The organism is Streptomyces sp. NPDC012888 (assembly GCF_042900645.1).
Taxonomy (GTDB): domain Bacteria; phylum Actinomycetota; class Actinomycetes; order Streptomycetales; family Streptomycetaceae; genus Streptomyces.
The window spans coordinates 165,574-277,914 of sequence record NZ_JBIBBM010000007.1; the positions used below are offsets into that span (position 1 = coordinate 165,574).

The window sequence follows — 112,341 nt, forward strand, 5'->3', positions numbered from 1 at the left end:
GGCCGGGCGCTGCTGGACACGGGCGCGGCGGTGGTGGCACGGCGCCGGGCCGCGCCGCCGGGGGTGCGGCACTCGCAGCAGGTGCGGCAGCTGATCCTGCCCCTCATCGGTGTCGAACTCGTCACCTCGTTCCTGCTGTCCGCCATGCTGCCGCCCGCCGCCCGCCCCGTGCACCTGGCGATCGAGGCGATGCTGATCCTGACCGCCCTCGGGGTGGTGGCCGCGACCCTCCGGCACCCCCACGAGGTGGACGCCGAACGGCTGGTCCTGCGGACCGGCTTCCTCGGGGACGTCACCCTGCCCCGCGGGGCCGTGCAGTCCGTCGCCCCGGTGGTCCGCACCGTCGACGGCAGCGGCCCGCGCCCGGTCCCCGGCGAACCGGACGCGGTCGCCTGCTCGGTGTCGGATGCGCTGAACGTGGTGCTCTGCCTGGACCCGCCGGTCCGCCTCGACCTCGGCGCGGCCGGCACGGTGGACGCGGTGACGGTGTACGCCTCGGCGGACTCCGTGCCGGCCTTCACCTCGGCCCTCCGCCGGACCCGGCCCCCGCGCACACCGTGACCTGGGGAAATCGGTTGGGGCGTCCCCCGGACGGCCCTAGGGTGGGCCCGTGAAGACCCAGGTGATCGTCCTCAACGGTGGTTCCAGCTCCGGCAAGTCCGGCATCGTGCGCTGTCTGCAGGCGGTCCTGCCGGACCCGTGGCTGGCCCTCGGCACGGACACGCTCGTCGACGCCATGCCCCCGTCCCTGCTGCGGGCCTCGGACGGCGGGATCGAGTTCGCCCCCGACGGCACGGTGACCGTCGGACCGGAGTTCCGGACCCTGGAGGCGGCCTGGATCGAGGGCATCGCCGCGATGGCCCGGGCCGGCGCCCGCGTCATCGTCGACGAGGTGTTCCTCGGCGGAGGGGACTCGCAGCGGCGCTGGCAGCGCGCCCTGGACGGACTGCCCGTGCTGTGGGTCGGCGTCAGGTGCGACGCCGAGGTCGCCGCGGGCCGGGAGGCCGCGCGCGGGGACCGGCCCGCCGGAATGGCCGCGTCCCAGGCGGAACTGGTCCACCGCGGCATGGTCTACGACCTGGAGGTGGACACGGCGTACGCCGAGTCGATGGACTGCGCGCGGACCATCGCCGCGCACGCCGGGTGACCGCGGCCCTCCCTGCGGGTGCCGAGCCGCCCCGGGCGCGGTACGGGTAGTCCATGGAACACGAGCGGAACGGCCACGACGAGCGGAACGGCCATGACGACCGGAACGGACGCGAGGGGCGCGGGCCGCGGGAGCTCTGCCTGGTCACCGGCCCCGGCGGATACATCGGCGGCAGGCTCGTCCCCGAGCTGCTCACCGCCGGATACGAGGTCCGCTGCCTCGCCCGTACCCCCGCCCACCTGCGGGACCACCCGTGGGCGGGCGAAGTCGAGACCGTCCGCGGCGACGTCACCGACCCCGGCAGCCTCCGGCCCGCCCTGCGCGGCGTCCGGGTGGCGTACTACCTGGTGCACTCCATGAGCTCCGGACGGGACTTCGTGGAGAGGGACCGCCGGGCCGCCCGCACCTTCGCCGCCGAGGCCCGCGCCGCCGGCGTCCGCCGCATCGTCTACCTCGGCGGGCTCACCCCCGCGGACGTCCCCGACGAGGACCTCTCCCCGCACCTCTCCTCCCGGGCCGAGGTCGGCCGCATCCTCCTCGCCTCCGGGGTGCCCACGACCGTACTGCGCGCCGCCGTCGTGATCGGCTCCGGCTCCGCCTCCTTCGAGATGCTGCGCTACCTCACCGAACGCCTCCCCGTCATGGTCACGCCCAGCTGGGTGTCCACCCGGGTCCAGCCCATCGCCGTACGGGACGTCCTGCGCTACCTCGTCGGCAGCGCCCGCATGCCCGACGACGTCAACCGGGCCTTCGACATCGGCGGCCCCGACGTCCTCACCTACCGGCAGATGATGGAGCGCTACGCCACCGTGGCCCGCCTGCCCCGCCGGCTGATCCTTCCCGTGCCGATGCTCACCCCCGGCCTGTCCAGCCATTGGATCGGGCTCGTCACCCCCGTCCCCGCGGCCCTCGCCCGACCCCTCGCGGAGTCCCTCCGCCACGAGGTGGTGTGCGCGGAGCACGACATCGCGGCGTACGTGCCCGACCCGCCCGGCTCGCCGCTGGGCTTCGACCGCGCCCTCGCCCTCGCCCTCCAGCGGGTCCGCGACGCCCAGGTCGTCACCCGCTGGTCCTCGGCCGCCACCCCGGGAGCCCCGAGCGACCCGTTGCCCACGGACCCCGACTGGGCCGGCGGCAGCCTGTACACCGACGAACGCCGGCAGCCGGTCGAGGCACCCCCCGACGCGCTGTGGCAGGTCATCGAAGGCATCGGCGGCGAGAACGGCTGGTACTCCTTCCCCCTCGCCTGGGCCGTACGCGGCTGGTTCGACCGGCTCGTCGGGGGCGTCGGCCTGCGCCGGGGGCGCCGCGACGCCACCCGGCTGCGGGTCGGCGACGCCCTGGACTTCTGGCGCGTCGAGGAGATCCAGCGGGGGCGGATGCTCCGGCTCCGAGCGGAGATGCGGGTCCCCGGCCTGGCCTGGCTGGAGATGTACGCGGAAGAGGACGGGCAGGGCCGGACCCACTACCGGCAGCGCGCCCTGTTCCACCCGCGAGGCCTCGCGGGGCACCTCTACTGGTGGAGCGTCGCCCCTTTCCACGCCGTCGTGTTCGGCGGCATGGCCCGCCGCATCGCCCGCACGGCGGAGAAGCGGCCGCGATGACCCTCCCGACGACGAACCCCTCCCGGGACCACCGGACCACCGGACCACCTCACCCGTCCGGCAGCTTGCTCTCCGGCACGCTGCCGGCGGCCATGGCGCGCCGCCACACGAACAGCGAGACGGCCATCACGAGGATCAGCACGGTCAGGATGACCAGCTCCACGCCCTGGACCTGCCACTCGAAGGCCTTCTCCGACTCCGCGGTCACGATGAGCACCTTGCGGACGCCGGCGATCATGCCGACCACGAGGAACGGTTCTGCGTTCAGCGACTGGTTGAGGATGGTCAGGCGCACGGTGTGCAGCAGCTCGGCGACGATGAACAGCACCAGGCTGCTGTCCAGTGCCGCAAGGACGATCGCCTGCTCGTCGTAGGAACCGAGCAGCGCCTTGACGACGTCGCTGACCACCCCGTAGGTCAGCAGGACCGCCAACAGGATGAGGAACGCCGCGACCACCATGTGGATGCCGTCCTCGGCCACCCGCATGAAGCGCTGTACCCGGGATTCCCGGCTGCTCTTGGAGGCCGCTGTCATGCACCGGATGCTAGGTCCCCGCGCCGGGCGGACCCGGCACCCCGCCCTGTCCGATCGGGTGACGTGCCCGCCCGCCCCGGGGACGGCGGCCGCGCCAGGTCCAGCACGCTGAGGACCAGCATCAGGACGCCCAGGGGCACGTGGAGCCCGGGCAGCTGGGCTATGCCGGTGACCACCTGGAGGGACGCGAGCACCAGGAAGCCGCAGGCGTGCAGGACCGGCCGGACGGGACCCCCGCCGGGCCGCCACGCCAGGACCGCGGCCAGCACGTACAGCATCGACGCGGCGTACATCACGCGCGAACCGGCGTCGTGCAGCGGCGCGCCGTGGGACGAGGACAACAGCACTGCGGCGGTGACCGCCTGGAACAGCAGCGACAGGGTCTGCAGGACCAGCGCGATCCGCAGGAAAACGGGGGTGCGGCGTTCCGCCGCCGTCCGGACGGCCATGTCACGGTCTCCTCTTCTGCCTCGCGGCGATGGGTGGGTAGGGTCTCCCGGGGGACCGACGACGCGGGCCCCCGGAATGTGAGGTGCGCGGCTTGGTGGCTTCGTGGCGTTCGCCCCGGCGCCCCCGCGCCGCACGTCGGCGGACGAGCCGGACAGGGAGCGGACCCGCATCATGAGCACCCCGGGTGGAACAGCGGCCGGCCGGGCCGGGCCCGACCTCGGCGCCGTCGTCGGCGAGCGCCGACAGCTGATCAACCTCGCCTACCGGATGCTCGGTTCGCTGGCCGAGGCCGAGGACGCCGTCCAGGAGACGTACACCCGCTGGTACGCGATGCCGGCCCGGCAGCGGGAGGCCGTCGTGTCGCCCGGCGCCTGGCTGACGACCGTCGCCAGCCGCGTCTGCCTGGACGTGCTGGGCTCGGCACGCGCCCGGCGCGAACGCTACGTCGGCGAGTGGATACCCGAGCCGCTGCCCGACCGTACGGAGTGGGCCGGCGGGTCGGGGGCCGGCGGGTCGGGACCCGGCGATCCCGCCGACCGGGTGACCCTGGACGAGTCGGTCGGCATGGCCTTCCTCGTCGTGCTGGAGGCGATGACCCCGGCGGAACGGGTGGCGTTCGTCCTGCACGACGTCTTCCGGTACTCCTTCGCCGAGGTCGCCGAGATGGTCGGCCGGTCGCCGGCGGCCTGCCGCCAGCTGGCCTCGTCCGCCCGCCGCCGGGTCCGGGCCGCGGGCGCCCCGACGGCTCCGGCCGCGGCCGGTGAGGCGGCCCGGCAGGCGGGCCTGGTACGGCGGTTCAAGGAGGCCTGGGAGGCGAAGGACATCGGAGCCCTCGTCGGCCTGCTCGCCCCCGACGCCACGATGACCGCCGACGGCGGCGGCCTCGTCGGGGCCGCGCTCCGCCCGGTCGAGGGCGGCGCGGACATCGCCCGCTACCTGCTCCACCTGGCGGACCGGGCGGGGGGCCTCACCCTTCTGGAACGGACGGTCAACGGCCAGCCGGGGCTGGTCGCCCAACGCGACGGCGTCACGGTGACGGTGGCCGCGTTCCGTCTCGACGGCGGCCGTGTCACCCACATCTGGGCGGTCCGCAACCCGGAGAAACTCCGGCCGTGGACCACGCCACCGAACGAGCCCTGAGCGGCGCCACCGCGTGAGGGGCCCCGGCGGAGCCACCGTGCGCGTGGCGGGGCCGGGGCCGGGGATCCGGAGGCTAGGAGCAGCAGGCGTCGTGGAGCAGGTGGGCCGTGACGGACTGCCAGCCCCCCGCGGGGGTGGCGGCCGCAGCCGTCCGGCCCGCGTCGCGGAAGCCGGCCAGCAGCGACGCCCGGTCGTGGAGCACGCCCCCGCGGACCGCCGCCCGGACCCGGATCAGGTCGGCGAAGTCGGCGAACGGGTCACCGTCGACCACCGTCAGGTCCGCGATCCGGCCCGGCTCCACCGTGCCCAGCCGGTCCCCGACCCCGAACACCCGCGCCGGGATCCGCGTCGCGGTGGCCAGCGCCTCGGCAGGGGTCAGCCCGTAGCGGTGCAGGGCGCGCAGCGCCAGGTGCAGGTGGAGTCCGACCGGTACCAGCGGCGCGTCCGTGCCCAGGGCCACCAGCCCGCCCCCCGCCAGGATCCGCTGGTATGCCGTCATCTCCCGTTCCAGGGAGAGGAGTTGCTCCGGTGTGGGCGGGGCGGCCGCCGCCGCGCGGACGGACGCCACGTCCCACGGCGGCATCAGCCGCGTCACCCGCTCGTCCTCCGCGGCCGCCGGATCCTCGCCGAGCAGCGGCAGCGCCGTGAACGGGGTGGCGATCAGGTGGAACCGGCCGCGGGTGTAGAGCTCCAGGGTGTCCTGGTAGACGTGCCCCTGCGGGGTCGCGCCGTGCCCGGCCTCGGCCCGTTCGGTGGCCACCAGGTGCGTGGTGAGGTCCTGCCCGGTGGCGATCCCCGCCGCGCACAGGTGGGACCCGACCGGCACGCCCAGCCGCTCGTGCGCGAACCGGGCGGCCTGCGCCATCAGCCACGCCGGCGCCCGCACGTACGTCTTGACCACGTCCCAGTCCAGCTCGGCCGCCCTCGCCAGCGACCGCGCCACGCCCTCCGGCGTACGGTGCGCCCGGCTCATCGTGTACGCCACCCGGCTTCCGTCCAGGTGTTCCCCGCAGGTCAGCAGCCGGGGCCCGGCCAGCCGCCCGGCCAGTACGTCCTGCCGCATCCGGGCCTGTTCCTGCGCGGAGCCGCCCAGCGACACCGCCGTGGTGATCCCGTACGCGAGGGCCGTCACCCCCTGCCGGGCACCGTAGGTGTTGCAGTACGGGTGGACGTGGGCGTCCCACAGGCCGGGCAGTACGGTCCCCTCCCGGACGTCCACCGTCCGTACGGCCCGGTGCCGTCGCCCACCACCCGCCCGGCGCGGCTCCACCGCCGCCACCCGCCCGCCGCGCACCAGGACGTCCACGTCGGCGCGCGGCGCCGCACCCGTACCGTCCCAGAACAGCCCGGCCCGCACCAGCAGGTCCACCGGTTCGGGCCGCCGGCGGTCCAGGGCGACCGGAACGGTCCGGGCGGGGCCGTCCGGCGAGCCGTCCGCCGTCAGCCGCAGCAGCCGCAGCCGGGCACCGCTCTGGTACAGCAGGGTCCGTGAGTCGGCGGACCAGGACGGGTGCTCGGCGGGCTCCTCGGTGATCCGCCCGGCCGGCCCGGCCGGGCTGCCGTCCGGGCGGACCGGCAGCAGCCACAGCGCCGACTCCGCGACGCAGGCCAGGTGACGTCCGTCCGGGGCCCACACCGGTCCGGATGCGTACCGGTCGGACAGCGAGACGTGCGGGGCGAGGGCGTACGACCGGGCCGCGCCGCCGGCGGTGTCGACGATCCGGACCAGGTTGTAGCCCTCCCGGAACCGCTGGTTGAGCCGGTTGCGGTCACAGAGCGCCAGGTACCGGCCGTCCGGCGACCAGCTCGGCATGCCCGGCAGGCCGCCCGCGCCGAGCGGGGCCGCCGGCACGCTCTCCTCGCCGGTGGCGAGTTCCCGGACCACCAGCCGGCCGGTCAGGTCGAGCGCCGCGAGCCGGGACCCGTCGGGGGAGAGGGTTCCGTACACCCGGCCGCCGGGGCCGAGCGCCCGCTCCGGCCCGCCGGACAGCTCCTTGCGGTAGACGGTGTTCAGCCCGCCGCGGTCGTGGGTGTAGACCAGGTACCGGCCGTCCGGGCTCCACACCGGGCCCTGGACGTAGGCGGTCGGCGGGAGCTGGACCCGCCGCCGCGGGGCTCCGCCCGTCACCGGCACGGTCCACACGGCACCCAGCGCGGCGAAGGCGACCGTCCGGCCGTCGGGGGAGAGGGAGGGCAGGTGGACGCCGCGGACGGGGCTCCGCCGCGCGGGCTCCAGCTCGTGCGCCTTGGGCCGGTAGCGCGGGCGCGGGACGTCCAGCTCGGCGCGGAAGGGCAGCAGCCGGCCCGGCTCCCGGCCGGCGGTGTCGCCGTCCGGCCGGATCACGCGGAACTGCCCGTCGAGGGTGACCAACAGCCCGTCGTCGCCCACCCAGCGCGGGGGAGCGGCGGCCAGGTCGCCGTCCAGGGCGATCCGCCGGCCGTCCACCCACAGCGTGAGGGTCTCCGCCCGCCGCGGCCCCGGCAGCGCGCACAGCCAGGCGGTGCGTCCGCCGGGGGAGACGGCCGGGGCCAGCAACCTGCCCTCGGCTGCGGTGTGTTCGGTGCGTACGGGCCCGCTGCCGTCGGCGGCCGCGGAGGCCAGCAGCCGTGCCCGGAGGCCGTCCGGGGTCACCGTGCCCCGGACGAACAGCACGCGCCTGCCGTCCGCGGACCAGGCCGGGTCGAAGTCCTCCCAGGCCCCGTCCTGGCCCGGCCCGGTCTGCCCGGGACGGCCCGTCAGCCGCCGTGGGCCGCCGCCGGGCACCGGCAGCACCCAGATCCGGTACGGGCTGCCCGCGACCGGGTCGCCGCCGCGCTCGGAGCAGAACGCCAGGCTCCGGCCGTCCGGCGACCAGGCCGGGGCCCGGTGGTCGAACGGCCCTTCGGTGAGCGGGCGGGCGGCCGAACCGTCCGCCCCCAGCAGCCAGATGTGGAAGTTGCCGTCGCGGTAGGCGCTGAGGGCCACCCGGCCGCCGTCGGGGGAGAGCACCGGGCGGGTGGGTTCCAGATCGGGCGGGGTGAGGGCGGTGGCGGCGGACCCGTCCGCGGGCAGCGACCACAACACGCCCTGGACCTCGGCGACCACCCGCCCGCCGGCGGCGGTGGCGGCCCCGTTGGTCGCCGCCGTCAGCCGCAACCGCACCGCCTCCCCGCCGGCGGCCCCCGCCGCCCGGGTCTCCGACACGCTCCCGGTCCCGGCCGCGGCCGTCGTTCCCGGTCCCGCCGCCGTGGCCACCGCCCCCACCGCCGCCGCCCGGAGGACCGTCCTGCGCCCCACCGCCATACCGCCACCCGCTCCCTGTGCCGCCGTCCCGCCGTGATGGCCCGTCGGCCCCTTCAACGATCAAGAGGCTGTACCGGAACGCGCGGCGGACATTGCCCTCCGGCGGTGGCTCAGCGGTCGGAGGGCGACGGCGGCGGGAGGTCGGCCCAGACGGTCTTGCCGGCGCCTTCGGGCCGGCACCCCCACCGCACCGCCAGCTGGTCGATGATGAACAGCCCGTGGCCGCCGATCGAGTCCGGCCGGTGCTCCCGCAGGCGAGGCCGGACGGGGCTGGCGTCGGAGACGGCGACGCGGAGCGCGCCCTCCCCGTGGTCGAGGACCACCCGGACCGGTCCGCGGCCGTGCCGGGCGGCGTTGGACAGCAGTTCGGCGGCGACCAGCACGACGTCGCCGCCGTCGGCGGAGGGGTACCAGTCGGCCAGGGCCTGCCGGACCCAGGAGATGCCCGCGCCGCACGCCTCCCGGTCCTCGGGATGGAGGACCAGCTCACGGTGGCGGATGGCGGCGGAGGGCTGAGGACCCATGGCCTGTCCCTGGTGCGTAGGGCGTCTCTGACCGTCTCGCCTGCCCACCCAGGGGCCCCCTACACCGTGGGGGGCGGGCCGGTTACTGCTGCGGCGGGCTTTCCGTCACGGTTCCTGCCCGGCGAGGGCCTCCTCGACGGTGGCGTACACCGGGAACGTGTCGTCCGCCCCGGTCAGCTCGAGTACCCGCCGGACCGCCGCGCTGGGACGGACGAGGACCAGCGGCACCCCCGCCTCGCGGGCGCTGCCGCGCAGCGCCAGCAGCAGGTTCAGCCCGTCGGCGGTGAAGAGCTCCACGGCGTTCAGGTCGACCGCCAGCAGGGCCGGGCGGAACCCCAGCGCCTCGCGGAGGGCCTCGTCCCCGAGCGTCCTGGTGCCGGTGTACAGGTCGCCCGACAGTACGCAGACCACGGCGTCCCCCACCCGCACGGTGTCGGTCTTGAGCTGGGGCGCGGGCATCGGCAGGTCCGCGTGTGACGGGTCGCTGCTCATCACCGCCTCCTCGCCTTCCGCCGGCCGTCCCTCCCGGGCGCGGATGCGCCCATGGGAAGAGCGGTGCCCTGCCGGACGTCGCGCGGTCCCCAGCGGGTCCGGCAGGCGCCGGGCGGCCCCGGCCGGGTTGCTTCAACGGTACGCCCCGCCGGCCGGACGGCGACCCCGGCGGGCGACGCGACGCCGTCGCCCGTCACCTGCGCGCCGCGGCGCGCAGGGCGCCGCTAGTCGGCCTTCGGAGTCAGGTCCCTGGAGAAGTGGAAGGCGACGATGTCCATGCGTTCGCGCAGGTAGAAGCGGTGGGCGCCGGTGCGGTGGGTGCCCGAGTCGAGGTCGAACTCGTGGCAGCCGGCCTCGCGGGCGAGGTCTTCGAGGTGGGCGAGGAGCGCCTGGCCCACGCCGGTGGAGCGGGCCGACTCGGCGGTCACCAGGTCGTCGACGTACAGCTTGCGCAGGGAGCAGGTGTTGTCGACGATCCGCCAGCCGGCTGCGCCGACGCAGCTGCCGTCGGCGGCGTACGCGGCGGTGAAGCGCAGCCCCTGGGCGTGGCCGCGTTCGTACACCTCGCGGAACAGCTGCGGCGTGAGGTGGGGCCGCAGCTCGCGCAGGACCGGCAGGAGCTCGCTGTCGAGGCGGGGGTCGCCCGGTTCGAGTTCGATGATCTTCATATCGGGACGATAACCCGGTGGCCGTCGCCCGGGTGCCGGTGCCGGGTGCCCCCGGAAGGGCCCCGGCCCGGGCCGCCGGTCAGTCCTCGCGGAGGAGCTGCTCGCGCAGGTCGGCCAGGGTGCGGTTCAGGAGGCGGGAGACGTGCATCTGGGAGAGGCCGATCTCGGCCCCGATCTCCGCCTGCGTCATCTCCTGCCCGAACCGCAGCTCCAGGATGCGCGTGCTGCGTTCGTCCAGTTCGGCCAGGAGCGGGGCCAGGGCGTGCCGGTCCTCGACCGACTCCAGGGCGGGGTCCTCGCCGCCGATGGTGTCCGCCAGCGTGTACGAGGGCTGGGAGGAGGAGCCGCGCGGTTCGGACGCCGTTTCGCCGTCCTGCGGCGCGTACAGGGACTGGGTCGTGTAGCCCTGGGCGGCGACCAGGCCCTGGCGCACCTCGTCCTCGCTGAGGTCGAGGTGTTCGGCGAGCTCGGCCTGGGTGGGCGCACGGTCCAGCAGGGTGGTCAGCTGCTCGGTGGCCTTCGCCAGGACCAGCCGCAGCTCCTGGAGCCGGCGGGGCACGCGGACGGCCCACGAGGTGTCCCGGAAGTGCCGCTTGATCTCACCCGTGATGTAGGGGAGGGCGAGGGTGGTGAACTGGGTGTTGCGCGCCGGGTCGTACCGGTCGATGGCCTTGATCAGACCGATCGTGCCGACCTGGATGACGTCCTCGTGCTCGGGTCCGCCCGCACGGTCGCGGAAGGGCCGGGCGGCGAAGTGCACCAGCGAGATGTTCATCTCGATCAGCGTGTTGCGCACGTACTGGTACTCGCGGGTTCCCTCTTCCAGGCTCCGCAGCCGCGCGAAGAACACACGGGTCAGCTCACGGGCGTCGTGGGGGGCGAGCTCCCGGGGGCAGGGCACCTCCGGAAGGGCCCCGTCGTAGGTGGTCTGTTCGGTCTTGGCCTCGGTCGTCGCCTCGGTCATGGCCGTGAAGGTCATCGTGTTCGCTCCTTGGGCACGGATGCTTGCGGCGCGTTGCTCGATCGCTCAGGTCACGCGGAAGCCGGGTTCCGCTTGCCCTGAACCCTGCCTGGCCGGGCGACGCACGTCAAGTGATACCGGAAAACCACTTCTGGATTTGTATTTCGTCATTCACCGGCCAGAATGGCCGTGTGGAGAGCGAGCACACGGCTTCCCGCCGTGCCAACTGGACGTTCCTGACCAACCACGCCCGGGTCCTGGTCGCCATCGCCCGCGACCCGGGAGTCCGCCTGCGCGACATCGCCGCCGCCTGCGACCTGACCGAGCGCACCGTCCAGGCGATCGTCACCGACCTCCAGGCGGCCGGCTACCTCACGCGCGTCCGGGACGGCAGGCGCAACCGGTACGAGATCGCTCCCGGCTCCCGCTTCCGCCACCCCGCCGAGGCCGGCCGGGAGATCGCCGGCCTGTTGGCCTACCTCGCCGCGCCCCTCACCATGCCCCCCTCCGCGGAGGCCGGCCCGCGGCCCGACCGGGACGCGCGGAACGCGCCGGGCGGGGCGGCCCCGGCCGACCGGTAGCCCACCGCACCCGGTACGTCCCCGGCCCGGAGCGGGAGCCGGCGACCGGCCGCGGACCGGCCGCGGACCGGCCGCGGACCGGCCGCGGAACCCCACCCGGCCCCCGGGTGCCGGGAGTTGGGACCCTGAAAACCCGCGGTACCCGTGTTTGGCGTGCCCCGCGCCGGTCATACGCGAGAAGTCCGGCGGCTCGGACGGCGAACGGCGCACAGCAGCCGCCGGAGTGGGGTCCGGGCCGCGTCGCGACATTCCCTCCCCCCGGCGCCACGCGGCCCGGGCCCGAACGGCACGCAGCCGTTCGGCTCCGCACGGCACCGGCCTCCCCCGCGCCCGGCCCGGACCACCGGGCCCGCGAGGGCCGGCCGCGGAACCCCCGGCGACGGCTGCTTCAGCAGGCGCCCCCGGGCAAGAGGCGGACCGAACGGCGCCGATCCCGACGAGGAGGCAACACACATGTCCGGCATAGGCAGCTGTATCGCCCTGATCGTGGTGGGGGCAGTCCTCACGTTCGCCAGCGACTGGGAGGTGGAGAGCGTCAACCTGGACCTCGTCGGTCTGATCATGATGGGTGCCGGTCTCCTCGGCCTCGGGGTCTACGCGAGCGTCCTGCGGCGCCGGCGCGTACCGGCCGCGCTCCCGGTCGTGGACGAGACCCGCGACCGCACCTGACCGGCACCCGGCACACAGTGCCGAGAACACGTTCTGTCACGACCGTAGAAGACGGTAGAAGACCGTAGAAGACCGTAGGAGAGGAGAGGATCGGCATGGCGAACGCGTCACGGCTGCCGGGACGCGCGGAGCACGAGTGGCGGTGGCAGTCCCGGGCGGCCTGCCGCGGCCTGGGATCGGAGCGGTTCTTCCACCCGGACGGTGAACGCGGCGACGACCGCGACGCCCGCGACCGCGCCGCGAAGCGCGTCTGCGCGTCCTGCCCGGTGCGCGTCCAGTGCCTGCGGCACGCGCTGCACGTCCAGGAACCGTACGGGGTGTGGGGCGGTCTGACGCAGGAGGAGCGCAGGGCGCTCCACAACCCCCTGCGCGCCTCCGCCTGAACCGGCCGCGCCGGGCGGGGCCCGGCGCGTCCCAGGGCCCTCCTCAGCCGCCGTCCGGCCGCCGCGGCTCCTCACCGGAACCCGCCCCGGCGTGGTCCTCTTCGCTCCAGTTGGTGGTGTCGCGCGGTTCCACGTAGGGCTCCCGGCCGGCCGGGCTGCCGCCGAGGATGGCGCGCTCGCGGACCATCTCCGCGTCGAACTCCAGGCCCAGCAGGATCGCCAGGTTGGTGAGCCACAGCCACACCAGGAAGACGATCACACCGGCGAGGGTGCCGTACGTCTTGTTGTACGAGCCGAAGTTCGCCACGTACAGAGCGAACCCGCCCGAGGCCGCGCCCCAGATCAGCAGCGCCAGGAAGCTCCCCGGCGAGACCCAGCGGAAACCGCGCGCCCGCGCGTTCGGCGCCGCCCAGTACAGCAGCGCGATCATCCCCGTGACCAGCAGCACCAGCACCGGCCACTTCGCGATCGACCACACGGTCACCGCCGTGTCGCCGACGCCGAGGGCGTCGCCCGCCTGCCGGGCGAGACCGCCGGTGAAGACCACGATCAGCGCGCCGGCGCAGGCCAGGAGCATCAGCACCAGCGTCAGCCCGAGCCTCAGCCGGGTGAGCTTCCACACCGTCCGCCCCTCGGGGACGTCGTACACGGCGTTGGAGCAGCGGACGAACGCCGCCACGTACCCGGACGCCGACCAGACCGCCAGCACCAGGCCGACGATCGCCAGCACCCCGCCGGCACCCCTGCTCGCCTGCAGCTGTTCCACCGCCGTGGTGATGATCTCCTGCGCCGCCCCGGGCGTGAGCTCGGCGACGTGGTCCAGGAGCCCCTGGGTGGCCGTCCGGCCCGTCACCCCGAGCAGTGAGACGAGGACCAGCAGGGCGGGGAAGATCGCCAGCACCCCGTAGTACGTCAGGGCCGCAGCCCGGTCCGCCAGCTCGTCGTCCGTGAACTCCTTGACGGTGCGGCGCAGCACCGCCACCCACGATTTCCGCCCCAGGTCCGTGGGGCTGTCGGGAGCGTGGCCCGCTTGGTGTCGTCCGTTGTCGTCCATGCCCGGCGCATAACCCGTAATGCGGCATCCGAATCCCACCGCGCGTACGGACCCCCCGCGGCGGGCAGGTGCCGGTACATGGCGGAATCGGAATTCGACGACTTCGGCACGCTCCTCGACCCGCCCGTGTACGTGGTCACGGCGGCGGCACCACCGGCAGCGGCACAGGCGGCGGCGGGAGCGGAGGGAGCGGAGGCCGGGACGGAGCGCTCCGGCTGCCTCGTCGGCTTCGCGTCCCAGTGCTCCATCCGCCCGCCGCGGTTCATGGTCTGGCTGTCGGTGCTGAACCACACGTACGGCGTGGCCCGGCGCGCGGAGTACCTCGCCGTGCACCTGCTGGACCACGACGGGCTTCCCCTCGCCGAGCTGTTCGGCGGCGAGACCGGGGACCGGGTCGACAAGTTCGCGCGCACCCCCTGGCGGCCCTGCGGCCCGGAGGGGACGCCCGTCCTGTCCGGCGCGGCGGCCTGGTTCCTCGGACGGGTACGGGAACGCCACCCCGCCGGCGACCACGTGGGCTTCCTGCTCGACATCAGCCAGGTGGGTCCCGCCTCCCCCTCCACAGCCGCCCACGGGGCCCTGATCTCCTACCAGGACGTGCGCGACCTCCCGCCGGGCCACCCCGCCTGAGCGGCCCCCGGACGTCCCGCCCTCCACGCCCGCGCCGTTTACGCCGACGCCTGCGGGTAGGCGCCGGGTGGCCGCCGGACCCCCGGTGACCGGAGCGAACGAGGAGGCACCATGCGCACCCACCGAGCGCTCGCCGTGGCGGTGGCCCTGACGGCGGCGGCCGGCCTGTGGGGGCCCGCCGCACTCGCCGGGACCCCCGGCGACCAGGACGAGACCTTCGTCGTCGCCGCGCACCAGTCCAACCTGTCCGAGATCGCGGCGGGTCAGGACGCCGGGCGGCACGCGGAGAGCACCTGCGTGAAGGAGGCCGGGGCCAGACTGGTCGCCGACCACACCAAGCTGGACTCCGAACTCACCGCGCTGGCGGGCAAGCTGGGCATCGAACTGCCCACGGCACCCACCGCCGAGCAGCAGCAGAAGCTGAAGGAGGTCCAGGAGGAAGCGGGCACTCCCGAGTACGACGACGCCTGGCTGGTCGCGCAGGAGTCGGGCCACGACCTGACCCTGGAGCTCATCGACAAGCAGATCGACGAAGGCCAGAACGCCGAGGTGACGGCGGCCGCGGAGAAGGCGCGCCCGATCGTGGCCATGCACCTCGACATGGTCCGCGACGGCACCTGCCACAGCATGTGAGCCGGATCCGTCACGGGCATGTGAGCCGGATCCGTCACGCGGCCGGGTCCGGGGCCGCAGCCCCGGACCCCGGGCGGCGGCCTCAGCCGGCGGAGGCCGCCCCGGTGTCCCGCCCGACCGCCGAGCGGGCCCACGCCGCCGCGAACATCTCGTGCAGCGGTGCCGTCGGCAGGATCCTGCCGAACGGCGAGTGGATCTCGTTGCGCCACAGCGGCCGCACCCCGTGGGCGGCCAGCTTCGCGGTCTCCAACGGCAGGTGCGGCGCCTTCAGTTCGGTCCACTCCCCGGGCAGGAACAAGGTGCGGCCGGCCCGTGCCCGCCTGCCCTCCACCACCGCGCCCGTGGCCAGCAGCTCCGCCCCGGCCCCGGTGTGGCGCTTGCCCGACCAGCCGTTCCAGCGCCGTACGTCGCGGTCCGTGGGCGCGGCCAGCGTCGCCAGCTGGAGGTACAGCGCCGCCGCGTCGGTGCCGACGCCCAGTTCCCCGGCCACCGTGGCGACCAGCTCCGGGCAGGACTGCCGCGGATCCGCCTCGTACGCCCCGTCCGGCACGGCCCCCGACAGGGCGCGGCGCATCATCCGCTCCAGTCCGCCGCCCGCCAGCAGCGGTTCCACCCGGTCCAGTTCCCCGGCGAGCCCGGCGGTCTCCCGCACCCGCCGCCACGCCTCCGGGCCGGTGAGCGCGGCGGGCCGCAGGAACGCGGCGCCGCCGGGCGCGCACACCACCAGCGGCCCGGAGTCGTAGGCCACCACCGGTACCGGGCCCGCCTCCTTGCGAAGGTCCATCGCCACCGGCAGCCGCTCCGGCCCGAACCGCTCCGCGATCCCCTCCGGCGTGTCCTCGACCCGGCCGCCCGGCAGCGCCAGCAGCAGTTCCGGGCGGTCGAGTTCGGCCCGCAGCCGCTCGTACACGTCCGCGGCGCCGGCCACCGCCGGGTCGCCCGCCGGCCGGTCCGTCCACGCCCACACCAGCGCGCACGCGATCTCCCGCAGCGGCAGACCGACCGGGGTCCCGTACGACGGCTCCACCCCGGCGCCGGGCACCGCCCGGACCTCCGCGCCGACGCCGTACCGGGTCGCGGCCAGCTCCCAGCGGGCCGCCGGCACCACCGCGTCCGCGGCCGCGCCGTAACCGCCGGCGAGCCGGCGGGCCCACACCTCCGGCAGCCCCAGCCCGGTCTCCAGCGCGTCGGCCGCCTCGTCGTTCACCTCGGGCAACGCCCCCAGGCGCTCGCACCACACCGCGGCCATCCGCTCCACGGCCGCCACGACGCCGCCGGGGCGCCACAGGGCGGCCGGGTCCTCGGGCACGCCCGCCGCGAGCACGGCCCGCGCGCCCGCGCCGCCGAGCCGGGTCCGCAGCGCCTCGTAGGCCTCCGCAGTCCGCGGGGTGGCCCGGTACGGGGCCTTCCGCGCCAGCGCGCGGTCCTCGTCCCGGCCGGCGCGGCCGACCAGCCCGGCCACCACCAGCCGCGCCACCGCCCGGCGCACCCCCGTCAGTGCGGCGAACCGCGCGGCCGCCGGCTCCGGGACCGGGACCGGCCCGTGCTCCCGCACCGCGGCGACCAGCGCCCGCAGGCGGGCCGCGTCGTCCCGCTCCACCAGCACGGCCAGCGCCCCGGGGACCGCCGCCGTCACCGGATCGGCCGCCTCGTCAGCGGCCGCCCGCGCCACGAACCAGACGCCCTCCGCGCCGCCCCGTCCGCCGCCCGACACCACGGCGGTCCCGGACTCCCGCAGGCCGTCCAGCACCCCGGCCGGCGCGCGGCCCGTCCACCACCGTCCGCCCGCCAGGGCGAACGGCTGATCGGCCCACGTCTCCAGCAGCGCCAGCAGGGCGGCCCGGTCGGCGTCCGGCGTCGGGGCGACCGCCGCCCGCCAGGCCACCGCGTCGATCGCGCCCAGCAGTTGCGACCAGTCCCGAGGCAACGCCGGCGGGGAGAGCCGCCGGACCTCCTCGTCGATGCTCCCCGCCAGGCAGGCGCCGTCGGCGGCCAGCGCGCTCACCGTCGCCGGCAAGGCCGGATACGAGGTCCGCTGCCACGGGTCCCGGTACCCGCTGTCGTGCACCAGCCCGAACAGCGCCGGGACCAGCTCGCTGTCCGGCACCGCCCGCCGCGGCAGCACCGGCGGCGCCTGCGCGAGCAGGCCGACCCGGCGGTGCAGCGCGAGCCGGCGCTCCTCCACCCGGGCGGCCCGCCCGGCGACCGCCACCACCGCCGCCACCAGCACCGGGTCGGTGATCCCGGGCAACTCCCGGGCCACGGCCGCCCGCAGCTCCTCCGGCGTCCCGGCCAGGGCGGCCGCCAGCAGCGCCTCCGCCGCCTCCCGGCCCACGGACCGCAGCGCCCGCGACCCGGCCGCGTCCCGGGTGCGCAGCAGGTACCAGAACGCGGGCGGCGGGGCCACACCGCCCGACGCGGTGGCCTTCCGGACCGGCTTCACCGGCGGGTGCGCGGGGGAGGCGTGCCCGTCGAGTTCCCACAGCAGGGAACCGTCCGCCGCGTACGCGCGCACGCCCGTCCACGTCTGCGCCTCGGCGAGGACCACGTCCTCCACCGCGCCCTCCGGCGGCGCCCACAGTCCCCACGGCTCCTGACCGGGCCGGTCGATGTCGAAGCGGGCCGTCCGCCCGTCGATGCTCTCCACCAGGTAGTGGTCGGGAGCGTTGTCCCGGTACCGGGTGCGGAACAGCACCCGGGTCCCCACCAGCCCGTCCCGGCTGCCCAGCGGCGAAGAGGTCAGGCCGGCCGGCAGCGGCGCCAGCTGGAGCGCCTCCGAGGCGAGGGTCAGGTCCGCCTCGCACGGCACCGCCGCCGGATCGGGATCGGCGGCGCGGCCCGGGAAGGCGGGCAGTTCCACCGCGCCCCGCGGCTCGCCGGTGACCGGGTCCACGACCTCCCAAGGCCGCCTGCCGTACACGGCGTTGGTCCAGATCCGCGAACCGTCCCCGAGCTGCAGCTCGTCCCCGTCGATCCCCTCGCGGTCACCGGGGCGCAGCACCCGCCTGCCGCCGTGCCGCCCCCCGCCGTCGGCGGTCTCGAACTGGAAGCCGTACGCCCCGTCCAGACTGCCGCCGAACGGCACCAGACCGCTCGGCCGCTCCGGGGCGAACGGCTCGTCGGGCCGGTCGGCCCACACGGCCGTGTCGCAGTAGTAGGGCCGCTGCTTGACGCTCCAGCTCACCAGGAACGAACCGCCCACGTAATGCACCGCGAACATGGTGGCGTCCCCGGGCACCGTGAACCGGCAGGAGCCGCGCACCCCGTCCGGGGCCACGGCCACCGCCCGGTCCCGCCCGAACACCGTCAGCACCGGCCAGGTCGCGGTCACCCCCGACACCCCCGGCAGCGGGCCCGCACCCGGGTCCTCCGGTCCCCGGCCACCGGCGTCCGCCGCGAACTCCGCGTACACCGACTCCAGTTCCGGCCAGGCCAGTTCCTCCGGCAGCCCGGCCGTCAGCGAACGCCGCAGCGCGCCCACCGCCCCCGCCGCGCCCAGGGCGTCGGCGACCCCGCCGAGCGCCGCCACCGTGGGCCGGTCCAGCATGGTCTCCAGATCCGCCAGGGCCTCCTCGGCCCCCGCCATGCCCCCGCCGCCGACGGCGCCGATCAGCTTGCCGACCCGCGCCGCGACCCCCTCGGCGATGCCCTCGTTGCCGGGCAGCAGCGTCACCGCCGTCCCGGACCGGCGGACGCGCGGCGCCGACCGGTCGGGCAGCAGCTGCGCGTGCACCGTGCCCTCCAGGCGGGGTCCGAAGACCGGGTCGGCGGCCAGCGCGGCCAGGTCACGGCGCGACCGCTCGCCCCAGAACCGCATCCGCGTCTCGGGCCCCGGATCGACGACCGCGACCCCGGCCGCGAGGAACGCGTCCAGCACGTCGGCGTCGAAGCCCTTGTAGTAGTGGCGGGTGGTGTGCACCTCCACCGCGGTGCCCTCCGCGCGCAGCCGCGGCCCCAACCGGCCGATCAGGTCCAGGAACTCGGCGGGCAGCGGCTGCCGGCCGACCCCGCCGCCGGACTGCGCCGCGTACTGGTACATGTGCGTGAACCGTCCCACCCAGCGGTGCAGGCCGCCCTCCGGCACCAGCCGGCCGCTCTCCATCGCCTCCACCGCGCCGCAGCCGACGAGCAGCCGCAGCCACGCCCCGCCGTCGGTGACGCCGTCCGGGAAGACCTCCACCAGCCCGGCCGCGACCGCGTCGGCCGGCGGATGGGCCGTCAGCAGCGGGACCGCCGCGTCCAGCAGCGAGTCCGGCACGGCCTTGTTCCGGGCGACGGACACGACGGCGCCGACCACCCGCGCCACCTCCGCCTCCCCGTGCCCGGCGGACTTCGCGGAAGCCCGTACCCGGCGCACCAGGTCCGCGGGCAGGTCGGCCTTCGAGCGGGCCCACGCCGTCAGGAACTCCTCCAGCCCGGTGTGCGCGTCGGCCGGCTCCGAAGTCGCCGCGAGGAACCGCTGGTGCGCCGCGAACTCCTTGGCCGGAACCGCACCGCCCGCCGCGAACAGCAGCGCGTTGGCCCGCCGGTAACCGGTGTCCACCGGCAGCCCGTGCTCGGCCTCGGCCGCCCGCGCCGCCGCGTAGGCGCGCCCGCCCGGCCGGCTCCCGTACCCGAGCAGCCGGTGCCCGACGGTGTCCCAGAACCACGGCAGATGGGCCGGCGGCAGCCGCCGCGCCCGGGACGCCATGGCGTCCACGAACCGCCCGGGCTTGGAGTACGACCGGCCGAGTTCGGCACGCATGTCCTCCATCACGCCGCGGGCGTGCGCGAGCGCGTCCGGGTCGTGGGCCGCGACCCAGTCGGCGTACGTGGTCGAGGTGTGCGCCTTGCCGGCGGCGGGCAGCAGGGATTCCAGGGCGACGATCATGCCCCGGATCGTCGCACGCCCCACCGACAGCCCCGGCGCCCGGCCCACCGCCTCCCCGGCGGCGCCCGGACCCCGACCACCGGTGGACCCCGCCTGCAACTCGAGGAGTACGGCGGCGGGTCCGGGTCTCCGCCCGCGGGCCGACGTGGGACGCGGTACCCGCGCCGTAGCGTCGGCACCATGCGCAATACGACCCGGGCGGCCGCGACCGCCCTCCTCACCTGCGCGCTCGCCTTACCGGCGACCGCGGCCCAAGCGGCACCGGCCACCACCGAGACCGCTCCCCGAACCGCGCCCCGAACCGCTCCCCGTACCGCCGCCGACCCCACCGGACCGGCCGCCGCGGCCACCACCGAGGCCTCCCGGCTCCGCCTGCCCGCGCCCACCGGGCCCTGGAAGGTGGGCAGTTCCACCCTCCACCTGGTCGACCGCTCCCGCCCCGACCCCTGGGTCCCCGAGGCGGACGGCCGGCAGCTGATGGTGACCGTGCACTACCCGGCGGCCCGCCACCAGCCGTCCCGGCCCGGCCCGTACGCCACCCGGGACGAAGCCCGGCTGCTGCTGGCCCAGGCCGGCGTCGAGGACCCGGCCGCCCCGGCCAGGCTGGCCGCCATGCGCACGCACGGCACCGCCGGGGCACGGCCCGCGCCGGGCCGGCACCCGCTGGTGGTGCTCTCCCCGGGGTTCGGGACGCCCAGGTTCACCCTCACCGCCCTCGCCGAGGACCTCGCCTCCCGCGGCTACGTCGTCGCCTCCGTGGACCACGCCTACGAGTCCTCCGGCACCACCTTCCCCGGCGGCCGGGTCCTCACCTGCGTGGCCTGCCGGGACGTCGAGGACGGCGACCCCGCGCTGAGCGCCGTGACCGCCGCCCGCACCGCCGACACCCGCTTCCTCCTCGACCGCCTGACCGGCCCCCGTGCGGCCTGGAAGCACGCCGCCTCCATCGACACGTCGAGGATCGGCATGGCGGGCCACTCCATCGGCGGGGCCAGCGCGGCCGCCGCGATGCTCGCCGACCGGCGCATCGACGCCGGCGTGAACATGGACGGCGCGTTCTGGGACACCCTGCCCGCCGGGGGCCTCGGCGGCCGGCCGTTCCTGATGCTCGGCACCGACGACGAGACCCACCGCCCGGGCGGTGAGGACACCACCTGGGACCGCACCTGGCAGGCGCTGGGCGGCTGGAAGCGGTGGCTGACCGTCGCCGGGACCGACCACTTCAGCTTCTCCGACGGACCCGTCCTCCAGGAGCACTTCGGCCTGCCCGCCGGGGACATCCCGGCCGGCCGGGCCGTGGCCGTCACCCGGGCCTACGTCGCCGCCTTCTTCGACGAGCACTTGCGCGGCCTGCCCCAGCCCCTGCTCGCCGGACCGGACCCGGCCCACCCCGAGGTCCGCTTCCACCAGCCCTGAGCCCGCCGGTGACCCGCACCGGCCGGCCGCCGCCCGTCGCGGCGGCCCCCGGTGCGGGTCTCCGCTCAAACCGCCTCCGCCCGGCGGGCCGTGACGAGGTAGTAGTCGAGGATCCGCCGCCGGTACGCGGTCAGGAAGTTGCGCGGCCAGGTGCCGTCCGCCCACAGCCGGGCCAGCCACCTGTCCCACCCCGCCCACACCGCCTCGCCGACCGGTACCGCCCGCACCGCGCCGAGCCCCGCCGCCTCCAGCGCGCCCGTCAGGGCCGCCACCGGCCACGCGATGTCCAGGCCGGTGGCGTACGTGGGCAGCAGCCCCGCCAGCTCGGCCGCACGCCCGGGAGCGTCGTCCACGGTGAAGAAGCTGGCCACCGCGACCCGGCCGCCGGGCCGCACCACCCGGGCAGCCTCCGCCGCGAACGCCACCAGGTCGGGGAAGTGCTGGGCGGCCTCCACGCTCACCACCACGTCGAACTCCCCCTCGCCGAACGGCATGTCCCCCGCCGCGCCCCGCACGAACCGCAGCCGCCCCGGCTGCCCGGCCAGCAGCCCCCGGTGCGCCGCGCGGGCCCGTTCCAGCTGCTGCGGGTGGATGTCCATGCCCGTCACGGCGGCGGGCCCGAACTCCTCCAGGGCCAGCGCGCACCCCATGCCCAGCCCGCACCCGACCTCCAGCACCCGCGCCCCGCCCAGCGGCCCGCCCGCGCCCAGCACCTGTCGGTAGAGGTCCTGCTGGCTGCGCACCCGTTCCCGCTCACCGAGCGGGGTGTCCGCCCCGACCCCCTGCCACCACCCGAAGTTGATGAACCCGCCCGCGAAGACCGCCTCCGCGCTCAGGTCCGCCGGCCCGTACGTCTCCGCCACCGCGGGACGCATCTCCGGCCCGGCCCCCTGAAGGCCACCGTCCGCCATGCCCCACACCTCCGGCCGTCAGAAAAACGGAAACCACGCGCGACGATTCTCGCGGCGGCGACCGCCGCTGGGAGGGAACTCCGCCCGATCAGCCCCCCGGCCGTCGCGGCCGGAGGACCACCACCGGGGTGGCGGCGGGGCGCATCGCCGCGTACGCGTCGAGGTCAGGGGCGAGCTCGCGCCAGCGCGCCGAAGCCCGCCCCGGCTCCGCGCGGGCCGGCGGGCGTACCGGGGGCCTCCCGCGCGCACCGGGCGCGACCGCTGTCGTTAGGGTGCGGGCATGACGACCTCGCCGGATCCTCACGGACTGCTGTACGGATGCATGGGGCTGGGCGGCGAGTGGGACGACACCCCCTACGGCTCCGCCGACGTCGCCCGGGCCGAGGCTGCCGTCGCCGCCGCGCTCGACAGCGGCATCACCGTCTTCGACCACGCCGACATCTACCGCCACGGCAAGTCCGAGGCGGTCTTCGGCGAGGTCCTGGCCCGGGCCCCCGGCCTGCGGGAGCGCGTCGTCATCCAGACCAAGTGCGGGATCCGCCTCGGCGACGGGGTCCGGCCCGGCATCTACGACCTGCGCGGGGCGAGCATCCTGCGCCGGGTGGAGGAGTCCCTGGAACGGCTCCGCACGGACGTGATCGACGTGCTGCTGCTGCACCGGCCCGACCCGCTGGCCGACCCCGAGGAAGTGGCCGCCGCGCTGACCTCGCTGCACCGGCAGGGCCTGGTACGCGGCTTCGGCGTGTCCAACATGGGCGCCCCGCAGATCGCGGAGCTCCAGGCCTGCCTGGAGCTGCCCCTGGTCGCCAACCAGCTGGAGATGAGCCTGGCCCGGCGGGACTGGCTGGAAGCCGGCGTCCTCGTCAACACGGCGGCCGCCACCGGCAACGGCTTCCCCGCCGGGACCGTGGAGCACTGCCGCAGGAACGGGCTGCGCCTCCAGGCCTGGGGCGCGCTGGCGCAGGGCCGTTACACGGGCCGGCCGCAGAGCCCGGAGGACGAGCGCACCGCGCGGCTCCTCGCGACGCTGGCCGGGGCCAAGGGCACCACCCCGGAGACCGTCCTGCTGTGGTGGCTGCGACGGCACCCGGCCCGCATCGCCCCGGTCGTGGGCAGCACCCGGCCCGAACGCATCCGCGCCTGCGCCGACGCCGCGCGGCGGGAACCGGAGCTGAGCCACGAGGAGTGGTACGACCTGTGGCTCACCGCCCGCGGCGCCCCGCTGCCCTGACCGGCCGCGGACCGGAGCCCGGCCGGGGACCGGAGCCCGCCCGCGGACCGGAGCCCGGCCGGGGACCGGAGCCCGCCCGGCGGTCAGGACGCTCCGCCGCCCGCGCCGCCCTCGACCACCCGCCGCGCCGCCTCGCTCTCCGCGGCGGCGGGCGACAGCTCGTCCAGCGTGTCGAGGTCCACGTCCCGCTCCAGCTCGGCCTCCCAGGCGGCGGCGAGCCGCTCCTGCTGTTCGTGCGGCCGGCCGCTGACCTCCTGGCGGTGCTCGGGGCTGAGCGCGTTGAGGAACCGGGTGAGGCTGTCCGTCTGCATGCGTTCTCCCTGCTGGCGAGGCGCGGGCCGGCCGGGGCCGGCCCGCCCGGTGGCGCTCCGGTGGGACACCAGACTGGCCGATCCCGGCCCGCCCACCGGTCAGGCGCGCGCACGCGGACACCCGGCCGGCGAGGGCCGGACGGCCGATCGAGGAATCGTTTCCTCGTGGCGGGACGGGTGGTGTCGGCCCGGCGGCGCGGCCCGGTGACCCGCGGGCGGCTATGCATGGGTCCGACCCCTCGGAACGAAACGAAAGGACCTCCCCATGATCCTCAACGGCGCGGACGGGCTCCTCACCGGCGTGATCGGCGCGCTCCTGCACCTCGTCGGCAGCGTCGTCGCCGCACTCCTCTGACGCCGCCCGGGCCGGCGCCGCTCAGCCGCTCAGCGGCAGGGCGACGTCACAGGCCGGGTCGGTTTCGCCCAGCCCGGCCCAGTCCGCGAAGTACACCTCGCGGGGGGCCACGCCCGGCGACCGGCCCTCGGCCTGCGCCCGGACGCAGACCGCGTCGTACGCCGACAGGATCTGCGGACAGGCCGTCTGGGCCCGGGTGACGCGCACGTACGCCTCCACCCGGGCCCCAGGGGCGGGTCAGCCGGCCGGGACCGTGGCCGTCGGGACGTTCCAGCCGGTGATCCGCAGCCGCGGCACCGAGCCGCGCAGGTCGGCCGTCCGGTACGTCGCCGTCAGGGTCGCCGACTCGCCAGGCCACAGGCTGACCTGATTGTCGCTCCACCGGACGGGCAGGACCGGATCGCCCTCCGCCGTGACCAGGTGGACGTCGGTGAGGAGGGCGGGGGTGTTCCCGGAGCCCGCGTTGCGCACCGTCACCGTCGTCGTGGAGGTCCCCGCCTCCGGCCCCGCGCCGGCCCGGACGGTGGACGCGGTCGCGGTGACCGCCGCCCGCGGCATCGAGTTCAGGCCGCGCAGGTCGGCGTAGGAGGTGGTGGGCGTGTGGTACCAGTCGGAGTCCGTGTAGTCGAGGACGTCGGCCTTGGTGGACAGCCAGTACACGTTGCGGCTCACCTCCCGTCCCGCGGAGTCGGTCAGCAGCAGCCGGGCCAGGTAGGTGGGGGAGAGGTCGTCGACGGAGGCGGGCAGGGTCAGCGCGGTGGTGTTCGCGCCGCCGCCCGCCACGGTCAGACCGGACACCGTGCGGTCGTACCGTCGGGTGCCGTCCGTGCCGAACAGCGTCACCCGTACCGTCAGCCCCTTGGCCGCAGCGGTCCGGTTGTTGACGACCGCCACCGAGCGGTCCTCGTACCCGTACTGGACGTGCAGGGGCTCGTTGGCCTTCTTCGCGCCGAAGTAGGCCCCGCCCTGGTCGAGGTAGCGGTCCACCAGCTGCCAGTGCAGCGAGGTCCAACCGCTGTTGAACATCCAGTAGATGACGCCGGTCGACGGCCGGGAGGCGTCCTTCGCGTGCCGCGCGTACGCCTCGAACTGGGCGCGCACGTTCTCGTACTGGGCGAGCTGGGCCTTGCGCACGTAGTCCTCCAGGCCGGTCGGCGGCCCGTAGCGGGCGGCCAGCGCGGCGTGGTACAGCCGCAGCGTGGAGAAGACGGCCGAGGGGGAGCGGTGGTACTGGGTGGCGGACGGGTTCCGCCACAGGGTCTCCAGCTCGGCCGGGGTCATCATGCGGCGCAGCGTGTCCAGGGTCGGTACGTCCGGCCCGGCGCTGGTCTCGGAGTTGAACCCCGTGGCGCCGCCCTCCCGCTTGACGTACCAGTAGCGGGGCGGGACCCAGTCGTAGGGGCCGGTCATCTTCATGCCGGAGGCGCCCGTGATCGGCGAGGACCGGTGGGAGGCGGAGGGGACCACCGGGTTCGGCCAGTCCGCCGCCGCCAGCGCGTCCAGGTAGCCCTGCTCGATCCGCCGGTCCGGCGCGAAGTCGCTGCCGATCAGGAACGAGACCACGCTGGGGTGGTGCCGCAGCCGGGCGGCCTCGGCGGCCATCGAGGCCTTCGCGACGGCGTAGTCGGAGCTGTTCCACCGCTCCCCGGCCTCGCTGCCGTTGACCTGCCCCTCCCACTTGTCGCAGCACTCCCAGCCGGGGAGGGTCAGGATCCCGTACCGGTCGGTGAGGTCGAAGAACTCGTCCGGCTCGATGTGCCCTTCCAGGCGCAGGGCGTTGAGGCCCAGGTCGAGGGCGTACGCCAGCCGGTCCTCCACGTAGACGGGGTCCCAGCGGAGGAACTCGTCCGGGGACCAGCCGGCGCCCTTGATCAGCAGCGGACGGCCGTTGACGACGTACTGCCGGGCCCCGTCGGCGTTCAGCGGGGCGCGGACGTCCCGGATCCCGAAGGACTGGTGGGCCGTGTCGGAGGCCGTTCCGCCCACCGACGCGGTCACGTCCAGGTCGTACAGGGGCTGCCCGCCCATCCCGGCGGGCCACCACACCCGGGGCGAGCGCAGCGTCAGGGCGGGGTGGTCGGCGGGGGAGAGGACGACGTTCCTCGTCTCGCCCGGGGCCAGGGTGACGGACCGGGCGAAGGAGGCGGGGCCCGCCGTACCGGACACGGTGGTGGTGACCGTGGCGGAGGAGTCGTTGCGCACCCTGGCCTTGACGGTGAGACCGGCCGACGCCATCGAGGGCATGTCCAGCGCGGTCACCACGTGGGCGTCGCGCAGGGCGACCGGCCCGCCGCGGCGGACGACGACGTCGCGGACGATGCCCATGTTCTCGTCGGGCGGCGGCTGGAGCCAGTCGAGCCAGCCCATGGTGAGCTGCTTGCGCGGGTTGTTGGGGTGGATCCGGAACGCGACCGTGTTGGTTCCCGCCCGGACCAGCCCGGTCACGTCGAACTCGTGCCGGGTGTACGTGCCGGCGACGGTGTCCGCGTCGGCGAGGAGCCGGCCGTTGAGGTACACGTCGGCGGCCGAGACCACCCCGCTGAAGTCGAGGTACGTACGGGCGTCCGTGCCGGCGAGGGTGAAGTCCGCCCGGAACCACCAGGGCACGGTGAACGCGGAGGCCGGGATCTGCCGCTGGTTCACCGAGTGGAACGGGTCGGGGTACGCGCCGGCGGCGAGCAGCGCCGCGAGGACGGTGGACCGGGGGCCCGCCGGGTACCAGCCGGCCGTCGCGTAGCCCGGGCCGGACACCGCGGCGGCCGTGTCCCGGACCTTCGCCGTGGACTGGACGGCGAACCCGGCCAGCGCGGTGGCGCTGCCGGGGGCCGAGGGCACCGCGGTCGTCCGGGCCGCCGGAGCCGTCACCGTGCCGGGGGCGGGCGGCGGGCCCGGAGCGGCGCGGGTGGTGCCCGCGGCGAGCGCGAGGACCAGTCCGACGACGACCAGGACCGCGGCTCGCGCGGGTCGGAAGGTCTGGCAGCGCGACACGGGGCCTCCCGCGGGGACCGGAACGGGTTGCGAGTCTGCCACGCCGGACCCGGCCCTCCACGGCGACGGCTCCGGCACTACGCCCCGTTGGCCCACGCCGGGACCCGCCGGTTTCCCGTCTGGCGGAAACGGTTTTCCGCCAACGCCTATGGGCGGCCCCCGAGCTGGGAATGCTGACCTCGACCCCCGCCCCCGCGTGACACCGCGTCACGGCGTCCGCGGGCGGGCCTTCCGCCAGTCGCCTCGGGAGGTAACACGCCATGCGCTCAGGACCCACCGCCCGGCCCGCACCCAGCCGCCGCGACCTCCTCACCGGCCTCGGTCTGGCCGCCGCCGCCCCGCTCGTCCTCGGCACCACCCCCCGCACCACCTCCCACACCACCCCCCACACCACATCCCGCACCGCCCGCCACAGCGACCCCGACGGCCGGTCCGCGTTCCCGGCCGGCCGGCCCGTCCTGCTCCGCGGGGCGGCCCTGGTCCTCACCATGGACCCCGCCCTCGGCGCCGGCGACGTCGGCGCCGTCGAGCACGCAGACGTCCTGATGCGCGACGGCGCGATCGCCGCCGTCGGGCGCGGCCTCCCCGCGCCGCTCGGCACCCGCGTCCTGGAAGCGGCCGGCAAGCTGGTCATGCCGGGCTTCGTGGACACCCACACCCACCTGTGGCAGGCCTCCGTCCGCGGCGGGTGCACCGACCGGGACCTCTTCGGCTGGTTCGCCGGCTGCACCGCCCCCCAGCGCGGCCGGCTGACCCCGCAGGCCGTGTACAGCTTCGTCCGTCTCGCGGCCCTCGACGCCGTCCAGTCGGGCGTGACCACGCTCGTCGACTGGGTGGACATCTTCGCCCACGAACTCGTCGCCGGCTACGTACGGGCGCTGGCCGACACCCGGGTGCGGTTCACGTACGCGATGTTCCCGCCCGGGCCCGGCACCGCCGCCGTCGCCAGGGTAAAGGAGGAACTCGTCGACCCGGTGCCCCTCGGCTCCTTCCAGGTCGCCACCCACGCGGCCCGGGCCCACCAGGACCTCAACCGGTCCCACTGGCAGGCCGCGCAGGACCTGGACGTCATGCTCAACAGCCACGTCCTGGAACGTCCCGAGCAGCGCGCCGACGACCCCCTCGGCGTCCTCGCCGACATCGGGGCGCTGGGCCCGAGGCTGCTCGTCAACCACGCCGTCCACCTCACCGACGACGAGATCGCGGCCCTCGCCGCACACGACGTCCGCGCGGCACACTGCCCGCTCAGCAACATGCGGCTGGCCTCCGGCATCATGCGGCTGTCCGCATTCAGACGCAGAGGCGTCAAGACCGGGCTCGGGCTGGACGGCGGAACCAACGACACCTCGGACTTCCACGCGCTGATGAAGGCGGCGATCGGCCTGCAGCGGGCCCGTGCCACCGACGCCACCGTCTTCCCCCAGGTGCAGGACGTCCTGCGCATGGCCACCCTGGGCGGCGCCGAGGTCCTCGGGCTCGACGACCGGATCGGGTCGCTCAGCCCCGGCAAGCGGGCCGACCTCATCGTCGTCGACCCGGCCGCACTCAACTTCGCCCCCCGCTTCGACTGGATCGGCCAGCTCGTCTACAACGGACGCCCGGAGAACGTCGACGCGGTCTTCGTCGACGGCAGACCGCTGAAGCTCGACGGCCGCCTCGTCGACGTGGACCCCGACCGCGTGGTCCGGGAGGCCGAGGCGGCCGCCACCCGCCTGCGCCGCGCCGTCTAGCGGCCGGCGGACGGGCGGTGGCCGCAAGGGCGGCGGCCGCCCGTGCGGCCGGCCCGGGGCCCGCGCCCTCAGGTCCGCGGCTCGCGGCCCGCCGGCTGGCGGGGTTCGGGGGCCTCGGCCGCGGGCGGCACCGGGAGTTCGGACGGGTCGTCCGCGGCCAGCGGCGCGGGGCGGCCGTGGTGCAGCACCGTGAGCGGCGCTCCTTCGAGGAGCGTGTAGCGGGCCGTGGTCCGGCCGATGTCGACGCGGATCCGGCGGCCCCGCAGCCGGACGGTGAACGCCAGCCTGGTCAGGGAGGGCGGCAGCCGCGGCGCGAACCGCACCACGGCGGCTTCCTCCTCCCGAGGCGCCCCGTCCTCCCGAGGCCCCCCGTCCGGCCCGGCCCGCCGCTGGCGCCGGCGCAGCCCGCCGAGGCCCTCCACCAGCGCGGTCCAGGTGCCGGCCAGGGAGGCCATGTGGAGGCCGTCGCGGGTGTTGTGCTCGAGGTCGTCCAGGTCCATCAGCGCCGCCTCGCGGGTGTACGCCCAGGCGAGCCGGAGGTGGCCGGTCTCGGCGGCGAGCACCGCCTGGCAGCAGGCCGAGAGGGAGGAGTCCCGGACGGTGAGCGGCTCGTAGTACGCGAAGTTGCGGGCCTTCTCCTCGGCGGTGAACTCGTCCGGACAGGTGATCATGGCCAGCACCAGGTCGGCCTGCTTGACCACCTGCTTGCGGTACAGGTCGAAGTACGGGAAGTGCAGCAGCAGCGGGTACTGGTCCTCCGCCGTGCCCGCGAAGTCCCACGGTTCCTGCTCGGTGAACCCGGCGGCCTGCTCGTGCACGCCCAGCCGCGGGTTGCGGGGGACGGCGATCCGGGCCGCGGCGTCCCGCCAGTCCGCCGCCTCCGCGGCGCCGGAGCCGAGCTCCCGCGCCCGGTCCGGGTGGCGCTCCACCGCGTCCGCCGCGGCGAGCAGGTTCTGGCGGGCCATCAGGTTGGTGTACAGGTTGTCCCGGGCGATCGCGCTGTACTCGTCGGGGCCGGTGACCCCGTCGATGTGGAACACGCCCTCCGCGTCCAGGTGGCCCAGGGAGCGCCACAGCCTCGCGGTGTGCACCAGCAGGTCGAGTCCGGGCCCCCGGTGGAACTCCGAGTCGCCGGTGGCGTCGACGTACCGCTCCGCGGCCGCCGCGATGTCGGCGTTGACGTGGAAGGCGACGGTGCCGGCCGGCCAGTACGCCGAGCACTCGGGACCGCTGATGGTGCGCCAGGGGAACGCCGCGCCCCGCAGGCCCAGCTGGCGGGCCCGCTCCAGCGCGCTGGGCAGGGTGGAGTGCCGCCACCTGAGCACGGGCGCGACGGCCGACGGCGCGGTGTGGGTGAGGACCGACAGCACGAAGGACTCGGTGTCCCAGAACGCGTGCCCGTCGTAGCCGGTGCCGGTCAGCCCCTTGGCCGGGATGGCCCGCTCCTCGGCCCGCGCGGCCGCCTGGAACACGTGGAAGAGGGCGAACCGCACGGCCTGCTGGACCTGTTCGTCGCCCTCCACCTCGACGTCGGCGCTGGACCAGAACTCGTCCAGGCAGGCGCGCTGCGCGTCGAGCAGCCCCTGCCAGCCGGTGCTGCGGGCCGCCGCGAGACCGCCCTCCACCTGGTCCCGCAGCGCCGGCAGGGAACGCACCCCCGACCAGCCGTGGCTGACGAACTTCACCAGACCGAGCCGCTCGCCGGGCGCCAGCGTGGCGGTGACGGTCAGCCGGGCCACGTCGGGCTCGCTCTCCGCGGCGTACGTGGTGCCCTCGGGCCCGTCGACGAAGTGGTCGGCGGCCACCGCGACCCGCTGCCGGCTGTTGCCGGTGCGGTGGACCAGGCGCAGCCGGGTGCCGTGCGCGTGGTGCTCCTCCGGCACGAGCGGCGAGTCGATGACGGCGGCCACCCGAGGGTCGCCCGCCGCCACGGGCAGCGCCTCGTTGGCGACGAGCTCCGACTGGACGGCGATGGTGGCCGGTCCGTCCACCGCCTCGACCGTGTAAGCGACGGCGGCGACGGCGCGCTGCGCGAGGGAGACCAGCCGGTGCGAGACCAGGCGCACGGTCCGCCCCGACGGCGTGGTCCACTCGGCGGTCCGGCTCAGCACCCCGGTCCTGAAGTCCAGCACCCGCTCGTGCGCGGTGAGTTCGCCGTAGCGCAGGTCGAAGGGGTGGTCGTCGACGAGCAGCCTGATGACCTTGCCGTCGGTGACGTTGATGGCCGTCTGCCCGGACTCCGGATATCCGTAGCCGGCCTCCGCGTACGGCAGCGGGTGCGTCTCGTGCACGCCGTTGAGGTAGGAGCCCGGGAGGCCGTGCGGTTCGCCCTCGTCGAGGTTGCCCCGCCAGCCGAGGTGCCCGTTGGACAGGGCGAACACGGACTCGCTCTGGGCGAGGACGTCCAGGTCGAGTTCGGTCTCCCGCAGCTCCCACGGGGCGGTGGCGTAACACTCGTGAGTGATCATCGCTGGTCCAGGAGTTCGGAGAGGTCGTTGACCACCACGTCGGCCCCGTGCTCGCGCAGCGCGTCAGCCTGGCCGACCCGGTCCACGCCGACGACGCAGCCGAACCCGCCGGCCCGGCCGGCCGCGACACCGGCCAGGGCGTCCTCGAACACCGCCGCGCCGCCCGGGTCCACGCCGAACAGGCGAGCCGCGGCCAGGTAGCTGTCGGCGGCGGGTTTGCCCCGCAGGTGCTGCTCGGCGATGGTGACGCCGTCGACCCGCGCCTCGAAGAGGTCCTCGATGCCGGCCGCGGCCAGGACGTCGCGGCAGTTGGCGCTGGAGGAGACCACGGCGCGGTGCAGTCCGGCCGCGCGGGCCGCCCGGACGTACGCCACCGAGCCCTCGTAGGCCTCCACGCCCTGTTCCCGGATCATCCGCAGCACCAGGTCGTTCTTCCGGTCGCCCAGTCCGCGGACCGTCTCCCGGTCGGGGTCGTCCCCGGCCTCGCCCTCGGGCAGGGTGATGCCGCGGGAGGCGAGGAAGGTCCGTACGCCGTCCTCACGGGGGCGGCCGTCCACGTACTCGTCGTAGTCGCGCACGGCGTCGAAGGGCACGAAGGCCGAACCCTCGTGCCCGGCACGGTCCCGCAGGTAGTCGTCGAACATCTGCTTCCAGGCGGCCGCGTGGACCTTCGCGGTCCGGGTGAGCACGCCGTCGAGGTCGAACAGACACGTGCTGACGTGTTCGGGGAGTCCCAGCATGCCGTCGAGGCTAGGCCGTCCCGCCCGCATCGTGCCCGACCCACGCCGCCCGCTGCGTCAGCCGCGGTCGGGCAGGTGCCACCGGTAGGGGGCGACCAGCTCCCCGATGCCGTCCGGGCCCCAGGACCCGGGTGCGTACGGCCGTACCGGCGGAGGGGCTTCGAGCAGCGGGGCCGACACCTCCCACAGGCGCTCGATGCCGTCCGACCGCGTGAACAGCGACTGGTCGCCGAGCATCGCCTGCAGGATCAGGTGCTCGTACGCCTCCAGCGCGTTGTCGGCGGTGAACGAGCCGTCGTAGTCGAACACCATGCCGACCTCGGCCAGCCGCATCGACGGCCCCGGCTCCTTGGCGAGGAAACGGGCGGTGACGGAGCCCGGGTCGGCGAAGTCGACGACGAGTTCGTTGCCGCGGCCGTCGGCCGCCGCCCGCGCGTCGAAGGGGAACATCCGCAGTACCGGCTCGCGCAGGCCCAGGGTGACCACGTGCCGGCCCTCCGCCAGGGCCTTGCCCGAACGCAGGTGGAACGGCACCCCGGCCCAGCGCCAGTTGTCGACCTCCACGCGCAGTGCGACGAAGGTCTCGGTGTCCGAGGCCGGATCGACCCCGGCCTCGGCGCGGTAGCCGGTGTACTGCCCGCGGACCACGTGCGCCGGGTCCAGCGGCCGCATGCTGCGGAACACCTTGACCTGCTCGTCCCGCAGCGACTGCGCGTCGAAGGCGACCGGCGGCTCCATGGCGACGAAGCCGAGCAGCTGGAACAGGTGGGTGACCACCATGTCGCGGAAGGTCCCGGTGCCCTCGAAGAAGTGGGCGCGGCCCTGGATGTCGATCCGTTCGGGCACGTCGATCTGCACGTGGCTGATGTGCTGGCGGTTCCACAGCGGCTCGAAGAGACCGTTGGCGAAGCGGAGGGCGAGGATGTTGTCCACGGCCTCCTTGCCGAGGAAGTGGTCGATGCGGAACACCCGGGACTCGTCGAAGACGGCGTGGACCGCCGCGTTGAGCGCCCGGGCGGACTCCAGGTCGGTGCCGAACGGCTTCTCCACGATCACCCGGGCGTCCCGCGCCAGGCCCGTCCTGCCGAGCAGCGCGACGACCGACGGGAACGCGACGGGCGGGACGGCGAGGTGGAACAGCCGCCGGGGCGAGCCGCCGATGACGCGCTCGGCCTCGCGCACCGCCTCCAGCAGCGGCTCGGGGGCGTCGTCGTCGGCGGCACCGAAGGTCAGCGCGGCCTCGAACTCCTCCCAGGCGCGGCCTTCGGGGCGTGAGCGGCCGAACTCCTCCACGGCCCGCCGCGCGTGCGCGCGGAACCCCGCGTCGTCGAGCGCCTCGGCCGCGGGGGCGGTGCCGACGATCCGGTAGCGCTTCGGCATCAGGCCGGCCGTGGCCAGGTGGAACAGTCCCGGCAGCAGTTTGCGCCGGGCCAGGTCACCCGTCGCGCCGACGAGCACCACGACGTGGTCGTCGGGGGAGGGCTGGACGGGCTGAACCTGCTGAACCTGCTGAACCGGCTGGGCGGGCGGGTCGGGCTGGGCCATGGCCCCCACTCTGCGCGTCCGCCCCGGCCCCGGCACCCGGGAGGCCGCCAGCCGGGTCACCCGCCCGCGGCGGAGCGCACCGGCCGGCGGCCCCTGGCCCGGCCTGACGGAATCGACCGTTCCTCGACGCGAGTGCGTGATCTTGCTCGTAGGCTGTCGGGGTGACTGCCGATTCATCCGCCGAACGCTACGGCGACGTGTTGTTCTCCTCCGGCCGGCAGGGAGAACGGAAACGGCTCGACGGGCTGGCGAGCGCGCTGGACCCCGTCAGCCGGGAGGTCCTCCGCTCCCTCGGCGTGACCGACCGTCCGGGCCTTCGCTGCCTCGAGCTCGGTGCCGGTACCGGCACCGTCGGCGAGTGGCTGGCCCGGACGGCCGGCGCGCACGTGACCGCCGTCGACCGCGACCCCGTGTTCCTCACTGCCCGCCCCGGCGAGTTCGACGTGGTCCGCGCCGACCTCGCCGCCCCGGGGTTCCGGCCCGGCCGCTTCGACCTGGTGCACGCCAGGCTGGTGGTCATGCACGTCCGGGAGCGGGAGGAACTGCTGCCGCGGCTCGCGGACTGGCTGCGGCCCGGCGGGCTGCTGGTCCTGTCCGACGCGACGGCGGTGCCCGAGGACGAGCTCCTGCACCCCGGCTACCGGCAGGTCGTGCTGGCCACGAACCGGATGATGGAGGAGGTGGTCGGCAGCGACCTCGGCATCGCCGACCGCTACGAGCGGATCTTCGCGGACCTCGGCCTCACCGGCATCGGCACCCGCCTCGACCACCCGCTGGTGGGCGCGGACCCCGGCTACACGGTCTTCGCCAGGGAGACCGTGAGGCAGGCCGGGGAGCATCTGGCCGGCCGGGGGATCACGCCGGAGACGCTGGCGGAGGTGCTCGACCACATGGCCCGGCCCGGTACCAGGGAGCGGTTCTTCGGCGTCCGGACCACCTGGGGCCGCAAGCCCTGAGCGGGCCGTCAGAACGCGAAGACGGCGTTGCCGTTCAGCGTCGCCGACATCGCGCACGCGTTGGAGAACGTGTGCTTCCAGGAGATCCGGCCGCCCTGCCAGACGCCCTCCGCGGTGACCGTGACGGGGTCGTAGTGCATCGGACAGGCGCGGTCCGGGTCCGGCGACGCCAGGAGCGCGTCGAGGGTCCCGGCGGTGGCGGCGAGGTCGGCGCAGGCCTCCTCAGGGGCGGGGTGCGTCCCCCGCGCGGTCGGCGCGCAGCTGAGGACGACCGCGCGGGAGACGGCGGCCGGGTCCTCGCCCGGGGAGACGGCGAGCACCACGGCGGAGGGTGCGTACAGGCCGGCGGGCTGCGCCTGGGCGGCGCCGGCGGAGCCGACGAGGGTCAGCAGGGCAGCGGCGGAGACGGCAGCGATGCGATGACGCACGACACAACTCTCTTTCGATCCGAAGGGATGAGGCGGCAATCACCTGCGATATGCCGCCTGGACACTTTCGAGTCTGTCGGGCGTGAAGGGCGTCCGCACATCCATCACCGATTTACAGACAACCCGTTCGATTATCGGTGCGCTCGGCGGTGTTCGGGCAGCTCAGCCGCGGGATGCGCGCTGCGCGCCTCCCTCCGGAACGGGCCCGGCGGCCCGGTACCCGGGTCAGCGGAAGCCCGGTGACCTGCTGCCGGCCCCGCGCGGTTCACCGGACGTCCATCCAGGTTGACCGGATCCGAGCGGCCCCGCGGCTCACCACTCCGGATGGACGTCGTGGCTGTCGTAGCGGACGCCGGACGAAGTGGTCCAGGGCCGGAAGCGCCCGGGGCCGGTGTGGTCGTGCGCGTACGTCACCGGTTCCCGGGTGTCGTCGGTGACGATCACCGCCCCCGCCTTCTGGGCGCTGCGCAGGGCGTGGGTCCAGTGCCGGCCGCGGCGGCCGGTGCGGTAGTCGGGGATCTTGCACTGGGACATCGGCGGTCACCACCTCGTCTGCCGTCTGCCGGGTGCCCGGACGGTGCCGGACAGCCGGTTATACCCACCCCCGCGCCCGTTCGAACACGCGAGCGGGGCGAGGTGATGGCCCAGCTCACGTCCGGCGCCCCTTTCACCGGGCCAGAGGGTCGACTACCGTCGTGCCACCCCGCAGCGGCCGCCCGCCCGGCCACGTGATCTGGAACCGCCGTGCCGAACCACCGAACCCTCCCCGCCGCAGTCGCCGCCGCCGTCATGGCCGCCCTGGCCGGCTGTGCCACCGGAGCCGGCACGGCCGGCGCCGACGGCAAACCCGCCGCCACCTCCTCCTCCAATGCCGGCCCGCTCTCCTCCGCCGGCCCGCTCTCCTCCGCGTCCGCCACCCCCGCCGGAACCACACCGTCCACCGCGACCCCGGCCGCCCCGCCGCCCGACAGCCGGGCACGAGACCTCCCCGCCCTGCTCACCATCCCCCGGATCGGCGTGCGGGACCTGCGGGTCGTCCCCTACGAGGGCACCACCGACGACCTCCCCGGCACCCGCATCCAGGACCGGGGCCTCGCCGCCAGCCCCTACGGCGACGCGGGCGGCGCCGGACCCGGCCGGACCGGCAACTACCTGGTCACCGCCCACCGGCTCTCCGCCGGCGGGCCGCTGCGCGACCTGCCCGCCCTGGACGACGGCGACCAGGTCCTCGTCAGGCACGGCGACACGGTGCACGAGTACCGGATCACCACCACCCGGAAGACCTCCTTCCGGTCCGAGCGCTCCCTCGCCGAGCAGCGGGCCGCGGTCCCCGGTGAGCCGGGGGCGGCACCGACCCGGGCGATGATCACGCTCTCCACCTGCGCGACGCCCGAGGACGACGCAGCCGGCAACTTCTGGCGCGACGACCGGGGCAATCCGGAGCACCGCATCGACAAGATAGGCGTCCTCGTCGCGTCCCGGCCCGCACCGCCCTCCCGGTAGCGCCCCGGCCCGCGGCGACGTAGACCTGGTGGCATGAGCGAGGAGAAGACCTCATGGCACCCGGGCGAGATCGTCCCGGCCAGCGGGATCTACGAGTGCGACTGCGGCGGCGAGCACCACTGGAGCACCGACGTGAAGGGGCACCGCTTCCCGCCGCTGCCGCCGGTCTGCCTGGGCGAGTACTGGTTCCTGAAGACCGAGACCCACCCCGAGGACACCCCCGGCTGACCGCCGGCCGCGCGGGCGGCCTCCGCGCACGGGCGGCCGCGGCACGCACCCGGCCGGCTCAGCGGGACGCGGCGTACGGGCGGTCCCGGCGGGCGTCCCGCAGCACCGACCCCCACCACAGCAGCTGGTCGAGCATCACCTTGGCCGCGCCCTCCGGCTCCTCCGGCTGAAGCAGCTCCCCCTCCGGCGAGAACTGGAGGTAGTAGCGGGGGAACGAGACGTAGTCGCGGACCGTGTGCGCCTGCAGCTCGTTGAAGACCTGCCGCAGCTGCTCGATCGCCAGCAGGCCACCGCTGGCCCCGCTGTATCCCACGAAGCCGACCGGCTTGGCCCGCCACTCCGCGTAGTGCCAGTCGATGGCGGCCTTCAGCGACGCCGGGAAGCTCCGGTTGTAGTCGGGGGTGACGACCACCACCGCGTCGGCGGCCTCCAGCCGCCGGGTCAGACCGGCCATCCCCGCCGGACGCGCCATGTCCGGATCCATGGCCGGAGGCACGGGCGGCAGCGCGAGCGGCAGGTCGGCCTCCGCCAGGTCGACCACGTCCACCGCGAACTCCCCGTGCTGCTCGGCCTGCGCGGCGAACCAGTTCGCCACCACGGGCCCGAAGCGCCCCTCCCGCACACTGCCGACGATCACTGCCAGATTCAGCCGTCCACTGGACATGCCGCTCCTCCGAGGGAAGTTGACGTTCTCCGCACCCCGTCCTCCCGGGGCCGCTCCCCAACCTGCCGGTCGCACCCGCTGCCAGGGAGACCGGGAGGAGAGTGGTAGTGGCAGGGCCACGATCCGCCCCCGCCCCCGGTGTTACGTTCGGCGGGTGAGCGACAACGAGCTGGGACTCTTCCTCCGCCTGCGACGCGAGGCCGTCACACCCTCCGAGGTGGGCCTGCCCGCCGGCCCCCGGCGACGCACCCCCGGGCTGCGGCGCGCGGAACTGGCGACGCTCGCCGGGGTCAGCGTCGAGTACGTCACCAGGCTCGAACAGGGACGGGACCGCAGGCCCTCGGCCCAGGTGCTGACGGCGCTGGCCGACGCCCTGCGCCTCGGCACCGCCGAACGCCTCCACCTCCACCGGCTCTCCAAGGGCGCCGACCCCGGCTTCAGCTGCACGGGTGCCGCCGGCCCGACCACCAGGGTCCGGCCCACCGTCCACGCCCTGCTCGACCGGCTGGAGCCCACGCCCGCCCTGGTGGTGAACCGGCTGAGCGAGATCCTCGCCTGCACGGACGGCTTCCGGCGGCTGGCCGAGCCGGTCGGGCTGCTCGACGGCAGCCGTCCCAGCCTCGCCCGGTTCGCCTTCACCGACCCGCGGGCCCGCACCGCCTACCCGGACTGGGACCGGGTCGCCGACGAGCAGGTCGCGGCGCTCAAGGTGGGTCCGGGCCAGGCCGACCCCCACGCCGCAGCCCTGATGGAGGAACTCGCCCTGGCCTGCGGGGCCGAGTTCACCGACCGGCTGGCCACCCTCCCGGGCCTGCCCCCGGCCCACGGCACCCTACGGCTCCTCCACCCCGCGGCGGGGGAACTACTGCTCACGTACGAGACCCTCGAGCTGCCCGCCGACGACGACCAGCGCCTCATCGTCCACCTGCCGGCGGACGCCGCCGCCTCCGCGGCACTCGACCGCCTCACCGGACGCCGCCCCGGCGCCCTGCGGGCCGTCTGAGGCACCGGGGAGGGGCCCGGTACCTCAGCCCAGGTTGGCGCCCTGGTGCCGGAGTTCACGCCGCACTTCGTCGGCCGGTACGTCGCGGGGCCGGACGCCCCCGGTGGCGGCGAGGGCCGCGCACACCCCGGCCGCCTGCCCGGTGGCCATCGAGATCGGCATCACCCGGTACGAGGAGTGCGCCACGTGGTCGCCGGAGATGCAGCGGCCGGCCACCAACAGCCGGTCCAGCCCGCGCGGCAGCAGGCAGCGCAGCGGGATGTCGTACGACTCCCCGCGCGGCACCCGCTTGAGCGTGGTGCCGCGACCGCTCGGGTTGTGGATGTCCACGGGGTAGGCGCCGCGGGCGACCGCGTCCTCGAACTTCCGGGCGCCCAACACGTCCCCGCCGGTCAGCTCGTACTCGCCGACGATCCTGCGGGTCTCCCGGACACCGACCTGCACGCCGCTCTGGACGACGTACGAGTCGGCGAACCCCGGCACCCGGCTGCGCAGGAACCGCGCGATCTGCGCCATCTGGCGGTGGGCGGCGAACTCCGCCCGCGTCAGGTCCCACACGCTGGTCCCCAACGCCTCGGTGACCCTCGTGGAGTTCACCGCGATCTCACCCGGGTTCGGGGTGGCGAAGAACAGCACGTCCTCGCGCGGCAGATCGAGCTCTCCGGCGTCCGTGGCCTCGCGGACCAGGTCCCACAGCCCGTGCACGCCCTTCCACTGGTCGGGGTGGGCGCGGGCGTAGCCGGTGAACTCCCCGTGGTCGAAACGGACCATCCGGAACATCAGCGTCATCGGCTGCGTCCAGCCGTCCTCGGGCCGGCCGAGCGCGAACCCCGCGCCGGCCGCGGCGGCGACGTCCCCGTCCCCGGTGCAGTCCACGACCACGTCGGCGTCGATGACGACCGGCCCCGACTTCGTCTCGAACACCACCCGGGCACCGTCCGGCACCGGCAGGTAACCGGAGGCGAAGGCGTGCAGCAGGGTGCGGACCTCGTGCGTGTCCAGCAGGTCGTACAGCACCAGCTTGAACAGCTCCGCGTCGAACGGCACCGTGTAGCCGGTCTCCACGGACGGCTGGATCGCCGCCCCCGCACGCACCAGCTGGTCGAGCAGCACCCACAGCACGCCGCCCACCACCGGCTCGCCCTCCCCGTGGTCGGGCGGCAGCAGCCGCGCGGCGTCCCCGCCGACGGCCTGCTTGACCTCGTTGTGGAAGCTCATCAGCGGCATGACCAACGCGGCGGTCGCGTTGCCGCCGAGGAAGCCGTACCGCTCCACCAGCATCACCTGCGCGCCCGCGTTGGCGGCCCCGAGGGCCGCCCCGATGCCGGCCGGCCCCCCTCCGACGACGAGGACCTGGGTCGAACCGGCGTGGAGGGCCCGGCGAGGCGGCAGTTCGACGCTCCGCGGTACCCGGGGAGGCAGCAGATGGGACACGATTCCTCCGAGGCGGGGGAGAAGCCGCTCGCGTTCAGCCGGCCAGGGACGCGGCCTGCGGAGCGGCACGGTCGGTGAGCGGGGCGGGGGCCTCCCGGTCGAGGAAGGCGACGAGGCGCCGGGCCGTCTCCGCCGCCCGCACCTGCATCGCCCCGGTCCGCCCGGCCATGTGGGCCACCCGGGCGGGACGTTCGTCCCACAGGCGGTCCACCTCCGCCAGCAGCGGGCCCGTGGCCTCCCGGACCACCCCGCGCAGCGCGGGCGCGCCGATCTGCTGGGCGAAGTCGAACACCTTGCCCGCGTAGGGCAGCGGCAGCGCGGGGATCCCGGCCAGCGCGGCGAAGATCAGGAAGTGCAGTCGCATGCCGATGGCCAGGTCCAGCTGCCGGACGATGTCCAGCACCTGCTGCGGCCCGTACCGGGCGTGCAGCACCCGGCACCGCTCGGCGGCGACCATCCGGGACACCACGGCGTGCGCGTGCCGGATGTCGTCACGCTCCATCGGCACGAACACGACGTGCGCGTCGAGCCGGTGCGCCAGGTAGTCGGCCATGGTCGCGAGGAGCTGGTGGTACCCCTCCTCGTCGAGGTGTTCGGCGGCCCGGCCGGGCTCCCGCACGCTCATCCCGATCAGCCGCACCCCCTCCGGCACCGCCTCGGCGCGCAGGAGCGCCGCCCCGCCCTCGCCCGGCCGCAGCAGCAGCGCGGGGTCGGCGGTGACGAACACCGGCCGGCTCACCCCGGCTTCCTCCAGCACCCGCCTCGACTCCTCGTCGCGGACGGTCACCTCGGCCGCGGCGGACAGCGTCTCGCGGGTCCACGCCAGGTCCACCTCGTCGGTGAGCGGTCCCGCGCCGACCGCGTACGTGAACACCGGGACGCCCAGCTCCTGCGCGGTGCGGACCAGGCGCAGGTAGCGCCGCGCCTCCGTGTCGTACAGGATGCCGCCCCCACCTACCACGAGGGCGGAGAGCCGGCCCAGGTGCTCGGCGATCCGCTCCCGGCACACGCCCTCCCATCCGGCCACCTCGACGTCCGGGAACGCGCCGCGGCTGTACTCGGGGTCCCGTGAGAACAGCAGCACCCGGACGTCGGGCCGGCCCGCTCTGATGCACCCCAGCATGGCGGTGAGGATCGCCTCGTCCCCGACGTTCCGGCCGCCGTAGGATCCCAGCACACCGATGGTCCTGCTGCCTCCACTGCCCATGTGCGGCCAGCCCTTCCGCGCCCTGTGGCCGTTCCCCGCCCCGGCCGGGGGCCGGGACGCACCCCACCACCATGGCAGCGGAGGGCGGCAGGCCGCATCTCGGACCGGCGCGCGCCCCGCCTCAGGGCCGGAAGTCGTAAAGGTGAACGCCGTGTTCGCCGCCGGCCGCCAGACCGTGCCCGTCGGGCAGCCAGGCGCACGCGGCCAGCGGGCCGTCGCCGCGCACGGCGGCCAGCGTGCGTCCGGCGCCCGGGTGCCAGACCCGCAGGGCGCCGTCCCGGCCGGCGGAGGCCAGCAGGCGCCCGGCCGGGGCGAACGCCACGCCCCCGACGGGCCCCGCGTGGCCCGTCAGCAGCCCGGCCCGCGTCCCGGCGGGAACGTCCCACAGCCGGATCCCGCCGTCGGCGTGCCCCGACGCCAGCAGCCGGCCGTCCGGCGAGACCGCCAGGCAGCCAACCGCCCCCGGACCGTCCTCCAGCGCGACCAGGGGCGCCGGGGACGCCGGGGACGCGGCGTCCCACAGCCGCACCCGCCCCCCTTCGCCGGCCGCGGCGAACCAGGACCCGCCGGGGGCGATCACCACGGCGGTGACCGGCCCGCAGCCACCCGGCAGGGTGACGCGGCAGTCCTCGGTGGCCGCGTCCCACACGGCCAGCGTGCCGTCCTGCCTCCCCCCGAGGACCCAGGAGCCGTCCGGGGAGACCGCGACGGCGGTGGCGGGCGACGGGCCGCGGCCGGACAGGGGCATCGGCGACTGGGGCGAGATGCGGTACCGGTCGCCCCTGCTGTTCTCGAAGGAACCGGCGCGGCAGAACCTGCCGTCGGACCGGGCTTCGGCCCACCACTGCCCGTCCGGCGCGTACGCCATGGCGAGCACGCCGGAGAAGTGCCGCTCGAGGCTGCGCGGGCGCGCCCCACCGGTGTCGAACCGTTCGGTTCCCCACGGTCCCCCAGCCGTCAGGATCCCGTCCGCCGCCACCGCCAGCACGTGCACCGGCTCACCCGTGCCGGTTTCCCTCCAGTCGTCCGCGGCGACGGACCCCGTGTGCCACAACCGGATCGTGAGGTCGCGGCTGGCGCTGGCGAGCCAGGAGCCGTCCGGCGCGGCGGCCAGGGCGGTCACGGGCGCCCGGTGGCCGGTCAGGTCGGCCGCCGGGCGGCCCGTCGTGACGCTCCAGACCCGCACGGTCCGCTTCGTCGCGAGGGCCACCCAGGCCCCGTCCGGTGCCACGGCCGCCGCTTCCCCCCACCCCACCCGGAACCGGCCGTCCCGGCCCGCCAGCCTCTCGCCGGTCGCGGTGTCCCACACGCCCACGTGATGGCCGCCGCTGCCGGCGGCCAGCCGCCGGCCGTCCCCGCTGATCCCGACCCAGACCGTGTCGCCTCCGCCGAGGGTCCTGCGGGGCCGGCCCGTCCCCGCGTCCCAGGTCCGCACCCCGGCCCCCTTCCCGGCCGTCGCCAGCCAGGTGCCGTCCGGGGCGATCGCCACCGACCGCACGGGGTCGCGGTGCCCCCTGAGGGTCACCCGCGAGTCCGCCGCCGCCACGTCCCACAGTCGTACGATCCGCCCGGTCGCCGCCGCCAGCCACGTCCCGTCCGGTGCGACCGCGAGCGCCGCGGCACCGTGCGGGTGGCCGGCGAGGACCGTCGTGCAGGTGGCGGACAGCACGTCCCACAGCCGCACCTCACGGTCCGTCGTCGCGCCGCTGGCGATCCACGTCCCGTCGGGGGAGACGGCCAGCGCCTTCACCGGCCCGCGGTGCCCGCTCAGCACGGCGGTGCAGTGGCCCGCCCGGACGTCCCAGAGCCGCACCTCACCGCGATCGTCGCCGGTCGCCAGCCACGTCCCGTCCGGGGCGACCGCCACCGCGTGCGGAACCGCCTCCAGGCCGACCAGCGTGCGCAGCAGTTCCGGCGAGGGCAGGTCCGGCGGCGCCCACCGGTTGACCAGCAGTGGCCGCGCCGAAGGGTCGGCCTGCCGGGCCGCGATCCCGGGGCTCCACCCGGGCAGCGGCGCCAGCCGCGCGTGCAGCACGTTGGCGAGCAGCCGGTCGGCGTCCCGCCCGTCCCCGCCCGGCCCGGGATCCACCGGCCCGAGCAGGTGTGCGATCCGCCCCAGGTCCCGGCCCCGTGCGGCCGCGCCGGGGCCAGGGATCCGGGCCAGGTCACGGGTGGGACCGGTCGGACCCCGCCGGCGCAGCCGCGCCTCCACCCAGCGGACGTCGCCGGCGACCCGCTCGGCCTCCGCGCCGCGGCCCGCGCCCCGCAGGTGGTCGACGAGGTGGTCGAGCAGGTAGCCCTCCGTGACCTCCCACCACGGCACGGGCCGGCCGGCCGCGGGGCGGGGCGGCGCCGACACGACGAGCAGCGCGCCGTGGAGCCCGGCCAGCCGCTCCGGGCCCACCTCCTCCCGCAGGTAGTCGCGCAGCACGTCGTGGATCGTGAGCCGGCCGCCCTCGCCCCCGCCGAGCGACACCAGGGACAGGCTGTCCAGCTGGGCGCACAGGGCCCGGCACGCGGCCTCGTCCAGGCCGCCGGTGCGCTGCCACAGCCGGGCCACGAGCGGCACCGGCACGGCCTCGTCCTCCGCGAACACCCCCAGCTCGGCGAGCCGGTCCGCGCCGCCGGGCACCAGCAGCAGCCGGGCCGCCTCCACGGTCGCGCGCACGGCCCGCGCCCGGCGTACCGGGTCGTCCAGGTCGAGGGCGTCGGCCGGCCCGTCCAGGGCCGCGGGCCCGCCCGCGCGCAGCGCCCGTACCGCCCGTTCGGCGACGGCCGCCGGGTCCGCCCCGGTCGCGACCTGGCCGGCGATCAGCCGGTTCGTCAGCCGCAGCAACAGCGCCCAGCGGCCGGTGGCCGCCAGCAGGTCCCGTACGGTGGTCGCGGGCAGCGGAGGCAGCTGCCAGGTCAGCACGGCGCGCGCCTGCGCCGGGGACATCCGGTCGACGCGCACGCGGGCACTGCCCGGCGGGAGCAGCGACGGCACCCGGGTGGTGACCAGCCGCACGCACCGTCCGCCGCCCCGCAGGAACGGCGCGAGCTGCTCGGCCTCCCACACGTCGTCCAGCACCAGCAGCGTCCGGGGCCGCTCGTCCAGCAGCCGCCCGAGGTGCGCCCCCGCCAGGTCGGGATCGTCGTAGGCGGTCTGGTCGCCGGTCAGGAAGCGGGTGACCTCGGCGACCTTCGCCGCGACCGCGGCCCGGCCGCGTACGTCCCGCCCGATGGACACCGTGAAGATCCGGTCACGGAAGTGCCGGCGTACGCGGGGGCTCGCGCACACCACGGCCGCGAGGGTCGTCTTGCCGAACCCGCCGGCCCCCTCCAGGGAGGTGGTGATGGCGACGGCCCGCCCGGCGGCACGCCGTCCCGCGCACACCGCGGCGGCCGCCCGGCCGCACTCCTCCCGGTCGACCACCCACTCCGGCACCGGCACGGGCGGGGGCGGCGGCGGGTCCCCGGCGGCCCCGGCGCCGGGCAGGCCCTGACGCCAGGCCGACACGACGGCGAGCACCACCGCCCAGGCCCCGAGGGCGGCCACCGACAGCCAGGCGTGCCGCCGCAGCAGGTCCAGGGGCCCCGGCCAGCGGTCCGCTGAGGTGGCGGCGTTCGCGGCGAGCGACACGAGCACGGCGACGGCCGCCGCGGCCCCGGCAGAACCCACCGCTCGCAGGCCGCGCACCCGCATGCCCCACCCCGCCCCGCTCGCCCCGCACGTGATCGCCGGCGCGGACGATACCGCCCGCCGCGCGGGGCCCGCAGCGCACTTCACCCCAAGGTGTGAACACGCCGCACCCTCCTCGGCCCGGCTACTCGGCCGTCGGCCCGCCGGCGAGGGCCCGCCCGACGGTCTGCCCGCTGAGCCCCGTGGTGGCCACGAGCTCGGATCGGCCGACACCACGGCGGTGGGCTGCACGCATCGCCGCGTTGCGCAGTGCCACGTCGGGCCGGGAGGGGTTCGCGGCCAGCCTGCGTTGGACGAGGGCGATGAACCGGAGCAGCATCCGGCCCTGCCAGACGGTCAGTCGATGGGGACGGGCGGGTGTCGCGGGTGCGGCCAACGTGCGTCCTTCCGGTCGGAGACGTTCCTGTTCCGACGGTGACGGCATGCGATGCCCGCCGGCCAGAGCGCGATCCGGCCGCACCGGGCGGACACGGGCGGTGCGCCCGTGCAGCGGTGCGCCCCGGGAGGTCTCGGCCGTCCCGTGCCGCCCCACGGGGCGCGGCCGGTCTCAGCCGGCGGGCGGTGCGTCCGGGCCTGCGGGCGGTGCGTCCAGGCCGGGGATGCCGCAGCCGTACCGCGCCGCCTCCTCCGTCCACGCGGGCGTGGGGTCGACGAAGTACTGCACCTCACCGCGGCGGTAGGCGTCGAAGTCGCGCTGGAGGGCCGCGCACCGGCACGGGTCGGACGGGTCGGACGGGAACGCGGCCGCCGTCGCCGACGTGGCCGACAGGCCGTACAGGACGGCGGCGATGACGGCGGCACGGAGGCCGCTCTGGACGGCGTGCTTCCCGCGGTACGGCATCACGTCCGGGGCTCCCTCCGGCGGGGCGGTGTGCGGCGCCCACCGTACCGGCGGCGCCCCGGGCCCCGCCCCGGCGGCGCGCCGGCGTACGGGTCAGAACGCGTACCGCACGCGCAGCCAGGGCGCGCGCGCCCCGATCATCTCCTGCAGCGCCGCCACCGCCGACGCCTTCACCGTGTTGCGGTAGCGCACGTTCCAGCCGCCGTTCTCGGACCGCTTCGGCTGCTGCAGGCCGGGACGCCACAGCACTTCCTCGGCCCGCGGGTGCCAGCCGAGATTGACCTCGTGCAGCTCGCGGTTGTGCGTCAGCATGATCACCTCGGCCGCGGCCTGGTCCTTCACCCGCCGCGGCAGTGCGTCGTCCATGGCGCCGAGCAGCTCGCCCCAGTCCCGCTCCCAGCCCTCCCGGATCACCACGGGGGAGAGGTTGAAGTGCACCTCGTAACCGGCGTCCAGGAAGTCCGCCGCCGCGGCGAGGCGCTCCGGGACCGGGGTGGTCCGCACGTCGAGCAGCCGGGAGTCGTCCGGCGGCATCAGGGAGAACCTGATCCGCGTACGCCCCCGCGGGTCCAGCCGCAGCAGGTCCGGGTTGACGAACTTGGTCGCGAAGGACGCCTTGGCGGTCGGCCACCGCCGGAAGGCCCGCACCAGGTCCGCGGTGTTGTCGCTGATCAGGTCGTCCACCGCGCAGTCGCCGTTCTCCCCGATGTCGTACACCCAGGCGTGCTCGTCGCACTGGTTGGGCTCCCGCTTGGGGCCCGCCGCCGCGATGTGCCGGCCCAGCGCGCCCAGCACCCGTTCGACGTTGGTGAAGACGGTGATCGGGTTGGCGAACCCCTTGCGGCGCGGGACGTAGCAGTACGCGCACGCCATCGCGCAGCCGTTGGAGAGCCCCGGGGCGATCCAGTCGGCGGACCGCCCGTTGGGCCGGACGGCGAAGGACTTGCGCTCGCCGAGCACCAGCGTCTCGCGCTTGACCCGCACCCACCGCTCCACGTTGCCCTCGTTGCCGTGCAGGTGCGGGATGCGCCAGTGGGAGTCCGTCTCCACGACCCTGGCCTCGGGGAAACGCGCGATGATCTGCCGCCCCCGCAGGGAGTCGGCGGCCGCCGGCTCGGCGTGGATCTCCGCGACCCGCAGCATCCGGTGGGCCTGCGGTCCGTCCCGGAAGGGCGTGGCGTCCGCATCCCCGGCGGGCCGGGCGGCCGCCACCAGGTCGTCCAGGCCGAACAGCCCCTCGGCGGGGACGGGTGGTCCTGCGGAGCGCCGGGCCATGTCCACGTCCCTTCGCCGGTAGCGCCTCGGACACCGCGCCGCCGCCCACGGGACGGGCCGCCCCGGACCGCGAGCGCGGTGCCTCCCAGTGTACGGAAGGGCCCGGACGCCCCAGGGACGAGGAACCAGGCCCCGGGTCACGGCCCGCCGGGCCGGGCCTCCCGGTCGGAGGCGGGCCACACGTACGGCAGGTCCTCGGGCACGCCGGGGAAGTGCCGCCGGTACACCTCCGGGTCCTTGCGCACGAGCGCGGACTGGTGGCTCCGGTGGAACCCCGGGTCGCCCAGCCAGGGCGGCAGCTCGCCGTCCGCCGCGAGGCGGTGCTGCTCCCGCACCGTGCCCCCGGGGCACCAGGCGAGGTACCCGCCCATCAGGGTGGCCGCGCACGTGTCGGCGCGCCCCTCCGCGGTCCACACCCCGCACACGTCCAGGGTGTACCGCACCAGCGCCTCCTCGTAGCCCGCCCACATCCGGACCGCCGGATGCCGGCGCCACCCGTACCCGGGCACCGTCAGACCCCGGAACACCTGGAGCGCCTCGACCCGCTGCTTGCCCAGCCGCCGCGGGTCCAGTACGGCGGCCGAACCGGCGAAGTCGGGATACGGAAGAAACGTCTGCATGCCCCGCGCGTACCCGTTCGTATCGGCCCCGCTCCTCCTCAGGTCGCACGGCGGCCACCGCGGAATCATCACCCGGGCGCAGCGGGCCGGCCCTCCCGCGCCCCGATGATTCAGGCATGGACACGGCACACCGACTCGGCACCCTGGCCCGGCACACCGCGGACCGGCTCGCGCGAAGGCACGTAGGCGTCGTGGTCGCCGCCGTCGCGGGCGGCCACGTGGAGATCGCGGGGGCGGGAACCACCGGCGCCACCGGCGGCGGAACACCGGACTCCGGCACGCTCTTCGAGATCGGCTCGGTGACCAAGACCTTCACCGGGCTGGCCCTCGCACGGATGGCGGTCGCCGGCACCGTGCGCCTCGACGACCCGCTGGCCGCCCTCCTCCCCGACGGCACCGCCGTACCCTCGCGGGACGGGCAGGAGATCACCCTCCGGCACCTCGCCACCCACACCTCCGGCCTGCCCCGGCTGCCCAAGGGCATGCTGATCCGCGCCCTGCTGCGCCCGGGCACCCCCGACCCGTACGCCGGCTGCACCGCGGACGTCCTGCTGGCCGGGCTGGCCCGCACCCGCCTGCGCGCCACCCCCGGCCGCCGGGTCCACTACTCCAACCTCGGCGCCGGGCTCCTCGGACTGGCCCTCGCCCACCGCGCCGGCACCACCTACGAGGAGCTCGTCACCGACGAGGTGAGCGCCCCGCTCGGCCTGCACGACACCGCCGTCTCGGTCGCCGGCACCCGGGCGGGCCGGCTCGCCCAGGGCCACGACGCCAGGCGCCGCCCCACCCCGCCCTGGCACCTGGCCGACCTCGCCGGGGCAGGCGGCCTGTGGTCCACCGCCACCGACCTGACGGCCTACCTACGGGCCCAGCTCGACGGCGGCGGCCCCGCGGAGCTCGCCGAGGCGATCCGGCTCAGCCGGGAGGTCGAGCACCGCACGAACCGCTTCACCTGGCAGCACCTCGGCTGGGCGGCCCACCGCCTGCACCCGAGCCAGGGCGGCCACCTGCAGATCTGGCACAACGGCGGCACCGGCGGCTTCTCCTCCTTCGCCGGGTTCGACCCGGAGACCGGAACCGCCGTCGCCGTCCTGAGCAACACCCGGCGCTCGGTCGACGCCCCCGCCTTCGAGCTGCTGCGCACCCTCCAAAAGGAGTCGGCGTGAGCAGCGTCCGGCGCTAGCATCGGCCCCATGAGCCGACGACATTGATCTGCTGAACCCGCCTCCTCCCGCGGACCGCCGCGGCCGCCGCTCGTCCGGCGTCCGAAACGAACCCGCGGGAAGGCCCCATGACCCTGACAGCCCCGAGCGCGCCCCGCACCCCGGTGCGGCGCCTGACGGCCGCGCTCTACTGCTACGCGTTCCTCGACGACCTCGTCCTGCTCTACCCCGTCTACGCACTGCTCTTCAGCGACACCGGACTGTCGGTGTGGCAGATCTCCTCGCTCTTCGCCCTCTGGTCGCTGAGCGGCGTCCTGTTCGAACTGCCCTCCGGTGCCTGGGCCGACGCCTTCTCCCGCAGGACGCTGCTGTGGGCCGGTCCGCTGCTCACCGCCGCCGGCTTCGGCCTGTGGGTGCTCGTGCCCTCGTACGGCACCTTCGCCATCGGCTTCGTGCTGTGGGGCGCCAAGGGCGCGCTCGGCTCCGGCGCGCTGGAGGCGCTCGTGTACGACGAGCTCGACCGGCGCGGCGCCGCCGACCGGTACGCCCGGACCATGGGCCGGACCCGCGCCGCCGGACTGCTGGCGGTGATGGCGGCCAACGGCCTGGCCGGACCGGTGCTCGCGGCCGGCGGCTACCCGGCGGTGGGGGCGGCGAGCGTCGCGGTCTGCCTGCTGGCCGCGGCGGCCGCCGCCTGCCTGCCGGAACACCGGCCACGGCGCACCGGCGGCCTGACGGCCGGCGGCGCGACGGGCGGCGGCGCGACGGCCGGCGGCGTAACGGCCGGCGGCGGGACGGTCCGCGACGGCGGTCCGGCCGCGGGCTGGGCGGCCGCCCTCCGCGCGGGCCTCACCGAAGCCCGTACGAACCGGCCCGTACGCGGCGCCCTGCTGCTCGTGCCGGCCGTGACGGCCGTCTGGGGCGCCCTCGACGAGTACACCCCGCTCCTGGTCCGCGACACCGGCACGGCCACGGCGGACGTGCCGTACCTGCTGCTGGTCGTCTGGGCCGCGGCCACCGCCGGCGGTCTGCTGGCCGGTGCCGGAGAACGCCTGGGCCGGCGCGGCCTCGCCGGACTGCTCGCCTCCGCCGGGGCCGCCCTGGCCGCGGGCGCGCTGCTGCGCCACCCGGCAGGCGTGCTGCTCGTGGCGCTCGCGTTCTGCGGCTTCCAGCTGGCGAGCGTCCTGGCCGACGCCCGGCTCCAGGCCGGCATCCGCGGACCGGCCCGGGCCACGCTGACCTCGCTGGCCGGGACCGGCACCGACCTGGGTACCGTCGCCGTCTACGGGGCGTACGCGGCGGCCGCTTCGGCCCTCCCGCACGCCGAGGTCTTCGCGCTGTTCGCCGCCGTCTACCTCGTGACGGCCCTGGCGCTGGCCCGGCGCCGCCGGCCGGATGCCCGCCCCGCGGCGGGGTGAGCCCCCGCCGGCGGCGGCCGCGGTCAGGTGGCCGGGCCGGGCGCGGGGAGCGGCCCGGGCAGCGGTCCGGGCGGCGGCCCCGGCTCCGGGCGGGGGCCCGGCGGCTCGGGGTCGGGACCGGGCCGCGGCGGGGCCGGGGGCACCGGGTCCGGGCCGGGGGCGGGCACCGGTCCGGGTACCGGCCCGGGCTGCGGACCCGGTCCCGGGCCCGGCGCCGGGGTGGGGTTGGGGGGTACCGGATCGTTGGGTGGCGTACTCATGGCGACTCCTCCCCGTACGCACCCGCGGCCGTCCGACGGCGGCCCGGGCCGTACGTCATCGACTCGACGGATCCACGCGCTGCACGGTGCGGTGCACGGTGCACGTGCCCGCCTGCCCCGGGAACGGCCGGGGCATCCGCCCGGCCCGCCACGGGCTCAGCACCACGGCACGACCGTGTAGTTGTGCACGTACCGGGCCGACACCCAGCCGTGCTTGCCGTGCTTGTCGTGCAGCCGGTACCAGATGTCGTTGCCCTCCACCCAGTCACCGGCGGTCTGACAGGCCAGCCGGACCTGCCGCCAAGGATCCAGGACGCCCACGACCCGGGCGTCCCTGGTGGCGTGGGCCCGGACCTTCACCCCGGACGGGCTGACGACCAGCCCCTCCGCGTACGCCGGTTCCGCCACCGCGGTCCCCGCGGCCACGACCGCCGCCACGACCGCGGCCGTACCCGCCACCACGAACCTCCTGAAACCACGCACCGGCGCTCCCATCCCACGACCGACCGGGCCGCCCTCGCGCGGCACCGGGCACGACCCTGCGCCACGCCCGGCCGCACCACCGGCCCGGCACACCGCGCGCTCCCCCCATCGGCGGACACCGCGCCGGCGCAACCCCCTCCGAAGGGGTCCGCACCGGCCATGGAACGGCGGTTTCCGGACGATCCGCGCCGAGGGCGGCCCGGTGCCGGGAGCGGACGGGAGTTCGGGGCAGCCGCGACCACGGCGGCACACCGCCGACACGCACTCGCCATCGGGAGGAACGGCCATGCTGATCACCGTCACCCGGTCCGGCGGCTTCACCGGCGTCGAGAAGACCCGCGAACTCGACACCGACGGCCGTGCGGACGCCGCGCGCTGGGAGGAACTCGCCCACCGGGCCCTCGCGGCCACGGCGGACGGCTTCCACTACCGCATCACCATCGACGACCAGGTGCTCGACGTCCAGGACCCCTTCCTCTCCGAGGAACAGCGCGAACTGGTCCGCGCCGTCCTCGGCGAAGGAGCCTGACCCGGCCCGGGACCGGGCGGGTGCCCGGTCCCGTCACGGGCTGTCCAGGCCCTGACGGCGGGGAGACCTGACGGTCAGCGGGCCGTCAGCGCGGCCGCCGACCGCCGGCTCGGTGCCGCCGTCGCCTGCCTCCGCCACCACGCCTGGCCGGACCCGACCCCTGCGACAGCCCACTGCTCGCGGCCACCGCCGCCCGCCACCTCGCGGCCGTCGCCCTGCGGGCCCTGCCCGACACCACCGTGCGAGGAACCCGTCAGCTCCCGTGGGTCACCGCCCGCACGACCACGAGGGAGCCGTGCTCGTACGGGCGCACCCGGCGGCCGTGGGTTTCGAGGGAGTCGTCCCGGATCCCGGAGGGCGCGGGCCACCACCTGGTGACCCGCGTGGTGCGGGCGGCCGTCCCGGGGTCGTCCCAGGGGATCAGCACCGTTCCGTCCCGGTGCTCGCGGACCCGGACCCCGCTGTCCACGGCGGGGCCTCCGCCGTACGCCGGACACCGTCGGCGGCGGCGGTGACCACGACGGTCTTGCCCTCGGACGCCGCACGCACCACGAGCCCGGTCAGGACCGCCCGGGCGGCCGGCGCGAAGGAGGTCACGCCACCGAGGTCGAGGTCCAGGCCCTCCGCCGAAGCGCTGGGCATGGCCGCTCCCTCCACAGGTCCCCCGTGCATCGTGGATCCCGGCCGCCCCCGCGGGCAGCACCGCGAACGAACGTCCGGGGCCGGTCCGGTCCACGTGGCGGAACACCGGCCGGCCGCCGCGCTCGGGGTCAGCCGGTGAGGCTGGTCCCGGCGCGCAGGCGGTCCTCCAGACCGCCTCGGTGCAACTCGGCCACCGGGCCGACGAGATCGGGGTGCCGCAGCAGGCCGGCCGCGCCCCGGTCGTGGGCGTCCGGCTCGGTCAGCCGCCGGAACACGACGGGCGGGACCGGCGCGTGCGCCGTGCCGGCCAGTGCCCCCATGGCTGCCGCCGCCAGTCCGGGATCGCTCAGCAGGCTCACCGCCCAGCTGGCGACGACCTCGTCCACCCACGTGCGCCATGCATCCGCCCCGGGATCCTCCCCGGGATCCTCCCCGGCATCGGCGGAGCCGTCCGCGCCGGTGACCCAGTCGAGCCGGCCCGTACCGCCCGGTCCCGTCAGCAGGACCAGCTCCGCGTCCAGCTCCGTCGGGTACCGCAGCCACGCCGCCACCGTCACCGCCTGGCGGGCCTGCGCCTCGGCGAGGCTGCGCTGGAAGGCGCCCGGACCGGACGGGTAGGCGCGGAGGAGCCACTCGGTGGTCGCCGCTATCAGCGGGGACAGGGAGACGTCTTCGGACATGGCGGACCATCCGGATGGAGCGGACAAGAGGGCGGAACGGGTGAACCATAGCTCCGCCCCGGTCCCGGCCGGAACGCTTCCCGCCGGTAAGTGACCACGGCCTCATCCGCCCTGTGCGCCCCGTCCGCCTCGTCCGCCTCGTCCGCCTCGTCCGCCCCGTCCTGTCGGCCCCGTCCGTCCCGTCTGAGCCGCCCGACCCGTCCGCCGCGAGGCGCCCGGAGGCGGCGGGCGGCGGCGGCCCGAAGCGCCCGGGAGCGACACGCTGGGTGCGGGCCCAATCCCCGGCGCGTCCTCCGCCTGCGCGTTAAGTGGGGAAGGTCCACAACGGCCCCATCCCCAGGAGAACCCATGGGACACGGCGGAGACGTGATCGCGGAGCTCACCACCGACCACGAGGAAGTGGAGGAGCTCTTCACCAACATCCAGGAGGCGTCGGCCGGCGACCCCCGCAGGAAGACCTACGCGGACCAGGTCACCATGGAGCTGGTCCGGCACTCGGTCGCCGAGGAGATGTACCTGTACCCCGCGGTGCGCGAGCACCTCGCCGACGGCGACGCCATGGCCGACGAGGAGCTCCGCGACCACGCGAAGGCCGAGCAGATCATGAAGGACCTGGAGGGCTGCGCGGCCGACGACCCGCAGTTCGACGTCCTGGTCACCAAGCTGATGACGGAGGTCCGCCAGCACATCGCCGAAGAGGAGAACGACCTCTTCCCCCAGCTGCGGGCCGCGTGTTCCGCGGAGATGCTGAACGAGCTCGGCGACAAGGTCCGCCAGGCGAAGAAGATCGCCCCGACCCGCCCGCACCCGTCCGCCCCCGACAAGCCGCCGGCCAACAAGCTCCTCGCCCCGGGCGTCGGACTGGTCGACCGCCTCCGCGACGCCATGTCCGGCCGCGGCAAGGACTGACGCCCCCGCCGCGGCCGCGGACCGTCAGCCCTCGCCGTGCAGGCGCGGCCCGGCCCCGCCCGGCGGCAGTACGCCGGCCTCGAACGCGGCGAGGACCGCGTCGGCCTGGGCCCGGGTGAGCCTGCCCGCCTCGACGGCCTCGTCGAGGCGGGCGTCGAGCAGCTTCTGCAGCCCGGTCCGGGCCTCGGTGCCGCCGGGCCCCCGGAGCTCCTTCAGCTTCCTGAGCACCCCACCCTCATCGAGCCCCTCGAGCCACTTGTGCTCCTTGAACCCCTTGAGGTCCTTGATCCGCTCCTCCCGCTGCGCGGCCCGGAACTTCTCCAGCGACCCCGTCACCTTCTCCACCGGCACACCGAGGTCCTTCGCGAGCGCCTCCGCCAGCTCCTTGCGGTGCTCCTCGCTCCGCTCGACCCGCTCGGCACGCTTCCCCGGAGCCGGCTCGGTGACGGGCTTGGCTGAATCCTCGGCGAAGGCCACCGCCGGGAAGGCCAGCCCGGCGCCGACCAGCACCACACCGGCCGCGATGCCCGCGCGTTTGCCGAAGTCCTTCATGATCATCCTTGCCCTTTCGTCGGTCACGATCGGTGCCGAGGCTGCGGCCCGGACCTGAGCGCCGGCTGGGTGCCGGATGAGAACCCCGTTAAAGCGGCCCGGCGAAAACCGCTGCGGACCGCGGCGCACCCGGCAGTAGCATCCGCGGGTGCCCAGCATCGAGACCCTGACCCCGGACGCCGGCCGCGTCGACGCCGAGGCCCTGCGCGCCGTCGACGCCGAGTCCCTCGCCGACTGCGCAGTCGACCGGACGGAACCCTGGTGGCGCAGGCTCGCCTGCGCCCGGGCGCTGGCCGGGCGGGTGCCGCGGTCCCGGCTGGACGGCCTGCTCGGATGCGTCCGGGCCGAGGACGACACCGGGTCGGTGCGGGTGGCCCTGCTCGACGTCCTGGGGGACCGGGAGGAGCTCCTGCCCTGGCTGCGCCACGAGGACCGCGCAGAGGAGGGCGCGTACGGGATGAAGGAGGCGGTGTTCACGGCGCGGGGGCGCCTCGGCGACCTGACCGCGGCGGCCGGCCTGGCCGAGCTCGCGTTCAGCCCCTGGCGGCACCGCCGCGACACCGGTGACGCCGGCCTGGACGCGCTCGTCGCCCGGCACGGCACCGCCAAGGTGCTGGCGGCACTGGACGACACGCGGCCGGAGGTCCGCGCATGGCGGGTGCGGCTGCGCCACCGCGCCGGCGAGGACGTCACCGACGCGCTCGCCGACCCCGACCACGGGGTCGCGCACCTCGCCCAGGACCTGATCACCGACCCGGACCGCCTGCGCGACCACCTCCGCGGGGCGCCCACCGACGAGGCCGCGCTGTGGGCGGCGTACGCGCTGCACCGGCTGACCGGGGACGCGGCGGAGACCCGCGCCGTGTACGAGGCGCTGGGCCGCCCCCGGGTCGAGGTCGCGGGGCTGACCGAAGACGTACGGCGGGCGGTGGTCCACGAGTACGCCCCCGAATGCGAGAAGCAGAGCGACCCGCGCTGGCGGGTCGAGGCGGTGTGCACGGAGCCACCCGACCCGGTGGACGAGGAGGCGCAGCTGCGCAGGGCCGCGCGGGCCCTGGCCGCCGCCGGGCTGGAACCCGCGCCCCCGGTGTCCTGCGGGGACGCCCACCGGCAGGGCGGCGGCACGTACCACGTCATCGGCTACCGGGACGGACGCGAGGTGTTCATCAGCACCCTCGGGCCGTACGCCGGCGACCACGGGGACGACCCCGAAGCGCGGGCGGCGCTGGAAGCGGCCGGCTTCCGCTGGATCGACGCGGCACAGGGCGGGGTGGCGGTGACGGGCCTGCACGTCTACTACTTCGGCGCGCGTGAACCGCTGGACGTGCACACGCTGCTGTTCTACTGGCAGGACTGACGACGCCCGGGCGGGCGCGTACGAGCCCGGGCTCCGCCCCGGACCCCGCGCCTCGATCGCCGGCGGGGCTGGAGTTGTCGGGCCGAGCGGGTTGGCCGGGCGAAGCGACCGTCGCCCGCTCCCCGGGCGGGGGTATGGAGCCCGAGCGGCGTTTGAGCGGGCCGGGCCGGGCTTCGGCCGGGCCCGCGGGGCCCCGCCCCGGGCCGCGCGCTTCAATCGCCGGCGGGGCGGGAGAGCGGTACCGCCCCGCGCGGCGCCCGGGTGGCGTATGTCATCATTTGGATGACGCGGGCGGGGCCGACGGCGGGAGGGTGAGGGCCATGGACGCGCAGAGCAGCCCGGCGGGCGGCCGGAGGCCGGGCCGTGGCCGCTGCTGGCCGCCGCCGCGGCCTTCCGGCTGATCGGGGCGGCCCGTACCGCCGGCGCCACCGGCCTGGCGGAGCGCCTCGGTGGCGACTCGGCCCCCTCGCCGAGGCCCGCCGTCACCTCGAAGCCGGCCACCCGCCGCTCGCGGACCGGCTGCGCGCCGACAGCGACCCGCGCCGCCGTACCGAACGCGTCCGGGACGAGGGCCCGCCGCACCCCGCGCCCCGCACCACGACCACGACGACAGTGACCCGTCCGAAGGAGAAGAGCCCCTGTGAGCAGCAGCATCGAGACGCTGGAGTTCCAGGCCGAAACCCGCCAGTTGCTCCAGCTGGTGATCCACTCGATCTACTCGAACAAGGACATCTTCCTGCGCGAGCTGATCTCCAACGCCTCCGACGCCCTGGACAAGCTCCGCCTGGAGTCGCTCACCGACCCCACCCTCGAAGCCGACGCCTCCGACCTCTGCATCACCCTCGAAGCCGACCGGGACGCCCGCACCCTCACCGTCCGCGACAACGGGATCGGCATGAGCCGGGACGAGATCGTGGAGCTCATCGGCACGATCGCCAAGTCGGGGACCGGGCGCCTCCTGGAGAAGATCAAGGAGGCCAAGGACGCCGACGCCGCGCAGAGCCTGATCGGGCAGTTCGGCGTGGGCTTCTACTCGGCGTTCATGGTCGCCGACAAGGTAACCCTCCGCACCCGGCGGGCCGGGACCGGCGCCGGCGACGGCACCGTGTGGGAGTCCGACGGCGAGGGCACGTACACCATCCGGTCCGTCGACGGCCTGCCGGTCGGCACCTCGGTCACCCTCCACCTCAAGCCCGCCGACAGCGAGGACGGGCTCGCCGACTACCTGTCCGAGGGGAAGATCCGCCAGATCGTCAAGCAGTACTCGGACTTCATCCGCTGGCCGATCCGGATGGACACCGAGCAGCCCGGCGCCGAAGGCGGCACCACCACCACGACGACCACCCTGAACTCGATGAAGGCGCTGTGGGCCCGGCCGCGCAGCGAGGTCACCGAGGCCGAGTACGGCGAGTTCTACAAGCAGATCAGCCACGACTGGCTCGACCCCGCCGAGACCATCCACATGCGGGGCGAGGGCACCTTCGAGTACGAGGCGCTGCTCTTCATCCCCTCCCAGGCGCCGTTCGACCTGTTCTCCCGCGAGACCAGGCGGGGCGTCCAGCTCTACGTCAAGCGCGTGTTCATCATGGACGACTGCGAAGCGCTGATGCCGAACTACCTGCGCTTCGTCAAGGGCGTGGTGGACGCCCACGACCTGTCCCTGAACATCTCCCGCGAGATCCTGCAGCACGACCGGCAGATCCAGGGCGTGCGCCGCCGCCTGGTGAAGAAGGTCCTCGGCGCCCTCAAGAACGTCCAGGCGTCCGACGCGGAGCGCTACGCGAAGCTGTGGGGGCAGTTCGGCCGGGTCCTCAAGGAGGGCCTGCTGGAGGACGCCGACAACACCGAGGCCCTGCTCGGCCTGGTGTCGGCCGCCTCCACGCACGACCCGGAGACCCCGACCACCCTCCGCGCGTACGTCGACCGCATGAAGGACGGCCAGGACGCCATCTACTACCTCACCGGTGAGAGCCGCGCGACGGTGGAGAACTCCCCGCACATGGAGGCCTTCGCCGCCAAGGGGTACGAGGTCCTGATCCTCACCGACCCCGTCGACGAGGTGTGGGTCGAGCGGGTCCCCGGCTTCGACGGCCACCGCTTCCAGTCCATCGCCAAGGGCCAGGTCGACCTCGACCTCGACGGCTCCGCGGACGGCGACGGCGACTCGGACGCCGACTCCGGCTCCGCGAAGGCCAAGCGGGAGGAGGACTTCGCCGCCCTGCTGCCCTGGATGACGACCACCCTGTCCGAGCAGGTCAAGCAGGTGCGGCTGTCGTCCCGGCTGACGACCTCGGCGGCGTGCATCGTGGGCGACGCCCACGACATGAGCCCGACGCTGGAGAAGATGTACCGGGCCATGGGCCAGGACATGCCTCCGGTCAAGCGGATCCTGGAGCTCAACCCCAACCACCCGCTGATCACCGCCCTGCGCACCGCCCACGCGGCCGACGCGGACGACCCCGCGCTCGCCGACGTCGCCGAGCTGGTCCACGGCAGCGCCCTGCTCGCCGAAGGCGGCGAACTGCCCGACCCGGCACGCTTCACCCGTCTGCTCACCAGCCGGCTGACCAGCACCCTCTGAGCACCCGCCAGCCGCGGCCGGCACCCCCGCACCCGGGGGCGCCGGCCGTTCCGCACCCGGCCGGGGGCCCTGCGCGGCCGGGCGCCGTGCGTGCGCGGCCGGTGCCGTACGCCGCCGGCCGGCCCCGGACCGCCCTCGGACCGAGCCCCAGCCGCGCCCCGGACCGCGTCCCGGCCGGACGGTAAGGTCGTGGGCGCCCCCCGACCCGCCCGCGCCCGCCGATCCGGTGTGCCCGACCCCCGACAGGTTCCGACTCCGTTGTCCTCCGCCACCGCCGTCACCCTGACATCCCGCCTGCGCCGGCTGAAGCCGGACTGGCTGGCCGACCCGAAGGTGTGGCGCACCGAGGTCCTGGCCGGTCTGGTCGTCGCGCTGGCCCTGATACCCGAGGCGATCTCGTTCTCGATCATCGCCGGAGTCGACCCCGCCATCGGCCTGTTCGCCTCGTTCACCATGGCCGTCGTCATCTCGGTCGTCGGCGGCCGGCGCGCGATGATCTCCGCCGCCACCGGAGCCGTCGCCCTGGTCATCGCCCCGCTGAACCGGGAGCACGGCTTCGGTCACCTCGTCGCCGCCGTCATCCTGGCCGGCGTCTTCCAGGTCGCCCTCGGCGTGCTGGGCGTGGCGAAGCTGATGCGGTTCATCCCGCGCAGCGTGATGGTGGGCTTCGTCAACTCGCTCGCCATCCTCGTCTTCATGGCCCAGATCCCGGAGCTGACCGGCGTCCCCTGGGCCGTCTACCCGCTGATGGCCGCCGGCCTGGCGCTCCTGGTGTTCCTCCCGAGGATCACCACCGTGGTCCCCGCCCCGCTCGTGTCCATCGTGGTCCTGACCGTCATCACCGTCTCCGCCGGCATCGCCGTGCCGACCGTGGGCGACAAGGGCGAACTGCCGTCCTCCCTGCCGGTGCCGGGCCTGCCCGACGTACCGTTCACCGCGGACACCCTGCTGACCGTCGCGCCGTACGCCTTCGCCATGGCACTGGTCGGACTGATGGAGTCGCTCATGACGGCGAAGCTGGTCGACGAGATCACCGACACCCGCTCGGACAAGACCCGCGAGTCCATCGGCCAGGGCGTCGCCAACATCGTCACCGGCCTCTTCGGCGGCATGGGCGGCTGCGCCATGATCGGCCAGACGATGGTCAACGTGAAGGTGTCCGGGGCGCGGACCCGCCTGTCCACCTTCCTGGCCGGCGCCTTCCTGATGGTGCTGTGCATCGTCTTCGGCCCGCTCGTCTCCGACATCCCGATGGCCGCACTGGTCGCCGTGATGGTCATGGTGTGCTTCGCGACCTTCGACTGGCACTCCGTCGCCCCCGGGACCCTCCGGCGGATGCCGGCCGGGGAGATCGCCGTCATGGTGATCACCGTCGCCTGCGTCGTCGCCACCCACAACCTCGCCGTCGGCGTCGTCGCCGGCTGCTTCACCGCCATGGCCGTCTTCGCCAGGCGGGTCGCCCACGTCGCCGACGTCACCGCCGTCACCGACCCCGACGGCGGCACCGTCGTGTACCGCGTCACCGGCGAGCTGTTCTTCGCCTCCGCCGAAGACCTCCGCGGCCGGTTCGGGTACGCCACCGACCCGGACCGCGTCGTCATCGACCTGTCCGCGGCCCACGTCTGGGACGCGTCCTCCGTCGCCGCCCTCGACGCCGTCGAGGCCAGGTACGCCCAGTACGGCAAGAGCGTCGAGATCACCGGCCTGAACGGGCCCAGCGCCGAGATCCACGGCAGGCTCACCGGAGAACTCGCCGGCCACTGACGCGGGCCGCGGCCCCGGTTCCCGACGTGCCGCCCCGAGGCCCCTCCCGCATGATGCTGCTGTGTACGGCACACACGGCACCCGCGGCACACACGGCCCAGGCAGTGGCTCCGTCGCGCTGTCGGTCGTCGTCCCCGTCTTCGACGAGGAGGAGGTGCTGCCCCTGCTGGTGGCACGGCTCCGGCCGGTCCTCGACGGCGGCGGCGAACCGTACGAGGTCCTCGCCGTCGACGACGGTTCCACCGACGCCACCCCCCGCCTGCTCGAAGAACTGCGCACCGCCTGGCCCGAACTGCGCGTCGTGACGCTCCGCCGCAACAGCGGCCACCAGGCCGCCCTCACCGCCGGACTGCACCGTGCCCGCGGCGCCCACGTCATCAGCATCGACGCCGACCTCCAGGACCCCCCGGAAGTCATCCCCGACATGCTCGCCCTCGCCCGGGCGGACGGCCTGGACGTCGTCTACGGCGTGCGCGGCGACCGCACCGCCGACAGCCCCTTCAAACGCCGGACGGCCGCCGTCTACTACCGGCTGATGCGCCGGCTGGCCGGCGCGCACGTCCCCGCCCACGCCGGCGACTTCCGGCTGCTGTCCCGCCCCGTCGTCGACACCCTCAAGGCCCTCCCCGACCAGCAGCAGGTCTACCGGCTGCTCATCCCCTGGCTGGGCTACCCCAGCGGCCAGATCACCTACCGCCGCGAGGAACGCGGGGCCGGCACCACCAAGTACCCGGTACGCCGGATGGCCCTGCTCGCCCTGGACAGCGTCACCAGCTTCTCGGCGGTCCCGCTGCGCCTGGCCACGGCGATCGGCGCCGTCAGCCTCGTCGTCTGCCTCGCCTTCCTGGCCTGGGCCCTCACCGTCCACGCCACGGGGAACACCGTCCCCGGCTGGACCTCGCTGATCATCACCATGCTGTTCTTCGGCGCGGTGCAGCTGTTCTGCCTGGGGATGCTGGGGGAGTACGTCGCCCGCATCCACAGCGCCGTCCAGGCCCGGCCCACCTACTGCGTCGCGCACGACACGGACGAGGCCCAGCGGTAGGACACCGGGGCTCACACCACGACGCCGGCGAAGAACATCGCCCCGAACAGGGCGTACTGCGCGGCGCAGGCCACCAGTAGCGGCACCTGCACCCAGGGCGGCACGCGCCGCACCAGCACCAGCGCCACGAACATCTGCGCGTGGTTGCGGTACCAGGACATCTCCGCCCCCGCGAGGAACGGCACGAAGAAGATCGCCACCGCCAGTACGAGCACCGCCCACTCCGCGACGTCGAGCCGGTGGTCCCGGACGAGCCGGATCCCGGCCGTCACCAGCAGCAGCACCAGGAACGCGATGTTCAGCCAGAGCTGCGTCCGGTGCGCGGCGAGCCCCTGCTCCACCAGCCAGGGCAGGTCCCCCTCGGGCCGGTACCAGTCGCTGAACGGGAACGCGTAGGCCTTCCGCATCTCCTCGAACGGCCGGCGCACGTCCCCCTGCCGGTAGCTCGACCGCTGGATGGCCTCGTACGCGTCCCAGCGGCCCGTCGCCCGCCACATCAGCCACTTGGCCCACAGCAGTCCGCAGCCCGCGAGCGCCGCCGACGCGAGGGCCTTCGCGCACCGGACCGGCCACGGGTCGCCCCGCCACGCGAACAGGGCGCTCGACAGCAGCATGCCGACGGCCACGGCCCCGACCGGATGGCAGGCGACCGCGACGAAACCGGCGGCGGCGGCGAGCCCCCAGGCGCCCCGCCGCACCCCGGCGACGCAGACCAGCAGCGCCAGCGTCCCGAAGGCGATCGGGAACACGGCGTGGAAGTAGACGCCGCCCGGGAACACCGCGCCGACGGCCATGGTCAGGCCCGTGGCCGGGGTCAGCCGGGCCCCGAGCAGCCACCACAGCACCGCGAACATCCCCAGCAGGGACGCCTCCGCGAGGACCACGGCGGACACCTCCAGGGACATGCCGGTGGCGGAGACCGCCCGGACCGCCATGGAGTAGCCGGGGAACCAGGCGACGTTCCCGCACAGGACGTCCGGGAAGTCCGCGTAGCGCTCCCGGCACCGGAACATCTCGTAACCGGTCCTGGCGATCGACAGGTAGTGCTCGGAATCCCAGCGGCGCCGGCCAGCGGTGGACCAATAGGCCACCCGCGACCCGTCACCGGCCACCGACAGGCCGGCCACCAGCCACGTGAAGAGGTTCGACACCACCCAGGCGACGGCCGGCGGCAGCAGCGGGGGAAGGCGAGTCACCAGGCCGGTACGAGGGCGCACGAAGATCAGTCTGGCCAACCGCCCCGCCCCCCGCATCCGCGCGGCGCCCCGCTACGGCGGTGGGGTGCGGCGCGGCTCAGTCGATGATCGGGCCGGCCGCCGACCACCGCTGGCCGCGGGGCCGCTGGTGCCCGGACTCCAGGCGGCAGCCGCTCTCGTCCACGACCGCGTAGTCGCCCACGATCTTGTGGGGGTCGCCGTCCTCGTAGAGCCAGACGGTGACGCACCCTTTGGAGACGTAGGTGTCGAACCACACGTCGACCCCCTCCGCCTCCGAGCGGACCGTGAACGCCTCCCCGGGCTTCATCCAGTAGTCCTCGCAGTACGGCTCGACGAAGAGGCAGAGGTCGATGTCGCCCTGATTGCTCACGGGCATGCTGCTCCGGCCCACTGGTCCCCCCAAAGATCGGCCCCCGACTGTCTCCGAACCCTAGCCGGGGTCCGGGAGGACGGGCTGTCGGCGCCGGGGGTTAGGGTCCGGTCCATGGAACCGGAACCCTCCGACGTGTTCGCCGTGCTGGCCGCCCTCGAGGCGGAGCAGGAACGGCTGTTCGACGGTGCTCGGCGGGTGTTCGTGGGCCACGCCCAGCAGTTCGGCGAGTCCGAGGTCAGCGTGGAGCGCGGACTCGTCCTGGCGCCGGTAGGCGGCGGGACGCCGGAGGGCCCCTTCCGCCCCGGGCAGCCCGCGGCGGCCGACTGGCTCCCGGGCATGCAGGTGCGCCTGTCGAACCACTGCGAGGCGGTGACCGTCGTACGCACCGTGGACGAGTTCGGCATGGACGCGCACCTGACGGTCACCCGGGCCGGCTACATCACCTCGACCCTCGTGTGGGCCCAGCTCGACCTGCCCCGGGGGGACCGCCCCGCCGGCTACCACGTGCTCGGCGAGACGACGCGGGAGGCCGCGACCGCACCGGAGGCGCTGGCCGCCCTCCGCGCGGAGATAGACGACCTCCTCGCGATCGACAACCCGTTCGAGGCGGTGGGCCCCCCGGTCTCCGACGCGGACGGGTACTCCTACTGACCGGCGGCGCCGCCCCGGGTCAGGCCGACGCGGCCGACGCGGCGGACAGGAGGACGTCGACCAGGCGGTCCGCCGCGTCCGGACGCCCGTACGCCCGGGCCCGCTGGGCCATCTCCGCGCGGCGGGCGGTGTCGGTCAGGAGCGGGCCGACCGCGTCCCACAGGGTCTGGCCGGTGACCTCGCCGAGCAGGGCGACCGCGGCGCCCGCGTCGGCCAGGTGCCGGGCGTTGTGCGCCTGCTCGTTCCCGGCCGAGGTCGCCAGGGGCACGAACACCGCGGGCTTGCCCAGCGCGGTCAGCTCCGCCAGCGTCCCCGCTCCGGACCGGGACACCACCACGTCGGCCAGCGCCAGCACGTCCGGGAGCTCCGGCCCCACGAAACCGGTCAGGTGATAGCGGCCCGCCAGCACCGGGTCCAGGCCGGACACCGCGGAACGCAGTTCCCCGACGTTGGCGGGGCCGCACTGGTGGACCACGTTGGCGTGACCGAGCAGCCAGGGCAGCACCTCGCGGACCACGTTGTTGATCTGCTGCGCGCCCTGGGCGCCACCGGTGACGTACACGGTCGGCAGCCGGCGGTCGAACCCGGTGAGGCCCAGTGTCTGGACGGCCTTGTCCGCGTGCCCGGTCAGCACCTCCGGCCGGACCGGGTTCCCGGTGACGACCGCCCGCGCCCGCACCTCGGCCGGCAGCAGCGGCAGCGACGACTCCGAGGACACCGCGATCCGCGTCGCCGACCCCGCCAGCTTCCGGTTGGCCAGCCCCAGGCGGACCGTCTGCTCGTGGAGCACCAGCGGGCGCCGGCACAGCCGGGCCGCCAGCCCGGCCGGCACCGCGACGTACCCGCCCGTGGCGAGCACCACGTCCGGCGCGAACTCGGAGACGATCGCCCGCGCCTGCGCCACCCCGAGCGGCACCTTCGCCATGTCCTTCACGTTCGCGGCGGACAGCATCTTCAGCGGGTTCGCCGAACGGCGGACCTTGCCCGTGGCGACCGTGCGGAACGGGATTCCCTCCGCCGGGGCGATCCGCGCCTCCAGCCCGTCGGCGGTGCCGATCCACAGCACGTCCAGCGTGCTGCCGGCCTGCGCCAGCCGCGCCTGCAGGGTACGGACCGCGGTCAGGGCCGGGTACGTGTGGCCGCCGGTCCCACCTCCGGTCACCAGGAGTCGGAACGTACGCGGGATCACCGGAGAACTGTTCACCCGGCCACCCTACTGTCCGCCCGGCCGGGCCCCGCCCGTGCCCCCGGGTGCCGTGCCGCAGCCGGGACGGCACGGATAGCCTGCGCGGATGCAGCGGATGCAGCGGATGCAGCGGATGCAGCGGGCCGCGGGCGCGGTCATCGGCGCGGCGGTGGGTGACGCCCTGGGCGCCCCCTTCGAGTTCGGCCCCCCGGGAGTGTTCTCCGCGAGGTTCCCCGTACCCCGTGGCGGTGCCGGTGCCGGTGGCGAGATGGCCGGAGGCGGCGGCTGGGATCCGGGCGAGGCCACCGTCGACACGCAGATGGCCGTCCTGGTCGCCGAGTCCCTGCTGGAGCGGGGCGGGCTCGACCTGCCGGACGTCTTCGCCCGCTTCCAGCGGTGGGTGGCGTCGGAACCCAAGGACATCGGCCTGCAGACCGAGGACGTCCTGACCAACGGCCTGCCCTGGGACCGCGCCGCCGCGGCCCACTTCCGGGTCAACCGGCGGGCCGCCGGGAACGGAGCCCTGATGCGGGCGTCGACCTCCGCCGTCCACTTCGCCCCTGCCGGCCGGGACGCCACCATGGAGGCGGCCCGCCGTCTCGCGGCCCTCACCCACGGGGACCGGGCCGCCTGGGAAGGCACGGCGATCCACCACGAACTCGTGCGCGTCGCGCTCGACGGCGCCGACCCCCTCGCCGCGCTCCCCGAGGTCCTCGACCTCGTCCACCCCGACCACCACGGCCGCTACGCCACGGTCCTCGCGCCGGACTGGCACCCCGATCGGGCGACCGAGTTCAACGGCGCCGTCTGGCCGTGCCTGGGTTCCGCCGTCTGGGCCCTGCGCACCACCACCGGCTTCGAAGGAGCGCTGCGTGCCGCGATCGACCTCGGCGGGGACACGGACACCGTCGCCGCGGTGACCGGAGCCCTCGCGGGCGCGTACTACGGGCTGGACGCGATCCCCGACCGCTGGACCGCCCCGCTGCACGTCCCCCTCCCCGGGTCCGGCGGACGGGTGCTGCACCTGCCGGAGTTGCTCCGCCTCGCGCACCGCCTCGGCGGCTGAGACGGGCCTCGCGGAGCGACCGGCCCGAGGCGGCCGGCCCGGGGCCGACCGGAAAGGCGCCGGCCGTCAAGGCGCCGCCCGGACAGGGCGTACCGGACACGTGGCCCGCTTCCCACCGTCCCGCCACACGGGACACCGTCTCAGCAGGCCGGCGCCCGGGACGTCCCGGGAGCGCGTCACTTCGCCGGCGGCCCTGGCGGCCCCCGCCGCCCCGCCCGCAGTCTCGATGACGAGCCGGCCGCAGCGGTCGGCCGCCATGACGCGAAGGGGCAACAGCATGCGCATCACCAGGAAGTTCGCGGCCGTGACCGGCGGCATGATGCTCACCGGCAGCCTGCTGGCCGGCACCGCGGGCACCGCGGGGGCCGCCCCCGCCGCCCCGCAGGCACCGTCCGACTGCCCGTCGGGCTACTTCTGCGTGTGGTCCGGCCAGAACTACACGGGCCGCAGGCAGCAGGTCGCCGGGTCCAACGACGACCTCACCCGGTTCGTGGTCTTCCAGAACTTCAAGTCCTGGTACAACCGCGGTGCTTCCTGTGACTTCAAGTGGTACTCGGAGAAGAACCGCGGCGGCAGCAGCGGCATCGTCGCCCGGGGCTACAAGGAGTCCGGCAGCGCGTCCCGCTACATCAAGTCCAACACCTGGGTGAACTGCCGCTGACGGGCAGCCCGCCCGAACCGGAGGGCGCCCCGCCGGGGGCGCCCTTCCCGCGCGGGCCGGACCGCCGCCCACCCCCTGCCGCGCACGACCCGGGGCGCGGTCCCGGAAACCGGCGCGGTTGACGGGGGAGGCGTGCAGCGGTGAACGTGTGCGGCATGGGGAGGAATCGCCGTCTGCTCACCGCACTGCTCTGCCTCGTCCTCGGAGCACTCGTGGCCGCGGCCGTGCTGGGCGCCGGCGCGGCCGGAACGCCGCACAGCCACACGGACGCAGGGCCGGGAGCCGGGCCGGGCGCCGGTCCCGCGCCCGAGGACCACGTCGACATCCGCGACGTACCGCCCGCGCCGGAACCCCCACCGGGCCCCGCCTCCCCGGACGCGTCGACCGGTGCCGTGCGCGTCGACTGCGGCCGCAACGAGGAGAACCACTACAACGAGGACAACCTGGTCGTCTCCCCGGGACTCACCGGTGGCGCCCACCACACGCACGCCTACGTCGGCAACCTGTCCACCGACGCCGGTTCCACGGACGCCGGCCTCGCCGCCGCGCCCACCACCTGCCGGGGCGGCGACCGCTCCACCTACTACTGGCCGGTGCTGCGGCGTCCCGACCTGCCGGCGACCGAGCCGTACGAGAAGGCGGCCGGACACGGCAACACCGGCCGGATCCTGCGGCCCGCCGAGGTGCGGCTGGAGTTCCGCGGCAACCCGGTCGGCAAGGTCGTGCCCATGCCCCGCTTCCTGCGCGCCATCACCGGCGACGCCGTCGCCTTCACCGCCGCCGACGAGACGTCCGTACGGGCCCGCTGGGGCTGCGCCGGCTGGCCCGGCCGGGCCACCACCCGCTACCCGCGCTGCCCCGAAGGCGACCGCCTCACCCGCACCCTGGTCTTCCCCAGCTGCTGGAACGGCCTGGACACGGTCAACGCCGAACGCACTCACCTGCGGTTCCCCGCCGCCAACGGCGTCTGCCCCGGCGACACCTTCCCCGTCCCCGAACTGCGCATAACCCTGGCCTACGAGGCCCCGCCCGCCGGCGCGCCGCTCGCGCTCGACTCCTTCCCCGAACAGCGGCACAGCCCCAAGACCGACCACGCCATGTTCGTCAACGTCATGACGGAGGAGCAGATGGCGGCCGTGGTCGACTGCGTCAACAGCGGCCGGACCTGCTGAACGGCGCCGCCGCCAGGGCGGCGTGACGCGTATCACGTGAACCGTGCCCGTCCCGGCGGCGTGTCGTCCACGACACAGGTGACGGAACGGAGCGGACGAGATGGCCGGACCACTGTGGCCCCGTAGCAGGCGGGGCTCGACCGACGAAGCACTGATCAGGTCGGTGTACGAGGAGCACGGCCAGGCCCTGCTGGCGTACGCCACCCGGCTGACCGGAGACCGCGCCGCCGCGGAAGACGTCGTACAGGAGACGCTGATCCGCGCCTGGCGGCACTCGGACGCCCTGGTCAACGGCAAGGGTTCCGTGCGGGGTTGGCTGCTGACCGTGACCCGCAACATCATCACCGACCGGTACCGGGCCAAGGCCGCCCGGCCGGCCGAGGTCGCCGGTTCCCCGGCGACGCCCCCGGTCGAGGAGGACCACGCCGATTCGGTCGTCGACGCCATGACGGTCATGGGCGCGCTGGACCGTCTCTCCGCGGAACACCGCGACGTGTTGACGGAGTTGTACTACCGGCAGCGCACGGTGGCGGAGGTCGCCGATACCCTCGGCATCCCACCGGGCACGGTGAAGTCCCGTTCCCACTACGCGCTCAAGGCGCTGCGCGAGACGTTCGGAGAAGGTGACCGGCAGAGCGCGCCGCGGAAGCCCGCCGGACCCAGGAAGGTGGTCGCGTGAACCGGCAGCGGCACGAGGAAGAGGAACTGTTCGGTCCCTACGTGCTCGGCGTCCTCGACGACGCGGAGACGCGGCGGGTGGAAGTGCACCTGGCGGATTGCGAGGCGTGCAGGCAGGAGGTGGCCGCGTTGCGGGAGATGGAGGCGGCCCTCGGCGAAGTGCCGCCGGAGGCGTTCCTGGACGGGCCGCCACCGGACGGCGGTGACCTGCTGCTCCAGCGCACGTTCCGCCGCATGCGGGCGGAGCGCGCCGGCGAGCAGCGCCGCCGCCGGGTGCTCGGCGGGCTGGCCGCGGCGGCCGCGCTGGCCGGGGTCTTCTGGGCCGGTACGGCCACCTCGGACGCCGGTACGCCCCTCGCCCAGCCGCCCGCACCCCCGACGGCCACGGCCACCCCGGCCCCGCCGCCGCCCGGCACCCGGGTCGCGGCGGCCACGGACGGCTCGACCGGCGCCCGGATGACGGTGCGGGTGACCCCGGCCGCCGGCTGGGTCCGGGTGCACGCGGCGGTGACCGGAGTGCCGAAGGGGGAGCGCTGCACCCTCGTCGTGGTGGGCCGCGACGGCAGCCGGACCACCGCCGGGAGCTGGGTGGTCGGCGCCGGCGCCGTGGCGGGTGAGGGCAAGGGAGCGGCGCTGGACGGCTCGGCGGCGGTCGACCCCGCCGACGTACGGGCGGTGGTGGTGGAGAACGAGGCGGGCAAGCGCTTCGTGACCGTCCCCGTGTGACCGACCGATCGGCCGACCGACGGGTCGGCCGGCGAGGCGGAGGGCCCCACCAGGAGCCCTCCGCCTCGCAGTTCCCGGAACTCCCGGAAGATTCTTTGAACCAGCCCCCGAGGGGCCGCGTGTCTGAGGTGTCACCGAACCGAACGAAACACTGAACTACGGGGAGACACCATCATGAACCTGCGCAAGCTGGGCGTGGCCGGGGCCGGGACCGCACTGCTGCTGGCAGCCACTGCCTGCGGTCCCCAGGAGACCAAGTCCGACGCATCGGCGCAGGCGCCGGCCGGGGCGGCCGCTCCGGCGGCCGGCGCGTACGGCGACGGCGCGGCCGGGGGAGCGTCGCCGGCCCCGGCCGGCGGACCGCTGGCCGTGCGCGAGGACGCCAAGCTCGGCCCGGTGGTCACCGACGCGGCGGGCTTCACCCTCTACCGCTTCGACAAGGACACCGCCGATCCGTCGAAGTCCACCTGCGACGGCGACTGCGCCAAGGCCTGGCCGCCGGTGCCCGCCGGCGCCAAGCCCGGGGGCGTGGACGCCGCGCGGACCGGAGCGGTCAAGCGGGCCGACGGTACGGAGCAGCTGACCATCGCCGGCTGGCCGGTCTACCGCTTCGCCAAGGACACCGCGCCGGGTCAGGCCAACGGACAGGGAGTGGGCGGCACCTGGTTCGCCGTCACGCCGGAAGGCAAGAAGGCGGGCGTGAAGGAAGCCGGCGCCGGCGCGGCCCTGCCCCAGCTCTCCCTCGCCGACGACCCCGCACTCGGCAAGATCATCCGCGATGGCAAGGGCCGTACGCTGTACCGGTTCACCAAGGACACCGCCTGGCCCATGAAGTCCAACTGCGAGGGCGCCTGCCTGGAGAAGTGGCGGCCCGCCAAGCCGGTGGACGCCAACGCGGTCGAGGGCGTCGACCCGAAGAAGCTCATCGTCCTGACGCGTCCGGACGGCACCCAGCAGCTCACCATCGACTGCTGGCCCCTGTACTGGTTCACCGGTGACAAGACCCCCGGCGACACCCAGGGCCAGGGCGTCGGCGGCACCTGGTTCGCAGTAACGGCCGACGGCAAACTCGCCAAGTAACCCCCACCCCCACCTCGGCCCGGCCCGGACCGGTGAGCAGCCGGATGCCACCCGGGTCCGGACCGGCCGCACCCGCCGCCGCGTGGAGCACGGGGCCCCCGGCCGGGGGCTCCGCGCTCCGCGTCCGCGCTCAGGCCGACGCCCGTACCGTCCGGGCCGCCCCGGCCGTCTCCCGCACCACCCGGCGCCGCCGGACCGGCAGGCCCATCGTGGGGTTGGCGACGCCCCAGGCCGCGCCCTTGCAGACCAGCTCCTTGTACACCGCCGCCACGCGACCCGTCAGCGCCGCCCCGACCGCGCGGTCGTCAGCGGTGACGTACTGGATCAGACCCTCGCCGCGGCCCAGCGAGATGCACTGGTTGAAGTACCGGATCGGCATGTTCGGCACCTTCCCGCCGGTCAGCCGCGCCGCGATCGCGTCGGCCGCCTGCCACGCCGCCGGCGTGCCCGACGCGCACGACATCCGCAGCGGCTTGTCACCCGGCCCCATCGCCAGCGCCGCGTCGCCGACCGCGTACACGTCCGGGTGCGAGACCGAGCGCATCGTCTTGTCCACCACGATCTGCCCCGTACCGGCGAGCTCCAGCGCCGTGGCCCCCGCGATCGGGTGCACCGCGAAACCGGTGGTCCACACGGTGACCGCGGCCGGCACGACCGCGCCGTCCGCCGTGGTGACCCGGTCCGCCCCGACAGCGCTGACCGTGGCGTTCTCGTGCACCGTGATCCCCAGCCGGTCGAACACCTTCCGCAGGTGGCCCCGCCCCTTCGGTGACAGCCAGTCGCCCAGAGCACCGCGCGCCACGAGGGCCACGTCCAGGTCCGGCCGGGCCTCGGCGATCTCGGTCGCCGCCTCCACGCCGGTGAGGCCACCACCGACCACGACCACCGGCCGGCCCGCCTCGAGACCCGCCAGACGCGCCCGCAGCCGCAGCGCCCCGCCCCGGCTCGACACCTCGTCGGCGTACTCGGCGGCACCGGGGACGCCGTGGTCCTGCCAGTCGCTGCCGAGCGCGTACACGAGGGTGTCGTACTCCAGCTCCCCGGCCGCGCCGGCCTCCGCCCCGGCCTCCGCCCCGGCCTCCGCCCCGGCCCCGGCCCCGGCCGCGTCCACGACCGCGACGGTCTTGCGGTCGACGTCCACGCCGGTCACCTTCGCCAGCCTCAGCCGGACCCCCGTACCCGCGAACATCTCGCTGAAGGGACGGGGCCGCAGGTCCTGCCCGGCCGCGAGCTGGTGCATGCGCACCCGCTCCACGAAGTCCGGCTCGGCGTTGACGAGGGTGATGTCGACGTCGTCGCGGTGCAGCCGCCTGGCGAGACGGCCGGCCACGATGGCTCCGGTGTATCCGGCGCCGAGGACGATGATGCGGTGCTGCATTTCCCTACTCCTGTCTGCCGGGATCCGCCGCTCTGTCGTGCGGTTCCGACCCTTGAACCGGGCAGCCCCCGGTTTCCTGACAGGTGTGGAACGTGAACCACGTCACATGCGCTCAGAAGGCGCGGAACAGCGGCTCCCCGCGGTCCGTGCCCGCCCACACCGCACTCGCGCGGTCCAGCTTGTCGGGGTTGACCTGGTTGCGGAACGAGGCGATGCCCTCCGGCGTGACCTCCACGCACATCACGCCGACGACCCGGTCGCCGACGACCGCCACCACGGCGGGGCGGCCGTTGGCCTCGGAGAGGAAGATCCCGGCCGAACCGCCCACCAGGGCCCGCTTGGCCGGTGCGGGCCTGAACAGCCCCCGCATGAACCGCGCCACCGCCAGGGCACCCTCGAACGGCTTGGCGCGCGCCGGCACCTTGCCGCCGCCGTCACCGATCGAGACGGCGTCGGCGGTCAGCAGCCGTACCAACGGCTCGGTCTGTCCGCTCGTCGCGGCCGCCAGGAACTCCTCGACGATCCGCCGCGCCGCCTCGGCGTCGATCTCGGTACGCGCCTTGCCGTCCGCGATGTGCTTCCTGGCCCGGTGGAAGACCTGCTGGCTGGATGCCTCGCTGATGTCGAGGATCTCGGCGATCTCCCGGTGCGGGTAGTCGAAGGCCTCCCGGAGCACGTACACCGCGCGCTCGTTGGGCGACAGGCGCTCCATGAGCGTCAGGACCGCGTACGACACCGACTCGCGCTGCTCGGCGGTGTCGGCCGGGCCGAGCATCGGGTCCCCCTCGAGCAGCGGCTCGGGAAGCCACTGGCCCACGTAGGTCTCGCGCCGGACGCGCGCCGAAGTGAGCTGGTTCAGGCAGAGGTTGGTCAGGACCTTCGTCAGCCACGCCTCGGGCACCTCGATGCGCGCGACGTCAGCCGCCTGCCAGCGCAGGAACGCCTCCTGCACGGCGTCCTCGGCCTCGCTCGCGGAACCGAGCAGGCGGTAGGCGATGGCTTCCAGGCGCGGCCTGGCGGCCTCGAACCGGTCGACGTCATTCATGGTCAGCGGCATGGCCGGATCCTAACCGGGCCCCGGAGCGAACGCCCCGGCCCCCGGCCCGGGTCCGCCGGCGCTGCCGACCGGGAGCGGCCCTGACGGAGGGTCAGTCGCCCGGATCCTCGCCCTACTCGCCGTCCTGCTCGTCGTCCTGCTCGTCGTCCGGCTCGGCGAACGGTTCGTCGAACGGCTCGTCGTGCCAGCGCCAGCCGGCGGTGCCGTCGGCGTGGACGTGCAGCAGGAACTCGGCGACCGGGGAGCCGTCCGGGAACGCCATGGTCAGCCCGGCCCGGAGCCGGTCGTAGCAGGCGTCGGCCCGGTCCCAGTCCTCCCGTTCGACCGCTCGTTCCTGTTCGGCGAAGACGGCGCGGAAGGCGTCGAAGCCGGGGAGTTCCTCCACGGTTCCGTACGTCCAGGGCATGTCGGCGCCGGTCACGGTCAGCCGGGCGATCTCCCGGTCGCCGTGGCGGAGCAGCCAGACACTGCCGGGAGTGGGTTTCGGGGTGGTCACGAGTCCATCATGGCGGCCACCGCTGACGTACGGCCCCGGCGGGTACGCTCCCGGGATGGAACGAGCTGAGGTCCTCAAGCGTGTGATCGGCATCCTGACGGAGGCTCAGGAGATCCGGCGGGCCGCGGAGGCCGGCGAAGGGGACACCGGCGGCGAGGCGCAGTCCCAGGCGCTCACCCAGATGCTGAGCGAGATGCTGCCCGTGGTCCGGGTTCCCGCGGACGCCACCCCGCTGGAGGTCGCCCACCTGGTCGCCCGGGCGAACGCCCCGGTCCTGCGGACCATCGTCTCCGGGTTCAGCCTGGCCTTCACCAGCCTCGCCATGGTCCACGACGCCGGCCGGACCGACGTCTCCTCCGTCGAGGTGCTGCAGACACTGGCGCTCCAGGTCGAGGCCGGTTACTTCGACGAGGGCGCCTGATCGCGCCCGCTCGCGCCCCCGCCGTTCACCTTCCGTGCAGGAAGGACCGGGCCGGCACGAAGACCTCGTGACCGGTCGCGAAGCGGACCCGCACGCCCGACTCCGTCCACGTGGCGGATTCGACGCCCGCCGATGCCGGGGCGGCGTCGACGTCCAGCCAGTGTCCGTAGGCCAGGCCGGGATCCCGGCCGACCACCAGCCGGTACGAGTGACGCCCGGACAGGGTGTGGATGTGCACCAGCCCCAGGAAGTGCGGCGACCCGTCCTCGTACGCCACCGAGGACGGCGCGGTGCCGCGGTACGCGACCTCGGTGCGCGGCCACCACAGCACCGTCAGCACCGCACCGCACGACAGGACACCTGCCACGACGCCCGCCAGCACCCGCCACATCCCGGAGGCGCGGCGGGTGCGCGCGGTCCGTCCGGCTCGCTCGGAAACGGTCACGCCGGTGAGGACGCGAATCCGGGGCGGCCGGTTGTGTCCGCGGGGGATCAGGTGCCGGGGCACTCCCGCCAGGCCAGGTGGTACACGGTGCTGATGTCGCCGTCGGTGGAGTCCATGGTCATGTAACTGGCGGAGGCGGGCGCCGACGTGCCCTTCTGCACGCGGAGTTCGGTGTTGATGTTGAAGTTCCGCTGCACGCCGCACGGCGCCCACACCAGCTGGGCCCAGTCCGTCTCGTCGGTGGCCTGCCAGTTGTCCTCGTACGGCCCGCCGAAGTGGTGCTCGCGGGAAGCGGTCTGCGGGGAGCCCTGGAAGTAGTACGAGGCCTTCGCCGTGCCGGCCGCGCCGGGCGCGAGCGAGGCGTACCCGCGGTAGTCGGCGCTGGCGATGGCGTAGGTGAAGCCGTGGGGCACGTGCACGACCAGGTTGAGCTGGCAGTTCCTCCGCGCGGCGGTGGCCGGTGCGCCGCCGCCTACCTGGGCGACGTACTGGCTGTAGGTCACCGTGAAGGCGGTGTTGTCCTGGGACACGGCGACGGCGGCGGTGTCCTTCGGGCATCCGGACCCGTTGACCGTCGCGATGTCGATGACGATCCGGTCCGGCGGCGGGTCCGTGATCGACGACGGGCCCTGCTGGGCGGGCAGGGCGGGCAGGGCGGTGGCGAGCAGCAACCCGATCGCACCGCTCGCGATGAGTCCTCCGGCCATGTTTCTCCGATCCGCTGCGTGGAAGGACCGGCCGGGCCCGGCGGGGCCGCGGTCCGGTGGGGCGGGGTGGGGGAGTACGGCCGGCGGAGGCCGTGGGGAGGGGGCTGTTCTGCCATGGCCATGACAAGGGTTGCGGTCGCCCGGACCGCTGCGGGCGGGCCGGACAGCGAAAGCGTAGGAGCTGCCGCCGGGTGCGGCCAGGGTCCGGATCGGCCAACTGCGCCGCGGGGGTGGCGGGTGGCTGGTGGGGGTCCGGCGTGCCTCGTGCATGCAGCAAGATGTGGGCATGAGCACGTCACCACCGAACCACCCGTACCAGGGCTACCAGGGGCACCAGGGGTACCCGCCGCACCAGGGGTACCAGCCCCACCAGCCTTACCAGACCCAGCAGCCCCACCCGCAGCAGCAGCCGTACGGCCGGCCGCTCCACGCCCACCCCCCGCGGCGCGTGCCGAACCCCGCCGGCCAGGGGCGCCGGCTCGTCGCCGCCACGCTGGACCTCGCCCTCGCGGTCAGCGTCCCGTACGTCCTGGCCCGCGGTGAGGAAGGCCGGCCGCTCACCGCGCTCGCCGTGCTCACGGCCGTGTCCTTCCTCAACCAGGTGCTCCTGACGGCCCTGTTCGGGGCCAGCGCGGGCAAGCTCGTCACGGGGATCCGCGTGATCCGCGCCACCGACGGGCGGCGGGCCGGCTTCTGGCGCGCCGCGTACCGGTGGCTGTGCGGCCTGTGCTGGCTCCCCCTCCAGCCGTACTACGGGCTGCGGGCCTTCTTCCGCGGCCTGGGCGGCGGCGGGCCCGCCCGTGGGACCGTCACCGACAACGACGACGGCGAGCTCTACCACGCCGACCTCGCCGGACTGCGGTACGCCCGCCGCGCCGACCTCGTCGGCTGACCGGCCCGACCCCTCCGCGGGGCCGGCCCGCCGTCAGAGGCGGTGCACGGTGTGCAGCGTCGTGTCGTACGTGCCGCCCCCGTCGAGCAGCGAGGCACCCGCGACGTCGGCCATGGTCGGCCCGTTGACCGTCTTGCGGCTGGAGACGAAGCGGGCTCCGCCCAGCGCGTCGACCCCCAGGTAGACCCCGACGTGGTCCACCTGCCCGTCACCGTCGGCGTCCCAGAACAGCAGGTCGCCCGGCTGGAGGAGGGCGATGACCCCCGCGGTGGAGCCGGTGGTGCGGGCGAGGCGGACGCCGGGCGCGCGGTCGGCCATCTGCTCCGACGTGCGCGGCAGCCGGGCCGGCGAGGCGTCGTTCACGTCCGCCACCGGCACGCCCATGTGGTGGCCGTACACCATCCGGGTGTAGCCGGAGCAGTCCAGCGAGCCCGCGAACGCCGGGTCCGCGGCCTTGACCTTGCCGTTCGGGAAGGTCCAGTCGACCCCCATGAACTCGTGGAAGTCCGCTCCCACCGTGCGCTCGCCGTACGTGTCGGCGGGGCTGTAGGTCGCCTCGCCGAGCACCTTCCGGCCGGCGGCCGGCCCGGCACCGGCGGTCACGGCGGGCCCGCCCGGCAGGAACGCGGCCGCGTACGCGAGGGCGTCCGGCGCGAGGGAGCCGATCCAGCCCCGCACGGTCTGCTCCAGCGCCGGCGTCCACGTGCCGTCGAAGGGCTCGGGCAGCACCCGCACCCAGTCGCCGTGGGTGACGCTCGGCGGGGTGGCCCACGCGGCGTCGTGCACCTGGAACCTCGTCGCGGTCAGGGTGACGGGGAGGCTGGTGCAGCCCTGGTTGGCAAGGGCGCGCAGACCGATCCGCCCCTTGGCGGCGGAGCCGCTGCCGCTGCCGCCGGCGTCGGTGACGTCGACGTTCCACGCGCCGGGCTGTGCGCCGGACGCGCGCCACGCCTTGACCCGGACGCGGGAGCCCTCGCGCAGGACGCGTATGGCCCACGGCGTGCCGGCGGGCACGCCGGTGGCGAGGCCGACGGCGGCCGCGAGCGCGGTCGCGGTACCGCCGCTCACCTTCTCCACCCGCAGCTCGACGGCGCCCGTGGTGAGGAAGGAGAGCCGGGCGCGGTGGTGGTTCTCCGGCGAGGTGTAGCCGAAGACGAGGGCGAACGAACAGGCGTCCCCGGCCGGCACCTTGTCGAAGCCCGCGACGGCCTCGACGTCGACGTCGGTGATCCCGTCGTCCTTGAGGGTGGCGTAGCGGCTCGCCCCGGCGGTGGTGAGCGCGACGCGGCCGCGCCCGGGGGTCACGGAGAAGTCGCCGGTGGCGCCGCCGTCGGTGTCCCAGGTGCCGCCGCCCGGTGAGTTGCCCCAGTACGGCCGGGTGAGCGGGTCCCGAGCCGGGTCGGGCAGCGTGCGGTCGAAGGCGTCGGTGAACGGCCGCTTGTTCTCGGTGAAGGTGCGGAGGGGGCCGGGCACCAGCACGGTGCGGGCGCCGCGCGTCAGCAGGGCGACGCGGCGGCCGCCGGAGGTGACCTCGGTACGGGACGGCGTGCCGGGCAGGACGGTGGTGCCGAGCGGGGACGAGAGGGTGACGTGCGTGAACCAGGAGGCGTCCAGGGGCGCGACGGTCACGGCCGACGCGGGGCCGGCGAGCCCGGCCGGCGGCGGGGCGGGGACGGAAGCGCGGGCCTGCGGCGCGGTGGCGAGGGCGGAGAGCGGAACGGTGGCGGAGGCGGCGATGGCCGACAGCAGGGTGCGGCGGGACGTGGAGGTCATGCGTACATGATCCGCACCCGCGCGGCCAGTGCTTCGCCCGGGCACACGGGGCTCTGCCCCGCACCCCGCTCCTCAATCGCCGGAGGGGCTGGAAGTGGCCCCCGGAGCCGGCCCGCAGGGCCGCACCCCGGGGGCGCTCAGGGAGCCAGTCGACGGCACATGAGGGCGGCCGGGGAGCCCTGGCTGCCGACGCGGGTGGTGAAGGCGATGCCCGCCGCGTACTCGTCCGCGGCGCACTGCCCCTTGTACCGGCCGTACGCGTAGTCCCCGCCCGGCCCACCGGCCGGGCGGGCGTCGCCGCGGTCGAACCACACCGTGCGGCCGGCCGTGCCCAGTGCCAGGCGGGCCGGCGCGCACAGGGCCGACGACACCCGGGCCCCGCGCACGGCGTACCCGATGAGGAACTGCCCGGCCGGGCACTGGTACTTGGTGTAGCCGCCGGCCCAGTCGCCGCCGGGCGGTACGTACCGCTCGTCCCGCACCACGGTCTGCTCGGGGCCCGCGGCGCGCAGGTCGCCCGTCCCGGTGTCGGTGCACAGTCCGCGCCCGCCGGTGTGCGAGAGCCCGGTCAGCCGAAGCCCGTCCGGGCAGGCGGCCTTGCGGGCCCCGGAGTCCCAGTCGCCGGTGGAGCGCACCCGCAGGGACTGGACGAAGTCCCGGTGGTCGGTGGTCAGCTGCTGCCACCGCGGCGTCACGGGCACCTCACCGGTGCGACCGGTGGCGGACATCAGCCGGTGCCAGACCGGGCTCCGCCAGTCACCCGCGTCGAGCAGACCGGAGCGCGTGCCGTCGGGCGCGTAGCGCAGCAGGGCCCAGCTGTCGTGACCGGCCCAGCCGACCAGCGGCCAGTACGCGAAGTCGGCGTCGGCGCCGATCAGTTCGTCGGCCATGTTCGCGAACCAGGCGCGCGGCGCGGGGTTCGTCTCGTCCGCCCCGATGCCGAACTCGCTCACCCACACCGGAGCGGTGAAGTGCCGGCCCCCGCCCTCGCCGGACACGAAGAAGGCCTGATCGGTGAGGACTTGGTGGAGCTCGGCCCGGGACAGGTCCTGGTAGCGGGGGTCGCTCGTCTCGCCGATGCCCGTGGCACCGCTGTGGTTCGGGCCGGTGTAGCCGTAGAAGTGCGCCGAGTAGACCAGCTTGCCCGAGCGGACGAGGGTGTGGGAGAGGTCGCGGGCGGGGGTGAGCGTGGGGCGGCCGTGCGGGAAGCCGTCGACGGGGATGCCGGTCCAGTTGATGCCCTCGATGACGACCAGCAGCTCGGGGTTGGCCTCGGTGAGGATGCGGTCGGCGGCCTCCTGGGCGGCCGCGTGCCAGTCCCGGTCGTCGCCCAGGCCCCAGTTGGGGTCGTCCCACACGTTCCGCCGCACCTCGTTGTACAGGTCGGCGCCCACGACGCGGGGCTCGGAGCGGTACCGGCGGGCCATGAACACCCAGTCGTCGGCCCACTGGCGGGTCGACTGGGCGGTGTTCCAGCGTTCGTTGCCGTCGACGCCGCAGCACCAGCGGGTCGTGATGGTGTGGTTGTTGAGGATCACGGCGAAGCCGTCGGCCGCCAGCGCGGCGACCACGGCGTCGAACACCTGGAGCGGCGTCCTGCCGCGCAGCGCCGGGTTCGCGGCGACCGCGGAGTCCGGGACGGGGGCGGTGGTCCGGATCATCTCGTTGGAGTAGGGCAGCCGGATGCTGTTCAGCCCCAGACGGTGGAAGTCGGCGAGGAGGGCGGGCAGCGGTACGCGGTCCAGGCCCAGCGGGATGCCGTGGGAGTCCTGGCCGGCGTGGTGGGACGCCGGGTCGCCGATGTCGCCGGACCCGGACCAGGAACCCTGCGCCCCGTCCCAGTTGGCCGCCGTCAGGCGGAACCGGTCACCGCCGGCGTCCACGACGTACCGGCCGCGGGTGGACAGCGGCGGCCGCCACGCCGCGGCCAGGGCCGCCCCCGCGGGGGTCACCGCCGACGCCGCGGACGGGACGGCGGGCCCAGGGGCCGGCGGGGCCGCAGGGCCGGGACCGGGCGCGGATGCGGACGCGGTAACGGATGCGCTCGCGGCGCCGGCCGGCGCCGCCGTCACCCCTGCCACCCCCGCCAGGCCCGTCACCGTCCCGGCCAGCGCGAGCCACAGCGCCGCGCCCCTCCCGAGCTTCCGCATCGACAGCCCCACGCCTGCCACCCGTCCACCACCACCCGGCCGATGTACTTCCAACGGGCGTAAATTACTGGCGAGTTAGGCAGAGCACCACCCCTTGGACGGAGCGGCGGCAACGCGGTCAGGAACCCAGGAGCACGGCCATGAACACGGCGGTGAGGGCCAACTGGGCCACGGCGGCTCCCCAGAACCGCCCCCACGCCAGAGCGAGTGCCACCGCGACGAGCACCCCGCCGGAACCGACCAGCTCCCATACGGGCACGGTCGGCTCCTCGCCGTCCTTCGCGGCGGCCCAGCCGCCGATGCCCACGACCAGCCACGCGTAGCCGGCCGGGAGGAGGTTGAAGGGCATCACGGCGAGCAGCGCACCGAGGTTGGCCAGGCCACTGCGCGCTCCACGCGAGGTCCGGGTCTTCGTCATGCCCCCACCCTGCCCGGCCGGCCGCCCCGCGGGATGAGTACCCGTACCCAGACCGCCTGAGTTCGAGCCGGCCGAGAGGTCGCGTACAACCATTCGACCGCGGCCCGGGTCTACTGGCCGGTCCGTAATCATCCCCGAACCGAGGAACCGCCCCGTGAAACGCCAGCCCACCTCCCGCGCCGCACTCGTCACGCAGGCCGTGCTGACCGCCGCGGCGGTCACCGGCGGACTCCTCCTGCCCGCTCCGCCGGCCCTCGCGGCCCCGGCCGCGCCCGGGGCCGTGCGGCCGACCGTGCAGGCCGACTTCAACGGTGACGGATACGGCGACATCGCCGTCTCCGCCCGCTACGGCAGGGTCAACGGGATCGACACGGCCGGGCGGGTCGCGGTGGTCTACGGGGGCCCGGCGGGACTGGACCCGCAGCGCCGTCAGGTCCTCGACGAGGCGACCCCCGGCGTCCCCGGCGAACCCGGGGTCGGCAACCTCTGGGGCCTGAACTCCGCGCCGGGTGACTTCGACGGTGACGGTTTCACCGACCTGGCCGTCGGCGCCGTCGGGGACAGCGGCGGGTACGGCAGCGTGACCGTGCTGTGGGGATCGAAGGGCGGGCTGACCGGCGGCACCGTCGTGGCCGACCCCGAGCCGCGCACCACCAAGCTCGCGAGCTGGGGCGGGAAGCTCGGTGCCGGGGACTTCGACGGCGACGGCCGGGACGACCTCACCGTCGGCTACAGCAGGAAGTCGCTGAACACCCTGTACACGTACACCGCTCTCGGACGCGCCGGGACCGGGCGCGCCCCCGCCAGGACCGTGCTCCCGTTCTCGCTGGTGCCCGAGACGGACCGGATCCGCAGCGGCGACGTCGACGGAGACGGCGCCGACGACCTGCTGGTGCGCGGCTGGGCCCGCTCCGGCGCGTACGAGTGGCCCATCCGCTGGGTCCCGGGCGGCGCCGGCGGACTGCGGCCCGACGCCGCCAGGACCGTCGCCCTCGGCAACGAGAAGGCCGTGGGCGACATCGACGGCGACGGCTTCGACGACATCGTGGCCGCGGACCCGTACGCACGCAATGGCGCCGGCCACGTCAAGGTGACGTACGGCTCGGCGGGCGGGCCGTCCACCCGGGTGGCGTGGCTCCACCAGGACACCGCGGGCGTGCCCGGTGCGGGCGAGTCGGGCGACGGCCTGGGGGTCTCCGTGGCCATGGGCGACGTCGACGGCGACGGGAAGCAGGACGTCGTGGTCGGAGCGAAGTACGAGGACGTCGGGGCGTACCGGCAGGCCGGCTCCGTCGTCGTCTTCAAGGGATCGGCCAAGGGCCTGACCGGCGCGGGCGCACGGGTGCTCCACCGCGCCTCCGCCGGGATGCCCGGTACGCCCCGGTCGGGCGAGGAGTTCGGGGAGAAGGTCGAGATGACGGACGGCGACGGCGACGGCCGTGCCGACCTCGTCGTCGCCGCGAACGACTCGGTGACGACCCTCCGCTCGGACGGCACCGGCATCGTCACGACCGGTGCGCGCCTGATCGGCCCGGCCGACGTCGGGATCTCCACCACCCCGTACACCCCGGACTTCGGCTCGGACCTCTTCGGCTGAGCCGCCCGGCGCGCCGCCGCCGACCGGGCCCTGTACCCGCCGTATGCGCGTTCGGTTAGGCTGGCCTTGCCTGGCGTGTGGGCCCGGGCGTGACGGGCAGAGGCGGGCGCAGGTGGGAGACGGTGATCGGGCTTTGTGCGCGTCGTGCGCCCGCTCGGGCGGGACGCCCGTGGTGACCGGCGGCGCGGGCTCCGGCCGCGCGCCCGGGACGGGGCGTCGTGGATAAGATCGCGCTCACGGCCGGAGCCCTGTACGTCATCGTCCTGCTGCGCGCCGGGGGGACCTTCGCCGTCGGGTGGCTGGCGGGCGCCGGCGCCCGCCGCAGCCGGTTCGCGGAGCGGATCTCCTCGGCCAGGTTCGAGCGCGCCGAGCGCGCGATCCAGCGGTGGGGCGCGCCGGTGGTGGCCGTCTCGTTCCTGACGGTCGGCTTCCAGACCGCCGCGAACTTCCTCGCGGGCAGCATGCGCATGCCGCTGCGGCGCTACCTGCCCGCCCTGTTCGTGGGCGGAGCCGCCTGGGCACTGATATACGCGACCGCGGGGCTCGGCGTGCTCGAAGTGCTGGCGAGGCTCTTCGCCGAGCGGACGGCCCTCGGGGTGTCCGCCGTGGTGGTCCTCCTGCTCGCGGTGTGCGGGGTCGTGGCGTACCGCAGGAGGAGGGCGGCCCCGCCCTCCGGCGGCGCCACGCCCGACGGAGCTTGAGCCCGTCCCGCGCAGGCGGCGCGGGCCCGGAGGGCGCGGGTGCGTCCGGAAGGAGCGGTCGGCGGTGACGAGCACGAACGAGGGCGTGCGGCGGGTCCGTGAGGTGCGCCGCCGTCTGTCGCTGGAGGGTCCGCCGAGGACGCGGGACCGGGAAGGCGACTTCGAGACCGTCACGGTGCCCGAGCGGCACTGCGACCAGTTGCGCGACCTGATGGTCTCCGAGCGGGTCGGGCAGGTGGTGGAGGTCGGCCTGGCCTACGCCAGTTCCGCCCTCGCCATCGGTGAGGCGCTGGCCATGGCCGGCCGGCCGCTTCCCCGGCTCGTCGTCATCGACCCCTTCCAGGAGTGCGGGTACGCGAACGCCGGGTGGGACCTGTTGTGCGCCGCGGGGCTCGACCCCATCACCACCCTGGTGCCCGCCGCCTCGTCGATCGCCCTCCCGCAGCTGCTCGCGGACGGTTTCGTCGCCGACGCGGCCTTCGTGGACGGCAGTCACCGCTTCCACGAGGTCTTCGTCGACCTCTACTTCCTGCGCAGGATCGTCCGGCCCGGAGGTCTGATCGTCGTGGACGACACCTGGTGGCCTTCCGTGCACACGGCCGTGCGGTACTACGAACGGAACCTGGGATGGACGTCGGTCCCGGACGCCTTCCCGGGCGAGCCGGTCGGCGCCGGGCCGCTGGGTAGCGCCCGGGACCGGTGCAGGGCCTATCGCATGCCCGATCCCCCGGTGGAGCCCCCGTTCGAGGCCTTCCGGGCGTTCTGAACGAGACCGAACGAGACCGAACGAGAACGCACGGGACCGGCGAACTCTGCTCATGATCATAGGATCTGAGCATGACGACGCGACTGGTGCAGATCAACATGAAGGCGCAGGACGACTCCCGGCTCGGCCGGTTCTGGGCGGAGGTCCTCGGGTGGGGCGTCGACAGTGAGGCGCCCGGTGTGACCAACCTCGAACCCGTGGGCTTCGTCTACCCCGACCCCGCGGCCGTCTGCATCGACCTCGTCGCCCGCCCGGAACCGAAGACGGTGAAGAACCGGGTGCACATCGACCTGGCCACCACGTCCACCGCCCACCAGGCGGAGTTGGTCGCCCGGCTGAAGGACCTCGGCGCGACGCCGGCCGACGTGGGTCAGGGGGACGTCCCCTGGACCGTCATGGCCGATCCGGAGGGCAACGAGTTCTGCGTCCTGGAGCCCCGGCCGGTGTACCGGGACACCGGCCCGATCGCCGCCGTGGTGGTCGACTGCGCCGACCCGCGGGCGATGGCCCGGTTCTGGGGCGAGGCGATGGACTGGACCGTGCACGAGGTCGCCGACGACCACGCGACCATGCGCTCGGCCAAGGCCGTCGGCCCCTACCTGGAGTTCGTCCGCACCCCGGACGCCAAGAGCGTCTGGAACCGCGTCCACCTCGACGTCAGCCCCTACCCCGGCGACGACCCCGCCGCGGAGGAAGCCCGGCTGCGCGCCCTCGGGGCCACCGACCCCGGCATCGACCGGTCCGCCATCCACTGGACGGTCCTGGCCGACCCGGAAGGCAACGAGTTCTGCCTCCTCAGCCCGCGCTGAGCCCGGGCGGTGCGCGGGTCAGGCCTTGAGGGCGCGTCCCGCCACGGTGAGGGCCACGCGGCGCGGGACGGCCCTGGAGGCGAGGGCCGACAGGTGGTTGGCGAGACCGGCGATCACGCTCGGCGGGGTGCTGCGACGCTCCAGGGCGCGTCGGGCGGCCGTCACGACCTCGGCCGGCGTGGCCAGGCGGCCGACCGCCGCGTCGTCCGTGCCGACGACGTCGAAGAACTCCGTGCTGACCGGACCCGGCGACACCGCGAGCACGCGGAGCCCCGAGCGGCGGGTCTCGTAGGCGAGGGCCTCGGTCAGGTTCAGGACGAAGGCCTTGGTGGCCCCGTAGACGGCCATGGCGGGTGTGGGCTGGTACGCGGCGACGCTAGCCACGTTGACCAGCGCGCCCCGGCCGTCGGCCACCAGGTCCGGGAGGAACGTCCGGGACAGCTCGGCGACGGCGCCGATGTTGAGCTGGATCATGCGGGCGATCTGCTCGGGGTCCTGGTCGAGGAACGCGCCGTGGCTCCCGAAGCCGGCGTTGTTGACCAGGGTCTGCACGGTGATCCCGCGCGCTTCGAGTTCCGCCCGGAGGGCGGCCCCGGCTCCCGGCAGGGTGAGGTCCGCGGCGATCGGCACGGCGCTGACGCCGTACGTCTTCTCCAGGCCGTCGGCGAGCGCACGGAGCCGGTCGAGGCGGCGCGCGACGAGGACGACGTCGGCGCCGCGCGCGGCCCACTGGCGGGCGAACTCCTCACCCAGCCCGGCGCTGGCGCCGGTGATCAGAGCCGTCGTACCCCGGTAGGAGATGCTGGACACGTCGTCGCTCCACTTCTGCCGCGCCACCGTGGTGCGGCACCGTCGATGCAGCACAATGTAGGCACCCGCAAACATTGTAGTCAACCGCCAACATTCGAGGAGGGTGCAGTGCCCGAAGGCTCCTACCACCACGGCAACCTCAGGGCCGCCCTGCTGGAACGGGCCGAAGCGGTCCTCGCCGAGTCCGGTACCGCCGCGCTGTCCCTGCGCGGTCTCGCCCGCGACCTCGGCGTCAGCCACGCCGCGCCGACCCGCCACTTCCGCGACCGGCAGGCCGTGCTGGACGCCCTCGTGGTCAGCGGGTTCACCGAGCTCAACACGAGACTGCGGGCGGCCGCCGAGGGCCCCGGGCCCGTCGAGGACCGGCTGGCCGCCCTCGGCCGGGCGTACGTCGGGTTCGCGGTGGAGCGCGCCGCGCTGCTCCAGCTGATGTACGCGGCGAAGCACGAGGCACAGCCCGGGGACGCGCTGCGCGAACTCGGCCACCACGCCCTGGAGGTCGCCGCCCGCCTGATCGCCGAGGCCCAGGCCGGAGGTGCCGTCGGGCCCGGCGATCCCGCCCGCCTGGCCCAGGTCGCCTTCTCCACCGTGCACGGTCTGGCGACCCTGGCCGTGGGCGGGCTGCTCGACGACACGCCCCTGGCGGAGGCCACCGACCTCGCCCTCCAGGTCCTGCTGGCGGGGCTCCGGGCCGGGCGGGGCTGAGTGCCCGTACCGGCCGGCCTGAGTACGCGCACTCAGGCCGGCCGGACACCGGCGCCGCCACGATGGGGGCCCGTCGAACCGCAGACCTCCCGGAGGCCCCAGTGCTCAGCCGTATCGCCGCCGCGGTCGTCCCGCTGCTCGGGCACCTGACCGTCACCTCGGACCGGGCCGCCACGCCCCCGACCGGCACGATCATCCTCGCGAACCACACCTCCCTCGCCGACCCCGGCGTGGTCCTGGCGGCCCTGCACCGCATGCGGATCGAGCCCGTCGTCCTGGCGACCGCCGGGCTGTGGCGCGTGCCCGTGCTCCGCGAGCTGCTCACCCGGGGCGGGCACGTCCCCGTGCACCGCGGCACCGACCGGGCCGCGGACGCACTGGAGGGCGCCGCCGCGGCGCTCGCGGCCGGTCGCAACGTACTCGTCTACGGGGAGGGCCGCCTGCCGCCGCGCAAGGACTCCGCCGAGGCCGGACCCGAAGCCTTCCGCAGCGGCCCGGCCCGCCTGGCCGCGGCCACCGGCGCACCGGTCCTGCCCCTCGGCCAGGCCGGCGCGCGCCGCATCACCTCCGGCGGCGGCGCCAAGCAGCTCGCCGGGCTGCTCACCGCCCCGGCCCGGCGGCCGCGCCTCCACGTCCACCTCGGTGAACCCCTCCGACTGCCGGGGGACGTCACCGCCGCGACCGCGGCGGCCCACCGGGCCGTCACCGCGGCCTGGCGCACCGCGGTACGCCGCCTAGACGACAGGCACCTCGATCCCGCCGGGGCCGGGCACGGGGGCACGGCCCGGTGAGGGGCGCCTCGCGCGCTCAGCGGTGCAGCAGCCGGATCCAGTCCTGCGGGACGCGGTCGGCCGGGCCGGGGGCCGACTGGTCGGGCGGGTGGCTGCCCGGCGGGGCCAGCTCGGGCCCGGACTCGTACATGTCGCCGGAGTCGTAGTCCCAGAACCAGGCCTCGCCCGGTTCGAAGCTCTGCACCAGGGGGTGCCCGGTGGCCCGCCAGTGCGCGGTGGCGTGCTGGGCCGGCGAGGAGTCGCAGCAGCCGACGTGGCCGCACTGGGCGCAGCGCCGCAGGTGGAACCACCAGCCGCCCACCTCCTCGCAGTCGGCGCAGCCGGTGCCGCTGGGCGGGACGCCGGGGTCGATTCCGTTGGTCTCGGTCATGTGGGGGGCTCCTCCGCGGTCTCGGGGGCGGTCAGCGGCAGCAGGACCTGGAAGCGGGTGTCACCGGGGGCGGACTCGACGTGGAGGCTGCCGTGGTGCTTGTCGACCACGATCCGCCAGGAGATGTCGAGGCCGAGGCCGGTGCCCTCGCCGACCGGCTTGGTGGTGAAGAAGGGGTCGAAGATGCGGCCGCGGACGTCCTCCGGGATTCCCGGCCCGGTGTCGCGGAACTCGACCAGCAGCCGGTCGCCGGCCCGCGCCGTGCGGACCGTCAGCGTGCCGTGGCCGCCGCCGTGGCCCCCGCCGTGGCCGTGGCCGCCCCGGTTCCCGTCCCGGTCCCCGTCGCCGTCGCCGTCGTCGTCCTCGTCGCCGGGAGAGCCGCCACTTCCGATGGCGTAGACGGCGTTGTCGATCAGATTGGTCCACACCTGGTTGAGTTCCGCCGGGTAGGCCGGCACGGCCGGCAGGCTCCGGTCGTACTCCTTCACCACCCGGACCCCCGGCCCGATCTTCCCCGACAGCATCAGCAGCGTGCTGTCGAGGAGCTCGTGGACGTCCACGACCCGGTGCGGGGCACGGTCTAGCTGCGCGTACTGCTTGGCCGCGTCGACGAGGTGGGAGATGCGGGAGGTCGACTCCTCGATCTCCTGCATCAGCAGTTCGGTCTCGACGGTGTAGCCGAGCCAGCCGATCGCCCCGGCGAGGACGTCCTCGGCCACGGACGCGGCGACCTGCTCCAGCCAGTCCGTGTCCAGCCCGGCCTGTACGAACGTCGGCGCGACCCGCCAGCCCTCCGGGACGCCGTGGTCGTCGAGCCAGTCGGCGAGCTCGTCCTCACGGTCGGACGCCTCCAGCGGGCTCGGCGCCGGCGCCGCCGACGCCTTCGCGACGCGCTCCACCGTGCGCTCCTGCACCTCGATCAGCCCGGCGATGGTCTCCCGCGAGTACGGGCCGCGGGCGATGAGGGTCAGCTTGTGCCGCATCCTGCCCACCCGCTCCCGCAGGCTCGCGGTGGCACGGACGGCCGCCGCCGCCGGGTTGTTGAGCTCGTGCGTGAGCCCCGCCGACAACGAGCCCAGCGCCAGCAGCCGTTCCCGCTGGCCGATCGCCCGCTGGGTGTTCTTCGCGCCGAAGAACAGGCCCTCAAGCAGGTGCGCGGCCATCGGGAACCACTCCTGCATGAAGTCGGCGAACGACTGCGCCGGCAGGACGAAGAACCGCGTCGGCCCCGTCACCCGCATCGAGTTGACGTACGTCTGCGGCACCCGGTCGCCCAGGTACGCCTGCATCGCCCCCGCGTACACGCCGCGCTGCGAGGTACGGCTCACCTCCACGTCGTCGCCGCCGACCCGCCGGTACAGGACGACGGTGCCCTCGATCATCACGTAGAAGCAGGTGGCCGGCTCGCCCTCGGTGTACACCGGACCTGCGTCGAACACCTCCACCCGTCCGGCCGCGCACAGCCGTCCCAGCTGCTCCGGCGTGAGTTCCTCGAACAGGAACAGCGAACCGATCTCGGCCGGGTCGCACGCCATCACCCGGCCGCTCACGACTGCTCCAGGTAGCGGTGCACGAGCATCACGGCCATGGCTCCCTCTCCGACGGCGGACGCGACCCGCTTGGCGGACTCGGCGCGCGCGTCGCCCGCCACGAACACGCCCGGCACACTGGTCTCCAGGTGGTAGGGCGGCCGGTCCAGCTCCCATCCGTCCGGCGGCCGCCCGTCCGGCGTCAGGTCCGGACCGGCCAGGATGAAGCCGTGCTCGTCGCGCAGCACCGTGTCGCCGAGCCAGTCGGTGCGCGGGGCCGCCCCGATGAACACGAACAGCCACTGCGCGTCGACGAGTTCGGTCGCTCCGCTGTCCACGTCCCGCAGCGTCAGCCGCTCCAGGTGGTCCGCGCCGTGGGCCGCCCCGACGACCGTCCTGGTCCGCACCGTGATGTTCGGCGCCTCCTCGACCTGCTGGACCAGGTAGTACGACATCGACGCCGCCAGGGAGGCGCCGCGCACCAGCAGCGTCACCGACTTCGCGCCCCGCCCCAGGTACATCGCCGCCTGGCCCGCGGAGTTGGCGCCGCCCACGATGTACACGTCCTGTCCCAGGCAGGAGGACGCCTCGGTCAGCGAGGAGCCGTAGTACACCCCGCGGCCGGTGAGGGCCTCGCAGCCCGGCGCCCCCAGCTGCCGGTACGACACGCCGGTCGCCAGGATCACGCTCTGCGCGGTGACCGAGGACCCGTCGGCGAAACGCACGACACGGCCGGAGCCGCCCACCTCCAGTCCCGTGACCTCCCGCGCGGTGAGGATCTCGGCGCCGAACCGGGTGGCCTGGCGCCGGGCGCGCTCGGTGAGCTGCGCCCCCGACACGCCGTCGGGGAAGCCCAGGTAGTTCTCGATGCGGGAGCTCTGCCCGGCCTGGCCGCCCGTCGCCGACCGCTCCACCAGCATCGTCCGCAGCCCCTCGGACGCCCCGTACACCGCCGCGCCCAGCCCGGCGGGGCCGCCGCCGATCACGACCAGGTCGTAGAAGCCCGCGGCCGGAGTGGTCGCCAGACCCACGCGGGCGGCCAGCTCGGCGGCCTCCGGTTCGACCAGTACGGCGCACTCCGGGGTGACCACCACCGGCAGCCGGCGCCCGTCGGCCCCCGCCGCCTCCAGCAGCCGCCGCCCCTCGGGCTCGTCGGACGAGTACCAGCGGTAGGGCACCTGGTTCCGGGCCAGGAACTCCCGCACCTGGGAGGAACGCGCCGACCAGCGGTGCCCGACCACCTTGGTGACCGGCACCGACCGGAAGTCGTGGGCCCGCCAGGCCGCCAGCAGGTCGTCCACCACCGGGTACAGCTTCTCCTCCGGCGGGTCCCACGGCTTCAGCAGGTAGTGGTCCAGGTCCACGACGTTGATCGCGTCGATCGCCGCGCCGGTGTCGGCGTACGCGGTCAGCAGCACCCGCCGCGCCCCCGGGTACACGCCGAGGGCCTGCTCCAGGAACTCGATGCCGTTCATCCGCGGCATCCGGTAGTCGGCCAGGATGACGGCCACCGGGTCGCCCCGCAGCTTCAGCTCGCGCAGCGCTTCCAGCGCGGCCTCGCCGGACTCCGCCCGCACCACCCGGTACGACTGTCCGTAGCGGCGCCGCAGGTCGCGGGCCACGGCGCGGGAGACTCCCGGGTCGTCGTCCACGGTCAGGATGACGGTCCGCCCCGCCCCGCCGGCCTCTGCCATACGCCGCTCCCGCCCGGACGTCCCGGACGGCCGCACACGGGCCGCCGGCGCCCGGTCTCCGCCCATCCTAAGTTCGCCCGGCCGGCGGCGCCCGGTGCCGGCCCGTGCTGTCCGGTGCCGTGCGCCCGGTGCCGTCCGGTGCCGTCCGGTGCCGCCCGGTGCCGTGCGCCCGGCGCCGTCCGGGACGCCGCCGTGGGCGCGGACCCGGCCGCGGACGGTCGCGTTTCCGTCGCGCAGGGTTGCGCGCGGCCGCGCGGGGCCGTGGACTCGTCTCCTACGGCTGCGCGGCCGCCCACCTGGGTAGACGCGAGCCCACCCGGAAGAGGAGGCATCGTGACGACCGACGAGGAGACGAAGCGCCAGGGCCGCGAGGAGCCGGTGCGCGACGACCCCGGCCCGGACCCGGTACACCCCCAGGCGAGCAGGCCGGTGCCCGGCAAGAGCCCCGAGGAGCTGAGGAAGCGGGAGGAGCAGCGCATGGCCCACGACAGGCGGGAAGAGAGCTGACGGTGCGGGGCGGGGAGTTCGCCCGGGGCGAACTCCCCGCCCCGCGCGCGAAGAAGACCCGTGTCAAGCCTCCGATCGGGGGCAAGTGCGCTCCAGGACACCGGATCCGCCGAACGGGCAACGGGCGGACCGACAGCCGACCGACGAGGAGGGCACCGACATGACGAACGTCCGACGGAAGTTAAGCGCCCGCCTGGGCGAGGCGATCCACGCCCTGACCGGCAGGCCCCCCGCCCGCAGCCGCGGCGGGCACCGCCCGTCGTCCGCCCTCTCCCGCCGCCTCGCCCGCTGGGCCGGAGGCGGCCCGGGGCACGGCGCACGCCCGGCCCGCGGCCGGGGCACGGCGGTGGCCCGGCTCGCCGGGCGCCCGAAGCGGGCGGGCCGCGACCACACCACCGGCCTGCTCGGCCTGGCCGCGGCCGCGGTCTCCCGCCGCCGCGCGCACCACTGACGCGGACGCGCGCATCCGTGCCGGAGTGCGGGCACGCGGATCCGTAGCGACGCACAGGCACAGGCACACGCAGACGTACACGCACACGCAGACGCGCACGCGCCCGTCCCGACCGGACGGCGCACGACGCATGACCAACGGAGGTCGACCATGGTTCCCCTGCTCCTCGTACTGCTCCTCGCCGTGATCCTCTTCGGCGCCGGTTTCGCCGTGAAGGTGCTCTGGTGGGTGGCCCTGGCCGTGCTCGTCGTCTGGCTCCTCGGCTTCATCGCCCGCCCGGCCGGCAGCAGCGGCCGCTGGTACCGCTGGTAGCTGTAGCCGGCTGCGGTTGCGGCTGTAGCGATTGCGGCTGCGGGGCGGCCCGTCCGGGCCGCCCCGGGCGGCCGCCGACCGCTCAGCCTCCGACAGCCGCGAAGGCGGCGGACAGCAGCTCGACCAGGGGCGCCGCCCGTGGGTGGGCGTCGCGCCTCGGAGTGAGCGCGTAGACGCCGCGGGTCGGGGGGTCTACCAGCGGCACCGTCGTGACGTCGGGCCGCAGCGCACCTGACAGGACCCCGGGGACCAGCGCGATGGCGTGACCGGTCGCCACGAGGGCCAACTTGCCGGGCAGATCGGCCGCGGTCAGGTCGATGCGGACGTCGAAACCGGCGCGGGCGGCGTGCCGGCGCAGCAGCGCCGCCGAGCCGTCGTTGTCCTCAGCCCACGTCTCGTCCGCCAGCGCCCCTACGGGCACCGGGTCGGCACCGGCCAGCGGATGCCCGGCGGGCAGCGCGACTACCATCGCGTCCAGCCCCAGGAGCCGGCGCTCCACCCGCAGGTCGTGCGGCAGTCCCGGCGGCGCGTCCGTGACCACGGCGACGTCGAGGACGCCGCCGACGACCCGGTCGAGCAGCTCTCCGGTCAGCCCCGGCAACAGGCTCCAGCGGATCGGCCCGTCCCGCAGCAGGAGCTCCCGGACGGCCTCCGGCACGATCCCCGCGGCCAGGGAGGGCGTCGCACCCACGGCCAGCGGGCGCCCGCCCGCCCCCACGCCCACCTCCCGCACCGCGCGCACGGCGCGGTCGGCCTCGTCGAGCGTGGTCACCGCGTGCCGCCGGAACACCTCGCCGGCCTCCGTCGCACGCACGCCACGCGCATGACGCTCCAACAACGGAACGGCCAACTCGCGCTCGAGACCGGCGATCTGACGGGAGACCGCCGACTGGGTGTGGTGCAGCTCGGCAGCCGCCGCCGACAGCGATCCGAGCCGGCACACCGTCACGAAGGTCCGCCACACCGTCAGATCCATGCCCCCAGTATGCCGCGCGGTGGCATGCGTCTCCCGCATACCCGCCATGCGGGATCTGCGCTTGTCGCAGGTCTCCGGCTGCAACAGGCTGGGCGGCATGCACACACCGCACACCGTCGCAGTCCTGGGCCTCGGCCGCATGGGCGGCGCGATCGCCACCCGCCTGGCCGCGCGCGCCGCACACGACCAGCACACCCCGCTCGTCCCGCACACCCCGCACGACCTGGACGTCATCGGCTGGACCCGCTCCGGACGGCGCGCGCCCGGTCCCGTCCGGACGGCCGCCGATCCCGGCGCTGCCGTCGCCGCGGCGGACCTGGTACTCCTCGCACTGTTCGACGGGCCGGCCTGCGAGCAGGTGCTCGACGACATCAGGGGCTCGCTGCGCCCGGGCACGCTCGTGCTGAACACCAGCACCATCGCTCCCGCCGAAGCAGAGGCACTGTCCCGCCGGTTCGGGCCGTCGTACGTTCATGCGCCCGTGCTCGGTTCGGTGCCGGCGGCCGCCGCCGGCACCCTGCGGTTCCTCGCCGCAGCCGACCCGCAGGCACTCGACCGGGCCCGGCCGGTGCTGGACGCGCTCGGCACCGTGCTGCGCGTCGACGACGCCTCCACCGCCGCCGCGCTCAAGCTGATCGCCAACCAAGGCCTCGCGGGCGCGGTCCTCGCCCTGCGCGACGCGCTGCGCCAGGCCGACGCGCTCGGCCTGCCCCGCGACCAGGTGCTGGACGTCCTCGAACTCGGCCCGCTCGGTGGGCTGGTGGCCCGCAAGCGGGCCTTCCTCGACGACCGGCCGGGCGCCGCGGCCCCGCCGGCCGAGTTCACGATCGAGGCGCTGGCCAAGGACCTGCGGCTGCTGGCCGACGCCTCGGGCACCCCGCTGCGGAGCGCGCCCGGCCTGACCGGGGCCGCCGCCCCCGGAGCCGACATCACGGCCGCGGCCACCGCCCCCGCCGTGGAGGACGCCGTACTCGAACCGCTCCGCGCCTACGTCCGCGGACACGCCACCGGCGACCCCGCCCACTTCCGCGACGCCTTCCTTCCCACCGCCCACATCGAGGGCGTCCGCGACGGCGCCTTCACCTCATGGCCCCTCGACGTCTACTGCGCCCTCTTCGACGGCCGCCCGGCCCCCGACGAGCCGGCCCGCTCCCGCCGCGTCGACGCCGTCGACGTCCACGGCACCGTCGCGACCGCGACCATGACCCTCCGGCACGGCCCCGACACGTTCACCGACGTCTTCCTCCTCGCCCGCACCGGCACCGGCTGGCGCATCGCCAACAAGGCCTACCACCGCCACGCGTAAGTGACCTGTGCGTAACGCACGTTCCACCGGTGACAAACAGGACTACCCCCGCCCGCGCGCCCCGTGACACCGTCGTTCCGTCACCGACCGAGGGAGCAGGGGTGAACAAGGGGTACGCGGTGTTCTGCGACGCCGACCGCTGGTTCTACGACGCGCCGTACCGGCGCGGCGGGGACGGCGGTTACGCGGCGGAGCTGCCCGCCATGCCGGAGGACTGGCAGTCCCACCGGAGCGGCGACTGGCTGGCCTGGCGGCCCGCCGAGCACCACCTGCCGGCCCAGGGCTGGAAGATCCACGTCTCCGCCGGCCTCGACAACGCCCCGTCGGTCCTGGCCCGGGTCCGCGACTACTGCGTGCCGCGCCGCCTCGCGTTCAAGTTCGTGCCGAACCGCTACCTGCTGCACATACGCAACGCCAAGTACGCCGACCGCGCCGGCGCCGGCAAGTTCGTCACCGTGTACCCGGCGGACCTGGACGAGTTCCGGCGCACCGCCGAGGAGTTGGACGCCCTTCTCGCCGGCGAGCCCGGACCGTACGTCCTCAGCGACCTGCGCTGGAACCAGGGCCCGGTGTACGTCCGCTACGGCAGCTTCACCCTGCGCCACTGCCACGACGAGCGCGGCGAACTCGTGCCCGCCCTGGAGGACCCCGAGGGCACGCTCGTGCCCGACCCGCGCGGTCCCGCCTTCCGGATGCCCGCCTGGGTGACGCCGCCCGACTTCCTCCGGCCGCACCTCGACGCCCGGGCGGCGCTCACCCTGGACGGGCTCCCGTACACCGTCGAGCGGGCGCTGCACTTCTCCAACGGCGGCGGGGTCTACCTGGCCCGCGACACCGCCACCGGTGAGCGCGTCGTCCTCAAGGAGGCCAGACCGTACGCCGGACTGGCCGCCGACGGAGCGGACGCGGTGACGCGGCTGCACCGCGAGCGGGCCGCGCTGGAACGGCTGGCCGGGCTGGGCTGCGTACCCGCCGTGCGGGGCTCCTTCACCATCGGCGAGCACCACTTCCTGGCCCTGGAATACCTGGAGGGCAAACCGCTCAACACCTTCTTCGCCCGCCGCCACCCGCTCATCGAGGCGGATCCGGACCCGGCGGCGCTCGCCTCCTACACGCGGTGGGCGCTGGCCGTGCACGGCGAGGTCACCCGCGCGGTGGAGGCCGTCCACGCCCGCGGAATCGTCTTCAACGACCTGCACCTGTTCAACATCATGATCAGGGAGCACGGGGAGAACGGAGAGAACGAGGGGCAGGGCGAAGCCGGGGCCGAAGCGCAGGCCGTACCGACCGTCTTCCTCCTCGACTTCGAGGCGGCCGCCGGCATCGCCGACAACGCCCGCCAGATCGTGGCCAATCCGGCCTTCGTCGCCCCCGCGGACCGGCGGGGCGCCTCCGTCGACCGGTACGCGCTGGCCTGCCTGCGCCTGGCCCTGTTCCTCCCGCTGACCAGCCTGCTGCCTCTGGACCGCACCAAGGCGGCCCATCTGGCCCGGATCGCCTGCGAACAGTTCCCCGTGCCGCGGGAGTTCCTCGACGAAGCGGTCGCGGAGATCCTCGCCGGACCCGACGGCACACCGGGGCCCGTACCCGCTGAACCGTATCTGCCGGTGCCGCCGGGGGAGTGGCCCACGAGCCGCGACTCCCTGGCCGCCGCGATCGCTTCCGCGAGCACACCCGGCCGGGACGACCGACTCTTCCCCGGCGACATCGCCCAGTTCGCCCGGCCCGGCGGCGGACTCACCGTCGGCTACGGCGCGGCCGGCGTACTCTACGCCCTCGCGGAGACCGGCCGTCCCGCCTGGCCCGAAGCCGAGGAATGGCTCCTCGAACGCACCAAGGACCCCGCCTCCGGCACCCCTTCCGGCTTCTACGACGGACTCGCCGGCATCGCCTGGACCCTGGAGCGGCTCGGCCATCCCGCCCGTGCCCTGGAACTCGCCGAACGGATCACCGCCCAGCGCTGGGACAACCTCGCCCCCGACCTGCACAGCGGCCTCGCCGGCATCGGCCTCGCCCTCGACGCCCTCGCCACTGCCACCGGCGAACGCGACCTGCATGACGCCGCCCTGCGGTGCGCCGAGCGCCTCGCCGACCCCGCCAGGGAGGGCGACGGCGCCTCCGGCCCCCGGGCCCGCGCCGGGCTGCTGTACGGCGCATCGGGCCGTGCCCTGCTCCTGCTGCGGCTGTACGAACGCCTCGGAGACCGGCAACTGCTCACCCGGGCGGCCGACTTCCTGCGCGCCGACCTCGCCCGCTGCGTCACCAGCGCCTTCGGCACCCTCCAGGTCGACGAGGGCTGGCGGACCATGCCCTACCTCGGCGAGGGCAGCGCCGGCATCGGCATGGTCCTCGACGACTACCTCCAGCACGCCCCCGACGAGGCCTTCGAGCAGGCCCGCCGGCAGATCGTACGGGCGGCCCAGGCCACCTTCTACGCCCAGCCCGGCCTGTTCCGCGGCGCCGCCGGCATGGTCCTGCACCTGGCCCGCACCACGTGCCCGGGGCCCGGCACCGGCCCCGCGGACATCGGCCGGCAGATCGAGGCCCTCGCCCGGCACGCCGTCCCCTACAAGGGCCAACTGGCCTTCCCCGGCGAGCAGATGATGCGCCTGTCCATGGACCTGGCCACCGGCAGCGCCGGCGTCCTCCTCGCCCTCGGCAGCGCCGAACCCGGCGTCCGCGCCCAGCTGCCCTTCCTCCCGCCGCTCCCGCGGCCCACGAACCGGTCCCGCCCAGCGGGATCGTGACCCACCACAGCACCCATCCACGAGTGAGAGGAACCGTCATGACCCTTCTCGACCTGCAGTCGATGGACATCCCGAAGGAAGAGACCACCGAGGCCGACTACACCGGCGGCGGAAGCCGCGCCAGCCTGCTGCTCTGCGGCGACAGCAGCCTGAGCATCACCACGTGTAACTAGTCGCGGCCCTTCGGGCCCGGCCGGCCCCGCGCCGGCCGGGCCCGCACGGCGTTCACAGAAAGGGGCCACCCACCCATGACCACCGACCCGCCACCGCCCCTGGGGACCGCCACGGACCCCGAAGGCCCGGCTCACGTGACGAGTCCGGCCGGAGCGGAGGGGGGCGGCGGTGATGGAGGGGGCGCAGGCGCCCGGGGCGACCTGCCCGGGGCCGGCCACGGCCGGCACGACCACGACCCCGTCGTCCGCGACCGGGCCGCCCTCGACCGTGGCACGGTCGACCGGGGAGCCCGTACCGATGGCGCCGCCCAGGACGGCCATGACCAGGACCCCGGCAGCCCGTCCGGCGGCCACGCGGCCGGGCGGTACTCGACCGGTCGAGCGGCGGACGCAGGCGGCGTGGGCGGGGGAGGCCGCGCCCAGTACGACCCGGGCCAGCGCGACTTGGCCGGCCCCGGCCCTGAAAGTCGGTCCGCAGACCGGCACGGCCGCGACCGCGGCGGCCGTGGTGGGGGCGGGTGCGGCCGGGACGGCCGCGACCAGTGCGGCCTGGACCAGTGCGACGGCGACGGGGCCGGCCCCGGCCGGGACGAGCGGGCGGCAGACCGTGGCGGCCGTGGAGGGGACGGCCGTCACCGGGGGCCGAACGGGTCGGATGGGCCGGGTGGGCCGGGCGGGCCCGCCGGGCCGGGCGGGCCGGAGGGGCCGGGCGGGCCGGAGGGGTCGGAGGACCTGAACGGGCCGAACGGACCCGGTGGGTCGGGCGGGCCGGACGATCGAGAGGCGGGCGGACGGGCGGCGGACCGGGCCCTGGTGGGGGCGGCACGGCACAGTGCGGGTCGGACCGGGGCCGTCGCCGGGTGCGCCGCCCTGTCCGCGGGGGCGGCGCTCGCCGAGCCCGCCGTACTCGGCCACACCCTGAACCTCCTGCTGGCGGGCAGCCCCGCCGCCCCCGCCTGGACCGCCCTGTGCGCCGCACTGATCACCGCCGACCTCTTCCTCGACGCGGCCGCCGCCCGGCTCACCGGTACGGTCGGGGCCCGCTCCACCGCCTGGCTGCGCCGCCGCGCCCTCGCGCGCGTACTGGCCGCCGCACCGCACCACGCGGCGCGGTTCCCCGCGGGCGATCTCGCCACCCGCCTCACCGCGCACGCCGCCGAGGCGGGCACCGTCCCCGCCACCGCCGCCGCGGGCGCGGTCGCGCTGCTGCCCCCGCTCGGGGCGGTCGTCGCGCTCTGCCTGATCGACCCGTGGACCGCCCTCGCCTTCCTGGCCGGCGTCCCGCTGCTGCTGGCCCTGCTGCGCGCCTTCGCCCGTGACACCGCGGCCGGCGTCACCCGCTACCAACGGGCCCAGCTGGACATCGCACGACGGCTCGCCGAGGCGCTCGGCGGCGCGCGCACCATCGCCGCCGCCGGGACGGCGGACCGCGAACGCGCACGGATCCTGCGGCCCCTGCCCGAACTCTCCGCCGAGGGCCACCTCATGTGGCGCACCTACGGCGGCACCGTCGCCCGCAGCAGCGCCCTCCTGCCCGTCCTGCTGTACGCGGTCGTCGCCGTCGCCGGGTTCCGGCTCGCCGCCGGCGCCCTGGACGTCGGCGACCTGGTCGCCGCGACCCGGTACGCCGCCCTCGCCACCGGCCTCGGCGCGGCCACCGGCGCCCTCGCCGCGGTGGTACGGGGCCGGACGGCGGCCCGCCGCACCGCCGAACTCCTCACCCTCCCCGAGCTCCGCCAGGGCACCGCCCGGCTGCCCTCCCCGGCCCCCCGCGGCCCGGCCCCCGGCGCGCTGGACCTGCACGACGTCACCGTCGTACGTGGCGGAGCACCGGTCCTGCACGGCGTCACCCTGCACCTGCCCGGCGGCACCCACGCGGTCGTCGTCGGCGCCTCCGGTTCCGGCAAGTCCACCCTGGCTGCCGTCGCCGGCCGGCTCACCGCGCCGGACCACGGCCGGGTCCTGCTCGACGGGGTGCCGCTGGAGGCCCTCGACCCGGCCGAACTGCGCCGCGAGGTCGGCTACGCCTTCGCCCGGCCCGTCCTGCTGGGTGACACGGTCGACGACGCCCTCACCCTCGGGCAGTCCCCGCCGCCCGACTCCGACGCCGTACGGGCGGCCGCCCGCGCCGCGCGCGCCGATGCCTTCGTCACCACCCTGCCCCGCGGCTACGACACTCCGCTCGCGGACGCGCCGCTGTCGGGCGGGGAGGTCCAACGCCTGGGCCTCGCCCGCGCGTTCTGCCGTACGGGTCGGCTGCTCGTGCTGGACGACGCCACCTCCAGCCTCGACACCGTCACCGCCCGCGAGGTCGACCGCGCCCTGGCCGACCGCGCGCCGGCCGGCGGAGCGCGGCCCGGCACCCGCCTCACGGTGGCCCACCGCGTCACCACGGCCGCCCGCGCCGACGTGGTCGTCTGGCTGGAGGAGGGCCGGGTACGGGCCGTCGGCCACCACCGCGAGCTGTGGCAACACCCGGACTACCGCGGGGTCTTCGCAGCCGGACCCGGCCCCGCCCCCGCCCACGAGCCCGGCCCCCGCCCCGGCCCGCGGCACTCGGGGACCGCCGGGCGCGAGGCCGCCGGACCGGCCGAGGTGCGCGGGGTGGCGCGATGAAGGCCCGGCACGCAACTGGCCCCCGCCCCCGCCCCCGGCACGCAACTGGCCCCCGCCCCCGCCCCGCCGCCGAGGGACTCCGCTTCCTGCGCGGCCGCCGCCGCGCGCTCGCCGCGCTGGCCGGCTGGTCGCTGGCCGAGTCGGCGCACACCTTCCTCGGCGGCTACGCGGTCGCCCGGGCCCTCGACGACGGGTTCCTCGCCGGAGCGCCGTGGACCGGCACGGGATGGCTGGCCGCCGCCGCGGCGGCGGCCCTGCTCGGCGCGCCGGCGATGCGCGGGGTCTTCACCGGCCTCTCCGGAGTCGTCGAACCGCTGCGGGACGGCCTCGTACGCCGCGCCGTGGACGGCGCCCTGCACGCGGCCCTGGCCCGCCCGGCACGGTCCGCGGACACCACGGCGGTGTCCCGCGTCACCCAACAGGCCGAACTGGCCCGCGACTCCGCCGCGGGACTGCTGCTCACCGCCCGCGCCTTCGTGTTCACCGCGCTCGGCGCGCTGGTGGGCCTGGCGGCGCTCGCTCCGGTGCTCCTGGCGGTCGTCCTGGGGCCGCTCCTCCTCGGGGCGGTGCTGTTCGCGGCGACCCTGGCCCCGATGGCCGCCGTGCAGCGGGCCTGGCTCGACAACGACGAGACGCTGTCGGCACGCGCTGGCGAACTTGCGGGCGGGCTCCGGGACTTGACCTCGTGCGGCGCCGGCCCGTGGATGACGGCCCGGACCGCCGGACCGGTCGCCGAGGCGGAGCGGCTGGGCATCCGGCTGTCCCGCTGGGCGGCCCTGCGCACCCTCGCGCTGGGGGTGGCCGGCCGGATGCCCGTCGTGGCGCTGCTGGTCGCCGCGCCGTGGCTGCTCGAACGCGGGGTGAGCGCCGGGGCGCTCGCCGGGGCCCTGACGTACCTGCTCCAGTCACTGCTGCCCGCGCTGCACACGCTGATGTCGGCCCTCGGGACGGCCGGCACCCGCCTCCTGGTCGTCCTGGAACGCTTCCCCCCACCCCCCGAACCGACCCCACCGCCCGAACCCACCCCACCCCCCGAGCCGACCCCACCGCCCGTCGTACCGGCCCCACCCGGGCCTCGCGCATCCGAGCCCGACCCGCCCCCGGCCACGGCACCCGCCGCTCCGGGCACCCCCGCCCCGCCCGGCGCCCACGGCCCAGCTCCGAAGCCGACGGCAGCCGCCACGGACACCGCGTCCGCCGTAGCGACCGCCCCGGAACCCGCCGCACTTGAGCCGACGCGCACCCCGGCCACCGCGCCCACCGCCCCCGCAAGGCCCACCACGCCGCTGTCGCCCGCCCTGCCCGGCCCGCCCGGACCCGAGACGCCTGCCGCGCCGGCCGCACCCACCGAGCCCGTCGCGCCCGCCGCCGAGCTGCGCGGCGTCACGTTCGCGTACGGGCCCTGCGCCCGGCCCGTTCTGCGGGAGCTGGACCTCGTCCTCGAAGCCGGTGAGCACCTCGCCGTGGTCGGACCCAGCGGGGTCGGCAAGTCCACGCTCGCCGCCCTGCTGGCCGGGCAGGTGGTCCCCGACCGGGGCACGGTCCTCGTCGCCGGCAGGCCCGCGCGGCCGGCCGGGGTCCCGGCGGGGCCCGACCCGCGCCGTACCCTGCTCCCGCAGCAGGCGTACGTGTTCACCGGCACCGTACGGGAGAACCTCGACCACCTGAGGGCGGGCCCGGCCGCCGACGCCCGGCTCCGGCAGGCCGTGGAGGCGCTCGGCCTCGCCGAGCTCGTGGACCGCCTGGGCGGCCTCGACGCGCCGGTGGACCCCGAGCGGCTGTCCCAGGGCGAGCGGCAGCAACTCGCCCTGGCGGCCGCCTACGTCACGCCCGCCCCGCTGCTCCTGCTCGACGAGGCGACCTGCCACCTCGACCCCCGCGCCGAGGAACGCGCGGAGCTCGCCCTCGCCGCCCGCCCCGGCACCCTGGTCGTGGTCGCCCACCGCGTCTCCTCGGCGGCACGGGCCGACCGCGTGCTGCTGCTCGACGGCACGCGGGCGGTGTGCGGGACGCACGAGGAGCTGCGGCGGCGCTCACCCGCCTACCGCGAACTGGCGGGCGTGTGGGAGGCGACCGAGGACGACGGGTGAGGAACCGCGGCCCCCCCGGCGGTTCAGACCCAGCCGGCCTGCCGGCAGATCCGGATGGCATCCACCCGGTTGCGGGCGCCGACCTTCCGGCTCGCGGACGCGATGTAGTTGCGGACCGTGCCCCGCGCCAGGTGCAGGGCGTGCGCGATCTCGGCGACGGAATCACCGTCGGCGGCTCTGGCGAGCACGCTCCGCTCCCGCCGGCTCAGCGGCTCGGCGTGGTTCTCCAGCAGCGCGGACGCCAGCGAGGCGTCGACGGACCGTCCCCCGCCCGCGACCTTGTGCACGGCCTGTACGAGCCGGCCCGCCGGGCCGTCCTTGTCGACGTAACCGTGCGCCTGCGCCTGGAACGCCCGGCGCAGCGAGCCGGGCCGGTCGGGGGTGGCCAGGACCAGCAGCGCGGCGCCCCGGCCGAGGACTCCGGTACGGGCCGGGCGGTCCCGGTCGAGCACGGCGGCGGCACCGGGACAGTCGGCGTCGACCACGCACACGTCGGGCCGTAACGACTCGGCCTCCTGCTCGGCCCCGGGCCAGGCCGCGTGGGCGACCTCGAAGGCGCCTTCCGCCCTGAGCAGCGCGGTCAGAGCCGACCCCAGCAGATTGACGCTGTGGAGCACCAGGATCCTGGTCACGGTTCCCCTTCGGGTGATCGGGCACGACGGCTACGCTCTCTGCCCCGGATCCAGCCGGGAGAACGGGCCGGCCGGGGGCGCACGGGTGCGCACCACACGCATCCGGCCAACCCGCCGCCGTACCGCGGAACTTCACCCTCCACTGCGCCCCGCGACCGCCCCGCGACCGCCCCGCGCGGCCGAAGCCCCGGTCGGCGGCCCGCCGGCCGGGCCACCCACTGCCCGGCCCGCCGCCTCACCCCCGGCGACGACCCCGCCCGCCCGCCCCCTTCGCCCTGTTCGAGCCGTTCGCCCCGCCGTCCCCGGCCCCGCGAGCCCCGCGAACATGGCGCGAACCAGTGGGCGCCGGGCGGACCGCTGCCGGCACACCTCGCGTTCGCCTGCCCGGAAACCATCGGCCCCTGTTCGACCGGGACGGGACGCCGAGGACTCCCAGGCCCCGTACCGACGGCCGGGCCGGGCCCGGCCCGGCCGGCGCCCCGCTCCCGCCCCGCTCCCGCCCCGCTCCGGCTCACGCGCGGTCGGGCGGTACCGCGCAGGCCGCCGTGCCGCCCGGCAGGCGGTGGCGGTTGGCCGCCACCAGCCGGTAGCCGCCCTGGGCGGCCCACCGCACGCCGGGCAGCGCGAGCACCGTCCCCAGCAGCGGCCATGCCCCGCCCGCGCTCCGCAGCGCCGCCGAGACGGCGCGGGCGCCTCCGAGCACCGACCCCGACGGCGTCACCCACAGCACCTCGCGCCCGGCCCGCTCGGGAGTGACGCCGAGCGCGTCGAGGTCGGCGAACTGCCACGGCACGACGTCGCAGCGGGGACGCACGCGCCGTTCGGCGAAGGACACGGACGTCGTGCAGAAGCCGCATCGTCGTAGACGAGCACGGGCCGGATACGCATGCCCCCATCATCCCGCGGACGGACGCCGCGGGCCGCCCCCGCGCGGCCCGTGGGGGTGCGGCGCAGAATGAGAGGCATGCACACGATGCGCGGGGTGGGTGTCGTGGGGGGAGTGGTCGCCGGGCTGGTGCTCGTCCTCGGCGGGCCGGCCGGGTACGGGCTCGCGGGGCCTCCGGGGAGCGGCCCGGCCCCGGCTCCCACGCCGACGCCGGCCCCCTCCGCCTCGGCGCCCGCCGAGCCGCCCGCGCCGAAGCCGGTGCTCACCCGGGCCGACGTGGACCGGGCCGTGGGCCGGCTGGACGCCTACGTCGCGGAGGTCATGCGGAAGACCGGTGTGCCCGGGGTGGCGGTGGCCGTGGTCCACGAGGACGAGGTCGTGCGGATCAAGGGATACGGGGTGCGGGAGGCCGGCAAGGACGCCGCCGTCAACGCCGGCACCGTCTTCCGGCTCGCCTCCGTCTCGAAGCCCGTCTCCTCCACGGTGGTCTCGACGGTGCTGGACGACCCGGCCGGCTGGGACTCCCCGGCCCGTCTGCCGGGCTTCGCCCTCAAGGACCCCTGGGTGACGGATCACGTCACCCTCGCCGACCTGTTCTCCCACCGCAGCGGGCTGCCCGACCACACCGGCGACCTGCTGGAGGACCTCGGCTGGGACCAGCGGTACATCCTCGACCACCTGCGGCTGGCCCCGCTGACCCCGTTCCGGGCCTCGTACGCGTACACCAACTTCGGGCTCACCGCCGCCGCGGAGGCCGTCGCCCGGCGCGAGGGGACGAGCTGGGCGGAGCTCTCCCAGGAGCGGCTGTTCGGGCCGGCCGGGATGACCTCCACCGCCACCACCTACGACGCGTACATGGGCCGCCCCGACCGGGCCGTGGCCCACGCCAAGGACGCCGCGGGCCGCTGGGTGCCCACCGACGCCCGCAACCCGGACGCCCAGGCCCCGGCCGGCGGCGTGAGCTCCAACGCCACCGACATGGCGCGCTGGATGCGCCTCCAGCTGGCCGGCGGCACCCTCGACGGCAAGCGCGTCGTCGCCGCCGACACCCTGGCCCGCACCCACCTCCCGGAGATCGTCTCCGCCCCGCCGGCCACCCCCGACGGCCGGACCGGCTTCTACGGCCTCGGCTGGAACGTCTCCTACGACGACGCCGGCCGGCTCCGCCTGAGCCACTCCGGCGGCTTCGAGCTGGGCGCCAACACCAACGTCACGATGCTGCCGCTGGAGCGGCTGGGGATCGTCGTCCTCACCAACGCCGCCCCCGTCGGCCAGGCGGACGCCATCGCCCTGAACTTCATGGACGACGCCCAGCACGGACGGGCCACCGCCGACTGGCTGTCCGTCATCGCGGCCGTCTACGCGGCCACGCTGGACGGGGGCAAGTCCTCGATCGACTGGGCGAAGCCGCCCGCCGACCCCGCTCCCGCCCGCGCCGACTCGGAGTACACCGGCACCTACCGCAACGACTGGTACGGCCCGGCCCGGGTGACGGCGGCCCCCGGCGGCGGCCTGGTCCTCACCCTGGGCCCGCCGGACCGCCCGCGGAACCTCCCGCTCACGCACTGGGACGGGGACACGTTCAGCGTGGAGAGCTTCGGGGAGAACGCGGTCGGCCGGACCCCGGTGACCTTCCGCGGCGACACCGTCCGCATCGAATGGCTGGACCAGCAGGGCCAGGGCACCTTCACCCGCTGACGGCGCGTCCCGTACGGCCGCCTCCCGGCGTCAACACGCGTACGCCGAGTCAATACCCCGACGGGGTGGAGCCGCGGCACGTGGCACCGGCAGCCGGAAGCCAGGGACTGCCGGGCGCGGGGGGTGCGGGGGGTGGTACCCGTCCGGCCGGGGGCGCCGGAGCGCGCCGGGGAGGTGCTCGTTCGGTGCCACCATGCGTCGCGAACAGCCTGCCGTGCGTAGAGAGGATGGCACGTGACGCCCCAGGTGACCGGAGAGCAGTCCCCCCGGCAGCTCCTCAACGGGCAGCGGAAGGACCCCGAGGACGGCAGCCCGGGCGGCCCGGGCGGCCCGGGCGGCCCAGGCGGTCAAAGGGGCCAAGGCGGTCCCGGCAGCGCGGACGTACCGCCTGCACCGGACGCACCAGAGGTACCGGATGGCTCGGCCGTACCGGAGGTGCCGGACGGACAGGCCACCGCCCCGGCCCCCGCGCCTGTGCCGGCCCCCGCCCCCGCCGCTGCCCCCGCCCCCCACCCGCCCGCCGGTACCCGGCCCCGCCCCGACCCCGAACTCCTCATCCGCGCGTCCGTGTTGCTCGCCGACGCCGCCCTCACCGCCAAGCGGGCCGGCGCCGACCTCACCACCGCCGTCACCACCGGCCGGTTCGGCCTCCAGGCCCTGCGCCGTCCCACCTGGGCCGTCGGCGCGGCGTTCGCCTGCACCCGCGCCCTCACCAGCCCGGACGGCCTCGGCTTCGGGGCCAACGGCGGTGTCATCGGCGAACTCGCCCGTGCCGCGGGCAACGTGACCCGCCGCAGACCCGCAGCGATCACCATGGCGGTACAGGCCTTCGCCCTGCGCATCGAGGCGGCCACGGTCACCCACCCCAACCTCGACTCCCCGCACGCGCGCCGCCTCACCTACGCCCTCGTGAAGGGGGACCGGATCGAGGCCGTCCGCGCCCTGCACGCCCTGGTCGAACGGCTCGGCGTCACCCGCGCCCTCACCACCATCAGCCCGGTGATCATGGAACTCCTGGCGCTGACCGCCCTCCTGGACGAATACCCGGGCAACGACAGCTTCGCCTGGGTCACGCTGGCCGGGGGAGTCCCCGGCACGGACCCCTTCTTCGGCCTCCCCAGCTCCCTGCTGGGCCGCCTCAACCCGGGCCCCGGCCGCGCCGAACGCGCCGAACCCGACCCGATCCTCGCCAAGGTCCTCGGCACCTCCCGCAACGACATCGTCAGCTACATCAACGACATCGGCACGTCCTGCTGCTCCCCGGTACCAGCTTCGGCCTCGTCAGCAACAGCACCCCGCAGGACCTCGTGGGCGCCTTCGACGGATGCCTGCGCACCGACACCACGTACACCCGGGCGGCCCGCAAACTGCTCACCCGGGCCGGTGTGCCCGCCGGCTCCGAGCTGATGCTGGTCGGCCACAGCCTCGGCGGCCTGACGGCGATGAACCTCGCCTCCGACCCGGACCTGGCCGGCGAGTTCCGCGTCACCCACGTCGTCACCCTCGGTTCCCCGATCGACAACAAGCGGCCCGCCGACCACACCACCCAGGTCATCAGCCTGGTCAACAAGCACGACGTGATCCCGATGCTGGACGGCCGCGGCCCGGCCTCGCCCAACGACATCCCCGACAGCTGGGTGGAGCTCGCCTGGCTCGACGAGTCGTACGACTACCCGCTCTCGCACGCCCCGCAGGCCTACTCGGACAGCCTGCGCGGAGAACTGGCCCACTACCGCGACCGGGTCAACGACCTGATCCGGCGCTACGACGGCGAGATCACGCACAACCAGCCGTACATGCTGCGCGACAGGTGAGCAGCCCGCCGAGCGCCCCCCGGCCCCGGCCCGACCAGCGACCGACCCCCGGAGAGACCGATCCGCCGATGACCACCCCCGCCACCGCCTGGCCCCTGGAGAACGCCGTGTTCAGCGCGGCCATGCTCGCCCACCGCCTGCCCTGGGCGGACGCCCCCGCCCGCGCCCTGGGCCTGGACACCCTCACCCGCGAGGGCGCCGCCCGGAGCGTGCTCGCCCACCTGCGCCGCACCCGCTCCGGGCGCCCCGTCCGGCTGAGCACCCCCTTCGGCTCGTTCCTCGTTCCGCTGACCCGGTCCGACACCGCCGCACTCCTCGCCCACGGCCAGGAGTCGCACGCCCTGGATCCCGCCGTCCGCCTCGACGCCGCCGGGCACCGCCACGGCCTCCACTCGCACACCGCGCTCCCGCCGCACGCGGCCCCGGCCGCCGCCGCGCTCGCGGGGCCACTGGCCGAGGAGCTGGACCGGGTGGCCCGCGCCCGCCGCGACGACGGGGCCGTCCCCTGGGAGGTCTGGCGGCCGGGGCTGCTGCGCGCCGCCCGCCGCGTCGTGGCCGGCGCGGCCGCGGCGGAGGACACCCTCCTCAGCGAGCTCCTGGCACGGGCCGCCGCGACGGCCGGCGGCGGCTCCCACGACGGCCGCGCGGCGGCCGTCACCCGCAGGCTGGCCCCGTACCTCGCCGACCCGGACCCCGACTCCGTGGCCGGCCGGTGCGAGAGCGGGCCGGCGGTCGCGCACACCCTGGCCGTGGTCTCCGAAGCGGCCACCACCACCGCCCTCCAGGCCCTCGCGCTCACCGCCGTCGGCTTCCCGGGCGCGGCGGGCGGCCCCGCCGGCGCCGTGGCCACCGCCCTCGACCACTTCCCGCCCGTGGCCGCCGCCGTGTACCCGGTCCGGTCCCCGTTCGTCTGGCAGGAGCTCGCGATCGACGCCGGCACCGAGATCCTGGCCGCCCCCGCCTGGCTGCAGGACACCGCGGGCGCACCGTCCGCCGGGGACCACCCGGTCACCTGGGACGACGAGTCGGCCGCCGGTACCTACCGGCCCTCACCCCTGTGCGGGTCACCGACGGCGTGCACGGCGACCGGATTCGCCGTCCGGGTGGCCGAGGCGATCGTCCGGTACTTCGAGGAGACGGCCCCGCCGGTGCTGCTCTCCCCGGCGCTCACACCCGACCGCATGCCGCACACCCTGGACCCGCAGACCCTGCTGATCGGCGTGGGGGCGGCCGGTGCCGCCCCGCCGTCCGCCCGCGGAGGTTCCCCGGCCGCGTACGCGGCGCTCGCCCGGGCCGGAGCCGAGCGGCTCGACGAGCACGCGCGGCTCCTCGCCGCCTGCGCCGCCGACACCGGCTGGAACGGCGACGAGACCGGCGAACGCTTCCGGACCGAACTGCTCGGACACGCCGAGCGGTGCGCCCGCGCCGCCGCCGACGTCCGCGCCGCCGCCCGCCGCCTGGGCGGCTGACCCCGTACGCCGCGGCCCGCCGCCCGGGCGGCCGCTCCGTACGCCGCGGCCAGCGCGCCGGCCCGTGCGGGCCGGCCGCGCCGCCGTCGCTGCGGGCCACGGCCGCCGTCACACCAGCGTGTCCCGCCGCTGCCGTTCGCGGTCGACCATGTCCTGCACGGCGACCTGCACCTCGGCGCAGAGCCGGCGGGCCGCTGCCGCGCGGGCGCCGGCCGCGCGCGGCCGCTCGGGCGGGTCGATCGGCTCACCGATGGTGATCAGCCACTTCGCCGGCAGCGGGAACGGGGAGGTGAGCGGGAAGCTCGGCAGGTCCAGGAACCTCGCCAGCGCCGGGAGTTCGCCGACCTTCGGGACGGACTCCTCCGCCCCGATGACGGAGACCGGCACGACCGGCGCCCCCGCGTGCACGGCGGCCACGGCGAAGCCGGGGTTGAACGGCTGGAGCCGGTAGCGGTCGCGGAACGGCTTCTCCAGGCCGGAGACCCCCTCGGGGAACACGACGAGGAGTTCGCCGTCGGCCAGCCGCGCCATGCCCGCCCGCAGGTCGCTCGGGACGGCGCCCTTCTTCGCGGCGTACGGGCCCAGCAGGGGCAGGCGGAACAGGAACGGCGCGGCGAGGATGTGCATGCGGCGCCGCAGCGACCGGGACAGCACCTTCTGGAGCACGAACGCGTCCAGCCCCCAGGCGCCGGAGTGGTTGGCGACGAGCACCGCGGGGCCCTCGGCCGGGATGTTCTCCAGGCCCAGCACGTCCAGCCGGAACCAGTCGTCGACCAACCATTCGAGGAGCCGCTCCCAGGCGTCCTCGCCGGCACCGCCGAGCATTCTCCGCAGGAGGCGCAGGTCGCCTCCGGCGATCCCGACGACATCGGCCTTGCTCTCCGACACGGACGACCCTCTTTCTCTTCCACTTCCGCGGCCTCTCGCCCCTTCAACGGCCGGAGGCGGCTCGGCGTGGCGGCCGGGGAGCGGTCGGCCCGCGGCAGCGTGCCGGGTCAGACCGCCCGCGGGGCCGGCCAGGCGTCGCGCGCGGCGAGGTGGAGGACCAGGGCGGCGATGTTCCAGGCGTCGTCCTCGCCGCGGTGGTGGCGGCCCTCCAGGGGCAGGCCCGCGACCGACAGGGCCCGGGACATGCCGGGGCGCTTGCGCAGGCCCAGCGCCTCCGTGAACACGGCCTTCGCGTTGGTGTGGTACCGCCCGAAGGGGTAGGCCGTGCGGCTCGCCCGGCACTGGCGGGTGAACTGCAGCCGGTCGTAGTCGCCCCAGCTCGCCCAGGGGCGGGCCCCGGCCGCGTGTTCGGCCGCCAGGATCCGGCACGCCTCCGCGAAGCCCACGCCGGTGTCCACCTCGGCCTGGGTGAGGCCCGTCAGTTCGGTGCAGAAGGCACTCACCGACGACCGGTCGGGGCGCACCAGGACGCGGTGCCGGCCCACCCGCTCCCTCCGGTCGAGGTCCACGACCGTCAGCCCGATCTCGATGATCTCGCTGACGGCGCCCGGCGGGGGCGTGCCCGCCCAGCAGGTGGCCTCGACGTCGACGACGTTCAGCAGGTTCCGGTCCATCTCTCCCCCCGGGTGCGGCGCCGGCCGCCGCGTTCCCGCCTTCCTACCCCAGGGCGGTCACCGGCCGCACCCGGGTTTCCACGCCTCTATTGCCAATCCGCGTTGTTCCTAGAATGGGTGGATGAAGGACATCGACGCGATCGCGGTGCTGCAGGATCCGGTGCGCCGCCGCCTGTACGAGTACGTGGCGGCCCAGGGCCGCGAGGTCGGCCGGAACGAGGCCGCCGAGGCGGCCGGCGTGGCGCGCACCCTCGCCGCGCACCACCTGGACAAGCTGACCGAGGCCGGGCTGCTGGAGAGCGGCAGCCGCCGCCTGACGGGCCGGTCGGGGCCGGGGGCGGGGCGCCCGGCCAAGGTGTACACGCGGGCCCGGGCCGAGCGTTCGGTGTCGCTGCCGGCCCGCGACTACCGCACCGCCGCCGAACTGCTGGCCGAGGCGGCGGAGCAGGCCGGGCTGGACGCCGGGCTGTGCGCGGCCGCGCGCCGCCGGGGCGAGGCCCTGCGCGGCTCGGCGGAGCCGTGCGGCGGCCTCGCCGAGGCCATGGAGGTACTGGCCGCCCGCGGCTACGAACCCCACCTGGAGGCGGGCCCCGAGGGCGCGGCGGGGGAGGCGGTGCCCTCGGTCCGCATGCGCAACTGCCCCTTCCACGCGGTGGCCGAACGTTTCCCTCCGCTCGTCTGCGGCATGAACCTCGCGCTGCTGGAGGGGCTGCTCGGCGCGGGAGGTCCGGTCCGGGCCCGGATGGACGCCCGCCCGGGGGAGTGCTGCGTGGTGGTCGAAGCTTCTAAAAACGATGACCGTTGACATAGAAATGGGGGCGTGCTGGGATGGGGCCATGACAGGATCGACGCACGCCGCCGCCCACCTCGCCCAGTTCAACATCGGCACCCTGCTCCACCCCCTGGACGACGCCCGCCTCGCGCCCTTCGTCGAGCTGCTGGCCCCGGTCAACGCCCTCGCCGACGACACCCCCGGCTTCGTCTGGCGGCTCATGGAGGACGGGGCGGACGACGCCACCGGCCTCCGCCCCGCCGGGCCGGACGCCATCGTCAACATGTCGGTGTGGGAAAGCCTGGAAGCGCTGTGGGACTTCACCTACCGCAGCGGACACCTGGACGTGATGCGACGGCGCCGCGAGTTCTTCCAGCGGCACGTCGAAGCGCACCTGGTGCTGTGGTGGGTCCCCGCCGGTCACCGCCCCACCGTCGCCGAGGCCCTCGACCGGCTCGCCGACCTCAGGGCGAACGGCCCCTCCCCGCGCGCCTTCACCTTCGTCTCCTCCTACACCGCCGCCGAGGCCGCCGCCCACCTCACCACCCCGGCGGCGGCCCCGGCCGACCCCGCCGCCCCGACCGATCCCGCCGCCCCGGCCGACCCGGGCCGACCCGCCGGGGACGTGGCGGCCGTCTAGGAGACCGGACCGCGTCCCGGCAGCGGCCCGCCCCGCCGCCGGGGCCGCCGGCGCGGCGCTTCGGCCGCCCGGCCCAGCGCGGATCGCCGGCGCGGGCCGGCCGTCGTAGGTTCGGCGCGGACGTGGACGCCCGCGTCCGACCGCTCCGCCGAAAGGGCAGCCCATGACCCGTCGCTGGTTCGCCTCCGCGCTGTGCGCGCTCACCCTGCTCGCTGCCGCCGCCCCGGCCGGCACCGCCTCCGTGGGCCCCGACGGCGGGCGGACCCCGCTCCGGGTCATGACCCGCAACCTGTACCTGGGCGCCGACCTGACGCCCGTCCTCGCCGCGACCAGCCCCCAGGCGCTCGTCGCCGCCGTGACGGCGGTCTTCGCGAACGTCCGGGCGACCGACTTCCCCGAGCGCGCCGAGGCCCTCGCCGACGAGATCGCCGAGAACGACCCCCACCTGGTGGGCGTCCAGGAAGCCGTGCTGTGGCGCAGCCAGACCCCCGCCGGCCCGGGCAGCGCCACCCACGTCGAATACGACTTCCTGCAGATCCTCCTCGACGAACTCGCCGCCCGCGGCATGCACTACGCGGCGGTGGCCAGCGTCACCGTCGGCAGCGACTTCGAGGCGCCCCGCGCCACGCCCACCGGCCTCCAGGACATCCGGCTCACCGACCGCGACGTACTCCTGGCCCGAACGGACCTGCCGGCACACCAGTTCTCCGTCGCCAACGCGCAGGCCGCCCGCTTCCAGGCCTCGCTGTCGGTCTGCCGCCCGGCGCTCGGCTGCCCGCCCGGCCCGCCGCTCGAGCTGCGGCGCGGCTGGGTCTCCGCCGACGCCACCCTGCACGGCCGCACGACCCGCGTGGTCACCACCCACCTCGAACCCGTCGCCCCCGCCGTCCAGGAGGCGCAGACCGCCGAACTCCTCGCCGGCCCGCTGAACACCACGCTCCCGACCGTGCTCCTCGGCGACCTCAACTCCGCCGCCGGCGGAGTCGGCGCGACCCCGGGAACCGCCACGCAGAGCCACGCCCGGCTGGTGGCCGCCGGCTTCACCGACGCCTGGACCGCCACCCACCCCCGCGGCCCCGGCTTCACCTGCTGCCAGGCGGCCGACCTGCGCAACACCACCTCCACCCTGAGCCAGCGCATCGACTACGTGCTGTACCGCGGCAAGATCAAGGCCCTCGCCGTCCACCGGGTGGGCGAGAGCCCGGCCGACCGGACCCCCTCAGGACTCTGGCCCTCCGACCACGCCGGTGTCAGTGCGCTGCTGGCACTCCGCTGACCGGCCTCGAAGCGCGCCCCGGGGCGCGCTGCCCCGCCTGAACGGCGGCCGGGGAATGCAGCCCCGCCGGCGTTCGAGGCGCGGGGTGCGGGGCGGAGCCCCGTGAGGGTCGGGCGGAGCTCCGGCCGGGCCCGCTCAATCGCCGTTCGGGCTCGAAGTGCCCCCCGCGGGGGCTCCGGAGCGTGCCCGGTGCCGCCGGCAAGGGCCCGGGCAGGGCGACCGGGCCCGCGGCCCGCGATGCGGCGGCGGCATGCCCAGACCTCCGGACCTGACGGATAGCGCGCCGGTCCGCGCGGGCACCTGACTTACCGCAAGCCGCACCTTTGACCTCGTTTCGGGGCGCTCCACATGCTTTCCGAAGGCCGATCGCCTCCAGGCCCTCGCACCCGAAGCCCGAATGGAGCACCCCTCATGAGCGTGAGTCATGTCGAACTGTGCATCGTGGGCGCCGGCCCCCGTGGACTGTCCGTCCTCGAACGGCTGCTGGCGAACGAGCGGCACGACCCGCAGCACGAGAGCGTGCTCGTCCACGTCGTGGACCCGTCGGCGCCCGGCGCCGGCGCCGTGTGGCGCACCGAGCAGTCCCGCCACCTGCTGATGAACACGGTCGCCTCCCAGATCACCGTCTACACCGACGAGACCTCCCGCATCGACGGCCCCATCGAGGACGGACCCAGCCTCTACGACTGGGCACAGTCCCTGACCAAGCAGGCCGGATCCGCCGGCGCCCCCGCCGGCGCCACCGACGCCCCCCACGCTGCCGACTTCTGCGAGGCCACCCTCGCCGAAGCCGCCCGCCTCGGCCCCAACACCTACCCCACCCGCGCCTTCTACGGCGAGTACCTGCGCGACTGCTTCCGCCGGCTCGTCGAGCGGGCCCCCGGGCACGTCACCGTCAAGGTGCACCGCTCCCGCGCCGTGGCCATGTCCGACGTGCACGGCGTCCCCGGCGGCCCGCAGGGCCTGCGGCTGGAGGACGGCACCCGCCTCAACGAACTCGACGGCGTCGTCCTCGCCCTCGGCCACGTCCCCACCCGCCTCTCCGCCCGGGAGGAGCGCACCGCCGCCCTCGCCCGCATCCACCACCTGACGTACGTCACCCCCGGCAACCCCGCCGACGCCGACCTCAGCGGCGTCGAGCCCGGCCAGAACGTCCTCCTGCGCGGCCTCGGCCTCAACTTCTTCGACCACATGGCCCTGTTCACCTCCGGTCGCGGCGGAGCCTTCGTCCGCGAGGGCGAGAAGCTCGTCTACCGGCCCTCCGGCGAAGAGCCGAAGCTGTACGCCTTCTCCCGGCGCGGCATCCCCTACCACGCCCGCGGCGAGAACGAGAAGGGCGCGCACGGCCGCTACTTCCCCAAGCTGCTCACCCCCGACCACATCGCGAAGCTGCGCGCCCGCGCCGACGAGGGCGGCGCGCCGGTGAACTTCAGCGAGGACCTGTGGCCGCTGATCTCCCGCGAGGTGGAGAGCGTCTACTACGGCGCCCTGCTGGCCTCCCGCGGCCGCGGCGACGTCCGCGACGCCTTCACCGACCGCTACCTCGCCCTGC

The 112,341-nt window shown here is 75.5% G+C and carries 105 protein-coding genes and 1 pseudogene (2 of these 106 cut by a window edge); 55 read left to right on the plus strand and 51 right to left on the minus strand.

Annotated features, from left to right (window positions below; translation table 11 throughout):
- The 3 genes in view from ACFY61_RS15015 to ACFY61_RS15025 are tightly spaced (at most 53 nt apart) and all read left to right on the plus strand, a layout consistent with a single transcriptional unit that may run on beyond the window.
- Positions 1-561, plus strand: the 3' portion of a protein-coding gene (locus ACFY61_RS15015) for a hypothetical protein (RefSeq protein WP_389471687.1). 72 nt of this gene lie to the left of the window's left edge; the window shows 561 of its 633 coding nt (coding positions 73-633); its start codon lies beyond the left edge, outside the window; its stop codon occupies positions 559-561.
- 49 nt (positions 562-610) lie between these two features.
- Positions 611-1,147, plus strand: a complete 537-nt coding sequence (gene cpt, locus ACFY61_RS15020; RefSeq protein ID WP_389471689.1) for a chloramphenicol phosphotransferase CPT — start codon at positions 611-613, stop codon at positions 1,145-1,147.
- Between the two features lie 53 nt (positions 1,148-1,200).
- Positions 1,201-2,751 (plus strand): SDR family oxidoreductase, encoded by a 1,551-nt coding sequence (locus ACFY61_RS15025; protein WP_389471690.1) that lies wholly within the window; start codon positions 1,201-1,203, stop codon positions 2,749-2,751.
- A gap of 49 nt (positions 2,752-2,800) precedes the next feature.
- On the opposite strand, the gene ACFY61_RS15030 is transcribed toward ACFY61_RS15025, so the two are convergent.
- Both ACFY61_RS15030 and ACFY61_RS15035 read right to left on the minus strand, forming a co-directional pair.
- Complete coding sequence (locus ACFY61_RS15030) at positions 2,801-3,286, minus strand: phosphate-starvation-inducible PsiE family protein (protein WP_389471693.1); 486 nt, start codon at positions 3,284-3,286, stop codon at positions 2,801-2,803.
- On the minus strand, positions 3,283-3,735 hold the full coding sequence (locus ACFY61_RS15035; RefSeq protein WP_389471696.1) for a hypothetical protein: 453 nt from the start codon (positions 3,733-3,735) through the stop codon (positions 3,283-3,285). The genes ACFY61_RS15030 and ACFY61_RS15035 overlap by 4 nt, the downstream gene beginning before the upstream one ends.
- A 172-nt stretch (positions 3,736-3,907) precedes the next feature.
- On the opposite strand from ACFY61_RS15035, the gene sigJ reads away from it, so the two are divergent.
- A complete protein-coding gene (gene sigJ, locus ACFY61_RS15040; protein ID WP_389471699.1) occupies positions 3,908-4,876 on the plus strand; it encodes an RNA polymerase sigma factor SigJ in 969 nt (322 codons plus the stop codon).
- 73 nt (positions 4,877-4,949) lie between these two features.
- On the opposite strand, the gene ACFY61_RS15045 is transcribed toward sigJ, so the two are convergent.
- The 5 genes from ACFY61_RS15045 to ACFY61_RS15065 form a co-directional block, all read right to left on the minus strand.
- The gene (locus ACFY61_RS15045) at positions 4,950-8,159 is read right to left on the minus strand and encodes an amidohydrolase family protein (RefSeq protein WP_389471701.1); all 3,210 of its coding nucleotides are present in this window, start codon (positions 8,157-8,159) and stop codon (positions 4,950-4,952) included.
- Positions 8,160-8,269: 110 nt separating this feature from the next.
- Positions 8,270-8,683 carry an ATP-binding protein gene (locus ACFY61_RS15050; RefSeq protein WP_389471704.1) on the minus strand — a complete coding sequence of 138 codons (414 nt, stop codon included), beginning with the start codon at positions 8,681-8,683 and terminating at the stop codon, positions 8,270-8,272.
- A gap of 105 nt (positions 8,684-8,788) precedes the next feature.
- A complete protein-coding gene (locus ACFY61_RS15055; RefSeq protein ID WP_389471707.1) occupies positions 8,789-9,175 on the minus strand; it encodes an STAS domain-containing protein in 387 nt (128 codons plus the stop codon).
- Between the two features lie 224 nt (positions 9,176-9,399).
- On the minus strand, positions 9,400-9,843 hold the full coding sequence (locus ACFY61_RS15060; RefSeq protein WP_389471710.1) for a GNAT family N-acetyltransferase: 444 nt from the start codon (positions 9,841-9,843) through the stop codon (positions 9,400-9,402).
- 79 nt (positions 9,844-9,922) lie between these two features.
- Positions 9,923-10,822 (minus strand): SigB/SigF/SigG family RNA polymerase sigma factor, encoded by a 900-nt coding sequence (locus ACFY61_RS15065; RefSeq protein WP_389471712.1) that lies wholly within the window; start codon positions 10,820-10,822, stop codon positions 9,923-9,925.
- A gap of 173 nt (positions 10,823-10,995) precedes the next feature.
- On the opposite strand from ACFY61_RS15065, the gene ACFY61_RS15070 reads away from it, so the two are divergent.
- From ACFY61_RS15070 to ACFY61_RS15080, 3 genes are all read left to right on the plus strand, one after another.
- A complete protein-coding gene (locus ACFY61_RS15070; protein ID WP_389471714.1) occupies positions 10,996-11,385 on the plus strand; it encodes a helix-turn-helix transcriptional regulator in 390 nt (129 codons plus the stop codon).
- A gap of 453 nt (positions 11,386-11,838) precedes the next feature.
- Entirely contained in the window at positions 11,839-12,054 is a 216-nt protein-coding gene (locus tag ACFY61_RS15075) for a hypothetical protein (protein WP_389471717.1), read from the plus strand.
- Positions 12,055-12,149: 95 nt separating this feature from the next.
- Positions 12,150-12,437: a WhiB family transcriptional regulator gene (locus ACFY61_RS15080; protein ID WP_389471719.1), complete on the plus strand. Its 288-nt coding sequence runs from the start codon at positions 12,150-12,152 to the stop codon at positions 12,435-12,437.
- A gap of 43 nt (positions 12,438-12,480) precedes the next feature.
- On the opposite strand, the gene ACFY61_RS15085 is transcribed toward ACFY61_RS15080, so the two are convergent.
- Positions 12,481-13,491, minus strand: coding sequence for a YihY/virulence factor BrkB family protein (locus tag ACFY61_RS15085; RefSeq protein ID WP_389471721.1), 1,011 nt, complete (start codon positions 13,489-13,491; stop codon positions 12,481-12,483).
- Between the two features lie 78 nt (positions 13,492-13,569).
- On the opposite strand from ACFY61_RS15085, the gene ACFY61_RS15090 reads away from it, so the two are divergent.
- On the plus strand, positions 13,570-14,121 hold the full coding sequence (locus ACFY61_RS15090) for a flavin reductase family protein (protein ID WP_389471724.1): 552 nt from the start codon (positions 13,570-13,572) through the stop codon (positions 14,119-14,121).
- A gap of 111 nt (positions 14,122-14,232) precedes the next feature.
- Positions 14,233-14,754 carry a DUF4142 domain-containing protein gene (locus ACFY61_RS15095; RefSeq protein ID WP_389471726.1) on the plus strand — a complete coding sequence of 174 codons (522 nt, stop codon included), beginning with the start codon at positions 14,233-14,235 and terminating at the stop codon, positions 14,752-14,754.
- Positions 14,755-14,836: 82 nt separating this feature from the next.
- Here ACFY61_RS15095 and ACFY61_RS15100 read toward each other — a convergent pair whose 3' ends face one another.
- Positions 14,837-19,624, minus strand: a complete 4,788-nt coding sequence (locus ACFY61_RS15100) for a hypothetical protein (protein WP_389471727.1) — start codon at positions 19,622-19,624, stop codon at positions 14,837-14,839.
- A gap of 180 nt (positions 19,625-19,804) precedes the next feature.
- On the opposite strand from ACFY61_RS15100, the gene ACFY61_RS15105 reads away from it, so the two are divergent.
- A complete protein-coding gene (locus tag ACFY61_RS15105; protein WP_389471730.1) occupies positions 19,805-21,040 on the plus strand; it encodes an alpha/beta hydrolase family protein in 1,236 nt (411 codons plus the stop codon).
- Between the two features lie 65 nt (positions 21,041-21,105).
- Here the strand turns inward: ACFY61_RS15105 and ACFY61_RS15110 are convergent, their stop codons facing one another.
- A complete protein-coding gene (locus ACFY61_RS15110) occupies positions 21,106-21,951 on the minus strand; it encodes a class I SAM-dependent methyltransferase (protein WP_389471731.1) in 846 nt (281 codons plus the stop codon).
- 280 nt (positions 21,952-22,231) lie between these two features.
- On the opposite strand from ACFY61_RS15110, the gene ACFY61_RS15115 reads away from it, so the two are divergent.
- Positions 22,232-23,182 (plus strand): aldo/keto reductase family oxidoreductase, encoded by a 951-nt coding sequence (locus ACFY61_RS15115; protein WP_389471734.1) that lies wholly within the window; start codon positions 22,232-22,234, stop codon positions 23,180-23,182.
- A gap of 83 nt (positions 23,183-23,265) precedes the next feature.
- Here ACFY61_RS15115 and ACFY61_RS15120 read toward each other — a convergent pair whose 3' ends face one another.
- The 3 genes from ACFY61_RS15120 to ACFY61_RS15130 form a co-directional block, all read right to left on the minus strand.
- Positions 23,266-23,493 (minus strand): hypothetical protein, encoded by a 228-nt coding sequence (locus tag ACFY61_RS15120; protein WP_389471736.1) that lies wholly within the window; start codon positions 23,491-23,493, stop codon positions 23,266-23,268.
- A 376-nt stretch (positions 23,494-23,869) separates the two neighbouring features.
- On the minus strand, positions 23,870-24,055 hold the full coding sequence (locus ACFY61_RS15125) for a hypothetical protein (protein ID WP_389471738.1): 186 nt from the start codon (positions 24,053-24,055) through the stop codon (positions 23,870-23,872).
- Positions 24,056-24,085: 30 nt separating this feature from the next.
- Entirely contained in the window at positions 24,086-26,836 is a 2,751-nt protein-coding gene (locus tag ACFY61_RS15130) for an exo-beta-D-glucosaminidase (protein WP_389471741.1), read from the minus strand.
- 260 nt (positions 26,837-27,096) lie between these two features.
- On the opposite strand from ACFY61_RS15130, the gene ACFY61_RS15135 reads away from it, so the two are divergent.
- A complete protein-coding gene (locus ACFY61_RS15135) occupies positions 27,097-28,566 on the plus strand; it encodes an amidohydrolase family protein (protein ID WP_389471744.1) in 1,470 nt (489 codons plus the stop codon).
- Positions 28,567-28,634: 68 nt separating this feature from the next.
- Here ACFY61_RS15135 and ACFY61_RS15140 read toward each other — a convergent pair whose 3' ends face one another.
- The 3 genes from ACFY61_RS15140 to zwf are packed head-to-tail and all read right to left on the minus strand — an operon-like array spanning position 28,635 to position 33,319.
- Positions 28,635-31,034, minus strand: coding sequence for a glycoside hydrolase family 65 protein (locus ACFY61_RS15140; protein ID WP_389471747.1), 2,400 nt, complete (start codon positions 31,032-31,034; stop codon positions 28,635-28,637).
- On the minus strand, positions 31,031-31,774 hold the full coding sequence (locus ACFY61_RS15145; protein ID WP_389471749.1) for a beta-phosphoglucomutase family hydrolase: 744 nt from the start codon (positions 31,772-31,774) through the stop codon (positions 31,031-31,033). Before ACFY61_RS15145 ends, ACFY61_RS15140 begins: the two co-directional genes overlap by 4 nt.
- Positions 31,775-31,831: 57 nt before the next feature.
- A complete protein-coding gene (gene zwf / locus ACFY61_RS15150) occupies positions 31,832-33,319 on the minus strand; it encodes a glucose-6-phosphate dehydrogenase (protein ID WP_389471751.1) in 1,488 nt (495 codons plus the stop codon).
- Between the two features lie 161 nt (positions 33,320-33,480).
- On the opposite strand from zwf, the gene ACFY61_RS15155 reads away from it, so the two are divergent.
- Positions 33,481-34,275 carry a class I SAM-dependent methyltransferase gene (locus ACFY61_RS15155; RefSeq protein WP_389471753.1) on the plus strand — a complete coding sequence of 265 codons (795 nt, stop codon included), beginning with the start codon at positions 33,481-33,483 and terminating at the stop codon, positions 34,273-34,275.
- An 8-nt stretch (positions 34,276-34,283) separates the two neighbouring features.
- Here the strand turns inward: ACFY61_RS15155 and ACFY61_RS15160 are convergent, their stop codons facing one another.
- Both ACFY61_RS15160 and ACFY61_RS15165 read right to left on the minus strand, forming a co-directional pair.
- Positions 34,284-34,703: a subtilase-type protease inhibitor gene (locus ACFY61_RS15160; protein WP_389471755.1), complete on the minus strand. Its 420-nt coding sequence runs from the start codon at positions 34,701-34,703 to the stop codon at positions 34,284-34,286.
- Positions 34,704-35,015: 312 nt separating this feature from the next.
- A complete protein-coding gene (locus ACFY61_RS15165) occupies positions 35,016-35,237 on the minus strand; it encodes a hypothetical protein (RefSeq protein WP_389471757.1) in 222 nt (73 codons plus the stop codon).
- Positions 35,238-35,492: 255 nt separating this feature from the next.
- Between ACFY61_RS15165 and ACFY61_RS15170 the strand changes: the two genes are divergently transcribed.
- Entirely contained in the window at positions 35,493-36,206 is a 714-nt protein-coding gene (locus tag ACFY61_RS15170; protein WP_389472072.1) for a sortase domain-bontaining protein, read from the plus strand.
- Between the two features lie 33 nt (positions 36,207-36,239).
- Complete coding sequence (locus ACFY61_RS15175; protein WP_389471759.1) at positions 36,240-36,434, plus strand: hypothetical protein; 195 nt, start codon at positions 36,240-36,242, stop codon at positions 36,432-36,434.
- Between the two features lie 58 nt (positions 36,435-36,492).
- Here ACFY61_RS15175 and ACFY61_RS15180 read toward each other — a convergent pair whose 3' ends face one another.
- Entirely contained in the window at positions 36,493-37,098 is a 606-nt protein-coding gene (locus ACFY61_RS15180) for an NADPH-dependent FMN reductase (protein WP_389471760.1), read from the minus strand.
- 154 nt (positions 37,099-37,252) lie between these two features.
- Here ACFY61_RS15180 and ACFY61_RS15185 point away from each other — a divergent pair, with 154 nt between their 5' ends.
- The gene (locus ACFY61_RS15185) at positions 37,253-38,101 is read left to right on the plus strand and encodes a helix-turn-helix domain-containing protein (protein WP_389471761.1); all 849 of its coding nucleotides are present in this window, start codon (positions 37,253-37,255) and stop codon (positions 38,099-38,101) included.
- 24 nt (positions 38,102-38,125) lie between these two features.
- On the opposite strand, the gene ACFY61_RS15190 is transcribed toward ACFY61_RS15185, so the two are convergent.
- From ACFY61_RS15190 to ACFY61_RS15220, 7 genes are all read right to left on the minus strand, one after another.
- Positions 38,126-39,535, minus strand: a complete 1,410-nt coding sequence (locus tag ACFY61_RS15190; protein WP_389471764.1) for an FAD-dependent oxidoreductase — start codon at positions 39,533-39,535, stop codon at positions 38,126-38,128.
- 34 nt (positions 39,536-39,569) lie between these two features.
- Positions 39,570-40,712: a polysaccharide pyruvyl transferase family protein gene (locus tag ACFY61_RS15195; protein ID WP_389471765.1), complete on the minus strand. Its 1,143-nt coding sequence runs from the start codon at positions 40,710-40,712 to the stop codon at positions 39,570-39,572.
- Positions 40,713-40,863: 151 nt separating this feature from the next.
- The gene (locus ACFY61_RS15200; protein ID WP_389471767.1) at positions 40,864-44,403 is read right to left on the minus strand and encodes an NB-ARC domain-containing protein; all 3,540 of its coding nucleotides are present in this window, start codon (positions 44,401-44,403) and stop codon (positions 40,864-40,866) included.
- 145 nt (positions 44,404-44,548) lie between these two features.
- A complete protein-coding gene (locus tag ACFY61_RS15205; protein ID WP_389471769.1) occupies positions 44,549-44,800 on the minus strand; it encodes a hypothetical protein in 252 nt (83 codons plus the stop codon).
- Positions 44,801-44,971: 171 nt separating this feature from the next.
- On the minus strand, positions 44,972-45,265 hold the full coding sequence (locus ACFY61_RS15210; RefSeq protein WP_389471772.1) for a hypothetical protein: 294 nt from the start codon (positions 45,263-45,265) through the stop codon (positions 44,972-44,974).
- 93 nt (positions 45,266-45,358) lie between these two features.
- Positions 45,359-46,540 (minus strand): spore photoproduct lyase family protein, encoded by a 1,182-nt coding sequence (locus ACFY61_RS15215; protein ID WP_389471775.1) that lies wholly within the window; start codon positions 46,538-46,540, stop codon positions 45,359-45,361.
- Positions 46,541-46,677: 137 nt separating this feature from the next.
- On the minus strand, positions 46,678-47,160 hold the full coding sequence (locus tag ACFY61_RS15220; protein WP_389471777.1) for an MSMEG_6728 family protein: 483 nt from the start codon (positions 47,158-47,160) through the stop codon (positions 46,678-46,680).
- Between the two features lie 116 nt (positions 47,161-47,276).
- On the opposite strand from ACFY61_RS15220, the gene ACFY61_RS15225 reads away from it, so the two are divergent.
- Together ACFY61_RS15225 and ACFY61_RS15230 are read left to right on the plus strand one after the other, a co-directional pair.
- Positions 47,277-48,326 carry a serine hydrolase domain-containing protein gene (locus ACFY61_RS15225; protein ID WP_389471779.1) on the plus strand — a complete coding sequence of 350 codons (1,050 nt, stop codon included), beginning with the start codon at positions 47,277-47,279 and terminating at the stop codon, positions 48,324-48,326.
- 125 nt (positions 48,327-48,451) lie between these two features.
- A complete protein-coding gene (locus ACFY61_RS15230) occupies positions 48,452-49,741 on the plus strand; it encodes an MFS transporter (protein WP_389471782.1) in 1,290 nt (429 codons plus the stop codon).
- A gap of 416 nt (positions 49,742-50,157) precedes the next feature.
- Here the strand turns inward: ACFY61_RS15230 and ACFY61_RS15235 are convergent, their stop codons facing one another.
- Positions 50,158-50,484, minus strand: a complete 327-nt coding sequence (locus ACFY61_RS15235; protein ID WP_389471784.1) for an SH3 domain-containing protein — start codon at positions 50,482-50,484, stop codon at positions 50,158-50,160.
- 286 nt (positions 50,485-50,770) lie between these two features.
- On the opposite strand from ACFY61_RS15235, the gene ACFY61_RS15240 reads away from it, so the two are divergent.
- The gene (locus ACFY61_RS15240; RefSeq protein WP_389471787.1) at positions 50,771-51,013 is read left to right on the plus strand and encodes a protealysin inhibitor emfourin; all 243 of its coding nucleotides are present in this window, start codon (positions 50,771-50,773) and stop codon (positions 51,011-51,013) included.
- Positions 51,014-51,266: 253 nt separating this feature from the next.
- On the opposite strand, the gene ACFY61_RS15245 is transcribed toward ACFY61_RS15240, so the two are convergent.
- The 3 genes from ACFY61_RS15245 to ACFY61_RS15255 form a co-directional block, all read right to left on the minus strand.
- Positions 51,267-51,440 (minus strand): hypothetical protein, encoded by a 174-nt coding sequence (locus tag ACFY61_RS15245; RefSeq protein WP_389471789.1) that lies wholly within the window; start codon positions 51,438-51,440, stop codon positions 51,267-51,269.
- On the minus strand, positions 51,434-51,655 hold the full coding sequence (locus ACFY61_RS15250) for an STAS domain-containing protein (RefSeq protein ID WP_389471791.1): 222 nt from the start codon (positions 51,653-51,655) through the stop codon (positions 51,434-51,436). The genes ACFY61_RS15245 and ACFY61_RS15250 overlap by 7 nt, the downstream gene beginning before the upstream one ends.
- A gap of 128 nt (positions 51,656-51,783) precedes the next feature.
- Complete coding sequence (locus tag ACFY61_RS15255) at positions 51,784-52,335, minus strand: hypothetical protein (RefSeq protein ID WP_389471794.1); 552 nt, start codon at positions 52,333-52,335, stop codon at positions 51,784-51,786.
- Positions 52,336-52,683: 348 nt separating this feature from the next.
- Here ACFY61_RS15255 and ACFY61_RS15260 point away from each other — a divergent pair, with 348 nt between their 5' ends.
- Complete coding sequence (locus ACFY61_RS15260; protein WP_389471796.1) at positions 52,684-53,244, plus strand: hemerythrin domain-containing protein; 561 nt, start codon at positions 52,684-52,686, stop codon at positions 53,242-53,244.
- 24 nt (positions 53,245-53,268) lie between these two features.
- Here ACFY61_RS15260 and ACFY61_RS15265 read toward each other — a convergent pair whose 3' ends face one another.
- Positions 53,269-53,796, minus strand: coding sequence for a hypothetical protein (locus ACFY61_RS15265; RefSeq protein ID WP_389471798.1), 528 nt, complete (start codon positions 53,794-53,796; stop codon positions 53,269-53,271).
- 148 nt (positions 53,797-53,944) lie between these two features.
- On the opposite strand from ACFY61_RS15265, the gene ACFY61_RS15270 reads away from it, so the two are divergent.
- The 4 genes from ACFY61_RS15270 to ACFY61_RS15285 all read left to right on the plus strand — a co-directional run bounded on the left by ACFY61_RS15270 (position 53,945) and on the right by ACFY61_RS15285 (position 60,543).
- Entirely contained in the window at positions 53,945-55,153 is a 1,209-nt protein-coding gene (locus tag ACFY61_RS15270) for a hypothetical protein (protein ID WP_389471799.1), read from the plus strand.
- Between the two features lie 640 nt (positions 55,154-55,793).
- Complete coding sequence (gene htpG, locus ACFY61_RS15275; protein WP_389471802.1) at positions 55,794-57,734, plus strand: molecular chaperone HtpG; 1,941 nt, start codon at positions 55,794-55,796, stop codon at positions 57,732-57,734.
- 258 nt (positions 57,735-57,992) lie between these two features.
- Positions 57,993-59,498: a SulP family inorganic anion transporter gene (locus ACFY61_RS15280; protein WP_389471803.1), complete on the plus strand. Its 1,506-nt coding sequence runs from the start codon at positions 57,993-57,995 to the stop codon at positions 59,496-59,498.
- Between the two features lie 61 nt (positions 59,499-59,559).
- On the plus strand, positions 59,560-60,543 hold the full coding sequence (locus ACFY61_RS15285) for a glycosyltransferase family 2 protein (RefSeq protein WP_389471805.1): 984 nt from the start codon (positions 59,560-59,562) through the stop codon (positions 60,541-60,543).
- A gap of 11 nt (positions 60,544-60,554) precedes the next feature.
- Here the strand turns inward: ACFY61_RS15285 and ACFY61_RS15290 are convergent, their stop codons facing one another.
- Together ACFY61_RS15290 and ACFY61_RS15295 are read right to left on the minus strand one after the other, a co-directional pair.
- Positions 60,555-61,760: a hypothetical protein gene (locus tag ACFY61_RS15290; protein WP_389471808.1), complete on the minus strand. Its 1,206-nt coding sequence runs from the start codon at positions 61,758-61,760 to the stop codon at positions 60,555-60,557.
- A gap of 76 nt (positions 61,761-61,836) precedes the next feature.
- Positions 61,837-62,136 carry a hypothetical protein gene (locus ACFY61_RS15295; RefSeq protein WP_389471811.1) on the minus strand — a complete coding sequence of 100 codons (300 nt, stop codon included), beginning with the start codon at positions 62,134-62,136 and terminating at the stop codon, positions 61,837-61,839.
- A 108-nt stretch (positions 62,137-62,244) separates the two neighbouring features.
- Between ACFY61_RS15295 and ACFY61_RS15300 the strand changes: the two genes are divergently transcribed.
- The gene (locus ACFY61_RS15300; RefSeq protein ID WP_389471814.1) at positions 62,245-62,784 is read left to right on the plus strand and encodes a hypothetical protein; all 540 of its coding nucleotides are present in this window, start codon (positions 62,245-62,247) and stop codon (positions 62,782-62,784) included.
- A 19-nt stretch (positions 62,785-62,803) separates the two neighbouring features.
- Here the strand turns inward: ACFY61_RS15300 and ACFY61_RS15305 are convergent, their stop codons facing one another.
- Complete coding sequence (locus ACFY61_RS15305; RefSeq protein ID WP_389471817.1) at positions 62,804-63,988, minus strand: glycosyltransferase; 1,185 nt, start codon at positions 63,986-63,988, stop codon at positions 62,804-62,806.
- A gap of 106 nt (positions 63,989-64,094) precedes the next feature.
- On the opposite strand from ACFY61_RS15305, the gene ACFY61_RS15310 reads away from it, so the two are divergent.
- The 6 genes from ACFY61_RS15310 to ACFY61_RS15335 all read left to right on the plus strand — a co-directional run bounded on the left by ACFY61_RS15310 (position 64,095) and on the right by ACFY61_RS15335 (position 69,353).
- The gene (locus ACFY61_RS15310; protein WP_389472075.1) at positions 64,095-65,036 is read left to right on the plus strand and encodes an ADP-ribosylglycohydrolase family protein; all 942 of its coding nucleotides are present in this window, start codon (positions 64,095-64,097) and stop codon (positions 65,034-65,036) included.
- A gap of 277 nt (positions 65,037-65,313) precedes the next feature.
- Positions 65,314-65,697 (plus strand): peptidase inhibitor family I36 protein, encoded by a 384-nt coding sequence (locus ACFY61_RS15315; RefSeq protein ID WP_389471820.1) that lies wholly within the window; start codon positions 65,314-65,316, stop codon positions 65,695-65,697.
- A 155-nt stretch (positions 65,698-65,852) separates the two neighbouring features.
- Positions 65,853-66,869, plus strand: coding sequence for a DUF1996 domain-containing protein (locus ACFY61_RS15320; protein WP_389471823.1), 1,017 nt, complete (start codon positions 65,853-65,855; stop codon positions 66,867-66,869).
- Positions 66,870-66,969: 100 nt separating this feature from the next.
- Complete coding sequence (locus ACFY61_RS15325) at positions 66,970-67,548, plus strand: sigma-70 family RNA polymerase sigma factor (RefSeq protein WP_389471825.1); 579 nt, start codon at positions 66,970-66,972, stop codon at positions 67,546-67,548.
- Complete coding sequence (locus ACFY61_RS15330) at positions 67,545-68,273, plus strand: zf-HC2 domain-containing protein (protein ID WP_389471827.1); 729 nt, start codon at positions 67,545-67,547, stop codon at positions 68,271-68,273. The genes ACFY61_RS15325 and ACFY61_RS15330 overlap by 4 nt, the downstream gene beginning before the upstream one ends.
- Before the next feature lie 174 nt (positions 68,274-68,447).
- Positions 68,448-69,353 carry an SCO0930 family lipoprotein gene (locus ACFY61_RS15335; protein ID WP_389471830.1) on the plus strand — a complete coding sequence of 302 codons (906 nt, stop codon included), beginning with the start codon at positions 68,448-68,450 and terminating at the stop codon, positions 69,351-69,353.
- A gap of 130 nt (positions 69,354-69,483) precedes the next feature.
- Here the strand turns inward: ACFY61_RS15335 and ACFY61_RS15340 are convergent, their stop codons facing one another.
- The 3 genes from ACFY61_RS15340 to ACFY61_RS15350 all read right to left on the minus strand — a co-directional run bounded on the left by ACFY61_RS15340 (position 69,484) and on the right by ACFY61_RS15350 (position 72,284).
- On the minus strand, positions 69,484-70,731 hold the full coding sequence (locus ACFY61_RS15340; protein ID WP_389471833.1) for an NAD(P)/FAD-dependent oxidoreductase: 1,248 nt from the start codon (positions 70,729-70,731) through the stop codon (positions 69,484-69,486).
- A gap of 112 nt (positions 70,732-70,843) precedes the next feature.
- A complete protein-coding gene (locus ACFY61_RS15345; RefSeq protein ID WP_389471836.1) occupies positions 70,844-71,788 on the minus strand; it encodes an RNA polymerase sigma-70 factor in 945 nt (314 codons plus the stop codon).
- Positions 71,789-71,900: 112 nt separating this feature from the next.
- Positions 71,901-72,284: a hypothetical protein gene (locus ACFY61_RS15350; protein ID WP_389471839.1), complete on the minus strand. Its 384-nt coding sequence runs from the start codon at positions 72,282-72,284 to the stop codon at positions 71,901-71,903.
- Between the two features lie 55 nt (positions 72,285-72,339).
- Between ACFY61_RS15350 and ACFY61_RS15355 the strand changes: the two genes are divergently transcribed.
- Positions 72,340-72,705: a hypothetical protein gene (locus tag ACFY61_RS15355; RefSeq protein WP_389471841.1), complete on the plus strand. Its 366-nt coding sequence runs from the start codon at positions 72,340-72,342 to the stop codon at positions 72,703-72,705.
- 25 nt (positions 72,706-72,730) lie between these two features.
- Here the strand turns inward: ACFY61_RS15355 and ACFY61_RS15360 are convergent, their stop codons facing one another.
- Together ACFY61_RS15360 and ACFY61_RS15365 are read right to left on the minus strand one after the other, a co-directional pair.
- Positions 72,731-73,150 (minus strand): hypothetical protein, encoded by a 420-nt coding sequence (locus ACFY61_RS15360; protein ID WP_389471844.1) that lies wholly within the window; start codon positions 73,148-73,150, stop codon positions 72,731-72,733.
- Positions 73,151-73,197: 47 nt separating this feature from the next.
- Positions 73,198-73,857 carry a DUF4360 domain-containing protein gene (locus ACFY61_RS15365; RefSeq protein ID WP_389471846.1) on the minus strand — a complete coding sequence of 220 codons (660 nt, stop codon included), beginning with the start codon at positions 73,855-73,857 and terminating at the stop codon, positions 73,198-73,200.
- Between the two features lie 286 nt (positions 73,858-74,143).
- Between ACFY61_RS15365 and ACFY61_RS15370 the strand changes: the two genes are divergently transcribed.
- The gene (locus tag ACFY61_RS15370) at positions 74,144-74,749 is read left to right on the plus strand and encodes an RDD family protein (protein WP_389471848.1); all 606 of its coding nucleotides are present in this window, start codon (positions 74,144-74,146) and stop codon (positions 74,747-74,749) included.
- A 33-nt stretch (positions 74,750-74,782) separates the two neighbouring features.
- Here ACFY61_RS15370 and ACFY61_RS15375 read toward each other — a convergent pair whose 3' ends face one another.
- The 3 genes from ACFY61_RS15375 to ACFY61_RS15385 all read right to left on the minus strand — a co-directional run bounded on the left by ACFY61_RS15375 (position 74,783) and on the right by ACFY61_RS15385 (position 79,090).
- Positions 74,783-76,522 carry an NlpC/P60 family protein gene (locus ACFY61_RS15375; RefSeq protein ID WP_389471851.1) on the minus strand — a complete coding sequence of 580 codons (1,740 nt, stop codon included), beginning with the start codon at positions 76,520-76,522 and terminating at the stop codon, positions 74,783-74,785.
- 137 nt (positions 76,523-76,659) lie between these two features.
- On the minus strand, positions 76,660-78,672 hold the full coding sequence (locus ACFY61_RS15380) for a glycoside hydrolase family 5 protein (protein WP_389472079.1): 2,013 nt from the start codon (positions 78,670-78,672) through the stop codon (positions 76,660-76,662).
- 118 nt (positions 78,673-78,790) lie between these two features.
- On the minus strand, positions 78,791-79,090 hold the full coding sequence (locus ACFY61_RS15385; RefSeq protein WP_389471854.1) for a hypothetical protein: 300 nt from the start codon (positions 79,088-79,090) through the stop codon (positions 78,791-78,793).
- A gap of 154 nt (positions 79,091-79,244) precedes the next feature.
- Between ACFY61_RS15385 and ACFY61_RS15390 the strand changes: the two genes are divergently transcribed.
- The 4 genes from ACFY61_RS15390 (at position 79,245) to ACFY61_RS15405 (ending at position 82,963) form a co-directional block, all read left to right on the plus strand.
- Positions 79,245-80,687 carry an FG-GAP-like repeat-containing protein gene (locus ACFY61_RS15390; protein ID WP_389471856.1) on the plus strand — a complete coding sequence of 481 codons (1,443 nt, stop codon included), beginning with the start codon at positions 79,245-79,247 and terminating at the stop codon, positions 80,685-80,687.
- Positions 80,688-80,905: 218 nt separating this feature from the next.
- Entirely contained in the window at positions 80,906-81,388 is a 483-nt protein-coding gene (locus tag ACFY61_RS15395) for a DedA family protein (protein WP_389471857.1), read from the plus strand.
- Positions 81,389-81,452: 64 nt separating this feature from the next.
- Positions 81,453-82,154 (plus strand): class I SAM-dependent methyltransferase, encoded by a 702-nt coding sequence (locus tag ACFY61_RS15400; RefSeq protein WP_389471860.1) that lies wholly within the window; start codon positions 81,453-81,455, stop codon positions 82,152-82,154.
- 71 nt (positions 82,155-82,225) lie between these two features.
- Complete coding sequence (locus ACFY61_RS15405) at positions 82,226-82,963, plus strand: VOC family protein (RefSeq protein WP_389471863.1); 738 nt, start codon at positions 82,226-82,228, stop codon at positions 82,961-82,963.
- Positions 82,964-82,981: 18 nt separating this feature from the next.
- On the opposite strand, the gene ACFY61_RS15410 is transcribed toward ACFY61_RS15405, so the two are convergent.
- The gene (locus ACFY61_RS15410) at positions 82,982-83,773 is read right to left on the minus strand and encodes an SDR family NAD(P)-dependent oxidoreductase (RefSeq protein ID WP_389471866.1); all 792 of its coding nucleotides are present in this window, start codon (positions 83,771-83,773) and stop codon (positions 82,982-82,984) included.
- Between the two features lie 108 nt (positions 83,774-83,881).
- Between ACFY61_RS15410 and ACFY61_RS15415 the strand changes: the two genes are divergently transcribed.
- Together ACFY61_RS15415 and ACFY61_RS15420 are read left to right on the plus strand one after the other, a co-directional pair.
- The gene (locus tag ACFY61_RS15415) at positions 83,882-84,478 is read left to right on the plus strand and encodes a TetR/AcrR family transcriptional regulator (protein ID WP_389471868.1); all 597 of its coding nucleotides are present in this window, start codon (positions 83,882-83,884) and stop codon (positions 84,476-84,478) included.
- Positions 84,479-84,579: 101 nt separating this feature from the next.
- A complete protein-coding gene (locus ACFY61_RS15420) occupies positions 84,580-85,269 on the plus strand; it encodes a lysophospholipid acyltransferase family protein (RefSeq protein ID WP_389471871.1) in 690 nt (229 codons plus the stop codon).
- Between the two features lie 16 nt (positions 85,270-85,285).
- Here the strand turns inward: ACFY61_RS15420 and ACFY61_RS15425 are convergent, their stop codons facing one another.
- The 3 genes from ACFY61_RS15425 to ACFY61_RS15435 are packed head-to-tail and all read right to left on the minus strand — an operon-like array spanning position 85,286 to position 88,862.
- Positions 85,286-85,639, minus strand: coding sequence for a UBP-type zinc finger domain-containing protein (locus ACFY61_RS15425; protein WP_389471873.1), 354 nt, complete (start codon positions 85,637-85,639; stop codon positions 85,286-85,288).
- Positions 85,636-87,174, minus strand: a complete 1,539-nt coding sequence (locus ACFY61_RS15430) for an ATP-binding protein (RefSeq protein WP_389472081.1) — start codon at positions 87,172-87,174, stop codon at positions 85,636-85,638. Before ACFY61_RS15430 ends, ACFY61_RS15425 begins: the two co-directional genes overlap by 4 nt.
- Positions 87,175-87,185: 11 nt before the next feature.
- On the minus strand, positions 87,186-88,862 hold the full coding sequence (locus ACFY61_RS15435) for an FAD-dependent oxidoreductase (RefSeq protein ID WP_389471875.1): 1,677 nt from the start codon (positions 88,860-88,862) through the stop codon (positions 87,186-87,188).
- A gap of 333 nt (positions 88,863-89,195) precedes the next feature.
- On the opposite strand from ACFY61_RS15435, the gene ACFY61_RS15440 reads away from it, so the two are divergent.
- The 3 genes from ACFY61_RS15440 (at position 89,196) to ACFY61_RS15450 (ending at position 90,132) form a co-directional block, all read left to right on the plus strand.
- Positions 89,196-89,369 carry a hypothetical protein gene (locus ACFY61_RS15440; RefSeq protein ID WP_389471877.1) on the plus strand — a complete coding sequence of 58 codons (174 nt, stop codon included), beginning with the start codon at positions 89,196-89,198 and terminating at the stop codon, positions 89,367-89,369.
- A gap of 160 nt (positions 89,370-89,529) precedes the next feature.
- Positions 89,530-89,820, plus strand: coding sequence for a hypothetical protein (locus ACFY61_RS15445; RefSeq protein ID WP_389471879.1), 291 nt, complete (start codon positions 89,530-89,532; stop codon positions 89,818-89,820).
- A gap of 150 nt (positions 89,821-89,970) precedes the next feature.
- A complete protein-coding gene (locus ACFY61_RS15450) occupies positions 89,971-90,132 on the plus strand; it encodes a hydrophobic protein (protein ID WP_389471880.1) in 162 nt (53 codons plus the stop codon).
- Between the two features lie 82 nt (positions 90,133-90,214).
- On the opposite strand, the gene ACFY61_RS15455 is transcribed toward ACFY61_RS15450, so the two are convergent.
- Positions 90,215-91,108 (minus strand): LysR family transcriptional regulator, encoded by an 894-nt coding sequence (locus ACFY61_RS15455; RefSeq protein ID WP_389471883.1) that lies wholly within the window; start codon positions 91,106-91,108, stop codon positions 90,215-90,217.
- A 97-nt stretch (positions 91,109-91,205) separates the two neighbouring features.
- Between ACFY61_RS15455 and ACFY61_RS15460 the strand changes: the two genes are divergently transcribed.
- The 5 genes from ACFY61_RS15460 to ACFY61_RS15480 all read left to right on the plus strand — a co-directional run bounded on the left by ACFY61_RS15460 (position 91,206) and on the right by ACFY61_RS15480 (position 100,040).
- Positions 91,206-92,414: a nuclear transport factor 2 family protein gene (locus ACFY61_RS15460; protein WP_389471886.1), complete on the plus strand. Its 1,209-nt coding sequence runs from the start codon at positions 91,206-91,208 to the stop codon at positions 92,412-92,414.
- 101 nt (positions 92,415-92,515) lie between these two features.
- Positions 92,516-95,161: a class III lanthionine synthetase LanKC gene (lanKC, locus tag ACFY61_RS15465; RefSeq protein ID WP_389471889.1), complete on the plus strand. Its 2,646-nt coding sequence runs from the start codon at positions 92,516-92,518 to the stop codon at positions 95,159-95,161.
- A 38-nt stretch (positions 95,162-95,199) separates the two neighbouring features.
- Positions 95,200-95,334, plus strand: coding sequence for a SapB/AmfS family lanthipeptide (locus tag ACFY61_RS15470; RefSeq protein ID WP_389471892.1), 135 nt, complete (start codon positions 95,200-95,202; stop codon positions 95,332-95,334).
- Between the two features lie 813 nt (positions 95,335-96,147).
- Positions 96,148-97,950: an ATP-binding cassette domain-containing protein gene (locus tag ACFY61_RS15475; protein ID WP_389471894.1), complete on the plus strand. Its 1,803-nt coding sequence runs from the start codon at positions 96,148-96,150 to the stop codon at positions 97,948-97,950.
- Positions 97,947-100,040, plus strand: a complete 2,094-nt coding sequence (locus ACFY61_RS15480) for an ATP-binding cassette domain-containing protein (protein ID WP_389471897.1) — start codon at positions 97,947-97,949, stop codon at positions 100,038-100,040. The genes ACFY61_RS15475 and ACFY61_RS15480 overlap by 4 nt, the downstream gene beginning before the upstream one ends.
- 23 nt (positions 100,041-100,063) lie before the next feature.
- Here the strand turns inward: ACFY61_RS15480 and ACFY61_RS15485 are convergent, their stop codons facing one another.
- Together ACFY61_RS15485 and ACFY61_RS15490 are read right to left on the minus strand one after the other, a co-directional pair.
- Positions 100,064-100,672 carry a LuxR C-terminal-related transcriptional regulator gene (locus ACFY61_RS15485; RefSeq protein ID WP_389471899.1) on the minus strand — a complete coding sequence of 203 codons (609 nt, stop codon included), beginning with the start codon at positions 100,670-100,672 and terminating at the stop codon, positions 100,064-100,066.
- Positions 100,673-101,183: 511 nt separating this feature from the next.
- Positions 101,184-101,560, minus strand: a pseudogene (locus ACFY61_RS15490) (thiol-disulfide oxidoreductase DCC family protein).
- A gap of 67 nt (positions 101,561-101,627) precedes the next feature.
- Here ACFY61_RS15490 and ACFY61_RS15495 point away from each other — a divergent pair.
- From ACFY61_RS15495 to ACFY61_RS15510, 4 genes are all read left to right on the plus strand, one after another.
- Complete coding sequence (locus ACFY61_RS15495) at positions 101,628-103,256, plus strand: serine hydrolase (RefSeq protein ID WP_389471901.1); 1,629 nt, start codon at positions 101,628-101,630, stop codon at positions 103,254-103,256.
- A gap of 567 nt (positions 103,257-103,823) precedes the next feature.
- Positions 103,824-104,663, plus strand: a complete 840-nt coding sequence (locus ACFY61_RS15500; protein ID WP_389471904.1) for a hypothetical protein — start codon at positions 103,824-103,826, stop codon at positions 104,661-104,663.
- Complete coding sequence (locus tag ACFY61_RS15505) at positions 104,642-105,070, plus strand: hypothetical protein (RefSeq protein ID WP_389471906.1); 429 nt, start codon at positions 104,642-104,644, stop codon at positions 105,068-105,070. Before ACFY61_RS15500 ends, ACFY61_RS15505 begins: the two co-directional genes overlap by 22 nt.
- A 68-nt stretch (positions 105,071-105,138) precedes the next feature.
- Positions 105,139-106,539 (plus strand): hypothetical protein, encoded by a 1,401-nt coding sequence (locus ACFY61_RS15510; protein WP_389471909.1) that lies wholly within the window; start codon positions 105,139-105,141, stop codon positions 106,537-106,539.
- 108 nt (positions 106,540-106,647) lie between these two features.
- Here ACFY61_RS15510 and ACFY61_RS15515 read toward each other — a convergent pair whose 3' ends face one another.
- Together ACFY61_RS15515 and ACFY61_RS15520 are read right to left on the minus strand one after the other, a co-directional pair.
- On the minus strand, positions 106,648-107,427 hold the full coding sequence (locus ACFY61_RS15515) for a lysophospholipid acyltransferase family protein (protein ID WP_389471910.1): 780 nt from the start codon (positions 107,425-107,427) through the stop codon (positions 106,648-106,650).
- A gap of 107 nt (positions 107,428-107,534) precedes the next feature.
- Positions 107,535-108,101 (minus strand): exonuclease domain-containing protein, encoded by a 567-nt coding sequence (locus ACFY61_RS15520; protein WP_389471913.1) that lies wholly within the window; start codon positions 108,099-108,101, stop codon positions 107,535-107,537.
- Positions 108,102-108,222: 121 nt separating this feature from the next.
- Between ACFY61_RS15520 and ACFY61_RS15525 the strand changes: the two genes are divergently transcribed.
- From ACFY61_RS15525 to ACFY61_RS15540, 4 genes are all read left to right on the plus strand, one after another.
- The gene (locus ACFY61_RS15525) at positions 108,223-108,906 is read left to right on the plus strand and encodes a helix-turn-helix transcriptional regulator (RefSeq protein WP_389471914.1); all 684 of its coding nucleotides are present in this window, start codon (positions 108,223-108,225) and stop codon (positions 108,904-108,906) included.
- A gap of 31 nt (positions 108,907-108,937) precedes the next feature.
- The gene (locus ACFY61_RS15530; RefSeq protein WP_389471917.1) at positions 108,938-109,513 is read left to right on the plus strand and encodes a DUF3291 domain-containing protein; all 576 of its coding nucleotides are present in this window, start codon (positions 108,938-108,940) and stop codon (positions 109,511-109,513) included.
- 163 nt (positions 109,514-109,676) lie between these two features.
- Complete coding sequence (locus ACFY61_RS15535) at positions 109,677-110,789, plus strand: endonuclease/exonuclease/phosphatase family protein (protein ID WP_389471919.1); 1,113 nt, start codon at positions 109,677-109,679, stop codon at positions 110,787-110,789.
- A 411-nt stretch (positions 110,790-111,200) separates the two neighbouring features.
- Positions 111,201-112,341: the 5' portion of an FAD/NAD(P)-binding protein gene (locus ACFY61_RS15540; RefSeq protein ID WP_389471921.1), read on the plus strand. Its footprint extends 881 nt past the window's final position; only the first 1,141 of its 2,022 coding nucleotides appear in the window; the start codon lies at positions 111,201-111,203; its stop codon lies beyond the right edge, outside the window.

Bases quoted from the DNA above. Each gene is read 5' to 3' on its own strand.
- ACFY61_RS15430 (WP_389472081.1), bottom strand. From the start codon at position 87,174: ATGGCGTGCGACCCGGCCGAGATCGGTTCGCTGTTCCTGTTCGAGGAA.
- ACFY61_RS15445 (WP_389471879.1), top strand. From the start codon at position 89,530: ATGACGAACGTCCGACGGAAGTTAAGCGCCCGCCTGGGCGAGGCGATC.
- ACFY61_RS15240 (WP_389471787.1), top strand. From the start codon at position 50,771: ATGCTGATCACCGTCACCCGGTCCGGCGGCTTCACCGGCGTCGAGAAG.
- ACFY61_RS15405 (WP_389471863.1), top strand. From the start codon at position 82,226: ATGACGACGCGACTGGTGCAGATCAACATGAAGGCGCAGGACGACTCC.
- ACFY61_RS15085 (WP_389471721.1), bottom strand. From the start codon at position 13,491: ATGGACGACAACGGACGACACCAAGCGGGCCACGCTCCCGACAGCCCC.
- ACFY61_RS15095 (WP_389471726.1), top strand. From the start codon at position 14,233: ATGCGCACCCACCGAGCGCTCGCCGTGGCGGTGGCCCTGACGGCGGCG.
- ACFY61_RS15035 (WP_389471696.1), bottom strand. From the start codon at position 3,735: ATGGCCGTCCGGACGGCGGCGGAACGCCGCACCCCCGTTTTCCTGCGG.
- ACFY61_RS15090 (WP_389471724.1), top strand. From the start codon at position 13,570: ATGGCGGAATCGGAATTCGACGACTTCGGCACGCTCCTCGACCCGCCC.
- ACFY61_RS15355 (WP_389471841.1), top strand. From the start codon at position 72,340: ATGGAACGAGCTGAGGTCCTCAAGCGTGTGATCGGCATCCTGACGGAG.
- ACFY61_RS15495 (WP_389471901.1), top strand. From the start codon at position 101,628: ATGAGAGGCATGCACACGATGCGCGGGGTGGGTGTCGTGGGGGGAGTG.
- ACFY61_RS15110 (WP_389471731.1), bottom strand. From the start codon at position 21,951: ATGGCGGACGGTGGCCTTCAGGGGGCCGGGCCGGAGATGCGTCCCGCG.
- ACFY61_RS15315 (WP_389471820.1), top strand. From the start codon at position 65,314: ATGCGCATCACCAGGAAGTTCGCGGCCGTGACCGGCGGCATGATGCTC.
- ACFY61_RS15530 (WP_389471917.1), top strand. From the start codon at position 108,938: ATGACAGGATCGACGCACGCCGCCGCCCACCTCGCCCAGTTCAACATC.
- ACFY61_RS15320 (WP_389471823.1), top strand. From the start codon at position 65,853: ATGGGGAGGAATCGCCGTCTGCTCACCGCACTGCTCTGCCTCGTCCTC.
- ACFY61_RS15140 (WP_389471747.1), bottom strand. From the start codon at position 31,034: ATGATCACTCACGAGTGTTACGCCACCGCCCCGTGGGAGCTGCGGGAG.
- ACFY61_RS15535 (WP_389471919.1), top strand. From the start codon at position 109,677: ATGACCCGTCGCTGGTTCGCCTCCGCGCTGTGCGCGCTCACCCTGCTC.
- zwf (WP_389471751.1), bottom strand. From the start codon at position 33,319: ATGGCCCAGCCCGACCCGCCCGCCCAGCCGGTTCAGCAGGTTCAGCAG.
- ACFY61_RS15435 (WP_389471875.1), bottom strand. From the start codon at position 88,862: ATGGCAGAGGCCGGCGGGGCGGGGCGGACCGTCATCCTGACCGTGGAC.
- ACFY61_RS15080 (WP_389471719.1), top strand. From the start codon at position 12,150: ATGGCGAACGCGTCACGGCTGCCGGGACGCGCGGAGCACGAGTGGCGG.
- ACFY61_RS15325 (WP_389471825.1), top strand. From the start codon at position 66,970: ATGGCCGGACCACTGTGGCCCCGTAGCAGGCGGGGCTCGACCGACGAA.
- ACFY61_RS15510 (WP_389471909.1), top strand. From the start codon at position 105,139: ATGACCACCCCCGCCACCGCCTGGCCCCTGGAGAACGCCGTGTTCAGC.
- ACFY61_RS15470 (WP_389471892.1), top strand. From the start codon at position 95,200: ATGACCCTTCTCGACCTGCAGTCGATGGACATCCCGAAGGAAGAGACC.
- ACFY61_RS15310 (WP_389472075.1), top strand. From the start codon at position 64,095: ATGCAGCGGATGCAGCGGGCCGCGGGCGCGGTCATCGGCGCGGCGGTG.
- ACFY61_RS15340 (WP_389471833.1), bottom strand. From the start codon at position 70,731: ATGCAGCACCGCATCATCGTCCTCGGCGCCGGATACACCGGAGCCATC.
- ACFY61_RS15380 (WP_389472079.1), bottom strand. From the start codon at position 78,672: ATGCGGAAGCTCGGGAGGGGCGCGGCGCTGTGGCTCGCGCTGGCCGGG.
- ACFY61_RS15295 (WP_389471811.1), bottom strand. From the start codon at position 62,136: ATGCCCGTGAGCAATCAGGGCGACATCGACCTCTGCCTCTTCGTCGAG.
- ACFY61_RS15225 (WP_389471779.1), top strand. From the start codon at position 47,277: ATGGACACGGCACACCGACTCGGCACCCTGGCCCGGCACACCGCGGAC.
- ACFY61_RS15425 (WP_389471873.1), bottom strand. From the start codon at position 85,639: ATGACCGAGACCAACGGAATCGACCCCGGCGTCCCGCCCAGCGGCACC.
- ACFY61_RS15365 (WP_389471846.1), bottom strand. From the start codon at position 73,857: ATGGCCGGAGGACTCATCGCGAGCGGTGCGATCGGGTTGCTGCTCGCC.
- ACFY61_RS15520 (WP_389471913.1), bottom strand. From the start codon at position 108,101: ATGGACCGGAACCTGCTGAACGTCGTCGACGTCGAGGCCACCTGCTGG.
- ACFY61_RS15370 (WP_389471848.1), top strand. From the start codon at position 74,144: ATGAGCACGTCACCACCGAACCACCCGTACCAGGGCTACCAGGGGCAC.
- ACFY61_RS15230 (WP_389471782.1), top strand. From the start codon at position 48,452: ATGACCCTGACAGCCCCGAGCGCGCCCCGCACCCCGGTGCGGCGCCTG.
- ACFY61_RS15075 (WP_389471717.1), top strand. From the start codon at position 11,839: ATGTCCGGCATAGGCAGCTGTATCGCCCTGATCGTGGTGGGGGCAGTC.
- ACFY61_RS15250 (WP_389471791.1), bottom strand. From the start codon at position 51,655: ATGCCCAGCGCTTCGGCGGAGGGCCTGGACCTCGACCTCGGTGGCGTG.
- ACFY61_RS15345 (WP_389471836.1), bottom strand. From the start codon at position 71,788: ATGCCGCTGACCATGAATGACGTCGACCGGTTCGAGGCCGCCAGGCCG.
- ACFY61_RS15525 (WP_389471914.1), top strand. From the start codon at position 108,223: ATGAAGGACATCGACGCGATCGCGGTGCTGCAGGATCCGGTGCGCCGC.
- ACFY61_RS15105 (WP_389471730.1), top strand. From the start codon at position 19,805: ATGCGCAATACGACCCGGGCGGCCGCGACCGCCCTCCTCACCTGCGCG.
- ACFY61_RS15255 (WP_389471794.1), bottom strand. From the start codon at position 52,335: ATGTCCGAAGACGTCTCCCTGTCCCCGCTGATAGCGGCGACCACCGAG.
- ACFY61_RS15025 (WP_389471690.1), top strand. From the start codon at position 1,201: ATGGAACACGAGCGGAACGGCCACGACGAGCGGAACGGCCATGACGAC.
- ACFY61_RS15385 (WP_389471854.1), bottom strand. From the start codon at position 79,090: ATGACGAAGACCCGGACCTCGCGTGGAGCGCGCAGTGGCCTGGCCAAC.
- ACFY61_RS15460 (WP_389471886.1), top strand. From the start codon at position 91,206: ATGCACACACCGCACACCGTCGCAGTCCTGGGCCTCGGCCGCATGGGC.
- ACFY61_RS15220 (WP_389471777.1), bottom strand. From the start codon at position 47,160: ATGCAGACGTTTCTTCCGTATCCCGACTTCGCCGGTTCGGCCGCCGTA.
- ACFY61_RS15145 (WP_389471749.1), bottom strand. From the start codon at position 31,774: ATGCTGGGACTCCCCGAACACGTCAGCACGTGTCTGTTCGACCTCGAC.
- sigJ (WP_389471699.1), top strand. From the start codon at position 3,908: ATGAGCACCCCGGGTGGAACAGCGGCCGGCCGGGCCGGGCCCGACCTC.
- ACFY61_RS15375 (WP_389471851.1), bottom strand. From the start codon at position 76,522: ATGACCTCCACGTCCCGCCGCACCCTGCTGTCGGCCATCGCCGCCTCC.
- ACFY61_RS15050 (WP_389471704.1), bottom strand. From the start codon at position 8,683: ATGGGTCCTCAGCCCTCCGCCGCCATCCGCCACCGTGAGCTGGTCCTC.
- ACFY61_RS15480 (WP_389471897.1), top strand. From the start codon at position 97,947: ATGAAGGCCCGGCACGCAACTGGCCCCCGCCCCCGCCCCCGGCACGCA.
- ACFY61_RS15210 (WP_389471772.1), bottom strand. From the start codon at position 45,265: ATGCCGTACCGCGGGAAGCACGCCGTCCAGAGCGGCCTCCGTGCCGCC.
- ACFY61_RS15170 (WP_389472072.1), top strand. From the start codon at position 35,493: ATGGCCGCCCTGGCCGGCTGTGCCACCGGAGCCGGCACGGCCGGCGCC.
- ACFY61_RS15100 (WP_389471727.1), bottom strand. From the start codon at position 19,624: ATGATCGTCGCCCTGGAATCCCTGCTGCCCGCCGCCGGCAAGGCGCAC.
- ACFY61_RS15135 (WP_389471744.1), top strand. From the start codon at position 27,097: ATGCGCTCAGGACCCACCGCCCGGCCCGCACCCAGCCGCCGCGACCTC.
- ACFY61_RS15165 (WP_389471757.1), bottom strand. From the start codon at position 35,237: ATGTCCCAGTGCAAGATCCCCGACTACCGCACCGGCCGCCGCGGCCGG.
- ACFY61_RS15055 (WP_389471707.1), bottom strand. From the start codon at position 9,175: ATGAGCAGCGACCCGTCACACGCGGACCTGCCGATGCCCGCGCCCCAG.
- ACFY61_RS15450 (WP_389471880.1), top strand. From the start codon at position 89,971: ATGGTTCCCCTGCTCCTCGTACTGCTCCTCGCCGTGATCCTCTTCGGC.
- ACFY61_RS15335 (WP_389471830.1), top strand. From the start codon at position 68,448: ATGAACCTGCGCAAGCTGGGCGTGGCCGGGGCCGGGACCGCACTGCTG.
- ACFY61_RS15115 (WP_389471734.1), top strand. From the start codon at position 22,232: ATGACGACCTCGCCGGATCCTCACGGACTGCTGTACGGATGCATGGGG.
- ACFY61_RS15260 (WP_389471796.1), top strand. From the start codon at position 52,684: ATGGGACACGGCGGAGACGTGATCGCGGAGCTCACCACCGACCACGAG.
- ACFY61_RS15215 (WP_389471775.1), bottom strand. From the start codon at position 46,540: ATGGCCCGGCGCTCCGCAGGACCACCCGTCCCCGCCGAGGGGCTGTTC.
- ACFY61_RS15120 (WP_389471736.1), bottom strand. From the start codon at position 23,493: ATGCAGACGGACAGCCTCACCCGGTTCCTCAACGCGCTCAGCCCCGAG.
- ACFY61_RS15265 (WP_389471798.1), bottom strand. From the start codon at position 53,796: ATGAAGGACTTCGGCAAACGCGCGGGCATCGCGGCCGGTGTGGTGCTG.
- ACFY61_RS15175 (WP_389471759.1), top strand. From the start codon at position 36,240: ATGAGCGAGGAGAAGACCTCATGGCACCCGGGCGAGATCGTCCCGGCC.
- ACFY61_RS15045 (WP_389471701.1), bottom strand. From the start codon at position 8,159: ATGGCGGTGGGGCGCAGGACGGTCCTCCGGGCGGCGGCGGTGGGGGCG.
- ACFY61_RS15060 (WP_389471710.1), bottom strand. From the start codon at position 9,843: ATGAAGATCATCGAACTCGAACCGGGCGACCCCCGCCTCGACAGCGAG.
- ACFY61_RS15065 (WP_389471712.1), bottom strand. From the start codon at position 10,822: ATGACCTTCACGGCCATGACCGAGGCGACGACCGAGGCCAAGACCGAA.
- ACFY61_RS15030 (WP_389471693.1), bottom strand. From the start codon at position 3,286: ATGACAGCGGCCTCCAAGAGCAGCCGGGAATCCCGGGTACAGCGCTTC.
- ACFY61_RS15455 (WP_389471883.1), bottom strand. From the start codon at position 91,108: ATGGATCTGACGGTGTGGCGGACCTTCGTGACGGTGTGCCGGCTCGGA.
- ACFY61_RS15180 (WP_389471760.1), bottom strand. From the start codon at position 37,098: ATGTCCAGTGGACGGCTGAATCTGGCAGTGATCGTCGGCAGTGTGCGG.
- ACFY61_RS15300 (WP_389471814.1), top strand. From the start codon at position 62,245: ATGGAACCGGAACCCTCCGACGTGTTCGCCGTGCTGGCCGCCCTCGAG.